This is a genomic window from Paracoccus sp. 228, from assembly GCF_000967825.1.
GTDB lineage: Bacteria > Pseudomonadota > Alphaproteobacteria > Rhodobacterales > Rhodobacteraceae > Paracoccus > Paracoccus marcusii.
Genome location: NZ_JYGY01000001.1, coordinates 700,016 through 811,253, shown reverse-complemented (window position 1 = coordinate 811,253; position 111,238 = coordinate 700,016). Strand labels below are relative to the sequence as shown.

Sequence of the window (111,238 nt, the reverse complement as noted above, 5' to 3'; positions counted from 1 at the left end):
GACCAGGACAGCGCCAGCATCGCCATGCCCATGCCCACCATGATCCGGAAGCTGAAGAAGACCGGGGCCACGGGCGGGTGTTCGGGGGTGCCGTCGGCGGCCACGAAATCGTTCAGGCCCGGCACCTCGCCGTCCAGGCTGTGCGTCAGGATCAGGGATGCGACGTTGGGGATGGCGATCTCCATCCGGTTCTCGCGCGCTTCCTGATCGGGCAGGGCGAAGAGGACCAGCGGCACGTTGCCCTGCGTCTCCCAGTTGCCCTCCATCGCGGCGACCTTGGCGGGCTGGTGTTCCAGCGTGTTCAGGCCGTGCATGTCGCCGGCATAGATCTGCAGCGGGATCAGCACCGCGCCAAGCGTCGCGCCGAAGCGCAGCGTGGTACGCACTTCGGCCCCCCGGTCGCCCCAGATCCAGCGCAGCGCCGAGATGCCCGCGATGAGGAAGGCCACCGTCAGCCCCGAGGCCAGCAGCATGTGCGTCAGGCGGTAGGGCAGCGACGGGTTGAAGATGATCGCCATCCAGTCGGTCGCGTGGACCACGCCGTCGATCACCTCATAGCCCGCGGGCGTGTGCATCCAGCTGTTCAGGACCAGGATCCAGAAGGCCGACAGCGTGGTGCCGAACGCCACAAGAAAGGTCGCGGTCGTGTGCAGCCAGCCCGGCACGCGACGAAAGCCGAAGAGCATGATGCCCAGGAAGGCGGCCTCGAGGAAGAAGGCGGTCAGCACCTCATAGGCCAGAAGCGGACCCGCGATGTTACCGACGCTTTCCATGAAACCGGGCCAGTTGGTGCCGAACTGGAACGACATGGTGATGCCCGACACCACGCCAAGCGCGAAGGACAGGGCAAACACCTTCACCCAGAAGCGATAGGCGTCCATCCATTTTTCGTCGCCCGTGCGGTTGAAGCGCAGCTTGAAGAACAGCAGTACCCAGCCAAGCGCGATCGTGATGGTCGGGAACAGGATATGGAACGAGATGTTCGCGGCAAATTGAATCCGCGACAGAATCAGCGGGTCCATGGGTTTCAGCCTTTCGATTGAGGTTTGCTGCGGCGGATTGGGATCAGCTTGCCCGCGCCGTCGACAAGGCGGCCAAGACGGGCGCCCATGTTCATCAGCGCGACCAGGCGCTCGGTCTCGAACCGGGCCAGGTCATCGTGGAACCGCGTCATCTGTTCGATCAGCTGGCGCAGTTCGGCGATGCGGGCGTGGGCTGCGCGGTCAGACGGGTCAGGTTCGGCCATCGACAGTTCGCGCAGCTTGGTCAGCGTGGGGTCGATCTCGCGCTTGCGCCGTTCGTTGATCAGCGTGCGCACGATCTCCCACAGGTCGTCGGGTGTGGTGAAGAATTCGCGCCGGTCGTCCTGCTGATGGCGCAGGCGCACCAGGTTCCAGCTTTGCAGCTCCTTGAGCGCCATCGACACGTTCGAACGGGAGAAGCCCAGGGCGGCGACGATGTCGTCCGCACACAGCGGCTCATCCGCCAGGAATAGCAGGGCATAGACCTGACCGACGGTGCGGTTGATGCCCCACCGCGATCCCATTTCACCGAAATGCAGGATGAATTCCTGCCGCAAGGCCGACACTGACATTCGCTTGTTCCCGTCATTTCAGAAATTACTGAAAATAACATAGAGCAAGCGGCGCGCCGGCATAGCGGGCAGGTTGTCGCATCCACCTATGAAAAAGCCCCCGCCTTTTCGGGCGGGGGCGTCAAGTCAGTTTGACCGGGTCGTCAGTTGGCGATGACCTGGCAGGGCTGCGACCGGCTTTGCATCCGTTCGCAGGCCAGTTCGGCATGGCCCTTGGAGAGGTTTCCGAACTGCGGCTCGAACCCGCGATTGGTGTTGGCGACGTGCCGGCGCGCCGCGCCGAACAGGTTGCCGTCCTGCAGGGCCAGACGCAGCAGCAGCCGGTCAGCCTCGGCCTGAGAAGTGTAGCGGCCCAGGCTGACGCCCCAGTTGCGGCCGCTGTCAGTGGGACGGCGCACGACCTCCAGTGCCTCTGGTGCGCTCAGGTCGCCTTCGCCCATTGCGGCCAGAATCACGGTTTCGGACCGCGGCTTGGGCGCCCTGGAACTGTCCAGCGACAGGGTGCCGGGGGCCGCCTGCATCTGCGGTTCCGGGGCGGGCGCGGCTGCGGGCTCGGGCTGGGTGACGGCGGCGATGCTGGCCGTGCGCCGGGGCGAGGGCGCAGGGCGCGCCGATCCGGCCAGCACGGGGGCCGCAAGGCTGGCCTGCTGCGCCGGCGCGTCGTCCGAGGCGACGGCGGTGGCAAGCGCCTGCTGGATCGCGTCGGCCGCGGGGGCCGCAGATCCGGGGCGGGCGCGCGGACGCTGGCTGCTGGCCAAGGCGACGCCCGGCGGTGCGGCGGGCGCCACGGTCGCGCCGGCAAGGCGCAACGCCTCGGTCAGGTCGACCTTGGGCGCTGCGGCGACAAGGGTCGACGCGGCGGCGGCAGGGCGGGTCGCGGGGGGCGGCGATGCCTGCAGCACCAGGCGCTGCGGTTCTGCCTGGGTCGCGGCGGGGCTGGCGGCGACCTGCGCGCGGCGCGTCGTGGCCTGCACCAGCAGGCGCGGAGGCTGCGGACGGACCTCGCGCACGCGGTCGGGGATGCGGGTGAAGCTGCTGTCCAACAGTTCGGTCATCACCTGGTTGCGATGCGCCGTGGACGTGCCGCCGAAGACGGTGGCGATCAGGCGACGGTTGCCGCGCTGTGCCGAGGCCGTCAGGTTGAAGCCCGCAGCCCGCGTATACCCCGTCTTGATCCCGTCGGCACCGGCATAGGCATCAAGGAAGCGGCGGTTCGTCGACGCGACTTGCGCGATGCCCGCATCGGCCGACCGGCGCGAGAACAGATTGTAGTACTGGGGGAAGTCGTAGAACAGGTGGCGTCCCAGAACGCTCATGTCATGGGCAGTCGAATAATGCCCCTCGGTCGTCAGGCCATGGGCGTTGCGGAACTGGCTGTTGTTCATGCCAAGCGCCCGCGCCATCTGGGTCATCTGCTGGGTGAAGGCCTGTTCGGAGCCTGCCAGCCCCTCGCCGATGGTGGTCGCGGCATCGTTGGCCGACTTGATCGCGGCGGCACGCAGAAGATAGCGCAGCTCGATCTGCTGACCCGCGCGCAGGCCAAGCTTGGAGGGGGGCTCGTTCGCGGCCTTGGAAGACACGGTGAATTTCGAATCCAGCCGCACCTGACCGCGTTCGATGGCCGAGAACGCCATGTAGAGCGTCATCATCTTGGTCAGCGAGGCAGGATGCAGTCGCGTATCCGAATTCTGACGATAGATGGGCTGCCCGGTCCGGGCGTCCATCACATAGGCCGCGAAAGGTGCCGCGGCAGCCGGAAGCCCCAACAGGGCAACGGCCAGGACGGCATGACAAAGCAGCCGGAAGGCATGGGTAAATCGGGTCACTGTCGCTGTCTCTCTGCCTCAAGCGGGCGCGTCGTTTGTCGCACGTCCGTCGTTAATCAACCTATAATAGCACGGCTCTTTTCACCTTGAAACCGGGCAATCACGCTAATTTTGTCTGCACTGTAGGCGACGCCGTCCGGACTCGGATCGCGGCGCATCCGCGCGGGGGGCTTTCATCCGGGCGCGATTGCGCTATATTTCCGGGGATGGCGACAGCGCCCACCCCCTCGCCTCAGCATTCAGGAACGACCGCAGCCCGATGACGCACTGGATGACCGCACCCGACAATCCCGACGACCAATCCGATCTGGCGGTCAAGCCACGCGCGAAATCGCAGCGGCCGCCGATGTACAAGGTCCTGTTGCTGAACGACGACTTCACCCCGATGGAGTTCGTCGTTCACGTGCTGGAGCGGCTGTTCCACATGACCCACGCCCAGGCCATCGAGATCATGTTGACCGTGCACCGTCGCGGTCTGGCCGTCGTCGGCGTCTTTTCACACGAGGTGGCCGAGACGAAGGTCGCCCAGGTGATGGAGCTGGCCCGCCGCCAGCAGCATCCCCTGCAATGCACCATGGAAAAAGAGTAATCGCGTGACCCAATCACGACTGGACCTGGCCTTTCCGGACGGCCATCCCGGGGGCCGGGTGCTGTTCATCGGCGCCACTGCCGCCGATGACCTGTCCCCCTTGGACCCCGCACAGCTGACTATCGTCCAGGGAAACTTTCCCGATCATGACGGACTGACCGCCCGCGGATTCGATGTCCGGACGGAGCCGGAGGGCCGTTTCGACGCGGCCGTCGTCCGCCTGCCGCGCGCCAAGGCCGCCGCACGCGCGCGCCTTGCGCTGGCCGCGGCGCATCTGGCGCCTGGCGCGGCCCTTTGGGTCGATGGGCAGAAGACCGACGGCGTCGATTCCCTGCTGAAGGAACTGCGCGGCCATGCCGAGGTGCGCGACGTCATCAGCAAGGCCCATGGCAAGATCTTTCAGGTGACGCTGCCCGAAGCAGGCCTGCCCACCGACTGGACCGCAACCGAGCGTCAGGTCGAGCCGGGCTTCGTGACCCTTCCGGGCGTCTTCTCGGCTGACGGGATCGACCCGGGGTCGCGGATGCTGGCCGACAACCTGCCGCCCAAGATGCCCACCCGCGTGGTCGACCTGGGCGCGGGATGGGGCTGGCTGTCCGCGCAGGCCTTGGCCCGACCGGGCATCGCCGAGCTGCATCTGGTCGAGGCCGACCACGCCGCCCTGACCTCGGCCAAGCGCAACGTCACCGATCCGCGGGCACACTTCCACTGGGCGGACGCGCGCAATTTCACCCTGCGGGAGCCGGTCAACGGCGTCATCATGAACCCCCCGTTCCATGAGGGGCGACAGGCCGACCCCCGGCTTGGGGCCGACTTCATCGCCACCGCCGCGCGCATCCTGACCGGCGCGGGTCGGCTGTGGATGGTCGCCAACCGGCATCTGCCCTACGAATCGGTCCTGGCCCAGCATTTCGGCCAGGTCCATGAGATCGCGGGCGACACGCGCTTCAAGGTGATCGAGGCGACCGCGGCGGGCAAGGGTACCGCCACGGTCCGGGCCCGGGGGGCACGGCGGTGACGCTGTCGATCCAGGGCAAGACGGCCATCGTCACCGGGGCCGGGCGCGGCGTGGGCCTGGCCATCGCGCGGCATCTGGCCGAGCGCGGCGCATCGGTCATGTTCGCGGATGGCGACGAACAGGCGCTGCAATCGGCCGTGTCGGATTATGCCGACGACGAAAGCCAGGTGCGCCATTTTGTCGGGAACATGTCGGAAAAGCTGGCGATGGCGAACCTGCTCTCGGCCACGCTGGATGCGTTCGACCGCGTCGACATCCTGGTGAACGCCCATCGCTTCGTTCGGGGCAGCGATCCGCTGGACACCGACATGGACGCGCTGGAGGAGATGCTGCGCCAGAACATGCTGGCCAGCCTGCGCCTGTCTCAAATGGTCGCAAAGCGCATGATCCGTCAGGCCGAAGGCGAAGGGCCAAGCGCCCAGACCGGGGCGATCGTCAACATCTCGACCTTGGCGGCGCGGCGGCCTATTCCGTCGATGCTGGGCTATTCCATCGCCTGTGCGGCGCAGGAACAGGCCACGCGCGGGCTGGCGCTGGCCTTGGCGCCGCACCGCATCCGCGTGAACGGCGTCAGCTTCAGCAGCGTCATGTCGCATGAGCTGCAATGCGCGCTGAAGGACAATCCCGACCAGCGGGCACAGATCATTGCAGGCACGCCCCTGGGCCGCATTGCTCCGGCCGAAGAACTGGCCGAGACGGTGCATTACCTGGTCAGCGACGGCGCGCGCTTTGTCACCGGCCAGATCGTCACCGTCGACGGCGGACGCAGCCTGGCCGACCCGGTGACGTCACAGGTGCTTTAGGTTTCCTCGGGATAGGCGGCGCGGCAGGCGGCCACGGCGGCATTCGCGCCGCGCGTCAGGGCCGCCTGGCGCGCGACCAGCCCGTCGCGCTTGCGCGTCTCGGCCGCGGGGTCGATGGGCACGCGGAACCGTTCGACATCGACATAATCGCGCCAGCAGCCATAGGTGCTGATCTGCGCCTTGCCCTCGTGGTCGCGGATCACGCGTTCGCATTGCGCGAACCGCGTCCGCACGACCTGGCGTTCGTCCCAGGCATAGCCCCGCGACAGATTGCCCTCGACCTCGGCCAGCAGGCTGCTGACGGTGCGGTATTCACTGGTGTTCCGGCTGATGCAGCGTTCCTGCGGCGTGCCGCAGGCGGCAAGGGCCAGGACCGGTGCAAGGCAAAGGGCAAGGGCGGTGTTGCGGCGCATGGCGGCTCTCTTTATGGACGCAGGCGATGCTAGTCGCGATGCCTGGGGCTGGCAAATCACGAATGAGGCCCGCCATGGATGAACAACGCCACCGCGCCGCGCTTTGGTTCCGCGAGCTGCGCGACCGCATCACCGCCGCCTTCGAGGCGCTGGAGGACCGCGCGCCGGGCGACGCCCCCGCGGGCCGGTTCGAGGTGACGCCCACGGAGCGCGCCGACAACGGCGGCGGCGGCATCATGTCGGTGATGCGCGGCGGCCGCGCCTTCGAGAAGGTCGGCGTAAACTGGTCCGAGGTGCATGGCACCCTGGCCCCCCGCGCCCAGGCCGCGATGGCCGCCCGCGGCGTGCCGGGCATGGAGGATGACCCGCGGTTCTGGGCATCGGGCATCAGCCTGGTCGCGCATATGCGGAACCCGCACGCGCCGGCCGTGCACATGAACACGCGCATGTTCTGGACCCCGGGGGCATGGTGGTTCGGCGGTGGGTCAGACCTGAACCCCTGCATCGAATACGCCGATGACACCGCGCATTTCCACAACACGCTGCGCGATGCCTGCCTGCCGCACGGGGCGGACTACTATGACCGCTTCAAGGCCTGGGCGGACGAGTATTTCTTCATCCCCCATCGCGGGCGGGCGCGGGGCGTCGGCGGCATCTTCTATGACGATCTGAACACCGGGGACTGGGAGGCGGATTTCGCCTTCACCCGCGACGTGGGCGCGGCGTTCCTGCCGGCGTTCCTGCCGCTGGCAGAGGCGCGGATGACGCAGGCGTTCGACGATGCCGACCGCGACACGCAGCTGATCCACCGGGGTCTCTATGCGGAATACAACCTGGTCTATGACCGCGGCACGAAATTCGGGCTGGAAACCGGCCACAACTCCGACGCCGTCCTGATGAGCCTGCCGCCGCTGGCCAAGTGGGTCTAGGCCCCACCGCCTACGGGCGGGCGCCTGCCAGGATCACCGCGGCCCCGACGATGCACAGCCCGGCCCCCAGCAGGTCCAGCCTGCCGGGGGTCTGCCCCTCGACCAGCCACAGCCACGCCAGCGACGTGGCGATATAGATGCCGCCATAGGCCGCATAGGCGCGCCCCGCGAAATCGACCTGAACACGCGTCAGCGCCCAAGCGAACAGCGCCAGCGCGACCACGCCCGGCACCAGCCACAGCGCCGACCGATCCAACCGAAGCCAGGCCCAGAAGGCGAAACAGCCCGCGATCTCGGCCATGGCGGCCGTGACATACAGGCCGATCGTGGGGATCACACGTCCAGTTCCTCGACGAAGCGGGCGTTTTCCTGGATGTATTCGAACCGCAGCTCTGGCTTCTTGCCCATCAGGCGTTCGACCAGATCGCCGGTCTCGCCGCCTTCGTCGTCGTCGATGCTGACGCGGATCAGCTTGCGGGTGGCGGGGTTCATGGTCGTGTCCTTGAGGTCCTTGGGGTCCATCTCTCCCAGACCCTTGAAGCGCTGGACGTCGATCTTGCCGCGGCCGCCCAGGCCCTTGGCCATCATCCGATCCTTTTCGGCGTCGTCGGCCACGTACAGGCGGTGCGCCCCCTGCGTCAGACGGTACAGCGGCGGGCAGGCCAGATACAGGTGCCCCTTGTCGATCATCGGCCGCATCTGCGTGAAGAAGAACGTCATCAGCAGCGACGCGATATGCGCGCCGTCGACATCGGCGTCGGTCATGATGATGACCTTGTCGTAGCGCAGGTCGTCGACGTTGAAACGCGTGCCCATGTTGACGCCAAGCGCCTGGCACAGATCGTTGATCTCCTGGTTGGCACCCATCTTGGACGATGCCGCGCCCAGCACGTTCAGGATCTTGCCGCGCAGGGGCAGCAGGGCCTGCTTGGTGCGGTCGCGGGCCATCTTCGCGGAACCGCCGGCGCTGTCGCCCTCGACGATGAACAGTTCCGTCCCGTCGCGGTTGGTGGCACTGCAATCGACCAGCTTGCCGGGCAGGCGCAGCTTTTTCGTGGCCGTCTTGCGCGCGGTCTCCTTTTCCTGGCGGCGACGCAGACGCTCCTCGGCGCGTAGCACCAGGAAATCCAGGATCGCGCCCGCGGATTTGGTGTCCGACGCCAACCAGGTGTCGAAATGGTCGCGCACCGCGCCCTCGACCAGGCGCGCAGCCTCGGTCGTGGCCAAGCGGTCCTTGGTCTGGCCCACGAATTCCGGTTCACGGATGAAGCAGCTGACCAGCGCGCAACCGCCGATGATCAGATCCTCACGCGTGATCTGGGCCGCCTTCTTGTTGCTGACGCGTTCGCCATAGCTGCGGATGCCCTTCAGGATCGCAGCCCAGAAGCCCATCTCGTGGGTGCCGCCCTCGGGGGTGGGGACGGTGTTGCAATAGGACTGGATGAAGCCGTCGCGCGCGGGCGTCCAGTTGATCGCCCAGTCCACCTTGCCCGGAACGCCGAACTTGGCGTTGAAGTCGATGCTGCCGGAGAACGGGCGGTCGGCATAGGTGCTGGTCCCGGTCAGGGTCTCGGTCAGGTAATCGGCCAGGCCGCCGGGGAAATGGAACGTGGCCTCGCGCGGGGTCTCTCCGTCGTCGATCTCGGTCTTCCAGCGGATCTCGACGCCGCTGAACAGGTAGGCCTTGGATTTCACCATCTTCATCAGCCGCGCGGGCTTGAAGCGGTGATGGCCAAAGATCTCCTCGTCGGCATGGAAGGTCACGGTGGTGCCGCGCCGGTTCGGGGCCGCCCCGATCTTGGCGACCGGCCCCTGCGGAATGCCGCGGGAAAAGCGCTGCTCGAACAGCTCCTTGTTGCGCGCGACCTGCACGACCATCAGGTCGGACAGTGCGTTCACGACCGACGCACCCACACCGTGCAGGCCGCCCGAGGTCTGATAGGTGTCGCCCGAGAACTTGCCCCCCGCATGCAGCGTGCACAGGATCACCTCCAGCGCGGATTTGCCGGGGAACTTGGGGTGCGGATCGATGGGAATGCCGCGGCCATTGTCGCGCACGATGATGCTGAAATCGGCCAGCAGCTCGACCTCGATGCGCGTGGCGTGGCCTGCCACGGCCTCGTCCATCGAGTTGTCCAGGATTTCCGCGACCAGGTGATGCAGCGCGCGTTCGTCGGTGCCGCCGATATACATGCCGGGACGCTTGCGCACCGGCTCCAGCCCCTCCAGCACCTCGATCGAGGATGCGGAATAGGCGTCGCTGGCGGCGTTGCCGGAGAGAAGGTCGTCGGCCATGGGGTCGCTCACTGATTTGGATCGCGGCGCTTATCTCATGGCGCGGGGGCGGGCGGCAAGGGGTTGTGTCCCCTGCGCGCCCCGCCCCAAAGGATTGCGCCTATTCCGGCTCCGCCATGCGGGCGGCCCACATCGCCTGGAACGCCGGGCGGTCCTGGCAGGCCGACAGCCAGGCGCGGATCGCGGGGAACCCCTGCATCAGCGCGCCGTGTCCCTGAGCATAGCGGACGATCTCGGCCAGGTTCAGGTCGGCCACGGTGAAACGGCCGCCCACCAGATAGGCATGCGTTGCCAGATGATCCTCCAGCACCTTCAGCGGCCGGACCAGCCGTTCGGCCGCGTCCGCCACGATCCCCACGTCATCGGCCGACTGCAGCGTGCCGCGGTTGTGCAGCATCAGGATGGTCAGTGCGTCGGGCTCGATCGCGGTTGCGCCATAGATCGACCACTGGGTCATCAGCGCGTCTTCGGCGTAATCCTGCGGGCCTGCGGGGCCGCCATGCTTGCGCGCCAGATGCAGCGTGATCGCCAGCGATTCGGACAGGACCAGTCCCTCGTCCTCGATCACCGGGATGGCGCCCGCGGGGGACAGGGCCAGGAAATCGGGGCTGCGGGTGTTGGGCGGTGCATCGGGCGCGTCGGCATTGCCGATGCGATAGGCCTGGATGACGGGCACCTGCCGGAAGGGCAGGTCCAGTTCGTGACAAAGCCACACGACACGCGATGCACGCGAGCGGGTGACGCCGTGGATGGTCAGCATGATGGCCCCCGGTTTGGTTTGGCGGCCACCTTGGGACGCGGGCGCGGGCGCTGCAAGCCCCCGTCAGCGGAGGCCCGCGCGGACGCTGGCGCGGTCGACGGCGTCGATGATCGCCTGCGGATCGCCATGTTGGGGCATGTGGCCCTGATCGGGCAGGATCGTCAGCGCGGCGTTGGGCAGCGCCTCTGCCAGGGGCAGGGCGTGAATGTCGGCGGGCACGATGCTGTCTTGACCGCCATGGATCACCTCTACCGGCGTCGTGAGGCGCGGATACTGCGGCGCCATGACGCGAAGATAGGCGCGCAACCCGTTGATCTGCGACGCATTCGCCCGATAGTTGCCGCGCCGCGCGGCCAGCCCCACGCCGATATAGTCGGCATATCCCGGGGGTACGGGCTGGGGCGCGAAGATGCCCGCCATGATCCGGTTGCCCAGGGACACCGGCGCCAGGGCGGTCAGCAGCGGTGGCCCGACACGGTCGCCCAGGGGCGTCTCCAGGAATGCGTACCATCCGGTCAGCGTGCCGGGCCAAGGCATCGTCGCCCCGGACACGATCACCAGCGCCGCCGTGTCGCCCGGTGCGCGCAGGCCCCAGGCCATCGCAACCGCGCCACCATAGCTGTGGCCCAGCACCACGGGTCGGCGCACGCCCAACTGGTCGGCGGCGGCGCGCAGAAGTTCGGCCTGGGCAATGGGGTTGTCGGTCTGTGCGCCGATAGCGTCCGTCCAGCCCAGCCCCGGCCTGTCGAAGGCCAGGACGCGGTACCGGGTCGCCAGGCGGTCGGCCAGGGCGAAGGTAAAATCGCGGCTGTTCCCGCTGGCCCCGTGCAGCAGGATCAGGTCGGGACCGCTGCCGCGGATGTCGACATGCACGGTGCGGCCCTGCACCTGGATCAGCTGTCCGGTGGGGGGGAATTCGGCCTCGAACGCGGTTTCGCGCGCGGTGGCGCGGGCATCGACGATCCGCCCGCAACCGGTCAGCGCCAACGCCAGCCCCGCCATCGTGAATGCCCGTCGTTTCATGCCGTCCCCTGTTCCTCTGCATCCAGACACGTCCGAACCCGCCGCGGGGTTGCGGCGCCCGCGTGATTTTCCGCCGGGCTGGCAAAGCGGTGATTTGCAAGCCGCGCCGCACGCGGGTAACTGGAACCGCCGTCCTTGCCAAGGTGTCCTGCCGATGTCGCCGCGCGTGTCCTGCCTGTCCGCCCTGCTGATCGTCGCGCCGCTTTGCGCGTCGGCCCATCCGCATGTGTTCATCGACGCGGGCCTGTCCTTGCGTCACGACGCGGCGGGGGCGCTGACCCATGTGGGGGTCGAATGGGCCTATGACGAATTCTATTCCCTGCTGATCATCGAGGATCTGGGCCTGGACCCCGATGGCGACGGCGTCCTGACCACCGACGAACAGGCGGCCCTGCAGGGCTTCGACGCGGATTGGGAGCCGGGCTTTGACGGGCGGCTGTTTCTGGACGCGGACGGCCGCAGGCTGGCGCTGGACGGCCCGCAGGATTTCGCCGCCCGCTATGAGGACGGGCGGGTGATCTCGGCCCATGTGCGACCGCTGGCCGAGCCGCTGGACGGGAACCGTCCGCTGACGATTCAGGTCTATGACCCCGAATACTATGTCCAGTTCAGCATCCCCGAACCCCCGGCCATCGCGCGGGACGATTGCGCTGTCGATCTGCGCATGGGCGATCCCTATGCCGCCGCCGATGCCTATGCCCGCGCGGTGGGCGAGGCTCTGGGCGACGGCCAAAGCGCCGAGGAGGCGGACCTGATCACCGTGGACATCGGCGCCACCGGCGCGGATTCGGTGCAGGTCCGCTGCGGCGCAGGGTCATGAGGCGCGCCGTCGCCCTGACGGGGCTGGTTGTCGCCCTGACGCTGGTGGCGCTGTGGCTGGGCGGCGGTCTGGCCGGGATCGAGCGGTGGGCCACCGACCAGCAGCGGGCCGTCCAGAACGCGATGGCCGGGGCCTTGCGGGCGCTGCGGTCGGGCCAGCCGGGGGCGGTCGCGTCGCTGCTGGGGTTGTGCTTTGCCTATGGCGTCGCCCATGCGGTCGGGCCGGGGCATGGCAAGGTGATCATCGGCAGCTATGGGTTCGGCGCCCAGGTGCCGTTGGCGCGGCTGGCCGGGCTGTCGGTTGCATCGTCGCTGGCGCAGGCGGGCACGGCCATAGCCCTGGTCTGGGGCGGCATCACCATCCTGGACCTGGGGCGCCAGACCCTGACCGACCTGTCGGAGGTCGCGATGGTGCAGGCCAGCACGGTCCTGGTCGCGTCGGTCGGCCTGTGGCTGGCATGGCGCGGCCTGTCGATGCTGCGCGCGCAGGCGCGGGCGGATCACCACCACCATCACCACCACGGCGACGCCTGCGGCTGTGGCCATGCGCATGGCCCCACGCCGCAGCAGGTAGCGCAGACGCGGTCGCTGCGCGACGGGGTGCTGGTCGTGGCGGGCATCGCGCTGCGCCCCTGCACCGGAGCGCTGTTCCTGTTGATCCTGACCTGGCGGATGGGCATCTTCGGGATGGGCATCCTGGGGACGCTGGCGATGGGCCTAGGCACCGCGGTGGTGACGGTCGCGGTCGCCTGCCTGGCGGTCTGGGCGCGGCGCGGCAGCTTTGCCCTGCTGCCCGAACACGGCCCCTGGGCGGGCGCCGCGCGCTGGCTGCCCGGAACGCTGCAACTGGGCGCAGGAGTGCTGATCGCGGCGATCTCGGTCGCGGTGCTGCTACCGTGGCTTTGACGCGGATTCTGCGGGGTTAGGCTGACCGGTCTGCCTGCGGCGGCACCAACCGGGCGATCAGCGCGTCCATTGTCGGGCCCATCGCCGCGCGGCTGGCGAACAGCGTCGCCTGCGACCGCAGGATCGGCGCCTCGTCCAGGATGCGCAGGTTGTTGGCGCGCAGCGTCTCGCCCGACGAGGTGATGTCGGCGATCGCTTCGGCGGTCAGGTTGGCGACCGTGCCCTCGGTCGCGCCCTGGCTGTCGATCAGCTGATAGTCGGCGACCTCGTGGGCGGACAGCCAGGCGCGGACCAGGCGGTGATATTTCGTGGCGATGCGCAAACGGAACCCATGTTCGGCCCGGAAATCGCGCGCGATGGCTGCGAAATCGTCCAGGTCCGTGCAGTCGCGCCAGCAGTCAGGCACGGCCAGGATCAGGTCGGCATGTCCAAAGCCCATCGGCGCGACCTCGACCAGGTCGCTTGACCATCCGGCCAGCTTTTCGCGCACCAGGTCGGTGCCGGTCACGCCCAGTTCGATCCGGCCGGCGGCCAGTTCGCGGGGAATCTCTCCGGCCGACAGCAGGACCAGCGACACACCCTCGACCCCCTCGACCCGGCCCGCATATTCGCGGTCGGACCCGGCCCGCGACAGACGCACGCCGCGGTCGGCGAACCAGTCGAAGGTCTGTTCCATCAGCCGCCCCTTGGACGGCACGCCAAGACGGATCATGCCTGCGCCTCCAGTTCGGCAACAAGGCCGGGGCGGATGATGCCACCCACGGCGGGGATCTCGCGGCCGCGGCCCAGCACGCGGGTCAGCGCGTCATAGCGCCCGCCCGATGCGACCGGCGGCCATCCGGCGCGGTCGGCCTGGAACGTGAAGGTGAAGCCGTCGTAATATTCCATCGTGGTGCGCCCGTGGCTGGCGTCGAAGATCACCGTCTGCAGGTCGATGCCGCGCGCGGCGATGGCGTCCAGGCGGTCGCGGATGCGGGCCACCGCCGGCGCGATGGCGGGCATGTCGCGGGCCAGGTCCGCCAGCGTCGATAGGGCCTGCGGCGCCGGGGCGCGCAGGGCGAACAGACGCTCCAGCCTGTCGGTCCAGACCGGGGCCAAGGGCGGCACCGCCACGTCCGACTGCAGGCGGGCGATGCGGCGGATCATCTCGTCCTCGGTCCGCATCCCGGCCCAGGACATGGTGAGGTCGGGAAACTCCCGTGCGATCGACGGGGCCGAGAACCGCGCCAGCAGGCGCGCGAAGCGGCCCGGCCGCCAGATGTGGTGCAGCAGCGCCACCGAACGCGCCTCGGTCAGGGGCAGGCCGCGCACCGCATCCAGCAGCAGGCCCATGTCGCCCATGCGCGCCTGCAGGCCCAGGGGCGCCAGCGCGTCGTGAAACAGCGCAAAGACCTCGGCATCGGCCTGGGGATCGCGGGTGAACAGCTCGAACCCGCATTGCAGGTATTCGTGGTCGCGCGGCGTGGCGGGGCGGGTGTCGCCCGTGTCCTGCTTGCGGAACACCTCTCCTAGATAGCAGTAGCGGGCCGGATCGGCGCCGTTCTGCATGTGCGCCTGGACCACCGGCACGGTGAAGTCGGGGCGCAGCATCATCTCTCCACGGATCGGGTCCAGGGTGACATAGGCGCGGGCGCGGATGTCCTCTCCGTACAGGTCCAGAAGGTCGCCCGCGGGCAGCAGGATGTCGGGCGCGATCTCGGTCGCACCGGCGTCGCGGAACCGCGACAGCAGCCGCTGTCCGACCGCCTGCTTGGCCTGCTTCGGGATCATCCGATGATCCTGCGGACTTCGGCGACCAGGTCGGCGCGCGCGACCTCGGTCTGGGCGGGCTGGGATTTCCATTCCTCTACAGAGGCTTCTGCGGCGATCTTCGCGCCCAGGATCAGGTCCTTGACCTGCACCACGCCGCGTTCCGCTTCATCCCCGCCCTGAATGATCGCGACGGGTGCGCCGCGCTTGTCCGCGTATTTCAGCTGGTTGCCAAAGTTCTTGGGGTTGCCCAGATAGACCTCGGCACGAATGCCGGCGGCGCGCAGATCGGCGGCCATGGCCTGGTAATCCGACATCCGGTCGCGGTCCATCACGGTCACGACCACGGGACCGGCGACCTGGGCCCCGGCCAGACCCTTGGCGCGCAAAGCGGCCAGCAGACGGTCGACGCCGATGCTGACCCCGGTTGCCGGGACCTTCTGCCCGGTGAAACGCTCTACCAGCCCGTCATAGCGGCCGCCGCCCGCGACCGATCCGAACTGCCGCTTGCGGCCCTTTTCGTCAAGAATCTCGAAGGTCAGTTCGGCCTCGAAGACCGGGCCGGTGTAATAACCAAGGCCCCGGACCACGGCCGGATCGATCACGGCGCGATCCTCGGCCACGCCCATCGCGGCCAGCATCGCGGCGATCTGGCGCAGCTCGTCCACGCCCTCGGTGCCGATGGCCGATCCGCCGACGGCGGCCGACAGGTTGTCCAGCGTCGCGGCGTTGTCCGCGCCCTTGGCCTCCAGGAAGGCCAGCACCGGCCCCGCCTGCGCCTCGGACAGGCCCACGCCATCGATGCGCGCGCCGCTGTCGTCCAGGCGGCCCGTGGTCAGCAGGGCCAGCACGCCCTCGCGACCGACCTTGTCGAACTTGTCGATCTGGCGCAGCACATCCTCGGCCTGATCCTCGCGGACCTCTGCCGCCTCCAGGACGCCGTTCAGAACCTTACGGTTGTTGATCCGCACCAGATAGTCGCCGCGGTCGATGCCCACGGCCTCCAGCGCATCGGCCAGCATGCCGCAGATCTCGGCATCCGCCGCCACCGAGGCTGACCCGACCGTGTCCGCGTCGCACTGATAGAATTGGCGGAACCGACCCGGCCCGGGTTTTTCGTTGCGCCAGACCGGTCCCATCGCAAAGCGGCGGTACGGGCTGGGCAGGTCGTTGCGGTACTGCGCCGCGACGCGCGCCAAGGGCGCCGTCAGATCATAGCGCAGCGCCAGCCAGTCGCCCGCCGTGCCGCCGCCGGGCACCGCCTCCTCCTGCCAGGCAAAGACGCCGGCATTGGGCCGATCCACGTCGGGCAGGAACTTGCCCAGGGCCTCGACCGTCTCGACGGCGCTCGTCTCCAGCGGATCGAAACCATGGCGGTGATAGACCTGCGCGATGCGGTCCAGCATGTCGCGCCGTTCGGTCACGTCCTGCCCGAAATAGTCGCGGAACCCCTTGGGCGTCTCGGCCTTGGGACGGGGCTGCTTCTTGTCTTTTGCCATGGTATCAGTCGCCTTTTCGGGCCCATATTCAGGCGCCGCTGTAACGGAAGGTGACGACATGGACAAGCAGCAGGACCGCCTGCATCAGCTGGAGGAGGCCTTGGCCCATCTGACGCGGCTGACGGACGAGCTGTCCGAGGTCATCGCCCGACAGGACCGCGACCTTGCCCGCGTCACCCGGCGCCTGGATCAACTGCTGCTGGCCGAGGCCGAGCGTCAGGCAGATGCGGCGGGCAGCGTCGCGCTGGCCGACCAGCGCCCGCCGCATTACTGAGACCGCCCGCTTCTTCTTTGACCAAATACCATCCGGGGGGTCCGGGGGGCGAAGCGCCCGCGGTTGCCGCCTTCCGGCAGGGTCCCGACAAAGCGGCTTTCCCCGCCGTGCCCGATGCGCTAATGCCGGGCTGAAAAGAACTTCGGACAACGAAAAGGATCGCTCATGGCCAATGTTGTGGTTGTCGGAGCCCAGTGGGGCGACGAGGGCAAGGGCAAGATCGTCGACTGGCTTTCGGAACGCGCCGATGTCATCGCGCGCTTTCAGGGCGGTCACAATGCCGGCCACACGCTGGTCATCGGCGAGAAGGTCTTCAAGCTGTCGCTGCTGCCCTCGGGGATCGTGCGCGAGAACAAGCTGGCCGTGATCGGCAACGGTGTCGTGCTGGACCCTTGGGCGCTTTTCTCGGAGATCGACAAGCTGGCGGGGCAGGGCGTCGCCATCTCGACCGAGAACCTGATGATCGCAGAGAACACGCCGCTGATCCTGCCGTTGCACCAGGACCTGGACAAGCTGCGCGAGGAGGCCGCCGGCAAGGCCAAGATCGGCACGACCGGCCGCGGCATCGGCCCCGCCTATGAGGACAAGGTCGGCCGCCGCACGATCCGCGTCGCCGACCTGGCCGACGAGGAGACGCTGGACAGCCGCCTGGACCGCCTGCTGGCCCACCACGACGCGCTGCGCGCGGGTCTTCGCGCCACGCCTATCGACCGCGCCGAGCTGAAGGCCAAGCTGATGGAGGTGGCGCCCAAGCTGCTGCCCTATGCCCAGCCCGTCTGGAAGATCATGGGCGACGCCCGCAAGGCCGGAAAACGGATCCTGTTCGAGGGCGCGCAGGGATCGCTGCTGGACATCGATTTCGGCACCTATCCCTATGTGACCTCGTCCACGACGACCTCGGGGGCGGCGGCAAGTGGCACGGGCGTGGGGCCGGGCGCGATCGGCTTTGTCCTTGGCATCGTCAAGGCATACACCACCCGCGTGGGCGAAGGTCCGTTCCCGTCGGAACTGGACGACGCCGACGGCCAGCGCCTTGGCGAGCGGGGCCACGAGTTCGGCACCGTCACGGGCCGCAAGCGCCGCTGCGGCTGGTTCGATGCGGTGCTGGTGCGCCAGACCTGCGCGATCAGCGGCGTGAACGGGATCGCGCTGACCAAGCTGGACGTGCTGGACGGGTTCGACACGCTGAAGATCTGCACCGGCTACGAGATCGACGGCGTGACGTATGACTATCTGCCGACGGCGGCCGCGCTGCAGGCCAAGGTGCGCCCGATCTACGAGGAGATGGAAGGCTGGCACGAATCGACCGCCGGGGCGCGCAGCTGGGCCGACCTGCCGGCCGCCGCGATCAAGTACGTGCGCCGCGTCGAGGAGCTGATCCAGTGCCCCGTGGCGATGCTGTCGACCAGCCCGGAGCGTGACGACACGATCCTGGTGACCGATCCCTTCGCCGACTGATTGCGTCCCGCGACGTGCCGGGGGACATCCTGTCCCCCGGACCCCCTTGGGGCGCGTTCGGGGATACCGAGGAAAGAGCCAGACGACATGGAACTGAAGACCCGCAAGCGGCTGTCCATCCTGATCCTGGTGATCGGCATGCCCGCCTATGTCGTCGCGGCGGTGTCGCTGATGAACTGGCTGGACGGGCGGTTCGGACGCCAGCCGATCTGGATCGAGCTGCTGATCTACGTCGCGCTTGGCGTGCTGTGGGCGCTGCCGTTCAAGCGCGTCTTCAGCGGCGTCGGCAAGGGCTGAGGGCGGGAATGGTGGACCAGCCCCGACCGGTCCGCCACCTGCGCGGGGTCACCGTGATCGGCGGCGGCATGGTGACGCCCGCCGATCTGTCGGTGGCGCTGTCTGTCGCGCCCCTGCTGGTTGCGGCGGATGGGGGTGCGGACCGGGCGCTGGCCCTGGGGCACGCGCCGGACTGGGTGATCGGGGACCTGGACAGCATCTCGGACCCGGCGCGGCGGTCGGTTCCGGCGGCCCGCGTGCTGGAGGTGGCGGAGCAGGACAGCACGGATTTCGCCAAATGCCTAGGACGAATCGACGCGCCGCTGGTCATGGCGGTTGGTTTTGCGGGGCTGCGCTTGGACCATACGCTGGCCGCGCTGACGGTGATGGTCCAGCCCGGCGTCCCGCGCGTCGTCATGCTGGCCAGCGATGACGTGATCGTGCTGTGCCCGCCGCGCCTGACCCTGCCGCTGATGCCCGGGACGCGGGTGTCCCTGTACCCGATGGGACCGGCGCGCGGCAGCAGCCAGGGCCTGGAATGGCCCATCGACGGGATCGATTTCGCACCGGGCCAGCGGGTCGGCACCTCGAACCGGGCGACGGGGCTGGTCAGCCTGCGGGTGCAGGGGCCGATGCTGCTGATGCTGCCCCGAGACTGTCTTGGAACGGTGCTGACGGCGATGCAGCGCTGAGGGGGCGGTTGTCGTTGCGGCCTGCATGGCTTATCTGAGGGGCGAACCCCCGGAGGCTTGCCATGTCGCTGAACCCGATCCGTCCCTGGCGCAACATCGAGCGCCGCAAGTCGCGCCAGATCATGGTGGGCAAGGTCCCCGTCGGTGGCGATGCCCCGATCAGCGTGCAGACCATGACCAACACCAACGGCCACGACGTCAAGGCGACCTTGGCCCAGGTCATCGCCGCGGCGGATGCCGGCGCCGATATCGTGCGCATCAGCGCCCCGGACCAGGAGACGACGCGCGCGCTGCGCGAGATCTGCCGCGAGAGCCCTGTGCCGATCGTGGCCGACATCCATTTCCACTACAAGCGCGCCATCGAGGCTGCCGAGGCGGGCGCCGCCTGTCTGCGCATCAACCCCGGCAACATCGGGGACGAAAGCCGCGTGCGCGAGGTCATCAAGGCGGCCAAGGACCACGGCTGTTCGATCCGCATCGGCGTGAATGCAGGCAGCCTGGAGAAGCACCTGCTGGAGAAATATGGCGAGCCCTGTCCCGACGCGATGGTCGAGAGCGGGCTGGATCATATCAAGATCCTGCAGGACAACGATTTCCATGAGTTCAAGATCAGCGTGAAGGCCAGCGACGTGTTCCTGTCGGCGGCGGCCTATCAGCAGCTGTCCGAGGCGACAGATGCACCCATCCATCTGGGCATCACCGAGGCGGGCGGTTTCGTCGGCGGCACCGTCAAGTCGGCGGTGGGCCTGGGCAACCTTCTGTGGATGGGGATCGGCGACACGATCCGCGTCAGCCTGTCGGCCGATCCGGTCGAGGAGGTCAAGGTCGGCTTTGAGATCCTGAAATCGCTTGGCCTGCGGACGCGCGGGGTGCAGATCATCAGCTGTCCCAGCTGCGCACGGCAGGGCTTTGACGTGATCCGCACGGTCGAGGCGCTGGAAAAGCGGCTGGAGCACATCAAGACCCCGATGAGCCTGTCGATCATCGGTTGCGTGGTGAACGGACCGGGCGAGGCGCTGATGACCGATCTGGGATTCACCGGCGGCGGGGCCGGGTCGGGCATGGTCTACATGGCCGGCAAGCAAAGCCACAAGCTGTCGAACAACCAGATGGTCGATCACATCGTCCGGCTGGTCGAGGAACGGGCCGAGGTCCTGGACGCCGAGGCGCGCGCCGCGGAAGCCGCCGCCGAGTAGGGTTGCGTCCCGCGAGGGCCGGGGGCGCTGGCGCCCCCCGGACCCACCGCAGGCGCGCCCTGTCAGCCGCCGGTATGGCTCATGTGGCGGGTCATCTGGCCTACGACGCCTTGGCGGGAATAGTCGAAGTCGTGACCCTTGGGTTTGCGCGCGATGGCCGCGCGGATCGTCTGGCGCAGGGCCTCGTCGTCGGCGCTGGCGCGCAGGGGCGCGCGCAGGTCGGCGTTGTCCTCCTGGCCCAGGCACATGAACAGCTCTCCGGTGCAGGTGACGCGCACGCGATTGCAGCTTTCGCAGAAATTGTGGGTCAGGGGCGTGATGAAGCCGATCTTCTGTCCGGTCTGGGCCAGCCTGACGTAACGGGCCGGGCCGCCCGTGCGTTCGGCAAGATCCAGCAGCGTAAAGCGTTCGGCCAGCCGGGCGCGCAGGTCGGACAGGGGCCAGTACTGGTCCAGCCGGTCCTCCTCTCCCATCTCGCCCATGGGCATCACCTCGATGAAGGTCAGGTCGTGACCCTCGTCGCCGCACCATTGCACCAGATCGAACAGCTCGCTGTCGTTGACGCCCTTGAGGGCCACGGCGTTGATCTTGACGCGCAGGCCGGCAGCGGTCGCGGCGCGGATCCCCTCCAGCACCTGGGGCAGGCGGCCCCACCGGGTGATCGCCGCGAACTTGTCGGCGTCCAGCGTGTCCAGCGACACGTTTACGCGCCGCACGCCGATATCGGCCAGTTCCGCCGCGTGTCGGGCCAGCTGGCTGCCGTTGGTGGTCAGGGTCAGCTCGTCCAGGCCGTTCCCCAGGTGACGTGACACGTTGCGGAAAAAGCCCATGATGCCGCGACGGACCAGTGGCTCTCCTCCGGTGATGCGCAGCTTGCGCACGCCCAGGCCGATGAAGGCGGTGGACAGGCGGTCCAGCTCCTCCAGCGTCAGGAGATCGGCCTTGGGCAGGAACTGCATGTGTTCCGCCATGCAATAGACGCATCGGAAATCGCAGCGGTCGGTGACCGACACCCGCAGATAGGTGATGGGGCGGGCAAACGGGTCGATCAGGGGCGGGTGCATGTCCATCCCCCATATCTAGGCGCGCCGGACTGCGGTCACAAGGCGGGGATTCATGGGTCGGGTGGTGGACCTTGCCACGCTGGAGTGACTAATCTGCGGCAACGATGATCGAAGGAGACGCCGATGCGCCTGATCCCCCTTGCCGTCCTGGGCCTGTCGCTGGCCGGATGCACCCAGATGGCCGCGACGATGAACCGGCCCGAAGCACCCAAGGCGACGGCGGCCCAGACCGCGGCCGCGACGGCCGTGACGCGCGCGCCCAGCCCCCGGCCCGCAGCACGCGCGACACCCGCACAGCTGGACACCACGACGCCCGAACAGCGCGTAGCCGCCGCCCAGGCCCCGGCCACGGCCGAGACGCGGCTTGGCACGACCGTCGGATCGCTTGGCAACCCGTCCGAGGGTGGGTTCTGGATGAAGACGCCCCTGGTCGATGCGCCCGTGCAGGGGCGCATCGTGAACCCCGCCACAGGCAAGTCGGCGCAGGTCGAGTTGCGGCCCCTGTCGGGATCGGGCACGGGCAGTCAGGTGTCGCTGCCGGCACTGCAGCTGCTGGGCGTGCCGCTGACCGACCTGCCGACGCTGGAAGTCTACCGCTCCTGATCGCCGTCAGGGCGGGGCGCGTCGTCGGATTGCGGCGCGTCCTCGGCCTGGGGTTCAGGCTGCGGTTCGGGCGCGGCCATCGCTTCGTGGGCGCTGTGCCAAACGGCGACGCGGTCCGGGTCGCGCTTTTCCAGGTTGCGCAGCCACAGCTTGGCCGCCTGACGCACGCCGCCGTGACGGTCGGACGCCAGGCGCAGCATCAGCTGCAGAACCTTTTCCCGAATCTCCAGATCCTCGGGCTTGGGGTTGTTCATCTTGGCCCAGGGCAGCGTGGCCAGCATCACGCCCCGGCGCAGCCACGGGTTCCGGCTGCCGGCCCATGCCGTGATCTGATCCAGACGGGTCGGATCGGCGACCACGCGCCGCGCGGCGGCGGTCATCACGGCATCGTCGATCTCGGCCCCGTCGATCTGCGGCGCCCAGTCCATGATCGCGGCCCAGGCCGCGTCGTCGGGCCGCATCCGGGCCTGGACCAGCAGGCGGGCGGCGGCCAGGCGGGCCTCGTGGACGTCGCTGTCCCACAGCGCCTCGGCCAGCGCGATGCGCGCGTCCAGATCGCGTTCCGCGCGCCATTCGGCGACGACCTCCTCCAGCGCGGCGGGGGTGATGCCCAGGGTCTCTCGATCACGCTTGTGGCGTGCACTGGCGCGGGCGGCGCGTTCGGGGTCGGCCAGGTCGCGCAGCCGGTCCAGTTCCTGCATGGGATTCTCCAATCCGTGATTGGCCCCCTTCTAGGGCGTAGGGGCGCCGGCCTCAAGATGATGGTGGCAGGGGCGCTCCGGGCGGGCTAAAAGGCGCGGCAAAACCACGAGGTAGGCCCATGTCGCATTCCGCAGACCCCCGTCCGATGACCGCCCGCCGCTCCGGCCCCCTGTCGGGCGAGGCGCTGGTGCCGGGGGACAAGTCGATCAGCCACCGTGCCCTGATCCTGGGCGCGATGGCCGTCGGAGAGACGCGCATCACCGGCCTGCTGGAAGGCCAGGACGTGCTGGACACCGCCCGCGCCATGCAGGCGCTTGGTGCGCAGGTGACGCAGCACGGGCCGGGGGAATGGTCGGTGCATGGTGTGGGCGTGGGCGGCTTCTCCAGCCCGGCCGAGGTGATCGATTGCGGCAATTCCGGCACCGGCGTGCGTCTGATCATGGGTGCGGTCGCGACCACGCCGATCAGTGTGACCTTCACCGGCGACGCCAGCCTGTCGCGTCGTCCGATGGCGCGGGTGACGGACCCGCTGTCGCAGTTCGGCACCCAGATCACCGCGCGCGAGGGGGGGCGTCTGCCCATCACCATCCAGGGCGCGGCCGATCCGGTGCCCGTCACCTATCGCACCCCCGTGGCCAGCGCCCAAATCAAGTCGGCGATCCTGCTGGCCGGGCTGAACGCGCCGGGCGACACGGTTGTGATCGAATCCGAACCCACGCGCGATCATTCCGAACGCATGCTGGCCGGTTTCGGCGCCCAGATCCGGACCGAGACCACGCCTGACGGCCACAAGATCACCCTTACTGGCCGCCCTGAACTGCGCCCGCAGCCCGTGGCCGTGCCGCGCGATCCGTCCAGTGCGGCCTTTCCGGTGGCTGCGGCGCTGATCGTGCCGGGGTCCGAAATTCGCGTGCCGGGCGTCAGCCGCAACCCGACGCGGGACGGCCTGTACGTGACCCTGCTGGAGATGGGCGCCGACATCAGCTTCGAGAACCCGCGCGAGGAGGGCGGAGAGCCCGTGGCCGACCTGCTGGTGCGCCACGGCCCGCTGAAGGGCGTGACCGTCCCGGCCGATCGTGCGGCCAGCATGATCGACGAATTCCCGATCCTGTCGGTGATCGCCGCGTTCGCCGAAGGCACCACGGTGATGAACGGCGTCGCGGAACTGCGCGTCAAGGAAAGCGACCGGATCGACGCGATGGCCGTGGGCCTGCGCGCGAACGGCGTCACGGTCGAGGACACGCGCGACACCATGACCGTTCACGGCGCGGCGCAGGTGGCGGGCGGCGGCCATGCGGTGACCCATCTGGACCACCGCATCGCCATGAGCTTCCTGATCCTGGGCCTTGCGACCCAGCAGCCCGTCACCATCGACGACGCGGGGCCGATCACCACGTCCTTCCCTGACTTCGTGCCGCTGATGACCCGCTTGGGTGCGACGCTGGACTAGGCGGGATAGCCGATCCCGGCCAGGGATCGGCGGATCTCGTCCAGGATGGCGGGGTCGTCGATGGTGGCGGGCGCCTTGACCGTCTCGCCGTCGGCGATCTTGGCCATGGTCGCGCGCAGGATCTTGCCCGACCGCGTCTTGGGCAGGCGGTCGACGACGCAGGCGGTCTTGAAGGCCGCGACGGGCCCGATGCGGTCGCGGACCATGCGCACCACCTCCGCCACGACCTGGGCATGCTCGGTCTCGACCCCCTTCTTCAGGCACAGAAGGCCCAGGGGTGCCTGTCCCTTCAGCGGATCGGCGACCCCGATCACCGCGCATTCCGCGACGGCGGGATGGCTGGACAGGACCTCCTCCATGCTGCCCGTGGACAGGCGGTGGCCCGCGACGTTGATGACGTCGTCGGTGCGCGCCATGATCCAGACATAGCCGTCATCGTCGACGTAACCCGCATCGCCGGTCTCGTAGAAGCCGGGGAAATGCTGCAGATAGGCGCGGTTGAACCGATCCTCGGCGTTCCACAGCGTGGGCAGGGTGCCGGGCGGCAGGGGCAGCTTGATCGCGATCGCGCCCAAGGTGCCGGGTGCGACCGGGTGCCCGGCCTCGTCCAGGACCTGCACGTCGTAGCCGGGCATGGGCAAGGTCGGGCTGCCCTTTTTCACGGGCATCAGCCCCGCGCCGAAGGGGTTCGCGGCGATGGGCCAGCCGGTCTCCGTCTGCCACCAGTGGTCGATCACCGGAACCTTGACCCGGTCCTCGGCCCAGGTGACGGTGTCGGGGTCGGCGCGTTCGCCCGCCAGGAACAAGGCCTGCAGGCCGGACAGGTCGTACTTGCCGACCAGCCGGCCCTCCGGGTCGTCGCGCTTGACCGCACGGATGGCGGTGGGCGCGGTGAAGAAGGACTTGACCTTGTGGTCCGCGATCACCCGCCAGAACGTGCCCGCGTCGGGGGTGCCGACGGGCTTACCTTCGAACACCACGGTCGTCGCGCCCGCGATCAGCGGTCCATAGACGATATAGCTGTGTCCCACGACCCAGCCCACGTCGGACGCGACCCAGAACACGTCGCCCGGCCCGATGCCGTAGATGTTCGGCACGCTCCACGCCAGGGCGACCAGATGCCCCGCGGTATGGCGCACGACACCCTTGGGCTGGCCCGTCGTCCCCGAGGTGTAGAGGATATAGGCCGGGTGGTTCCCCTCGACCGGGACGCAGTCGGCAGGGTGCGCGTCCGCCACCGCCTGGCGCCAGTCCAGATCGCGGCCCACCACCATGTCGGCCGTGCATTCGGGGCGCTGGAACACGATGGTGAAGTCCGGCTTGTGGGCGGCCTCGTCGATGGCGCGGTCCATCAGCGGCTTGTAGGGGACGACCCGACCCGGCTCCAGCCCGCAGCTTGCGGCGATGATCGCGCGGGGCTTGGCGTCGTCGATGCGCACCGCCAGTTCATGCGCGGCGAACCCGCCGAAGACGACCGAATGGATGGCCCCGATCCGGGCGCAGGCCAGCATCGCCTGCATCGCCTCGGGGATCATCGGCATGTAGATGATGACCCGGTCGCCCTTGCCGATGCCGCGCGCAGCCAGCACACCCGCCAGCCGGGCCACCTGGTCCTGCAGCTGGGCATAGGTCAGGCGACTGACGCTGCCGGTCATCGGGCTGTCATGGATCACCGCCAGGCGGTCGCCGTGACCGGCCGCGACATGGCGGTCGATGGCGTTCCAGCAGGTGTTCACCATGCCGTCGGCGAACCACTCCCCGGCGGGGCCCTGGTCGAAATGCGCGCGGCTTGGGGGCTGGGTCCAGTCGATGGCATCGGCGGCCTGCATCCAGAACGCCTCGGGATCGGCCTTCCAGCGCGCGTAGAGATCTTGATAGGACATGGACTCCCCTCCCTGAACCTGGGTTTTGTTACGCAGGAAGGGGGGCGTCGCGCAACCTTGTTAGCGGCGTGACAATGCGCTGATTAGCAGAAATCCGGCGATCGGGTTTGCAAACAGAACGGCGCGGCAAAGCCTCCTTTGCCGCGCCGCAGTATTTGCAAAAATGCCGGCGAATCAGCCGTAATGCGTGACCGGTGTGCCGGCCAGCACCGACATGTTCAGCAGGCCGCGCGTGGTGATCGAGGGTGTCACGATATGGGCGCGGTTGCCCATGCCCATCAGGATCGGCCCGACTTCCAGGCCGCCCGCGCGCATCTTCAGCGCGTTGCGGACGCCCGATGCGGCGTCGGTGCCCGCAAAGACCAGCACGTTCGCCACACCCTGCAGCCGCGAGGTCGGGAAGATGCGTTCGCGCAATTCGGGGTCCAGGGCCGCGTCCACATGCATCTCGCCGTCATACATGAAGTCGGGCTCGCGTGCGTCCAGCAGCGCCAAGGCGTCGCGCATCTTGCGCCCGGAATAGCTGTCGGTGTTGCCGAACTGCGAATGGCTGCACAGGGCGATCTTGGGCGTCAGGCCGAACCGGCGGACGTGACGCGCGGCGCCCATCACCGTCTCCATGACCTGCTGGGGCGTGGGGTCGTTATGGCACTGGGTGTCCGCGATGAACAGCGGCCCGTCCTCCAGGATGATCATCGACAGTGCGCCGACCGGGTGCAGCCCGTCGCGGGCCAGGATCTGGCGCACGTATTGCAGGTGCCAGCTGTACTGTCCGAACGTGCCGCAGATCAGGCTGTCGGCCTCGGCCCGGTGCACCATGACGGCGCCGATGGCGGTGGTGTTGGTGCGCATGATCGCGCGGGCGATGTCGGGGCTGACCCCGCGCCGCGCCATGATGCCGTGATACGTTTCCCAATAGTCGCGATAGCGTGGGTCGTTCTCGGGGTTCACGATCTCGAAATCGACATCCGGGCGGATCGGCAGGCCCGCGCGTTCGGCGCGGGTGGCGATCACGTCGGGGCGGCCGATCAGGATCGGGACGTCGGTCGTCTCCTCCAGCATGGCGTTGGCGGCGCGCAGGACACGTTCGTCCTCGCCCTCGGCAAAGACGATGCGGCGCGTGGCGGTGGCCGCGGCCTCGAAGACCGGGCGCATGATCAGCGCCGATCGGAAGACCGACCCGTCCAGCTTCTGTTTGTAGGCGGCCATGTCGTCCAGGGGCCGGGTCGCCACACCCGTCTCCATCGCGGCGCGGGCCACGGCGGATGACACGACGCCCATCAGGCGCGGATCGAAGGGCTTGGGGATCAGATAATCGGCGCCGAAGGTCAGCGTCTCGCCGCGATAGGCGGCGGCGGCCTCGGCCGCGGTGGTCGCGCGGGCCAGGGCGGCGATGCCCTCGATGCAGGCGATCTTCATCTCGTCGTTGATCGTGGTCGCACCGACGTCCAGCGCGCCGCGGAAGATGAAGGGGAAGCACAGGACGTTGTTGACCTGGTTTGGGAAATCGCTGCGTCCGGTGGCGATGATCGCGTCGGGGGCGACGGCGCGGGCCGCGTCGGGGTCGATTTCCGGGTTCGGGTTCGCCAGCGCGAAGATGATCGGCCGCGGGGCCATGTGGCCGACCATCTCGGGCGTCAGAACGCCCGGACCGGACAGGCCTAGGAACAGGTCGGCGCCGTCGATCACCTCGGTCAGGCTGCGCTTGTCCGAGGCTTGGGCATAGGCAGCCTTCTGCGGGTTCATGTCGATGTCGCGGCCCTCATGGACCAGGCCGTGGATGTCGCACAGCCAGACGTTCTCGCGTTTGACGCCCAGTTTCAGCAGCATGTTCAGGCAGGCGATGCCCGCGGCCCCGCCGCCGGTCGAGACGATCTTGATGTCCTCGAACCGCTTGCCGGCGATGCGCAGCGCATTGGTCGCGGCCGCGCCCACCACGATGGCGGTGCCGTGCTGGTCGTCGTGAAAGACCGGGATGTTCATCCGCTCGCGGCAGATCTGTTCGACGATGAAGCAGTCGGGGGCCTTGATGTCCTCCAGGTTCACCGCGCCGAAGGTCGGCTCCAGCGCGCAGACGATCTCGGCCAGCTTGACCGGATCGGGCTCGTTCACCTCGATGTCGAAGCAGTCAATGTTGGCGAATTTCTTGAACAGGACCGCCTTGCCCTCCATCACCGGCTTGGAGGCCAGCGCGCCGATGTTGCCTAGGCCCAGGACGGCCGTGCCGTTCGAGATGACGGCCACCAGGTTGCCCTTGGTGGTATAGCGTGCGGCGGTTGCGGGATCGGCCTTGATCTCCAGGCAGGCTTCGGCGACGCCGGGGGAATAGGCGCGGGCCAGGTCGCGGCCATTGGCCATCGGCTTGGTCGCGCGGATCTCCAGTTTGCCCGGTCGCGGGAACTCGTGATAATCCAGCGCGGCCTGTCTTGCGCTGTCCTGCCTGCGGTCTTCCATCTTTCGCCCCTCCGGTTTCGGAATTGGTTTACCGTTAAACCATTCTGACGTCGGGGAACAGCGGGGTTCTGCGCGCCCGCGCGCGTCTTGCACAACCCCGCCCGCGGGCGCAGATTGGCGGCCAGATCGAACGGGGTGAACCATGACGACGTCATTGCTGGATGCGGCGCGCGACGTGCGCGAACGGGCCTATGTGCCCTATTCAAAATTCAAGGTCGGCGCGGCCATCCGCGGCGCGTCGGGCACCGTCTATCGCGGCTGCAACGTCGAGAACGTGGCCTATCCCGAAGGCACCTGCGCCGAGGCCGGGGCCATCGCCGCGATGGTCGCCGCCGGAGAGACGCAGTTGATCGAGGTCGCCGTCATCGCCGACAGCCCGACCCCCGTGCCGCCCTGCGGCGGCTGCCGCCAGAAGCTGGCGGAATTCGCATCCGGAGAGGTGCCGGTCCTGCTGGCCACGACCGACGGCGCACAGATGCACACGACCGTGGGCGACCTGCTGCCCGGCCGTTTCGACGCGGGCCACATGGCGCGCACATGACCGATCCGCGACCTGTCATATCGGCGATCCGCGACGGGCGGGGCCTGGACGGGCCGGGCGCGGCGCTGATCGCGCAGGGGCTGGCCGACGGGTCGGTCAGCGACGCGCAGGCGGGTGCCTTTGCGATGGCGGTGCTGACCAAGGGCGTCGGACCGGCGGGCCGTGTGGCGCTGACGCGCGCCATGCGCGATTCGGGGCATGTCCTACAATGGGACCTGTCGGGCCCAGTGGTGGACAAGCATTCAACCGGCGGCATCGGCGATACGGTGTCGCTAATGCTGGCGCCGCTTCTGGCCGCGCGTGGGGTGTTCGTACCGATGATCTCGGGTCGCGGCCTGGGCCATACGGGTGGCACGCTGGACAAGCTGGAAGCGATCCCCGGCTATCTGTGCGACCAGCCGGAGGATGACTTCCGCCGCATCGTGCGCACCATCGGCTGCGCGATCGTGGCGGCCACGGGCGACGTGGCCCCTGCGGACCGTCGCCTGTACGCGATCCGCGACGAATCGGGGACGGTGGAATCGATCGACCTGATCACCGCATCGATCCTGTCGAAGAAGCTGGCGGCGGGGCTGGATGCGCTGGTCCTGGACGTCAAGGCGGGGTCGGGCGCCATCCTGAAGAAGGCCGACAGCGCCGGCCGGCTGGCCCAGGCCCTGGTCGAGACGGCGAACGGGGCGGGCTGCCGCACCTCTGCCTTCATCACCGACATGGATCAGCCGCTGGCCCGCAGCGCCGGCAATGCGCTGGAGATCCACGAGGCGATCCGCGCTCTGCGGGGCGAGGCCGGGGCGCTGCGCGACCTGACGCTGGCGCTGGCGGCGGAATGCCTGACGCTGGCCGGACGGTCCGCGGACGGTCTGGCCGACACGCTGGACAGCGGCGCCGCCGCCGAGGTGTTCGGCCGCATGGTCGCGGCCCAGGGCGGACCGCGCGACCTGCTGGACCGCCCCGAGGCGCATCTGGCCCGCGCGCCGCTGATCCTGCCCATCCCCGCGCCCGACGCGGGGCGCGTGGGGCGCATCGACGTGACCGCGCTTGGCCACGCGGTGCTGGCGCTTGGCGGCGGGCGCGTGCGCGCGGCCGAGGCGATCGACCACCGCGTGGGCCTGGACCGCCTAGCCAAGCTTGGAGAGGAGGTCGGCCCCGACCGCCCCCTGGGCATGGTTCACGCCGCCGACGACACGGCGGCACAGGTGGCCATCGCCGCCGTGCAGGCCGCCTATGTCCTGGGCGACGGCCAGCCCGGCCCACTGATCCGCGACCGGATCGGCGCATGAGTCGGGCGTTCCTGATCGTCATGGACAGCGTGGGCATCGGCGGCGCGCCCGATGCCCATGCCTTCTTCAACGACGGTCGCCCCGATACCGGTGCGAACACCGTCGGGCATATCGCGCAGTCCCGTCCGTTGCGGATGCCGGTGCTGGACGGGCTGGGGTTTGGGGCGGCGGTGCGGCTGGCCTCGGGCGCGGATGCGCCGGGTCTGGGCGCCGAACCGCGCGGCCTGTGGGGCGCGGCATCCGAGGTGTCGCGCGGCAAGGACACCCCCTCCGGCCACTGGGAGATCGCGGGCGTCCCCGTGCCGTGGGACTGGACGTACTTCCCCGACGCCGACCCCGCCTTTCCTGCCGACGTGACTGCCCGGATCTGCCAGCTGGCAGGGACCGACGGCATCCTGGGCAACTGCCACGCATCGGGGACGCAGGTCATCGACGACTTCGGCGCCCGGCATCTGCAGACCGGCTGGCCGATCTGCTACACCTCGGCCGACAGCGTGCTGCAGATCGCGGCGCATGAGGAGGCGTTCGGCCTCGACCGCCTGATCGCGCTGTGTCGCGATCTGTCACCGATGCTGCACGCGATGCGCGTGGGCCGGGTCATCGCGCGGCCCTTTGTTGGCCAATCCGGCGCGTTCCGTCGCACCGGCAACCGCCGCGATTTCGCGATCGCGCCGCCGGGCGACACCATCCTGGACATCGCGCAGGGTGCGGGGCGGGTCACCCATGCCATCGGCAAGATCGGCGACATCTTCAGCCATCGCGGCATCACCCGCCTGCACAAGGGCGCCGATGACGCGGCCCTGGCAGAACACCTGGTCCGGCTTGGCACCCAGGCCGAACCCGGCAGCCTGACATTCGCCAACTTCGTCGAATTCGACACCAATTTCGGCCACAGGCGGGACATTCCCGGCTATGCCACGCAACTGGAATGGTTCGACGGCGTCGCGGGCCGGTTCCTGGCGACGCTGTCGCCCGGCGATCTGGCGATCTTCACCGCCGATCACGGCAATGACCCGTCCTGGTCCGGCACCGACCACACCCGCGAGCGCGCCCCCGTGCTGGGCTGGGGTGCGGGCGTGCGCGGCGTGGGGCAGGTGGGCTTTGCCGATATCGGCGCCTCTATCCTTGCGCATCTGGGGCTGCCCGCCCCCCGACACGGGACATCATTCCTATGAAGAAGATCGAACTGCACCTGCATCTGGAGGGTGCCGCGCCACCCGATTTCATCCGCGGCCTGGCCAAGGAAAAACGCGCCGACCTGTCCGGCGTCTTCGACGAGCGCGGGCATTACGCCTATGACGACTTTCCGGGCTTCCTGCGCTGCTACGAGGCCGCGACCAGCGTCATCAACGGCCCGCGCGACTATGCCCGCCTGCTGGCCGAGGTGCTTGACCGCTGCGCCGAGGAGGGCGTGGTCTATGCGGAACTGTTCGTCTCGCCGGAGTTCTGCGGAGGTGCGGACCTTTCGGCCTGGCGCGATCATCTGGCCGCGATGACCGAGGTCGCGGACCGCGCCCGGGCGGACGGCATCGACAGCCGCGGCATCGTCACCGCGATCCGTCACTTCGGCGCGGATCGTGCGCGCAAAACCGCGCGCTGTGCTGCCGAGACCGCGGGCGGCTGGATCACCGGCTTTGGCATGGGTGGGGCCGAACAGGTCGGCCGGGCCACCGATTACGCCTGGAGCTTTGACTGCGCGGCAGAGGCCGGGTTGGGCCTGACCTGCCATGCAGGCGAATGGGGCGGCCCCGACAGCGTCCGGCAGGCGCTGGACCTGGGCTGCACTCGCATCGGGCATGGCGTGCAGGCGATCGACGACCCTGCGCTGGTGCGCGACCTGGTCGAGCGCGGCGTGACGCTGGAGGTGTGTCCGGGATCGAACATCGCGCTTGGGGTCTATCCGTCCTGGGCCGCCCATCCCATCGCGCGGCTGGCCGATGCCGGGGTGCGGGTCACCGTGTCCACCGACGATCCGCCGTTCTTCCACACGACGATGCGCCATGAATACGATCGACTTGCGTCGACCTTTGGCTGGGGCGATACCGAGTTCCGACAGATCAACCAGTGGGCTGCCGACGCCGCGTTCTGCGACGCGTCCACCCGCGACCGCCTGAAAAAGGAATTCGCCTGATGCAACACCTGACCGTCGTCGACCACCCGCTGGTTCAGCACAAGCTGTCGATCATGCGCCAGAAAGAGGTGTCCACCGCCGGTTTCCGCCGCCTTCTGCGCGAGATCAGCCTGCTTCTGGCCTATGAGGTCACGCGAGAGCTGGAGCTGACCACCATGCACATCGAGACGCCCATGTGCGAGATGGAGGCCCCCACGCTGGAGGGCAAGAAGCTGGCCCTGATCTCGATCCTGCGGGCCGGAAACGGGCTGATGGACGGTATCCTGGAGCTGATCCCCGGCGCGCGCGTGGGCTTCGTCGGCCTCTATCGCGACCCCGAGACGCTGAAGCCGGTCGAATACTACTGCAAGGTGCCGCGCGAACTGGACGCGCGGATGACCATCGTGGTGGACCCCATGCTGGCCACGGGCAACTCGTCGGTCGCGGCCATCGACATGCTGAAAGAGCGCGGCGCCAAGAACATGCGCTTCCTGTGCCTGTTGGCTGCGCCCGAAGGCGTCGAACGCATGCGCGAGGCGCATCCGGACGTGCCGATCTTCACGGCGGCGCTGGACGAACGACTGGACGATCACGGCTATATCGTCCCGGGCCTGGGCGATGCCGGCGACCGGATGTTCGGCACGAAATAAGGCCGCCCGTTAACCGCCGTTTCACGGTTCTGCGCTAGGTCTGGGGCAGGACAACGGAATGGATGGCAGATGATCGGGCACTTGCGGGTCTTGGCGATGCTTTTGCTGGGCGGGGCGGCGCAAGCCGCGCCGACGCCACCGCCCCCCGCCGATTTCGCGGGGACGCAGTATATCGACGGCAACGGCTGCGTCTTCACCCGCAGCGGCGCCGACTGGACTGCGCGTCAGGATGGGCAAGGGCAGGCGCTGTGCGGCTTTCCCCCCAGCCTGGACGTCCGGCGCACGGACCCGCTGACGGAAAGGGCGCTGCCGCTGACCCAAGCACCGCCGCCGGATGTCGAAACCCTGCTGCTTGAACAGCTGTCGCGCGACCTGCGCCCCGGCGAATGGACCGCGGACCCGGCCCCGGCCGAAACCCGCGCGGAACCGGCCGCGTCGCGGGCGCCCGATCCGATCCACACCGCACTGCAGGATGCCCTGACCATGGCACCGACACTGCGCGAGGCCACCGGCCTGTCGGGCAGCCCGGAGCTATGCGCGCGTCTTGGCTACAAGCCGGACCCGTCGGCATCCGCGCAGGGCTCTACCTTGGGGTTGTGTCCCGGCATGCGCGCGGCCACCGCGACGGCGTCGTTGACCACGGGAGTGACCGCGGCACCGCCACGGCCAGAGCCGGCAGCCGTCAGGACGGCCCCCGCGGCGCGGCCGACCGTTGCCGCGACCCCGCGTGCCACGACCCGTCGTGCGGCCTCACCAACCCCTGCGGCGCCCGTCGCCTCCGCGCCCAAGCCGGTGGCGGTGCCTGGACCCGAGATGATCCCGGCATCGGCGCGGTATGTTCAGGTTGGCGCCTATGGCGACGAGGGGAACGCGATGATCGTGCTGCGGGCGCTGGCCGCGCGCGGCTATCCGACGGGGCAGGGGCGGACAACGGATGGGACGAAACCGCTGCGGCTGATCATGGCGGGACCCTTTACCGACCGGCAGGCCCTGATCGCCGCGCTGAACGATCTGCGGGCGAACGGCTATCCCAAGGCGGTGGCGCGCTAGGCACTGCGCACCGCCTCGATCATCCGGGCGACGTTGTCGGGATCGGCGTCAGGGGTGATCCCGTGACCCAGGTTGAAGACATGCGGACCGCCGCGCAGGGCGCGGGTGATCCGCTGCGCCTCGGCGACCAGTTCGGGCCCGCCCGTGACCATGTGCCGCGGGTCCATGTTGCCTTGGACGCAGCCCTCGGTCTGGACGTGGCGCGCGGCCCAATCGGTCGATACCGAATTGTCCAGCGCAACGCAGTCTGCTCCGACCGCCGCCCGAAACCCGACATAACGCTCGCCCGCCTCACGGGGGAAGGCGATGACAGGCACGCCGGGATGGCGCGCCTTCAGCGCGGCGATGATCCGCTTGGCCGGGGCAATCGCGAAGTCGTCGAAATCCTGGCCCTTCAGGCTGCCGGCCCAGCTGTCGAACAGCTTGACGACTTCGGCCCCGGCCTCGATCTGGCGTGACAGGTAATGGATCGTGGCATCCGTGATCAGGTCGATCAATGCGGCGAATGTCGCGCGGTCCTGATCCTTCAGCAGATGCGCCGGTCCCTGATCCTTGGTGCCGCGGCCCGCGACCATGTAGGTCGCGACCGTCCATGGCGCGCCGGCAAAGCCGATCAGGGCGGTTTCCCGCGGCAGTTCGCGTGACAGGATCTGCAGCGTCTCATAGACGGGTGCCAGCTGCGCATCGACCTGATCCGCCGGTTTCAGCCGCGCCAAATCCGACGCGCTGGTCACGGTGGACAGCCGCGGTCCCTCTCCGGTGACGAACCACAGGTCGGCGCCCAAGGCCTGGGGGATCAGCAGGATGTCGGCAAAAAGGATCGCGGCATCAAAGCCAAAGCGGCGGATCGGCTGCAGGGTGACCTCGGCGGCAAGGTCGGGATTGTAGCACAGCGACAGGAAATCGCCCGCCTGCGCGCGCGTCGCACGGTACTCCGGCAGATAACGCCCGGCTTGACGCATCATCCAGATCGGCGGGGTGGGCAGGGTCTCGCCGGCCAGGGCACGCAGCAGAAGTTTGGTCATGGGGCCTCCTGCGCCCCTTGAAGGTCAGGCGACAGGCGTTGTCAAGCGCAGCCCCGGCGGCTATGCCGTGGCGCATGAAACAGATGCCCACTCCCACCCGACCGCTTCGGATCGGCACGCGCGGATCGGTCCTGGCCTTGGCGCAGGCCCATGAGACGCGCGATCGCCTGATGGCTGCCCATGGCCTGCCGCAGGACGCGTTCCAGATCATTCCGATCAAGACCACCGGCGACCGCGTCCTGGACCGCCCCCTGTCGCAGATCGGCGGCAAGGGCCTGTTCACCCGCGAGATCGAGGAGGCCTTGACCGAGGGCGCGATCGACATCGCCGTGCATTCGATGAAGGACATGCCCACGCTGCAACCGGACGGCTTGGTGATCGACTGCCTGCTGCCGCGAGAGGATGTCCGGGACGCCTTTGTCAGCCCGCACGTAGCCTCGATCACCGCGCTGCCGCAGGGCGCGGTCGTGGGCTCCTCCAGCCTGCGCCGCCGCGCCCAATTGGCACACCGTCGTCCCGATCTGCAGTTGGTGGAATTTCGGGGGAATGTGCAGACGCGCCTGCAGAAGCTTGCGGACGGGGTTGCCGTGGCGACCTTCCTGGCAATGGCGGGACTGTCGCGGCTGGACATGCGTCACGTCGCCCAAAGTGCCATCGATCCGGACGAGATGCTGCCCGCTGTCGCACAGGGCGCCATCGGCATCGAGCGCCGTGCCGACGATCAGGGCTGTGCGATGCTGCTGTCGTCGATCAACGATCCGCTGACGGCGCTGCGGATTGAGGCAGAGCGTGCCTTCCTGCGCCGCTTGGACGGGTCCTGCCAGACGCCCATCGCGGGGCTTGCTACGCTGGATGGCGACCGCATGACGCTGCGGGGCGAAATCCTGCGCCCGGATGGCAGCGAGGTCGTCGCCGGTGTCCGTGATGGTCTTGCGTCGGATGGTGCGGCCATGGGGACGGATCTGGCGGAGGAGCTGCTGTCCCGCGCCGGACCCGGCTTTCTGATGGCCTGAGGATATGCTGGGGCACAGCCCCGGCAAGCGCGTCAATAGCTGCGGATCAGTCCGACCAGCCGACCCTGGATGCGCACGCGGTCTTCGGGAAGAAGCCGCGTCTCGTAGGCCGGATTGGCGGCCTCCAGCGCGATCATCGATCCTTTGCGGCGATAGCGCTTCAGAGTGGCTTCCTGATTGTCCACCAAGGCCACGATGATGTCGCCCGTCTCTGCGGTGTCCTGTTCGCGGATCACCACGACATCGCCATCGTTGATGCCGGCCTCGATCATCGAATCGCCGGTCACCTCAAGCGCGTAATGATGTTCACGGCCCGAAAGCATCGTTCCCGGCACCGCGACGTGGTGCGACACTTCGGAAATCGCCTCGATCGGCACGCCGGCGGCGATACGGCCCATCAGGGGCAACTGAACCGCAGGGCTGTCGACGACCGTCATGGCACCGCGCGGTCGAGCGGGGCGCGTGTTCGAGATGACGCGCGGCGTGAAAGCCGGACGCGTCTCCTCGGGGGCGGCGTCGGTCAGGTGGGACAGGGCGTCGGGCAGGCGAAGCACCTCGAGCGCGCGGGCGCGGTGCGGCAGGCGCCGGATGAAGCCTCGCTCTTCCAGCGCGGTCACCAGCCTATGAATCCCGGACTTGGACCGCAGGTCCAAAGCATCCTTCATCTCGTCGAAGGAAGGCGGCACGCCGTCCCGCGCCATCCGCCTCTGGATGAACTCAAGCAGTTGGATCTGCTTTTTCGTCAACATGGCCCGCCCTTTTCTTCGTGTTCCGCGTCTGTTCTAGCTTATCCACAGAATCGCGTCAATCAGTTGACCGTGAAAGGGTGAAAAAACAGTTAACTAGCGGCAAGGGGAATGTAATCGACCAGATCGCCCGCCGGCATGGCCGGATCATGCGGCGGACGAACCAGCAGCGCATTCGCCTGCGCCATCAGCGCCAGCCGTGCCGAATCCTGATCCGCAAAGGGCGCGATCAGGGGTAGGTCCTCGCCCGCAGCCAATGTCGCCCGCAGGTAGTGCTGACGGGGTCCTTCAGCCGGCAAGTCGTGGGCCAGCCTTGCCTTGCGCAACGGCGCATCCGCCAGAAGCCCCTGCATCGCGCGGATCAGAGGTTGCATGAACAGAACCGCGCAAACCATTGCCGAAACGGGATTTCCTGGTAGGCCCAGCATGGCGCCTTCCGCCATCCGGCCCGCCATCAGCGGCTTTCCGGGACGCAGCGCAACCTTGTAGAAGGCCTGTTCGATACCGTGTTCCTGCGCGATCTTGCCGATCAGGTCATGGTCGCCGACCGAGGCGCCGCCGATGGTGACCAGCAGATCCGCGTCCGCCGCCGCGCGAAAACTGTCACGCAGGCTGTCCTCGGTGTCGCGGGCGATCGGCAGGATGTGCGGCTTGCCGCCAGCATCACGGACCATGGCCGCAATGGCCAGGTCGTTCGAGCTGATGATCTGACCCTCCGCAGGGTCCGTGCCGGGGGGAACCAATTCATCGCCGCCCGCCAGGATGGCGACGCGGGGGCGCGCGGCGACCGTGACATTGTCAACGTTCATCGCGGCCAGCAGACCGATATGGGCCGCGCCCAAGATGATCCCCGGCGCGACGGTATCGCCTTGTGCAAAGTCGTTGCCGCGCGCCCGGATGTTGCTGCCCCCGGATCGGGTCACAACGCGGATCACGTCGCCGTCGCGGTCTACGTTCTCTTGCAGTTCGACATGGTCAAAGCCTTGCGGCACCGGTGCGCCGGTGAAGATGCGGATGGCGGTGCCCGGGCGGGCAGTGCCACCCCACGGATGGCCTGCCGCGCTGGTGCCGATCACGGTCAGGGCGTCGTCCAGATCGGCTGCCCGCATCGCATAGCCGTCCATCGCGGACGCGTCGAAGGGGGGCTGGGTCAGCCGGGACACGGCGGGCTGCAACAGAGCGCGGCCATGGGCGTCGGCCAGGGACACAACCTCGGGGCGCGGCGGGTTGGCAAGGACCAGAACGCGTTCAAGAGCCTCGGCGACCGAGATCATCGCGGCGCCTCGTAAGGGCCGGACTTGCCGCCATCCTTGCGCAGCAGGCGGATGTCCTGAATTTCCATCGACTTCTGCGCCGCCTTCAGCATGTCGTATACGGTCAGGCAGGAGGTGGTGACGGCGGTCAGCGCCTCCATCTCGACCCCGGTGCGGCCGGTGGTGCGGACGGTCGCGGTGACGCGGATACCGGGCAGGTCTGGATCGGCCACAAGGTCGACCGCGACCTTGGCCAGCGCCAGCGGATGGCACAGCGGGATCAGATCGGCGGTGCGCTTTGCGCCCATGATGCCCGCCAGGCGCGCCACACCCAGTACGTCGCCCTTGGCCGCGCCCCCCTGCGCCAGGGTCAACGTCTCTGGCGTCATTACCACGCAGCCCGTGGCCACGGCCTCGCGCGCGGTTTCGGACTTGGCCGAAATGTCGACCATATGCGCCTGACCGGCGGCGTCGAAATGCGTCAGGGTCATGCGGCGACGTCCAGGATGGCGCGGGTGGCGGCGGTCACGTCGGCCTGACGCATCAGGCTTTCCCCGATCAGGAAGCGCCGTGCGCCGGTCTGCATCATCGCGCCCAGGTCCGCCGGGGTGAACAGCCCGCTTTCGCAGACCAACTGGCGGTCGTCGGGGACGCGTGGTGCAAGGTCGCGCGTCACGTCAAGTGTGACGTCGAAGGTCTTGAGATTGCGGTTGTTCACGCCGATCAACGGCGATTTCAGGCGCAGGGCGCGGTCCAGTTCGGGCGCGTCATGCACCTCGATCAGGACATCCATGCCCCAGCCCATCGCCGCATCCTCCAGGTCGCGGGCCTGGGCGTCGTCGACCGAGGCCATGATGATCAGGATGCAATCCGCGCCCCAGGCCCTGGCCTCGGTCACCTGATAGGTGTCGTAGAGGAAATCCTTGCGCAGCGCCGGCAGCTCGCAGGCGGCACGCGCGGCCGTCAGGAACGCGGGCGCGCCCTGAAAGCTGGGGCCGTCGGTCAGCACCGACAGGCAGGCCGCGCCGCCCGCCTGATAGGCGCGGGCCAGCGACGGCGGATCGAAATCGGGCCGGATCAGGCCCTTGGACGGGCTGGCCTTCTTGATCTCGGCGATCAGGGCGGGGCCGCCGGCTGCGGCCCGGTCCAGCGCGCGGGCAAAGCCGCGGGGGGCGTCGGCCGCACGGGCCTGCGCGTCGAGGTCGGCCAGCGGACGCGCGGCCTTGGCGGCGGCGATCTCTTCCAGCTTGTAGGCCTTGATCTTGTCCAGAATATCCATGCCCCCGTTCTATCCCCACCGCGCGGGCGGGGAAAGGGGGCGCGGCGGTCAGCCGGTCCAGTCGATGGGCGCACGCCCCTGGTCCGTCAACCAGTCGTTGATGCGGCTGAAGGGCCGCGATCCAAAGAACCCGCGCCGGGCCGACAGGGGCGAGGGATGGGCCGTGGCGATCACCAGATCCTGCGCGCGCGGCAGGCCCGCCACCGCTTTGCGCGCGTGATTGCCCCACAGCAGGAAGGCCAGCGGACCGTGCGCCTGCGCCTCGGCAACGGCCTGTCGAGCCAGCCGTTCCCAGCCCCAGCCCGCATGGGCCCCGGCCTGTCCCGGCACGACCGACAGCGCGGTGTTCAGCAGCAGCACGCCCTGATGCGCCCAATGCGACAGATCACCCGTGGCGGGCGCATCGCCCAGATCGTCGCGCAGCTCGGCAAAGATATTGCGCAGCGACCGGGGCAGCGGCGTGTCGGGCGTGACCGAGAATGCCAGCCCGTTCGCATGGCCCGGTGTCGGATAGGGATCCTGACCCAGGATCACGACGCGCACATCCCGCGGCGATGTCGCCTGCAGGGCCGCGAAGATCCGATCAGGCCCGGGCAGGAACGCTGTGTCCGACAGTCGGTCGCGGATCGCCGGCCAGTCGTCCCGAAAGAACGGCAGATGCGCCCAGTCCGACGGAGGGGTCACGATTCGGGTGCGCCGGTGACCTGCGCCAGCGCCACCAGCCGCGCCTTTGCCGCGCCGCTGTCCAGCGATTCGGCGGCCATCCGGGCCCCGTCGCGCAGGTCGGAAACCCGCCCCGCAATCAGCAGCGCAGCGGCCGCGTTCAGCAGCACCGCGTCGCGATAGGCGCCCCGTTCGCCGTCCAGCAGGGCCCGGAAGGCCGCGGCATTGTGCGACGGCTCTCCGCCCACGATCGCGGCGAAGGGATGGCGGGAAAGGCCCGCATCCTCGGGGGCGATGGTGAATTCGGTGATCTGGCCGTCCTGCAGCGCGGCCACGTGGCTGTCTTCGGCGATCGACAGCTCGTCCGTACCGTCGCCGCCATGCACCAGCCAGGCCGATGTCGACCCCAGGTCGCGCAGTACCTCGGCCATGGGACGCAGCCAGTCGGCACTGAACGCGCCGGTCAGCTGGCGGCGGACCCCGGCCGGATTGGTCAGCGGTCCCAAGAGGTTGAAGACCGTGCGCGTGCCCAGTTCGGTCCGGGGCGGGCCGACATGGCGCATCGCCGGGTGGTGCATCGGCGCCATCATGAAGCAGATGCCCGCCTGGTCCAGCGCGCGCTGCGCCACGGCGGGGCCGCCCAGCACGTTGATGCCCATCTGGGTCAGCGCATCGGCCGCCCCGGATTTCGACGACAGGTTGCGGTTGCCGTGCTTGGCCACGGGCACGCCGGCCCCCGCCACGACAAAGGCGGTCGCGGTCGAGATGTTCAGCGTCCCCTTGCCGTCGCCCCCGGTGCCCACGATGTCCATCGCGCCGTCGGGGGCGGTGACGCGGTTCATGCGGGCGCGCATGGCGCGAGCGGCGGCCGCGATCTCGTCCACGGTTTCGCCGCGCACGCGCAAGGCCATGAGCAGACCGCCGATCTGGGCGGGGGTCGCCGCACCGTCGAACAGCGCAGAGAACGCGGCCTCGGCCTCGGTTCCCGTCAGGGGGCGTTCGGCGGCAAGGCCGATCAGGGGTCGGATGTCCGTCATGCGGCGTCCTTGCGGACGGTGCAGCGGTCCAGGAAGTTGCGGATCATCTCGTGTCCGAACTGCGAGGCGATGGATTCGGGGTGGAACTGCACGCCCTCGATCGGCAGGTCGGAATGGATCAGGCCCATGATCGTGCCGTCGTCCGACGTCGCGGTGACGCGCAGGCAGTTCGGCAGGGTCTCGGGTTCGACGGTCAGCGAATGATAGCGGGTGGCGTTCAGCGGCGATTGCAGCCCCGAAAAGACGCCCGTGCCGTCATGGCTGATCGCGTCGACCTTGCCGTGCAGGATGCGGTTGGCGCGCACGACGCGACCGCCGAACGCCTCTCCGATCGCCTGGTGGCCCAGGCACACCCCGAACAGCGGCACGGCGCGGTCCGCGGCCGCGCGGATCAGGTCCAGGCAGATCCCGGCCTGCGCCGGATCGCACGGCCCCGGAGAGATCACGATCCCGTCCGGCGCCATCGCCAGGGCCTCGTCCACGGTGATCTGGTCGTTGCGGCGCACGACGACCTCTGCCCCGGCCTCGCCCATGTAATGGACAAGGTTCCAGGTGAAGCTGTCGTAATTGTCGATCAGAAGGATCATCGATGCACCTTGCGGCCAGAAGAAGGGGGCGGTTTCCCCCGGAAAAAGCGTCCGCTATAGATGGGCCAAAGCGCCACCGGGGGTCAAGACCGGGCGGACGCACAGCACGGACGGGGCAGGGATGGCACGGGGATTTCTGGCGGGGGCGGCGACGGGCGGGCTGGTTGGGGTCCTGGCGCTGGCCGGGCTGTCGCTGGCGGTGCCGCTGGCGCCGCCGGGGCGCGGCGCGCTGTCCATCGGCATGCCGATCGGGTCCGAATTCGGACGCGGGGGCGACGTCTCGCCGACCTTGCCCGCGCCCAGTGCGGCCAGCCTGCGCGATGCGGCCACGCCCGCCGCGGTGCCCGCACCCCAGGATGAACCGGCCCCCGTGACGAATGATACGATGCGCCCCAGCCTGCAGCCCACGGACCGGATGCCTGCGCAACCCGCGCCCGACATGGCCGCCGATGCGCCAGGCCTGACCCTGCGCGGCGATACGCCGGTGACGGTAACCGGCCCCGCGCCTCAGCCCGCGATCCGCGCGGCGCAGGACGGGTTGCCGCGGATCGCGCCGTCCGACGACGCGCCCATGGACCGGGCGCCCGCGATGCCCGCGCCGGCGCTGGACCTGTCGCTGCCGCCGGACCTGACCGACCTTCGCAGAATGGAACGAGACTGACATGCGCCCGCTGAACCCCGCCCTTGCCGCGACCTTTGCCCCCCCGGTGATGGAGGCGCGCCGCTGGCTGAGCGGCGTCAGCTTCTCCGTCGACCGACCCCTGATCAATGTCAGCCAGGCCGCACCCGTCGATCCGCCGCCCGAAGGGCTGCGCCGGGCCATCGCCGAGGCGGCCCTGCACCGACCCGAGGCGCATCTGTACGGCCCCGTCCTGGGCAACAGCGATCTGCGCGATGCCGTGGCGGCGCAGTTTTCCGCCGCCTATGAGGGTGCGCTGACGGGGGCCAACGTCGCGATCACCCAAGGGTGCAACCAGGCGTTCTGCGCGGTCATGGCGACGCTGGCCGGGCCGGGCGATCAGGTGATCGTGCCGACGCCTTGGTACTTCAATCACAAGATGTGGCTGGACATGGCGGGCGTCGCCACAGTCCCGCTGCCCTGCGGGGCCGACATGCTGCCCGACCCCGATCACGCGGCCGCGTTGATCACGCCCGCCACGCGGGCGATCGTGCTGGTCACACCGAACAACCCGTCGGGCGCGGAATACCCGGCCGATCTGGTGGGGCGGTTCTTCGATCTGGCGCAGGCGCACGGGATCGCGCTGGTGGTCGACGAGACCTATCGCGATTTCGACAGCCGCGACGGGGCACCGCACGACCTGCTGACCCGGCCTGACTGGGACGGGACGCTGATCCAGCTCTACAGCTTTTCCAAGGCCTATCGCCTGACCGGGCATCGTGTCGGCGCCATCGTCGCCGGCATCGAGCGGCTGCAGCAGGTCGAAAAGTTCCTGGACACCGTGGCCATCTCTCCGTCGCAATTGGGTCAGATCGGCGCGGTCTGGGGGATGGAGCACCTGCAGGAATGGCTGGCCGGAGAGCGGGCCGAGATCCTGGCGCGCCGCGCCGCCGCCGCGGCTGCCCTTGGCGCCTTGCCCGGCTGGCGGTTGAAAAGCGCGGGGGCGTATTTCGCATGGGTCGAACACCCGTTCGCCGAAGGCTCGGCCGATCTGGCGCGGCGGATGGTGCGGGACGCAGGCGTCCTGGCGCTGCCCGGAACGATGTTCACGCCCGAGGGCGACGCCACGGGGCCGCGCCACCTGCGCATTGCGTTTGCCAATGTCGACGCGGACGGAATCGCGGCGCTGGCGGACCGGCTGGCCGGCCTTTCGGCCTGATCCACTTGTGGCTGACCCGCCCGCGCCCTAAAGACGGGCGGGACACGACCACGAGGAAGGCCGCGCCATGTCACAGCTGCGTACCAAGGGCAAATCGACCATCGTCTGGATCCTGATGGGTCTGATGGTGCTGGGGCTGGGAGGCTTTGGCATCACCAGCTTTTCGGGCGGCACGACCGAGATCGGATCGGTCGGCGACACCAAGATCACGGCCGACGACTATGCCCGCGCCCTGCAATCGGAAATGCGCGCCTTTTCCCAGCAGACCGGCCAGCAGATCACCATGCAGCAGGCGCAGCAGATGGGGCTGGCGCAGTCGGTGCAGGCCAACCTGATCGCGGCGGCCGCGCTGGCGGAACAGGCGCGCGCCATCGGCGTGTCGGTGGGCGATGCGCAGGTCGCGCAGACGATCATGCAGGCGGGTGCGTTCCAGGGCCCGAACGGGTCGTTCGACCGTGCCGCCTATGCCGAGGTGCTGCGCCGCGAGAACCTGACCGAGGCCGATTTCGAGGCGACCGTGCGCGACGACGAGGCGCGCCTGCTTTTGCAGCGCGCCGTCGTGGGCGGCGTGACCGCGCCGGCGCCGATGGTCGACCAGACCGCGCGCTGGCTGCTGGAGACGCGCGATTTCAGCTGGCGCGAACTGACCGAGGACGAGTTGCCCGCGCCCGTGGCCGAGCCCGACGACGCGACGCTGCGCGCCTGGCATGCGGCCAATGGCGACCGCTTCACCGCGCCCGAGACGCGCGCGATCACCTATGCCTGGGTGACGCCCGACATGCTGTCCTCCGAGGTGCAGCTGGACGAGGCCGCGCTGCGCGACACCTATCAGCTGAACATCGACCAGTTCCAGCGCCCCGCGCGCCGGATGGTCAGCCGCCTGGTCTTCCCCGACGAGGCACAGGCGCAGGCCGCCCGCGAGCAGATCGACGCCAACACCGCGCCGTTCGAATCCTTCGTCCTGCAGCGCGGACTGACGCTGGACGACGTCGATCTGGGCGAGGTGACCGAGGCGCAGCTGGGTTCAGCGGCCGAGGCCGTGTTCGCGCTGGACCAGCCGGGGGTCGTGGGCCCGCTGCAGACCGATCTGGGCCCTGCGCTGTTTTCGGTGAACGCGATCCTGGATCCCGTCGACATTCCCTTCGAGGAAGCGCGCGAAGGCCTGCGCGGAGAGGCGGCGCTGTCCGCTGCGGCGCGCCAGATCCAGGACCGCATCGCGGATCTGGAGGACGCGCTGGCAAGCGGCGCGACGCTGGAGGAGCTGGCCGAGGATACCGAGCTGGAACTGGGCCAGATCGACTGGACCGCCGACGCGGTGCCGGCCGAGGGCAGCATCGCCGGATACGAGGCGTTCCGCGAACGTGCTGCCCAGATGGAAAGCACCGATTTCCCCGAACTGGCCGAACTGGCGGATGGGGGCGTCTTCGCGATGCGCCTGGACGAGATCGTGCCCCCGACCCTGCGCCCCTTCGAAGAGGTCCGCGACGAGGTTCTGGCCGATTGGCGCCGCGCCGAGGTCCAGCGCCAGCTGCTGGAACTGGCCGCCGATCTGAGCCTGGCCGAGGTCGCCCAGACCGAAGCGACCCCGGACGAGGCGCAGGCCGACGACGCCTCCGCCTGGACGACCGAAACCGGCCTGGCGCGCAGCGACTGGATGGACGGACTGCCCCCGCAGCTGCTGTCGCAGGCCTTTGCCGTGACCGAACCCGGTCAGGCCGAGGTCGTCGATGCGGGCGACCGGGTGTTCGTCGTGCGGCTTGACCAGATCAACGATGCCGACCTGTCCCAGCCCGATGCGGCGCAGGTGCTGGACGGGGTGCGGTCGCGTCTGGATCAGTCGCTGCAGGTCGACCTGTTCGACTATTACGCCCGCTATGCGCAGCGCCAGTCCGCGGTCGAATTGAACCAGTCCGCGATCAACGCCATCAACGCCCAGGTCCAGTGATGCAGCTGACGCCGGAATTTCCGCAGTTCGAGGCCGAATGGGCCGCAGGTCGCAACCAGCTGGTGACCATCCGGCTGGCCGCGGACCTGGACACCCCGGTCAGCCTGATGCTGAAGCTGGCCGAGGCCGCACCGCAGAGCTTCATGCTGGAATCGGTCACGGGCGGAGAGCTGCGCGGCCGCTATTCGATCGTCGGCATGAAGCCCGACCTGGTCTGGGAATGCCGCGACGGTCGGGCGCGGATCAACCGGCAGGCGCGGTTCTCTCAGGACTTCGAGGATGATCCCCGCCCGGCGCTGGACAGCCTTCGGGCCCTGATCGCGGAAAGCCGGATCGACGCGATGCCCGAGGGCGTGCCGCCGGTCGCGGCGGGCCTGTTCGGCTATCTGGGCTATGACATGATCCGGCTGGTTGAAGATCTGCCGGATGTGAACCCCGATCCGCTGGACCTGCCGGACGCGATGATGATGCGCCCTTCGGTCGTGGCCGTGCTAGACGGCGTGAAGGGAGAGGTGACCCTGTGCGCCCCGGCTTGGCATGACGGCACCGACAACGCGCGCGCTGCCTACGCGCGCGCCGCGGAACGGGTCATGGACGCGCTGCGCTCGCTTGACCGGCAGCCGTCAGAGCCGCGGGTGATGGGCGACGACACGCAGATCGGCGCGCCGGTGTCCAATTTCGCCAAGCCCGATTATCTGGCCGCGATCGAGACCGCCAAGGATTACATCCGCGCGGGCGACATCTTTCAGGTCGTTCCCAGCCAGCGGTGGCGGATGGACTTTCCGCTGCCGCCCTTTGCGCTTTACCGCAGCCTGCGGCGGACCAACCCGTCGCCCTTCATGTTCTTCCTGAACATGGGCGGGTTCCAGATCGTCGGTGCAAGCCCCGAGATCCTGGTCCGCCTGCGCGACGGAGAGGTGACGATCCGCCCCATCGCCGGAACGCGGCCCCGCGGCGTGGATGAGGCGCAGGATCGTGCGCTGGAGGACGATCTTCTGTCCGACCAGAAGGAATTGGCTGAACACCTGATGCTGTTGGATCTGGGCCGCAACGACGTGGGTCGCGTGGCCAAACCCGGCACCGTCCGCCCGACCGAGCAGTTCGTGATCGAACGGTATAGCCACGTCATGCACATCGTGTCCAACGTTGTCGGAGAGTTGCGGGAGGGCGAGGACGCGCTGTCCGCGCTGTTGGCGGGCCTGCCGGCCGGAACTGTGTCGGGCGCGCCCAAGGTTCGCGCGATGCAGATCATCGACGAGCTGGAGCCTGAAAAGCGGGGCGTCTATGGCGGGGCAGTCGGCTATTTCGCGGCCAATGGCGAGATGGACATGTGCATCGCGCTGCGCACCGGCGTGGTCAAGGACAAGGCGCTGTATATTCAGGCTGGCGGGGGCGTCGTCTACGACAGCGACCCCGAAGCGGAGTTCGAGGAAACGGTCAACAAAAGCCGTGCCCTGCAGCGCGCCGCAGAAGGCGCGTCGCGGTTCGTCCGCGGAAACAGCTGAGCGCAACGAAAAACGGCGGCCAAAGGGCCGCCGTTCTTTCGTCAGGATCGCGGATTAGTTAGCGGGTGCGGTCTCGGTCGTCGTGCCGTCGGCCGGTTCCGTTGCCATCGTGTCCGCCGGCTCTGTCGCCATCGTGTCGGCGGGTTCAGCCATACCATCGGCGGGTTCCGGGTCAGCGGCCGGGTCGCTCATCATGTCGCCAGCCGGGGCCTCTTGATCGCGGAACACATATTCGGGTGCGGCTTCGGCCTCTTCCCGCGTCNGAGCGCAACGAAAAACGGCGGCCAAAGGGCCGCCGTTCTTTCGTCAGGATCGCGGATTAGTTAGCGGGTGCGGTCTCGGTCGTCGTGCCGTCGGCAGGTTCGGTCGCCATCGTGTCGGCAGGCGGAGTCGCGGTGCCGGTAGCCATCGGGTCCGCGGCAGGGGCGGCTGCCGGGTCAGCGGCCGGGTCGCTCATCATGTCGCCAGCCGGGGCCTCTTGATCGCGGAACACATATTCGGGTGCGGCTTCGGCCTCTTCCCGCGTCAGATCGCTGGTGATCTCCTGCGCGTCCGAGTTGATGGTCAGGTCGGCCCACGGCAGGGCGATTTGCTTCTGGCCGATGCCAAGGAAACCACCCACGCCGATGATCGCGGCCTTCATCTCGCCGGTGTCGCCATCGACGATCAGATCGCTGATCGAGCCGATGTCAGTGCCATCAGGCGACGTCACGCTGGCGCCGGTGATCCAGTCGATGCGCCATTCGTTTTCAGCCTGCTGAACCTCGACCTTTTCCGCGGCGGATGCGGTGGCGGCGGCTTCATCGGCGTCTTCGGTGGCCATGTCATCCGTGGCCATGTCACCCGTCGCCATATCGCCGGTTCCGGCGTCAGTCATGGGTGCGGTCTCGGCAGGCTCCATCGCGGGATCGGCAGCGGGTGCCGTATCCTGCGCGAATGCCGCGCCAAGGGTCAGAGGCAGAGCAAGGGTGGTGGTCAAAAGCAGCTTACGCATGTCTTTGGTCTCCTGTGTGTGCCTTGCGGGTTGCTTGGGCAGCCCGCCATTGGGTGCTTAATGCACCGGCATCACGTCAGGTTCCCGCCCTGTCGGTGACAGAAATGTCAGGGGTTCGCCAAGCCCCTGATATCGTTTCAGTCTTCGCCGCGGAAAGGTTGCACGTACTGCAATGCCATGTCCCATGGGAAGAAGATCCAGGTGTCCTGGCTGACCTCGGTCACATAGCTGGCGACCATCGGCTTGCCCTTGGGCTTGGCATAGACAGTGGCCAGATGTGCCTTGGGATACATCTCGCGGATCAGTTCCAGCGTGCGTCCCGAATCAACCAGGTCGTCCACAACCAAGATGCCCTCGCCGTCGCCCATCAGCTCGGGGTCGGGGCGCTTGAGGACCTCCAGCTGGCCCTGGCCCGCTTCCGTGCCGACGCCCTTGTAGGAGCGGATCGAGATCGTGTCGATGGTCCGGATGTCCAGTTCCCGCGCGACGATCATCGCGGGGACAAGCCCGCCGCGAGTCACGGCGACCACGGCCCGCCATTCGGTGCCGTCCATGCGCCATGCCAGGGCGCGCGCGTCGCGGTGCAGCTGGTCCCAGCTGACATGGAAGCCTTTTTCGTGCGGCAGGCGGTCGTTCATCGTTGTCTCCTTCACGGGCGCAGGACCAGGGACAGACCGAGGGCGGCGATCGCCAGCCCGGCCCCCCGGTCGATCCAGAATTTCAGGGCCGCATAGCGCCGCCGCAACAGCGGCAGGGCCATCAGGCTGGCCAGTGCGGTATAGAAGAACAGCTCGACCGACAAGGCTACGGCATAGATGGCGCCCTTGTCGGCGACACTCAGCGCGGCGGGGAAGATCGACAGCAGCACGGCGGAGTAGAACAGCGCCGGTTTCGGGTTCGACAGGTTCAGTGCCATGCCGGACCACAGGCTCATCCCGCCCGCCGCGGCGTCGGGCATCGGGTCGCGGGCATGGATCCACATCAGGATGCCGATGCGGATCAGATAGGCCCCGCCCAACAGTTTCAGCAGGATAAGGGTCCAGGGGGCGACGCGGAACAGGGCTGTCAGTCCCAGCAGTGCGACCAGGCACCAGACCGACGCGCCGATCGCCAGACCCCACCCATAGGTCAGCGCGCGTCTGCGCCCCAGGGCAAAGGCGCCCTGGCTGACGGCGATCACGCCGGGTCCTGGTGACAGGATCGCGGCCGACAGCGTGGCCACGAAGATGCCCATCTGTTCGGCCGTGATCTGGATCATCGGGGCTGCCTGTCCGTCAGTCCTTCTTGACGGTCGCGATGTCGGGGGCGTCGACGGCCTTCATGCCCACGACGTGATAGCCGGCATCGACGTGATGCGTCTCGCCGGTCACGCCGGCGCCAAGGCGCGACAGAAGGTACAGGGCGGAATTGCCGACATCCTCCTGCGTGACATTGCGACGCAGCGGAGAGTTCAGTTCGTTCCACTTCATGATGTAGCGGAAGTCGCCGATGCCGCTGGCGGCCAGCGTCTTGATCGGTCCGGCGCTGATCGCGTTGACGCGAATGTTGTCCTTGCCGAAATCCTCGGCCAGATAGCGGACGGAGGCCTCCAGCGCGGCCTTGGCGACGCCCATCACGTTGTAATGCGGCATGACGCGTTCGGCGCCGTAATAGGTCAGCGTCAGCATCGACCCGCCATCCTTCATCATCGCGGCCGCGCGGCGCGCGACGGCGGTGAAGGAGTAGACCGAAATGTCCATCGTCATCAGGAAGTTGTCGCGTGTCGTCTCGGCATAGCGGCCGCGCAGCTGGTCCTTGTCCGAGAAGCCGATGGCATGAACGACGAAATCCAGCCCGTCCCATTTCGCGCCCAGATCCGCGAACAGGGTATCGATCGATGCCTCGTTCGACACGTCGCAGGGCAGCACCGTGTCCGACCCCAGCTGCGCCGCCAGCGGATCGACGCGCTTCTTCAGCGCATCACCCTGATAGCTGAACGCCAGTTCCGCACCCTCGGCCGCCAGGGCCTTGGCGATGCCCCAGGCGATCGACTTGTCGTTGGCCAATCCCATGATGAGACCGCGCTTGCCGGCCATCAGGCCGGGCCTCTGCTCGCTTGACATGTCCTGTCCCTCACGCTTTCAACCGTTTCAAAGGTGATTAGGGCAAGTGTCCTGTCGCAGCAAGCACAAGGAATGCGCGATGAGTGATCGGACCGGAATCTTTGCGGGCGACGACCCGTTCGACATCGCCCGCGCCTGGCTGGAAGAGGCGCGGGCGTCCGAGCCCAACGACCCGAATGCCATCGCGCTGGCCAGCGTCGATGCAGACGGGCTGCCGGATGTGCGGATGGTCCTGCTCAAGGATATCGACGGGCAGGGGCTGGACGGATCCTTCATCTTCTATACCAACTATGACAGCGCCAAGGGCCGCCAGATCGAGGCATCGGGCAAGGCGGCCTTCGTGATGCACTGGAAATCGCTGCACCGGCAGATCCGCGTGCGCGGCACCGTCACCCGAGAGGACGGACTCCAGGCCGACGCCTATTACGACAGCCGCGCGCTGCAGAGCAGGTTAGGGGCTTGGGCCTCGCGCCAGTCGCAACCGCTGGATGCCCGCGCGACGCTGGTGGCCGAGGCCGCCAAGGCCGGGCTGCGCCACGGTCCGCGCCCCGCGCGGCCGCCATTCTGGGGCGGCTATCGCATCACTCCGTCACATCTGGAATTCTGGGCAGACGGCGCGTTTCGCTTGCACGACCGGTTCCGGTGGACCCGCGACGCGGATGCCGGATGGTCGGTCGAACGGCTCTATCCATGACCTGCCGCGATATGTCGTCGCAGGAACGGAACCAACTTTTGTTAACCTCGTTGGCATAGTCTCGCCTCCAAGCCACTGTTGTGTTGTAGTCAGTGGAGGGGGTCATTACTGTCCTAGGACAATCGGCTAGCGTGAATACGGAAATGCGATGACAGAAGACGGCAGCCTCAAGCTGGTGACAGGGTTGGTCAAGTGGTTTGACCCCTCGAAGGGCTATGGCTTCATTCTGGACGAAAACGGCGGCAGCGATATTCTGTTGCACGGCAACGTGTTGCGCAATTTCGGCCGCAGTTCTGTCGCCGATCAGTCACGCGTGCAGGTGCTGGTGCAGCATACCAGCCGCGGCGTGCAGGCCGCAGAGGTCGTTTCGGTCGAGCCACCCGCCACCGACGGACAGGCCCCCATCGCCGACCTCGATATCGACATCATCGAGAACCTCGACAGCCTGCCGCTGCGTCCGGCGCGCGTGAAATGGTTCGACAAATCCAAGGGCTTCGGGTTCGCCAACATCTTCGGTTACTCCGAGGATGTCTTCATCCATATCGAGGTGCTGCGCCATTCCGGTTTTGCAGACCTTGCCATCGGGGAGGCGCTTTGCCTGCGCATCGTCGAGGGCCCGCGTGGTCTCATGGCGGCACAGATCGCGGCATGGGATGCGGCGCAGACGGCCCATGACGAAAAGGCACAGGCCGAATCGCTTCACAACTCGCTTCCCCATGTTGCGGAGTAGCCTTGCAGTCGCCCTGTTGCTGGCGCTGGCTGTGCCGCTTGCGGCCCAACCCATCGTCCCGGCAGCCGATGCGCAATGCAGGTCGGATGCGGCGCTGATTCGCACAACTGGCGACACGGCTCTATCTTTTCAGATCGAGGTTGCCGACACACCCGAATCACGGGCCCAAGGCCTGATGTTCCGCAGAAACCTGCCTGCGGGAGAGGGGATGCTGTTCGTCTATCCGGAACCCCAGCCGGTCAGTTTCTGGATGCGTAACACGCTGATCCCGCTTGACCTGATCTTCTTCGACGAAACCGGCGTGATCCGTCATATTCACCGCAACGCCCGCCCCTTGGACGAAACGCCGATCCCCGGCGCCGCCGTTGGCGATCCGCGGCCGGATCGCCTGATGGTCCTGGAAATCGCAGGAGGCGAGGCGGCAAGGCTGGGCCTTACCACCGGCCAGCAACTGGCCCATCCCGCGCTGGATCGCACTACCGCAGCTTGGCCATGCCGCTAGGGCTTTCCACCGCCGCGCCCTTGCGCTAAAGCGCGGGTGTCGGGGCGTAGCGCAGCCTGGTAGCGCGACGGTTTTGGGAACCGTAGGCCGTAGGTTCGAATCCTATCGCCCCGACCACCGAACACCGCGATTCTTATGGTGTGTTGCGCGCCCGCTTACGCGGTATTCTCTCGATTTTTGCTCAGAACCTATCGCGATCAAACGATCATCTGTTCAATGCCAAGGCGTTGGCATCGATCATCTCGTCCCAAAGCGTGGCGAACATCGCATCGGGAGCCGTGCTTCGGCCATGCATCAGCGGATAGGCAAGAAAGTGCGGTCGTTCGGTGTCGGGCCGGGTGGAGGCGAAATAGCGTTCCGCCAGCCCGCACAGAACGTCGTCCGGCTTGACCGCCGCCATCATCTCCTGATGAAAGAACGGCGTGCGGCAGAAGACGATCTTGCGCCAGTAACGTGCCAACTCTGCCAACAGCGACCGAAAGAACGAGTCGCCAAAGATCATTAGGGTCCGCGGCGTTACCGATTTCGGGGACGATATCAGGTGCATGATTCCCATGTTCCCGGCCTGAACCCCATTGGCAGCCGAGGCGATCTGGGGGTGTACCATCGGCGAACGCCTGATCTCGCTGATTTTCGGCGTGCATTGTGTACCCAGGTCCCCCACGTATTCTCTTTCCGGACCCATGCTGGATGTAAGATCAGCCAGAACCTTGCTTGCATCGATATGCAAAGTTCGTTCAGCCACATCGGCGGCCAGATGCATGTTCGCGACGGGAGTGTAGTGACTGTCGGTCATGCTCAGCCGATCATTCCGCCCGAACAGATGGTCGATCGGATAAAGCAGATCGTTGGGCCGCGCGTCAGATGGCATCGAGCGTTCGAATATCGATCGATACCCGAGCCCTGCCGTGACGGCGTTCAGAACGATCGGATCGGGAAACACCCATTGGGAATAGGTTCAGCCGTTCTCATCCGCCCACTGCTTCCGCGTGCGATGATTGCGTCTGAAAATCTCGATGCGCTCCTCCGGCACCGTAGAACTGCCGCGTTCGAACATCTGCGCGACCCCGTGATTTCCGCCGACAAGCACAAGCCGCCCGTCCTCCAGGCGACGTATATTGGGCGGCACCGTCACGTCGGGTTGCGCAATCATCGGGATGTGTCCTTTTCGACTGTCATGCCCCTCTCAGTACCGTTCCGCAGCCTGACGTTTCAAGTTGTGACAGAACCGCATGGCGGGCCGCACCGCGACGCCCAACTAAGCCCGTGCTGAGGCATCGGGTGGCAGCCGCGGTTCTTCCGCGGTCCGAACATGAAAAAGGGGCCACGTGGGCCCCTTGCTTTCGGTGATTTTGCTGACGCTATGCGGCCTTCTGGGCGTCCAGTTCGCTGACGACGGGACGGGTGCCGTCTTCGCGGGCATAGTATCCGTACATCTGATCCAGTGCGGCATCGGCCTGCTGGCTGCGCTTGCGGTCCGCGATGCTCAGCGGCTTCTGGGTCTGGTTCGACATTGTCATTCTCCGATCAGGGCGTTTCCTCCCGTGACCGTCAGATATTGACTGCCCAGTCAAAATGAAACCGCCCTGACGCAAGGTCAGAGCGGATGCAGGGCAGCCATGCAATGCGGTCAACTCAGCCGATGCGCAGCATCCGATGCTTTTTCTTGCCGACCGAGATCTTGATGCCGCGCTCCAGTGCGGCCTGGTCCAAGGGCATCTGCGGATCGGTGACAGGCGCGTTGTCGGCGCGCAGGCCGCCTTCGGCCACCAGACGCTTGACCTCCTTGCCGCTGGCGACGATGCCCGACTGGACCAGGGCCTGCGCGATGGTGACGCCTTGCGCCTGATCGGCGGGCAGCACCGCGACCTCCAGATCGCCGCCCGCGCCGCCGTCCTGGAAGACGCTGCGCGCGGTCGCCTCGGCGCTGGCGGCGGCATCGGCGCCGTGCAACAGGGTCGTCACCTCGTTGGCCAGACGGACCTTGGCCTCGTTGATCTCGGACCCCTGCAGCGCGCCCATGCGGTCGCATTCGTCCACCGGCAGTTCGGTGTACAGCTTCAGGAACCGGCCCACATCGGCATCGGTGGTGTTGCGCCAGAACTGCCAGAACTCATAGGGCGACAGCATGTCCGCCGACAGCCAGGTCGCCCCGCCCGCCGACTTGCCCATCTTGCGCCCGTCGCTGGTCGTCAGCAGCGGAGAGGTCAGGCCCCAGACCTGCCGGTCGTCCACGCGCCGCGTCAGGTCGATGCCGTTGACGATGTTGCCCCACTGGTCCGACCCGCCCATCTGCAGAACACAGCCGTGGCGGCGGTTCAGCTCCAGGAAGTCGTAGGCCTGCAGGATCATGTAGTTGAATTCCAGGAAGCTCAGCGACTGTTCCCGGTCCAGCCGGGACTTGACCGATTCGAAGGACAGCATCCTGTTGACGCTGAAGTGCCGGCCGATGTCGCGCAGGAAGGTCAGGTAGTTCAGGCCGTCCAGCCATTCGGCATTGTTCAGCATCACCGCCCCGTCGGGGCCGTAATCCAGATAGCGGGCGAAGACCCGGCCCATCCCGTCGATATTGGCCTGGATCGCGGCATCGTCCAGAAGCGGGCGTTCGTCGCTGCGGAAGGACGGATCGCCGACCTTGGTCGTGCCGCCGCCCATCAGGGTCAGGGGCTTGTTGCCGGTCTTCTGGAACCAGCGCAGCATCATGATGTTCAGCAGGTGCCCGACATGCAGGCTGGCCGCCGTCGCGTCATAGCCGATATAGGCCGTGATCGGTCCCGCCAGCAGCGCCTGATCCAGCCCGGCGTAGTCCGTGCAGTCGGCCAGATAGCCGCGTTCGGACATGATGCGCAGAAAGTCGGATTTGGGCTGGTATGTCATGGGCTTCATCCTTGTGTATCCGCGCGATATACAGGCAGGAGCAGCGAAGGAAAAGCGATGATCCGGGCTTTGGGGATGATGTCGGGCACGTCGCTGGACGGTGTCGACGCGGCGATGATCGAAACCGACGGGGTGCGGATCGGCGGCTTTGGGGACAGCGCCTTTCGTGCGTTCGGCGACAACGAATCGGCCGTGCTTCATGCGGGGCTGGGCCTGTGGCCCGAAGCACCGGAGGTGGCAGAGCTGGCGCAACTGGTCCAGGCAGCCCATGCCGATCTGGCACGGCAGTTTCCAGATGCGCAGCTGATCGGGTTTCACGGCCAGACGCTGGCCCACGATCCGCGCGGGCGCGGCACGCATCAGGCGGGTGACGGCGCGGCGCTGGCGCGCATGACGGATCGCCCCGTGGTCTGGGATTTCCGGTCCGAGGATGTGCGTCAGGGAGGCGAGGGCGCACCTTTGGTACCGTTCTTTCATTGGGCCTGCGCGAACTGGGCCGTGGGGCAGGGGTGCCTGCCCGCGGCCCCCGTGGCGTTCCTGAACCTGGGCGGCGTCGGCAACATCAGCTGGGTGGACCCCACGGCCCCCGCACCCGAGACCGCCGGTGCCTGCGTCGCCTTCGACACTGGGCCTGCCAACGCGCCATTGAACGACCTGATGCGCCGGCGCCGCCGTCAGTCGCGGGACGAAGGCGGCGCACTGGCGGCCAGCGGCACCGCCGATCAGGACATCGTCGCGACGTTCCTGGATGATCCGTGGTTCCGGCGACCCGCCCCTAAATCCTTGGATCGCGATCAGTTCGCTGGCCTGACCCGCGCGGTTGCCCCGCTGTCCGATGCCGATGCGGCAGCGACGCTGGTGTCGGCACTGGCCGGATCGGTTGCGGCAGGCATGGCGTGGCTGCCCGCGATGCCTGCGCAGGTTCTGGTCTGCGGCGGGGGGCGCCACAATACGGCCATCATGGATGCGCTGACAGCAACGTTGCCCGTGCCCGTCCGACCGGTCGAGGCGATCGGTCTGAACGGCGACATGCTGGAGGCGCAGGCCTTCGGCTGGCTGGCGGTACGGGTGCTGCGGGGGCTGCCCATATCGGGGCCGATGACCACGGGCGTTCCGGCACCGGTCTGCGGAGGGCGGATCAGTCACCCACGATCACGTGACTAGATCAGACAAATGTTTAGGGAACGGTCTTTGAAATGCCCGCGTTGATGCCGTGAAGATGACGAAAAGACGTCATCGAAACAAAGAATTGATGCGGAGATCTAGAATGAAAACCCTCATGATGACGACGGCTGCTGCTCTGGCATTTGCGGCTCCGGTGTTCGCACAGGACGCGACGACGCCCCCGGCCACCGACGCCATGCCGGCCGAGACGATGCCCGCAGAGACCATGCCCGCAGAGACGATGCCGGCGGATGCCATGCCCGCCGAGACGATGCCCGCTGACCAGATGGCGACCGACATGAGCGACATGGAAGTGACGCTGTCGGCCGAGAATCCCGGCATCACCGCATCGTGGCTGCAGGGCCGCGCGATCTATACGACCAACCAGCCGTCGACCACCGAATGGACCGACGCAACGGGCGATGCGGTTCCGGGTGACTGGAACGAGATCGCGACTGTGTCCGACATCGTGATGTCGCCGGACGGTCAGGTCATGGGCTACATCGCCGACATCGGCGGCTTCTTGGGCATGGGCACGCACACCGTGCTGCTGGACCGTGATGTCCTGAACATGGCGATGTTCGGCGACGACACGGTTCTGGCGACCAACTACAGCCAGGAAGAACTGGAAGCGCTGCCGGAATTCGACATGGAAACCGTCCGCGACTGATCCCACCCTGTTTGTTTACAAGTTGCTTGGTTCATCGGGGCGCCCATCGGGCGCCCCTTTCGCGTTCTTTGCACCTTCATTTCAACGATTTGCCCGAATGTGGCAAAATTCGTTCAACGCGCCCTTGACGCCGCGCGGCGGTCTGCGTAAACCCCGGCCTACTCCGGCGGGCGATCGTCCGGGGGATGAGTTGGGCGGTTGTAGCTCAGTTGGTTAGAGTACCGGCCTGTCACGCCGGGGGTCGCGGGTTCGAGCCCCGTCAACCGCGCCACAACTCATCATTCGCCCGAAAGAAATGCGCGGTTGTAGCTCAGTTGGTTAGAGTACCGGCCTGTCACGCCGGGGGTCGCGGGTTCGAGCCCCGTCAACCGCGCCATTTCTTCCCTTCCCCTTTTCGGCAGGATCACGCTAAGACGGCGTCGATTTTGCGTATCGGAGGAAGCGATGACGGACATGGTCCAAGCCCGGCAACTGATCGACGCCCTTGGCGCCGCCGCCCGAGAGGCCGCGGTGGTTCTGGCGCAGACGCCAGCCGGACCGAAACGCATGGCCCTGCTGTCCGCCGCCGACGCCATCACCGCCCGTACCCCTGATATCCTGGCGGCCAACGCCCGCGATCTGGACTTCGCGCGCGAAAAGGGGCTGTCGGATGCGATGCTGGACCGGCTGCGTCTGGACGGCGCACGCATCGCCGCGATCGCGCAAAGCCTGCGCGAGGTCGCCGAACAGGATGATCCGGTGGGGCAGGTCATCGCGGAATGGGACCGGCCCACGGGGCTGCATATCCGCCGCGTGCGCACACCCATCGGCGTGATCGGGGTCATCTATGAAAGCCGGCCGAACGTGACCGCCGATGCGGGGGCGCTGGCGTTGAAGTCCGGAAATGCGGTGATCTTGCGCGGCGGTTCGGAAAGCCTGCATTCCAGCAGCGCGATCCATGCCTGCATGGTCGAGGGTCTTCGGGCGGCGGGCCTGCCGGAAACCGCCATCCAGATGGTGCCCACGCGCGACCGCGCGGCGGTCAGCGCCATGCTGGGCGCGCAGGGGCTGATCGACGTGATCATCCCGCGCGGCGGCAAGGGGCTGGTCGGGCTGGTGCAGGACCAGGCCCGCGTGCCGGTCTTTGCGCATCTGGAGGGGATCTGTCACATCTATGCCGACGCTGCGGCCGATCTGGAAAAGGCGCGGCGCGTGGTGCTGAATGCCAAGACGCGGCGCACCGGTGTCTGCGGGTCGGCCGAATGCCTGCTGATCGACAGGGCGTTCCATGACCGCCATGGCGACGTCCTGATCCGCGACCTGCTGGAGGCGGGGGTCGAGGTGCGTGCCGATGGCGATCTGGCGCGCATCCCCGGCACCGTGCCGGCCAAGCCCGACGATTTCGGGCGCGAGTTCCTGGACATGATCATCGCCGCGAAGCTGGTGGACGGGGTCGAGGAGGCCATCGCCCATATCCGCCGCCATGGCAGCCAGCACACCGAATCGATCCTGACCGAGGATGACGCGACCGCCGAACGGTTCTTTGCCGGGTTGGACAGCGCGATCCTGATGCGGAACGCCTCGACCCAGTTCGCCGATGGCGGAGAGTTCGGCATGGGCGCCGAGATCGGCATCGCCACGGGCAAGATGCATGCCCGCGGGCCGGTGGGGGCGGAACAGTTGACCAGCTTCAAATATCTGGTCACGGGCGACGGGACGGTCCGCGCCTAGAACGCGATCTCGCCCCCGGTGTCGTCGAATTCATGGCGCAGGGGGCGGTTCTCGGCCCGGGCCGCCTCGGCCAGCAGGGCGAAATGCACCTCGGACGGGGCCAGGGTGCGGGGTTGCGGGCCGTCCAGCCAGCCCCACAGGGTCGGGTCGACCTTGCTGCGGTCGCATTCCGCGACCAGCCGCCATTGCGGACCGTCACGCAGCACGATCACCCGGCCGCCCCAGGGCATCGCGCTTTCCATGCACATCACCGCCAGCACCAGCATGCGGATCTCGGGCCGCGCGAAATCGCCTGCGGCGTCCAGGGTGATTGTCAGGCGGCCCTGTGCGGCGATCCCGTCCAGCAGACGGCGCAACTCGGCCAGGCCGATCCGCTGTTCGCCCTGCGCCATGCCGAACGCCATGCGATAGGCCTGGATGCGCGCGCGTGCCGCGCCCACCGCTTCGGAGATCAGGCGCAGTTCGGGAGATTGGGCCAGGCCCGGAAAATCGGGCGACATCTCCAGCAGCTCGACCCCGTTGCCGATGGCCCCCAGGGGCGACACCAGATCATGGCACAGCCGCGATCCCAGCAGTGCGGCCAGATCGCCCGCAGCGATCCGCGTTGTATCGACCGTCATCTATGATTACCTTCCAAAGTGCAGAGAAATGGAGTTTTCGCGGTGAACGATATCCTGGAACCCGGCATGATCGTACGTCATCCCGGCGCGCCCGAATGGGGCGAGGGGCAGGTCCAGTCCCGGATCGGCGACCGCATCACCGTGAACTTTACCGAGGCCGGCAAGCAGGTCATCGACGGACGCCGCGTGGCGTTGCAGATCCTGCGCATGGGCGACATGTAAACTCCTGATATTGCTTGCGCGACGATGCAACTGAAGGTTGCGCGATGCAAGCGGAACTTGGGCCGCACGTGTTGCATTGGTCGCGCGGCTTTCCTAGACAGGCCGCAGCCCAAGCACCGAGGCCATCGTGAACCGCGCCGACCCCGCCTTTTTCCAGATCCGCCTTGCCACGACGCCCCGCGACCTGATGGCCGCGCAGCGCCTGCGCTATCGCGTATTCGTCGAGGAGCTGGGCGGTACCGGCCCGCTGGTCGATCACGACGCCCGGCTGGAACGGGACGAGTTCGACCCCGTCGTCGACCACCTGTGCCTGATCGACACGCGCCGCGACGCGGAGGCGCTGGATCACGTGGTCGGCGTCTATCGCCTGCTGCGCAGCGATGTGGCGGCCGATTTCGGGCGGTTCTACTGCGACGGCGAATACGACCTGGCCCCGCTGCGCGACAGCGGCCGACCGCTGCTGGAACTGGGGCGGTCCTGTGTCGATCCCGATCACCGGGGCGGGGCGGCGATGTTCCTGATGTGGAACGCGCTGGCCGACTATGTGCTGGACCACGGCATCCAGATCCTGTTCGGCGTGGCCAGCTTTCACGGCACAGACCCGACGCTGCTGGCACCGTCGCTGTCCTGGCTGCACCACCATCACCTGGCCCCGCCGGACCTGCGGCCCCGCGCGCGGCCCGACGGGTTCCAGACCATGGACCTGATCGCCCCCGACCGCCTGGACCGGCGCGAGGCGCTGGTCGGAATGCCTGCGCTGATCAAGGCCTATCTGCGCCTTGGCGGTCTGGTGGGCGAGGGGGCGTTCATCGACCGTGCCTTCAACACGACCGACGTGTTCCTGCTGATGGATACGGGCGCGATGTCCGCCAAGCACAAGCAGTTCTACGAAAGCCGCTGGCAGCCGACATGAGCCCGACCTGGCGCGATGCCGAACCGCCTGTGCCGGCCCCCCCGCGCGGGCTGCGCGACTGGCTGCGGGTGATCCGCCGCGGCGTGCCGGCGGTTCTGGTGCTGATGCTGGGCGTGCTGCTGATCCTGCCGCTGCGCGGGATCGAGCGACTGGTGCATGGCCGCCGCCGCCCCTGGACCGGACCGCATGTCCAGATCGTCTGCCGCCTGGTCCTGGCCTGTATCGGTCTGAGCTGGCGTCGCGAGGGGACGCCCCTGCGAGGCCCCGGCGCGGTCGTGGCGAACCATTCCAGTTGGCTGGATATCCTGACGCTGAACGCCGCCTTGCCGGTCTTCTTCGTTAGCAAGGCCGAGGTCGCCCGCTGGCCCGGCATCAACGTCCTGACGCGCGTGACCGACACGCATTTCGTGACACGCGATCCGAAACTGGCCCGCGCGCAGGCGCTGGAATTTGCCGAACGCATCCGCGCCGGGCATCGCCTGCTGTTCTTTCCCGAAGGCACGTCCAGTGACGGACGCCGCGTCCTGCCGTTCAAGCCGACCCTGTTCCAGGGGTTTCTGGCCGACGACCTGCCCGCCGGTCTGGCGATCCAGCCGATCAGTGCCGTCTATCACGCGCCGCCGGGGCAGGACCCGCGATTCTATGGCTGGTGGGCGGATATGGATCTGGGGCCGCACCTGCTGTCGATTCTTGCGGCAAGACGCCACGGGCATGTGACCGTCCGGCTGCACCCCCCGATTCCCGTCGCCGGAAACGACCGCAAGACCCTTTCGGCATTATGCTATTCTGCGATAGAAGCCGATTTTCGCGGTCTTGCCACACCGGCCTGAAACCGTCGGGCCGACCCCTGTCAAGACCTTGCCAGCCGCGTTTTGACGCTATATCTGGTGTCCAACCCTGAACAAACCACCAAGGAATGAGCGTATGACCCGCTTTGCCGCCCCCATCGCAGAACAGATCTGGGACATGAAGTACCGGATGAAGGATTCCGAGGGGCAGGCCGTCGACGGGTCGGTCGAGGACAGCTGGCGTCGCGTCGCGCGTGACCTGGCGCGCGTGGAAAGCGACCCGGCCAAGTGGGAGGACAAGTTCTATTCCGCGCTGGAGGACTTCAAGTACCTGCCCGCGGGCCGCATCCTGGCCGGTGCCGGAACGGGCCGGTCGGTTACGCTGTTCAACTGCTTCGTCATGGGCACCATCCCCGACAGCATGGGCGGCATCTTCGACATGCTGAAGGAGGCCGCACTGACCATGCAGCAGGGCGGCGGCATCGGTTACGACTTCAGCACGATCCGCCCGCGGGGCGCGGTGGTCAAGGGCGTGGCGGCCGATGCGTCGGGTCCGCTGTCCTTCATGGATGTCTGGGATGCGATGTGCCGCACGATCATGTCGGCCGGCTCGCGCCGTGGCGCGATGATGGCGACGATGCGCTGCGACCACCCGGACGTGGAACAGTTCATCGTGGCCAAGCAGGACAGCGCGCGCCTGCGCATGTTCAACCTGTCGGTGCTGATCACCGACGATTTCATGGATGCCGTGCGCGCCGATGCGCCCTGGGACCTGAAGTTCGAGGGTCGGGTCTACAGCACCGTCCAGGCGCTGGACCTGTGGAACCGGATCATGAAGGCGACCTATGATTTCGCCGAGCCGGGCGTGATCTTCATCGACCGGATCAACAAGGCCAACAACCTGTCCTATGTCGAGACGATCGCGGCCACCAATCCCTGCGGCGAGCAGCCCCTGCCGCCCTATGGCGCCTGCCTGCTGGGCTCGATCAACCTGGCCCGTCTCGTCAAGAATCCGTTCACCGAGACGGCCGAACTGGACCCCGAAGGCCTGGACGATCTGGTCCGCACGGCGGTCCGGATGATGGACAACGTGGTCGACGCATCGAAATTCCCGCTGGACGCGCAGGCCGAGGAGGCCCGCAACAAGCGTCGCATCGGTCTGGGCGTGACCGGTCTGGCGGACGCGCTGCTGATGCTGGGCCTGCGCTACGGCGCCGATGACGCGGTCGCGCAGACCCGCGTCTGGATGAAGGCCATCGCGCGGTCTGCCTATCTGGCATCCGTCGACCTGGCCAAAGAGAAGGGCGCCTTCCCGCTGTTCGACGCCAAGAAATACCTGGTCTCGGGCTTCATGTCCAAGATGGACGCCGACGTCCGCGACGCGATTGCCAAGCACGGCATCCGCAATGCCCTGCTGACCTCGATCGCGCCGACGGGCACGATCAGCCTCTATGCGGGCAACGTGTCGTCGGGGATCGAGCCGGTCTTCGCCTATGCCTACAAGCGCAAGGTCCTGCAGAAGGACGGCTCGCGGACCGAGGAGGAGGTCGTCGATTACGCAGTGCAGATGTGGCGCGACCTGAAGGGCGACGCGGCGCTGCCCGATTACTTCGTGAACGCACAGACGCTGGCGCCCAAGGACCACGTCGCCATGCAGGCCGCGGCGCAGGAATGGGTCGACAGCTCGATCTCGAAGACCATCAACTGCCCCGAGGACATCAGCTTCGAGGCGTTCAAGGACGTCTACATGGCGGCCTGGGATCTGGGCTGCAAAGGCTGCACCACCTATCGTCCGAACGATGTGACCGGCTCGGTGCTGTCCGTCAGCGAGACGACCGAAAAGGCGCCGGAGGCCGACAAGGGCGCGGATGTCGTCTATCTGACCGAGCCGCTGGACCGTCCCGCGGCGCTGGAAGGTGCGACATACAAGTTGAAATGGCCGGGGTCGGAGCACGCCATCTACATCACGATCAACGACATCATCCACGGCAACCACCGCCGCCCGTTCGAGATCTTCATCAACTCCAAGAACATGGAGCATTATGCCTGGACGGTTGCGCTGACGCGCATGGTCTCGGCCGTGTTCCGCCGCGGGGGCGACGTGTCCTTCGTGGTCGAGGAGCTGAAGGCGGTCTTCGATCCGCGCGGCGGGGCCTGGATGCAGGGCCGCTATGTTCCCTCGATCCTGGCGGCCATCGGTGGCGTGATCGAACGCCACCTGATCGAGACGGGCTTCCTGGCGGGCGAAGGGCTGGGCCTCAAGTCCGACCCGCAGGCCGAAGTGATGGCCGTGGGCGAAGCGCCGCGCGGCCCCGCCTGCTCCAGCTGCGGTCAATACGGGATGCGCATGGTCGAGGGCTGCATGACCTGCCCCAGCTGCGGCCATTCCAAATGCGGATGATCTAAAGCGGTCCCCAAGCGATCATAAGAAAAAAGGCGGTCCATCTGGGCCGCCTTTTGTTCATGATCGGCACAGCCCTACGCGTCTGGCGATTGATATCGTCGCGGGATGAGGCGCTATGAGGGGGCAGGGGTCGGCGAACATGGACCACCGGAGATGGGTGCAGCTCCGCTGATCCACATGCCGCATCACGAGCATGCCAATGCGTCACGCGCGTTTATGATCAGCCACCGACACCGTCAGACGCGCTGCCTCACCGCGATGGTCATTTGCCCTTGGCAGCAACGGCCGCCGAGACGACATCCTTGGTGCTGGGCGCCGAAGCGTTCGTCTTGGGCTTCTGCTTCTTCGGCTTCTTTTCGTCGCGTTTGCGTTTGTCCATGCCCTTGGCCATGTTCGTCTCTCCAATAGCCGCCGGGGACCGGCGGGTGGAAACGATACGCCATTGCAGGAAAAAGGATAGACACGTCGGCGGCATCACCGCCGTTTCGGGGCGATCAAGGCTCGAAGCCTGGCTCGTACTCGACGAAGGCGCTCATGCACAGATCGGCGCAGGGGTCTTTCGGGGCGGCGCAGGCGGACAGCGCCAGGATGGCGCAGAGGGACAGGCGAAACATGATACTGACTCCGATACTATCGAAGCCTTATATAGGTCATTTGTTCAATTTGCTAACCTGTCTTTCCGGTCAGGACAGGCATTGCCCCTATCTGCCGCGCGGCGCCGCATAAACCGCCGCCCAGTAACGCGTGCGCCCATCCGCGCCAAGAGCCTGCCCGATGCCGAAGTTGCTGACCTGCGGGATCATGATGTTCGAGACATGGCCCGCAGAGGCGTTCCATTCCGCCAGAACCCGATCCAGGCCGAACGGCCCCGCGGCGATGTTTTCTGCCGTGACGGTGGGCGCATAGCCAAGCGCCTTGACCCGCTGCGACGGGCCAGAGCTGCGGCTGCCCGCATGGGTCATGCGGCCGCGTTGCGCCATGTCGCAGGCATGCCGTGCCGCGGCGCGTGCCAGCAGATCGTTCGCCTGCACCGGGGGCAGGCCGGATCGCTGCCGGAGCGCGTTGGTCGCCCGCACCCCGGCCGCCTGCTGGTCCGCCGTCGTGGCAGGGCAGGTGGCAGGACCGGGCGCCGAGGCTTGGACGTCAATCGTCGATGCCGGGCCGGTCGGGGCCGACGCACAGGCAGCCGTCAGCAGCGCCAAGATCAGCACCCCGCAACGACCGTAGGGACCAGATGCCGACATCAGGAGCTCCCGTCATGATTGCATTATGTGCTATTTGACACGCATAAGGCATGCCCTGTCACCTGTTTTGTGCAGACCTTGGCCGAAACCGTCAGCGCGGCGGAACTTGGGCGGCAGACGGCTCCACCACCGGGCGGTCATGGACGCAATCATGGGTCGCGGCGCTATCGGCGATCCGGCGGGCGCGTCGGTTCGCCGCGGCACCATCATGTGCGGACACGTAGCCCATCATGCATGCGGCGCGGTCATCCGGCTGACCGACCTTGAAGACGACCAGGATCTGCATGCACCGCCCGCCATCGCCATTAGCCAGGTGAAAGCACTGGATTGCCGCGACGGGAACGGGTCGACCGCCGACCTGCGCTATGCGCCATTCCACGGTAGGCCACGCATGGTTGAAGGCACCGAATGTCGGCATGCCCGGCGGCCCGTCGGCAATGGCCATAGGTCACTGCCTCGCGGCCGTCCGTCGGGCGCAGCAGATAGGACTATCCGGCGACGTTGGGGCAGGAGATATCCGCCCAACTGCCCTCGTCCGGTGGCGACCGGTCGATCACGCGGCAATTGCGCGCCGGTCCGTTCGTTGTTTACTGCTGGTCAGCCCGCCCAGGCAGGGTGGGCCAAGGCGATCAGGATCGCTGCGGCGCATCACGTCATCGTTCCTCTCTGGCTGTGGTTCCGGCAGGGGAACGCGCGGGGGCGGGCATGGGTCTCGGCCAGGGCGGACGCCTTGACGCAGGGGACAAGGGTCACGACTGTTGACCTGCGCGTCCCAAGAAACCATCTAGGATGACAAGACCGCCCGGTGCCATGGCCGGGGCGGGGCCCCTGACATGGATTGACGATGACGCGGTATCTGTCCTCCTCGACGCTCGCCTTTCTGGCGATCCTGGGCTTTCTGACCTTCTGGATCGGCGGCGGCATGCTGAACCGTGAACCCCCCGCCGAAGCCGCCCCGGTCGAGGTGGCGGTTCCCCATGTCGCGGCCAGCATGTCCGTCGCCGAGGAGATTGTGCCACGGACGGTGCTGTTCGGGAATGTCGTCCCGGACCAGACGTCGATCCTGCGCGCGCGAACAGCGGGCATTGTCGAGGAGGTCGTGCGCCAGGGCCACGTCGCGGAACAGGGCGAGCAATTGGCGCTGCTGTCAGCAGACGACCGCGAAGCCGGCGTGGCGCGCGCCGAGGCGGCCGTGGGGTCGGCCGAGCGCGACTATGACGCCGCGCGGCAGCTGCGGGAACGGGGCGTGACCTCGGAGGCGGAGCTGCAGTCGCGCTTCGCACAGCTGGAATCGGCCCGTGCCGAACTGCGCGCGGCCCAGCTGGAACTGCAGAACACCCGTCTGACCGCCCCGATCAGCGGCACCGTCAGCAACGTCATGGCCGAACTGGGCAGCTTTGTGGATGCCGGCGGAGAGGTCCTTGAGATCGTGCGCAACGATCCCCTGATCGCCCAGATCGAGGTCCGCCAGTCCGAGATCACCTCGGTTGCGCTTGGCCAGTCCGCACAGGTCGTGTTCCAGGGCGGCCGCGAGGCCGAGGGCCGCGTGCGCTTCATCGCGCCGGTCGCCACGGCCGAGACGCGCACCTTCCGCGTCGAGGTCGAGGTTCCAAACCCCGACAATGCCGTGCCCGCGGGCCTCAGCGCGCAGATATCGCTGGCGATGGACGCGGTGCGCGCGCACCGGCTGTCGCCGGCGCTGATCCGGCTGGATGACGCCGGTCGGATCGGCGTGTTCGTTGTGGCCGAAGACGGCCAGACCCTGCGTTTCGCGCCGGTCCAGATCGTGCAGGCCCGCGCCGAGGCGATTTGGGTCACCGGGCTGGAGGACCGCGCGCGGGTCGTCACCATCTCTCAGGGCGCGCTGAGCGACGGGCAGCAGGCCCGTGTCAGCGACACGCCCGAACCGTATCGCGATGTCGTGGGCGACGGGGCGACCGATGCGGCGGCGCTGCTGGGCACGGCCCAGGCATCTGACGCCGTGGCCAGACCATGAACGGGATCATCGCGGCGGGCTTTTCCCGCGCCCGCACGGTGATGATGGTGATGGTGGGCCTGCTGTTGGCGGGCTTCACGGCCTATGTCACCATCCCCAAGGAATCGATGCCCGAGGTCGACATCCCGATCTTCATCGTGAACGTCACCTATAGCGGCGTCAGCGCCGAGGATGCCGCCACCCTGCTGGCCGAACCCATCGAGCGACAGGTGAATGCGCTGGAGGGGCTGCGGCGGATGGAAACCGTGGCCAGCGAGGGTTTCGCCTCGGTCACGCTGGAATTCCGCCCCGGCTTCGATCAGGCGCAGGCGTTGCAGTCGGTCAAGGATGCGGTCGATGACGCGGGCCCGGACATTCCGCCCGAGGCCGACGGTCCCTTCGTGCGCGAGATCGACATGGCGCTGTTCCCCATCCTGACGGTGGCGCTGTCAGGCCCCGTCCCGGAACGCGAGCTGATCCGCCTTGGCCGCGCGTTGAGCGACGAGATCGAGACCGTCAGCGGCGTCCTGCAGGCCGACCTGACCGGAGAGCGCGAGGACCAGCTGGAGATCCTGATCGATCCGCTGGCGCTGGAGACCTATGGCATCTCTCCGGGGCAACTGTCGCAGGCGATCCAGGCCAACAACCAGCTGATCGCGGCGGGGTCCTTCGACACCGGGGCCGGCCGCATCGGGGTGTCGATCCCCGGCACCGTCGTCCGTCTGGACGAGATCATGTCGATCCCGGTGCTGGTCGACGGGGCCACCGTGCTGCGCGTCCAGGACGTGGCCGAGGTGCGTCAGACCTTTAAAGATCCGGTCAGCTTTGCCCGCATCGACGGACAGCCCGCCCTCGCCATCGACGTGCGCAAGACGGTGGGCGCGAACGTGATCGACACCGTCGCCGCGGTCCGCGACGTGGTGGCGCAGACCCGCGCCGACTGGCCCGAACAGGTCGGCGTCGTCTTCATGAACGACCAGTCCAAGGAGATGCGCACCCTTTTGTCGGACCTGCAGAACAACGTGATCGCGGCGGTGGTGCTGGTGATGCTGGTCACGGTGCTGTTTCTGGGTCTGCGCGCATCGCTGCTGGTGGCGGTGGCCATCCCGGGATCGTTCCTGGGCGGCATCCTGATCATCTGGGCCCTTGGCTTCACGCTGAACGTGATCGTGCTGTTCGCGCTGATCCTGGTGGTCGGCATGCTGGTCGACGGCGCCATCGTGGTGGTCGAGATGGGCGAACGCCTGATCGCCAAGGGTCATGGCAAGGCCGAGGCCTATCTGCTGGCGGCGCAGCGGATGGCCTGGCCGATCACCTCGTCCACCGCGACCACGCTGGCGGTGTTCTTTCCGCTGCTGTTCTGGCCGGGGCTGGCCGGGCAGTTCATGTTCTATCTGCCCGCCACGATGATCGCCACGCTGCTGATGTCGCTGCTGATGGCGCTGGTCTTCGTGCCGGTGACGGGCAGCGTCGTGGGCGGGGGGCAGGCGTTGCCGCCCGAACCCGATGCCGACGACACGTCCGGCGCGATGGCGCGCCTGTCGATCTGGACCATCGCGCGGCCCGGCGCCACGTTGGGGCTGTCGATCCTGACGGTGCTGGTGATCCTCTATGCCTATTCGCACATGAACCGCGGGGTCGAGTTCTTTCCCGAGACCGACGCCGAACGCGCGCAGGTCCAGATCACCGCGAACGGCAACCTCTCCGTCCAGGAGAGCGACCGACTGGTGCGCCTGATCGAGGAACAGGTCCTGGGTTTCGAGGGCATCGAGCGCGTCTATTCCCGCACCATCGGCAGCGTCGAGGAGCGTGTCCGCTCCAGCCTGTCCAGCGACGTGATCGGCCAGATCCAGGTCGAGTTCACCGACTGGCGCACCCGCGCCCCCTCGACCGAGGTGATCGACCAGCTGCGCGCCGCCACGGCGGAGGTGCCGGGCCTAGGCATCCAGATCGAGGCCGCGGCATCCGGGCCCGGTGCGTCCCGCCCGGTCCAGATCGAGATATCGGCCTCCAACCGCCCGGCGCTGCAGCAGGCGTCGGCCAAGATCGAACAGCTGATGCAGGCACAGGGCCGCTTCGTTGACATCGCCAACGACACGCCCCGACCCAACCCCGAGATCCGGCTGGTCGTCGACCGAGAGGAATCGGCGCGCTTCGGCATCGACATGAACACCATCGGCACCGCGGTCCAGCTGCTGACGACGGGGGTGAACCTGGGCACCTACCTGCCCGATTTCGCCGATGACGAGGTCGACATCGCCCTGCGCTATCCGTCCGATCAGCGCAATCTGGAGAACCTGTCGTCATTGCGCGTCGCCGGTCCGTCTGGCGCGCAGGTGCCCATCTCCAACATGGTGCAGATGCTCCCGGCGCCGGCACCCTCCGCCATCACCCGCATCGCCGCGAGAGAGACTCAGACCCTGACCGCGGATCTGGCCCCGGGCGCCACGCTGCAGGCCGAGCTGGCGCTCATCCAGGCCAGCATCGACCAGGCCGATCTGCCCGACGACGTCGAGGTCACGTTCGGAGGAGAGATCGAGGACCAGCAGGAGGCGATGACCTTCCTGATGGGGGCGTTCGTCGCGGCGATCTTTCTGATGTTCACCATCCTGCTGATCCAGATGAACAGCTTTTATCAGGCGCTGCTGGTGCTGACGGCGATCGTGTTCTCGATCTCGGGGGTGTTCCTTGGGCTGATGGTCCGGCAGGAAGCGTTCTCGATCGTGATGAGCGGCATCGGCATCATGGCACTGGCGGGCGTCGTAGTGAACAACAACATCGTGCTGATCGACGCCTACAACGAATATCGCGGGGCCGGCGACGACCCGGACCGCGCGGCGCGGCGTGCGGCATCGGAACGGGTGCGTCCGGTGCTGTTGACGGCCGGCACGACGGTCATTGGCCTGGTGCCGATGGTGCTGGGCATGACCATCGATTTCACCGGCCGCGACCTGTTCCTGGGTGCGCCTTCGGGCCAGTTCTGGATCCAGCTGTCGACGGGGATCGCAGGGGGCCTGGTAGTTGCAACGGCGGTCACGCTGATCCTGACGCCGACGCTGTTGGCATGGGACGGACGCAGGCGCGTTCGCAGGCAGGCGCGACGCACGGCGGCGCAGCCCGCGGAATAAGGCGGGCCGCCCGATGGGGCGGCCCGACCGTCGTTCAGTCGAAGGCGCGGTCGGTGATGGTCGACACCCACGCCCCTTCCGGGGCGGCCTGGATCACCGGGTCGGACCCGCCCGACAGCAGGATATCGACGGTGCGCTGGTAATCAGCCTCGGCCAGGGTGCCGTCCGAACCTTCCAGCAGCTTGGCGATCTCGGTCATCATGCGGGTCTGATGCTCCAGGGTCTGGGCGCCGGTCTCGTCGTTGTCCAGGACGATCTGGGCGGCCTCCTCGGGGTTCTCGGCCGCGTATTGCCAGCCGCGCATGCTGGCGCGGACAAAGCCCACCAGGTCGGTCACCTTCTCGCTGTCCTCCAGCGTCTCCTCCAGCACATAGAGGCCATCTTCCAGGGTGGCCACGCCCTGATCCTCGTACTTGAAGGTCACCAGGTCGTTCTCGGCGATGCCGGCGTCGATCACCTGCCAGTACTCGTTGTAGGTCATCGTGCTGATGCAGGCCGCCTGTTTCTGCAGCAGAGGGTCGACGTTGAAGCCCTGCTTCAGCACGGTCACACCCTCGGGGCCGCCCTCGGTCGACAGGCCAAGCGTGTTCATCCAGGACAGGAACGGATATTCGTTGCCCGCGAACCAGACGCCCAGGGTCTTGCCCGCGAAATCGGTCGCCGGATCGCTGATGCCGCTTTCCTTCAGACAGGTCAGCATCATGCCCGACGCCTTGAAGGGCTGGGCAATGTTCACCATCGGCAGGCCCTTTTCCCGCGCCGCCAGCGCCGCCGGCATCCATTCGACGATCACGTCCGCGCCGCCGCCGGCCAGGACCTGGGTCGGGGCGATGTCAGGACCGCCCGGCAGGATGGTCAGGTTGACGCCCTCTTCCTCATAGAAACCCTTTTCCTGCGCGACGTAATAGCCCGCGAACTGGGCCTGCGTGACCCATTTCAGCTGCAGTGTCAGATCGCCCGCCTGCGCCCCTCCGGCCATCAGCGCAAGGGCCGCGGCCCCGGTCATCAGTCGTGTCATTTCCCGTCTCTCCTGTTGGTGGGATCCGCCCCGGATGGGGATGCGGCCCCGGTTAGTTGCGCTGCGACGGGTGCCAGAACGTCACCTTCTTTTCGATCAGCGCAACGATGCCATAGAACAGCGTTCCCGCCAGCGCCGCCACGACAATTTCGGCCCAGACCAGCGGCAGGTCCAGACGCCCCACCGCGGTCGAGATGCGGAAACCCATGCCGCGCGTCGGGCTGCCGAAGAATTCGGCAACGATCGCCCCGATCAGGGCCAGCGTGGTGGTGATCTTCAACCCGTTGAACAGAAAAGGCATCGCGGCGGGCAGACGCAGCTTCCACAGCGCAGCGCCATAGGGGGCGGCCCAGCTGGCCATCAGGTCGCGCTGCATCGCGTCGGTGGCGCGCAGGCCCGCAACCATGTTCACCAGGATCGGGAAGAAGACCATCACCACCACGACCGCGGCCTTGGATTGCCAGTCGAATCCGAACCACATCACCAGGATTGGGGCGATGCCGACGATGGGCAGGGCGGCGACGAAATTGCCGATGGGCAGCAGCCCGCGCTGCAGGAAGGGGCTGCGGTCGATGGCGATGGAGGTGAGGACCGCCGCTGCCGCCCCGATCAACCAGCCGGTCAGCGCCCCCTTGAGGATCGTCTGGATGAAATCGGTCCACAGAATGCCGGTATTGGCAGCGAAACTGGCCGCGATCTGGCTGGGTGCGGGCAGGATCACGGTCGGGATCGCATAGGCGCGGACCGCCATCTCCCACAGCAGGATGATCGTGCCGCCAAAGATGATCGGCACGACGGCGCGCGTCACGGGCGTGTCGAACCCGGCCAGCCACGCGTTGAACAGCCACGCGATCAGCCACACCGCCACCAGCGGCGCAGCCGTCGGCGCCAGCCAATGTGCGGCGACCAGGGCGACGATGCCCCCCGCGACCGCCTGGATGTTCTGCAGGAACCAATAGGTCCGACCAAGGCGCAGCTCTGTCATCGTGCCAACCCCATGCGGCTGAGGGTGCGTCGCTCCAGCCATCCGACGATGGCCACAAGGGCCGCGGCCAGCAGGGCCGCGACGAACAGCGCCGACCAGATCTGGACGGTCTGGCCGTAATAGCTGCCTGACAGCAGGCGCGCGCCCAGGCCCGCGGTCGCCCCGGCGGGCAGTTCGCCGACGATGGTGCCGACCAGCGCCGCGGCGATCGCGACCTTGAGGCTGGCGAACAGGTAGGGCAGCGACGACGGCAGCCGCAGCCGCCAGAAGACCTGGGCGTTGCTGGCGCTCCAGCTGCGCATCTGGTCCAGCTGCATCGCATCGGGGGTGCGCAGGCCTTTGACCATGCCGACCAATACCGGAAAGAACGACAGCCATGCGGCGATGATCGCCTTGGGCAAAAGGCCCGTGACACCCATGCTGGACAGGACCACGATGACCATTGGCGCGATGGCCAGGATCGGCACGGTCTGGCTGGCCACGGCCCAGGGCATGACCGACTGGTCCATGCTACGGCTGTGGACGATGCCGACTGCCAGCAGGATGCCCGCGCCGGTACCGATGGCAAAGCCTGCCAGCGTCGCGGACAGGGTCACCCAGGCATGCCAGACCAAGCTGCGGCGCGAGGTGATGGCCTGACCGGCCAGCCCCTCCCACAGGCCGACGGCCACCTGGTGGGGGGCGGGCAGCACGGGGCGTTCCTGAACCAGGGTTCGCGCGACAAGGTCGGGCAGGGTCAGCGTCACCTCGGCCCGGGCGGCCTGGTCACGCTCCCACTGGGCGTTCATGCGGATCGCGGCCAGGTACCAGACGGCGACGATGGCCAGCAGCACCGTCATCACGGGCACAAGCCGTCCCCTAGTCATGGCTGTGCCCGTCCCGCAGCCCCTCGCGGACCTCATGGGCCAAGGCGATGAATTCGGGGGTGTCGCGGATGTCCAGCGGACGGTCCGGGGGCAGGGTGCTTTCAATCACGCGGGTGATGCGGCCCGGACGCGGCGACATGACGACGATCTTGGTCGACAGATAGACCGCCTCGGGGATCGAATGCGTGACAAAGCCGATGGTCTTGCCGGTCTTGCGCCACAGGGCCAGCAGCGCCTCGTTCAGGCGGTCGCGCACGATCTCGTCCAAGGCGCCGAAGGGTTCGTCCATCAGCAGGATGTCGGCGTCGAAGGCCAGCGCGCGGGCGATGCTGGCGCGCTGCTGCATGCCGCCCGACAGCTGCCACGGAAACTTGCCGCCAAAGCCCGACAGTTCGACCAGGTCCATGACCCGGGCGATGCGTTCCGCGCGATCAGCCATTGAAAACCCCATGATCTCCAGCGGCAGAGAGATGTTCCCCGCGATCGTCCGCCACGGATAAAGCCCCGGTGCCTGGAACACGTACCCATAGGCGCGCGCCCGTCGGGCCGCGTCCGGCTCCATCCCGTTGACGCGCAGGGTGCCGTCGGTGGGCGTCTCCAGCGCGGCGATGCTGCGCAGGAACGTGGTCTTGCCGCATCCCGACGGCCCGATGAAGCTGACGAATTCGCCGGGCGCGATGGACAGGTCCACGTCCTTGAGGGCGTGCACCGGCCCGTCGGCGGTCTGGAAGGTCAGGCTGACGCCGCTTGCCTCGATGACGGTCAAGTCACACCCCGCTTGCGGGAATGCCGCCGCGCTGGACCGGGCGCGGCGCGGTCAGGTCCTTCCAAGCGGACAGCGCGCGGTTCACCTGACCGCGCGGCTCGCGGGCCACGAATTCGCCGTGCCCCTCGCGGCTGTCGACCTTGCCCTCGGTCACGGCAACGACGCCGCGGGTCAGGGTGAACCGCGGCAGGCCCTTGGCGGTCTGTCCCTCGAACACGTTGTAATCGATCGCGGATTGCTGAGCACCGGCAGTGATCGTCTTGGTCGCCTCGGGGTCCCAGACCACCAGGTCCGCGTCGCTGCCGACCAGGACCGCGCCCTTTTTCGGATACATCCCCAGGATCTTGGCGATGTTGGTCGAGGTGACGGCCACGAACTCGTTCGGCGTCAGCCGCCCCGTGCCAACCCCATGCGTCCACAGCATCGGCATCCGATCCTCAAGGCCCCCGGTGCCGTTCGGAATCTTGGTGAAATCGCCTATGCCGGTGCGTTTCTGATCGGTTGTGAAGGCGCAATGGTCGGTCGCCACGACCGACAGGCTGCCCGACTGCAGACCGGCCCACAGGCTGTCCTGGTGCTGCTTGTTGCGGAAGGGCGGCGACATGACCCGGCGTGCGGCATGATCCCAATCCGCGTTGAAATACTCGGATTCGTCCAGCGTCAGGTGCTGGATCAGCGGCTCGCCCCAGACCCGCTTGCCTTGGGCGCGCGCCCGGCGGATCGCCTCATGGCTGTCCTCGCAGCTGACATGGACCACATACAGCGGCACACCCGCCATGTCGGCCACCATGATCGCGCGGTTCGTGGCCTCGCCCTCGACCTGGGGCGGGCGGGAATAGGCGTGGGCCTCGGGGCCGGTGTTCCCCTCGGCAAGCAGACGCGCGGACAGTTCTGCCACGACATCGCCGTTCTCGGCATGGACCATCGCCACGCCGCCCAGATCGCCCACCCGACGAAACGACGCGAACAACTCGTCGTCATTCACCATCAGCGCGCCCTTGTAGGCCATGAAATGCTTGAAGCTGGTGATGCCGCGGTCCACGACCGCCTGCATCTCGTCGAACACCTGCTGGCCCCACCACGTGACCGCCATGTGATAGCTGTAATCGCAATGCGCGCGCCCGGATTTGTTGTCCCACATTTGCAGCGCATCCAGCAGTCCTTGGCCCGGCGACGGCAGCGCGAAATCCACGACCATCGTGGTGCCGCCCGCCAATGCCGCCCGCGTCCCGCTCTCGAAATCGTCGGCCGAATAGGTGCCCATGAAGGGCATCTCCAGATGCGTGTGCGGGTCGATCCCGCCCGGCATGATCAGGCAGCCGCCCGCGTCTAGGACGGTGTCACCGACCAGCCCCTGACCGATCGCGGCAATACGCCCCCCCTCGATCAGCACGTCGGCCTGATAGCTCAGATCCGCCGTGACGATGGTTCCGCCCCTGATGACCGTGCTCATGGCATCCCTCTTCTTCTTTGTCCAAATACCCTGGGGGTCCGGGGGTGAAACCCCCGGCCACGGTCCGCGTCAGCGGACGATCTCGGCTGCGTCCAGCACCGCGTGCAGCAGCACGTCGCATCCCGCACGCGCCCAGTCCGGCGTGATCGCCTCGGCCTCGTTGTGGCTCAGCCCGCCTTCGCAGGGGCACATGATCATCACTGTCGGCGCAACCTTGGCAATCCAGCAGGCGTCATGCCCCGCGCCCGACACGACATCCATGTGGCTATATCCCAGCTTCTCGGCCGCGCCGCGCACCTTCCCGACCAGGTCGGGATCAAAGGTCACCGGGTCGAAATGCCCAACCGGCTCGATCTCGATCCCCAGCCCCAGTTCCGCGGCGATCTCAGCGGCCTCCGCTTCCAACCTCGACCGCATCGACGTCAGCTTCTCCAGATCGGGCGACCGGAAATCGATGCAGAACACCGCCTTTCCCGGAATGACATTGCGGCTATTCGGAAAAAGGTTGGCTTGGCCGACGGCGCCGACCGCATCCGGCTGGTGGTCCATCGCGATGCGATGCACCGCCTCTATGATCCGCGCCATGCCAAGGCCCGCATTCACGCGCATCGCCATGGGCGTGCTGCCCGTATGGGCATCCTTGCCGGTCAGCGTCACCTGCAGCCACCACAGCCCCTGGCCATGGGTGACCACGCCGATCTGCTTGCCCTCTGCCTCAAGGATCGGGCCCTGTTCGATATGCAGTTCGAACATCGCGTGGATCTTGCGGTCGCCCGGCGCTTCGGTTCCGCGCCAGCCGATCCTGTCCAACTCGTCGCCGAAACGCTTGCCATCGGCATCCTGACGGCTGTTGGCGTAATCCTCGGTCAAGACGCCCGCAAAGACGCCCGACGCCAACATGGCGGGCGCGAAACGCGCGCCTTCCTCGTTGGTCCAGTTCGTCACCACGACGGGGCGGCGCGTGCGGATGCCCAGGTCCCGGATCGACCGGATCACCTCCAGCCCGGCAAGGACGCCCAGCACCCCGTCATAGCGCCCGCCGGTCGGCTGCGTGTCCAGGTGGCTGCCGATATAGACGGGGTCCAGATCGGGCTCGGCCCCCTCATGGCGCATGAACATGCTGCCCATCCGGTCGATGCCCATCGTCATGCCGGCTTCTTCGCACCAGCGCTGGAAAAGGCTACGTCCCTCGGCATCGGCATCGGTCAGGGTCTGGCGGTTGCAGCCGCCCGCGATGCCGGGGCCGATCTGGGCCATCTGGTCCAGACTGTCCCACAGCCTGTCGCCATCGACGGTCATGTTCGCAGCCGTCATCACGCCACTTGCGTCGCTCATTCGCAGTCCTTCCTGTCGGGCCGCCCCATTCTGTCGCGGGGTCGGCTGGATGGGTTTGGCCGCTTACGCGGCGGTCTTCAGCACCTCGCCAAGCGTGCCGATCAAATGATCGATCTGCGCCTCGCTGATGATCAGGGGCGGCGACATGGCGATGATGTCGCCCGTCACGCGGATCAGGATGCCGGCCTCGAACGCGCGCACGAAGATGTCGAAGGCGCGCTTGCCCGGCTGACCCTCGATCGGCGCCAGCTCCACGGCGCCGATCAGGCCCATGTTGCGGATGTCGATCACGTTCGGATGGTCCCGCAGCCCGTGGATCGCCTCTTGCCAATACGTTTCCAGCGACGCGGCGCGCGTCAGCAGACCTTCTTCGGCATAGGTGTCCAGGGTTGCAATGGCCGCCGCGCAGCTGATCGGGTTCCCGGAATAGGTATAGCCGTGGAACAGTTCGATGATGTGCTCGGGGCCCTGCATGAACGCGTCATAGATTTCGGCGGTGGCCAGGACCGCGCCCATCGGGATCACGCCGTTGGTCAGGCCCTTGGCGCAGGTGATCATGTCGGGGACAACGTCGAAATGCTGGGCCGCGAAGGGGCTGCCCAGGCGCCCGAAACCGGTGATCACCTCGTCGAAGATCAGCAGTATGCCGTGCTTTTTCGTGATCGCGCGCAGCTTCTCCAGATAGCCCTTGGGCGGCATCAGGACGCCGGTCGACCCGGCCATCGGCTCGACGATGACGGCGGCGATCGTCTCGGCTCCGTGCAGGGCCACGATGCGCTCCAGCTCGTCGGCCAGGTTGGCGCCGTGTTCCGGCTGCCCCTTGGTGAAGACGTTCTCGGGCAGATGGGTGTGGGGCATGTGGTCGACGCCCGCCAGCAATGTGCCGAAATGGCGGCGGTTGTTCACGATGCCCCCGACCGAGATCCCGCCGAAGCCCACGCCGTGATAGCCCCGCTCGCGCCCGATCAACCGCGTGCGGGCCGCGTCGCCCCGCGCCCGGTGATAGGCCAGCGCGATCTTCAGCGCGGTATCGACGGCCTCGCTGCCCGAATTCGTATAGAAGACATGGTCCATCCCATCGGGCGCGATGTCCACGATGCGGTTGGCCAGCTCGAACGCCAGCGGATGGCCCATCTGGAAGGCGGGGGCATAATCCAGCTCTCCGACTTGGTTCTGGACGGCCTCGGTGATCCTGGGGCGGCAGTGGCCGGCGTTGCAGCACCACAGGCCTGCCGTCCCGTCCAGGATCTGGCGACCGTCTGCGGCCGTGTAATGCATGTCCTTGGACGCAACCAACATCCGCGGCGCCGACTTGAACTGACGGTTCGCGGTATAGGGCATCCAGAAAGCGCGCAGGTCATTCGGGGCGGGCTTGCGGTCAAGCGGCATGGGCATCGTCCTCACGGATTATTGACCAAACGGTCAGGATCAGGCTAGCACGGGGCAGGGGGCAGTCAAGCGTCCTGACAAGCCGGATGACAATTCCGACCGATCTGCCCAAAATCGGATCATGCCAGAGCCGGAGCTTCGATGACAGAGACCAGCATGCCCCAGATGACCCGGATTCAGCAGAAAAACAGGGAGCTGATCCTGAACGGGGCGTTGGAGGCGTTTTCGGCCAACGGATTGCGCGGCGCGACCATCGACCAGATCGCGCGGGCAGCGGGCCTGTCCAAGCCGAACGTCTTGTATTACTTCGGCTCCAAGGACGAAATCCACAAGGCGCTGCTGACGACCCTGCTGGAGATGTGGCTGGCGCCGATGCGCCAGATCGACCCCGACGGAGAGCCGCTGGCCGAGGTGCTGCGCTATGTGCAGGCCAAGCTGTCGATGTCGCAGGACTATCCCCGCGAAAGCCGCCTGTTCGCCCACGAGATCCTGCAGGGCGCGCCGCATCTGACCGAAATCCTGGGCGGCGATCTGCGACAGATCGTCGATCGGACGGTCGCGGTTCTGGAAGGCTGGATGGACCAAGGGCTGCTCGCGCGGGTCGAGCCGCGCCACCTGATCTTCTCGATCTGGTCGATGACCCAGCACTATGCCGATTTCGAGACGCAGGTCCGCGCCGTCCTGGGAGACGGCCGCGACCCCGTGGCCGAGGGCGCGGCATTCCTGGACGATCTGTACCGAAAGCTGCTGACGCCCTAGCTGGGCTTGTCCAGCATTTCGGCCGCCGTCAGGATCAGCGACAGGTTCTCATGCGCTGCGGCGATGAAATCCTCGCGCGCGCCCGACACCCAATCCTTGGTCGCGGCGTTCGTCGCGGCGATGATCGCGGCGGCCAAAATCTCGATCACGCGTTCGTCCGACCCGGGCATCCGCCGATGCAGCAGCGTACGCATCTGCGCGCGGCGCGCCAGCATGGCGCTGTTGCGCAGCGCCTCCAGCTTGGGGTCCTTGTCGGACAGGGCCAGCATCGCGCCGATCAGTTCGCGTTCGTTCAGATATCGGGCCAGATGCGCCTCTATCAGCAGGCCCAGATCCTCGATCAGGCGACCCTTGCCCGCGATGAAGATCTCGGACGCTTCGGGCGGATAGTCGGGCGGCGGACCCATCAGGGCCGCCTCCTTGTAGGGGTAGTAGTTGAAGAAGGTCCGCGTGCTGATGCCCGCATGTCGGGCGATCGCCTCGGTCGTGACATTGGGAAGACCGTCGCGGACGGCCAGTTCGATGGCTGCGGCCTGGATTTTCTTGGCGGTTTTGAAACGGCGCGTCTCGAGGGGGCTCATGCAGGTCCGATCTTGTCTTGTTGTTCCGGCCAGCGTCGCAAGCCAGCGTTGCGGCGGCAAGCCCGAAAAATGCGGAAAACGCCGTCTGCGGGTGGCAGAGGGCGTTTGCGCCTTGCGAAAAGGTCGTCTGAAATCAGCTGCCCCAGGTGCGGACGGGACCGCAATCCATGTGCACGAAGTTCGACCGGCTGTAGCGTCCCACGCCACCGGCGCGGCAGGCCACCGCAGCCTGGTACATCTGCCCGACCGAGCGCGACTTCAGCCGCAGGTCGGCCGCCTTGCCCGTCAGGTGCAGCGAGTTCTGCGCCACGCCGCTGGACTGGCGCCGCAGCATCGCGTTGGTGCGGGGCGAGCGGTATCCCGACAGCATCATGTAGGGTTCGTTGGTCTGCAGCAGGCGCGAGGACGCGGCCGCCACGTCGATCATCCGCGGGTCGATGCCGATCACCTCGCCCGTGCGCCAGTCGCGCATGAAGACGTTGATCTCGTTCAGGGCCTCGCGGATGTATTTTCCGTCGACCCAATAGACCGTGTCGATGCTCTCGCCGGTCCGGCCGTTGTACATCTTGACCCGCCGCATGTCGCCCGCATTGCCGCGCAAAAATCCGAAGGCATTCGCCATCACCGGGGTCGCCGCAACACTGGTTGCCGCGAACACACCCAAGATGCCGCGACGGGAGATAATGTCCATTGTCATGTCAGATCGCCTGTCCTGCTTCGTTTTTTTAAGCCGGCGACACGTCGCGGCCTGTCGTGGTTTATCCCCGACCTGATTAACAATATGTCAAAAGCGCGTGCGCGACGAAACGGATTCTGCCGGGATGGCCGATCCTAACCCGAATTTCGGCAAGATTTCGCCTAAAACGGGTAATGTTGCACATCGGCGGCGGCGCTGTGGCGTTTTGGCAACCACTGCTTTTCCACTGCACAAACAGATGCGTGGGGTGTGGCGCGCGCACGGCGGCCGTGGGACAATACGGACAGAATTTCGGAGGTTCAGATGGCGGTTCGAATGGTCCGGGGCGTGCTGGCGCTGACACTGGCGGGGGTCGTCGGCTGGCTTCCCGTTGTGTCCGGCGCACGCGAACCTCTCACTGCCGTGAGCGTGGCCGCGGCGCCACGGCTGGATTTCACGCCGCAACAGATGGCCTTGGCGCTGGCAGTGTCGGACGACGCCGATCTTGCCTCGTTCTATGGCAGCAACGGGTTGCGCCCGATCTTCCTTGGCCCCGAGGGAGAGGCCCGGCGACTCGCCTTGCGAGACGCGATCGGGAACGCCCCGCGCCATGGCATCCCCGTTGCCCGATACCAGCCCGACCGCCTGACGGCGACCGAAGGACTTGCGGCCGAGATCGCCCATGCCCATGCCCTGTCACGCCTGCTGCGCGATCTGACCGGCGGCGTGCTGAACCCGACGCGCGTCGACCCCGAGATCAAGCGACAGCCCGTGCGGACCGCGGTGGTCCCGCTGCTGGCGCGGTTCGAGGCGGCGGCGGATCCTGCGGCGGTCCTTGCCGGGGCCGGACCGGACCATCCGGCCTATCTTGCGCTGCAACAGGCGCTGTCCGGGCCGGCCGATCTGGTGGTGCCGCAGAGCCTACCAAGGATTGCGACCGGTGTCTGGCGGCCAGGCCAAAGGGCCACGGCGATCGCCGACCTGCGCACGCGCCTGGTGGCCATCGGGTTTGCCGCCGATGCGCCGGATGCCACGCTGTATGACGATGCCCTTGCGCGGGCGGTCTCCGATTATCAGCGTGCGGCCGGCCTGCCGGATGACGGCGTCGCGGGCCCGCGGACCATCGCGGCGCTGAACGGCGATGGCGGCACCGGACAGGACGCGCGGCAGCGTGCGATCCTGGTGGCGATGGAGCGGATGCGCTGGATGGCGTCCGAGGATCTGGACAGCCGCCATGTCTGGGTGAACATCCCGGAATTCAGCACGACCATCGTGGAAGACGGGGCCGAGGTGTTCCGCACTCGCAGCGTCATGGGCAAGGACACGCCCGAGATGCGCACGCCCGAATTTTCCGAGATGATGGCCAATGTCGTGGTCAATCCCAGCTGGAACGTGCCGCGGTCCATCGCCGTTCGCGACTATCTGCCCCGCCTGCAGGCGAACCGCCATGCGCTGTCGCATCTGGACGTGGTGGATGGCGCGGGGCGGGTGCTGGCGCGGGACGGCATCGACTTTGGCCGCTATAGCGCCGCCAGCTTTCCGTTCAGGCTGCGCCAGAAGCCAAGCGACGACAATGCCCTTGGCGTGGTCAAGTTCATCTTTCCCAATCCCTGGAACATCTATCTGCACGACACGCCCTCCAAGCACCTGTTTGCGAACCGGGTGCGGGCGGAATCGAATGGCTGCATCCGCATCGGCGACCCGGTCGATCTGGCCCGTGCGCTGCTGTCGCGCCAGACCGATGATCCGGCTGCCATGTTTCAGCGCGCCCGCGACCGGGAACGCGAGACCTGGCTGAAGCTGACGCCGCCGGTTCCCGTGCATCTGGTCTATTTCACCGCCTGGCCCGGCCCGGATGGGCGCATCCGGCTGTTCGACGACATCTATGGTCGCGACGCCCGCATCTGGGAGGCGCTGCAGGCCCAGGGCTTTGGCGCGGCAGCGCCCGCCATGGTCGCGGACCTGAACCCGGGGTTGTGACCCGCCCCGGAACGCGGGCACTGGAAGCAGCCTTGCAAACAGGCTAAGTCCTTGCGCGAAAGGGGGGGCCATGGTCCTGACGATGGGTGAGCTGGCGCGGGCTCTGGACGCGCAATGCTGGGGCGACCAGTCGATCCGCGTGACGGGTGCGGCGGAACCCGCGGCGGTCGGTCCGGTCGACGCGGATGGCGGCACGCTGGCCATGGCCATGGCGCCCAAATACGCCGAGGCGTTGAAGCCCGGCAGCATCGCCATCCTTGCCGAAGGGATGGACCCCGAGGCTTATGGCCTGAAGGCCGCCATCTTTGCCCCCCGCCCGCGGCTGGTCATGGCCGGTCTGACGCGGGCCTTCGACCGCGGCCCGGACATTGCGCCGGGCATTCATCCGACCGCGGTCATCGACCCCACGGCCACGATCGGCGACGGCGCGGCCATTGCGCCGTTTGTCGTCATCGGCGCGCATGTGCGGATCGGGCAGGGCGCCCGCATCGGGGCGCATGTCAGCATCGGTCGCGGCGCCCGCATCGGCGATCAGGCACTGATCCATCCGGGCGTGCGGATCGGCCATGACGTGACCGCGGGCGACCGTCTGATCGTGCAGCCGGGCGCGTCCATCGGCGGAGACGGGTTTTCCTTCGTCACCCCCGAGGAGTCGGGGATCGAGGAGATCCGCCGCACCCTGGGTGCCCGTGCCGCGGTCAACCAGCAGCACTGGACGCGCATCCATTCGCTTGGCGCGGTCGAGCTGGGTCATGACGTCGAGATCGGCGCGAACGCCACCATCGACCGCGGCACGATCCGGTCGACCCGCGTGGGCGACGGCACCAAGATCGACAACCTGGTGATGCTGGGCCACAACGTCGTCGTGGGCCGTGACTGCCTGCTGTGCAGCCAGGTGGGCGTAGCCGGATCGTCGGTGATCGGCGACAGGGTCGTGCTGGCCGGGCAGGTGGGCGTCAACGACAACATCCAGATCGGGGACGACGTCATCGCGGGCGGTGCCGCCAAGATCTTCACCCGCGTGCCGGCAGGCCGGGTGATCCTGGGCAACCCCGCGGTCAAGATGGAGACCCAGCTGGAGATCCAGAAGGCCATGCGGCGGCTGCCGCGTTTCGCACAACAGCTGTCCAAGCTTCAGGAAACCGTTACACGCCTGTTGGAAAAGGGCTGAACAGGAGGCGACATGACAGACGACATCACGCAGCGCATTCGGGCCATCATCGCGGAACAGGCGATGCTGGAACCCGACCAGATCACCGATGACGCGACCCCCGCCGAACTGGGCATCGACAGTCTGGGCCTGGTCGAATCGATCTTTGCCATCGAGGAAGAGTTCGAAATCTCGATCCCGTTCAATGCGAACGAGCCCGAGAAGTCCGACTTCGACATCTCGAACATGGGCACGATCATCGCCGCGGTGCATCGGCTGGTCGCGGAAAAGGCGGAATGACCGCCCCCGTGGACGAGGCGCTGATCGACGCAGGCCGCGCGGCACCCGCGATCCGGCCTGCGGCCGAGACGACCGGCCGCGGCGGGCTGCGCCGCGTGGTGATCACCGGCGCCGGCACGATCAACGCGCTTGGCCACGATGTCGCCACCACCCTAGAGGCGTTCCGCGAGGGTCGCTGCGGGATCACGCAGCTGGATTTTCGCGATGTCGATCGCCTGTCGATCCAGATCGGTGGACAGGTCCACGACTGGACGCCCGAGACCTATTTCAACCGCCAGCAGATCCTGCTCTATGACAAGTTCACCCAGTTCACCCTGCTGGCTGCCAAGCAGGCGGTCGAGCAGTCGGGCCTGCACTTTCAGGGCGCGCTTGGCCTGCGGTCGGGGGTCATCCTGGGCACGGCCGGCGGTGGGCTGAATACCTGGGACGAGAACTATCGCGCCGTCTATGAGGAGGGGAAGAACCGCGTCCATCCCTTCGTGGTCCCCAAGCTGATGAACAATGCCGCGGCCAGCCATGTCAGCATGGAGTTCGGCCTGCGCGGCCCCGCCTTCACCGTCGCCACCGCCTGCGCCAGCAGCAATCATGCGATGGGCCTGGCGTTCCAGATGGTGCGGTCGGGCGCGGCCGACGTCATGCTGTCGGGCGGGTCCGATGCGATGCTGTGCTTTGGCGGCGTCAAGGCATGGGAGGGGCTGCGCGTGATGTCCAAGGACGCCTGCCGCCCCTTCAGCGCCAATCGCAACGGCATGGTCCAGGGCGAAGGCGCAGGCGTCTTCGTCTTCGAGGATTTCGAACACGCCCGGGCGCGTGGCGCCGAGATCCTGGCCGAGGTCGTGGGCTTTGCCATGTCGTCGGATGCGCAGGACATCGTCATGCCATCGGCCCAGGGCGCCGAGCGAGCGATCACCGGGGCGATGGTCGATGCCGGCCTGAACCGCGAGGATATCGGCTATATCAATGCCCACGGAACGGGTACTGCCGCAAATGACAAAACGGAATGTGCGGCGGTCGCCCATGCCTTTGGCCATCACGCGGACCGGTTGATGATGTCGTCGACCAAGTCGATGCACGGCCATCTGATCGGCGGCACCGGCGCGGTCGAACTGCTGGCCTGCATCATGGCGCTGCGCGACGGGGTGATCGCGCCCACGATCGGCTATCAGGAGGCCGACCCCGAATGCGCGCTGGACGTCGTTCCCAACGAGGCCCGTGAGGCGCGGGTCGATGCCGTCCTGTCCAATGCCTTCGCCTTTGGCGGACTGAACGCGGTCATCGCCCTGCGCCGCGTCTGATCGTCATGCGGGACGCATGAAAAAGGCCGCGCCCAGGGGACGCGGCCTTTTCCGTTCATGCGATGGCAGGGGCGATCACTCGGCCGGTGCGTCCTCGGCGGGGGTATCCTCTGCCGGTTCGGCATCGGCGGCCGGGGCGGGCGCGGGTGCGGCGGCATAGGCGGCCAGTTCATCGAACGCGGCGGTGAAGCCGGTCAGCGACATGCTCAGCTGGACCGGCGAATCCGGGTCCCCACCGAAGGGCAGCAACTGCACGGCTGCGGTGCTGCCGGCCTTCATGCTTGCCAGTTCCTGATTGGTGAAGCCAAGGCGCGCGACGCAGCCGACCGGCGCGCAGAAGCTGAACGGATAGCCGCGCATTTCGCCCGATCCGATCTGGAAGCCCAGGCCGTCAATCAGGTCCGTCTCCAGCGGCGCGACAAGGGTGGCGCCGGCGGCGACGTCGCCGTTCGACAGGGGAACCATGGTCAGTTCGGCAACCGGGTTGTCGTCGGCATCGGTCAGCAGCTTGTACATCTCGCACGGATCCTTGCCCTGATCGGCGCGGATGCAGCGGATGGTCCAATCGCCATGCTCGGACTTGGCGTAATAGCTGCCAGGTCCGTTCGGATCGCGCGCGGGCTGACCCGCGGGCGCGTTCTCGGCCGCAGGGGCATCGGCGGGCGCGGCTGGCGTCTGTGCATCGGCAGGTGCGGTGGCCGGCGCGTCTGCGGCGGGGGCACCTGCGGCCGGTGCGGCGGTTGCAGGCGCATCGGCGGCGGGGGCTTCCGCCGCGGGGGTTTCGGGCGTGGCCGGCGCCGGGGTGTCCTGGGCGAATGCAGGCCCGGTGATCAGGGCGAGGGCGGCCAACAGCGCGTGCGAATGTTTGATGAACATCAATCTATCTTTCTTTTGCTCAACGCATTGCGGCTGATCTAGCACGGCACCGGGGCCTTGTCAGTCCCCTGCCAAGACACGCGTTGTCACCAACCCTTGAGGTCGGGACATTGCACAGGATTGCGCATTGAAGAAGTTACGTGGGAACCGAACCGGCCGGGCACGCGTCATGAATTAATGCGAAAGGCCGTGGCTTCCACCACGGCCCCCGACGCGTTGCGTTATTCTCCCTGCCGGACTGGCCGGTCATCATTGAGACGCACGCTAATCGCGTTGGCGTGATCCGTCAACGGTCTATGGATTTTCCCCCGATCACATAAAAAAAGCCGCGCCCGAGGGCGCGGCAGTCCAACAGGGAGGAAGGTCCGGGTCACGGCTGCGATCCGGACAACTTCACCTTGCCATGAAAGCGTTAAAATTGTCTTTTCAAGGCGTGCGTTGCGCAATTTGTTGGTGGGGGATGCGATGGCCACGGTTCTGGACCTGGATGCGGGAACGATCTTCGTGGGCGGCGCCGGCGCCGGATACGCGACCCCCGAGACGATGCTGCTGAAGCTGGCAAACCGGCACGGGCTGGTCGCGGGTGCGACGGGGACGGGCAAGACCGTCACGCTGCAGACCCTGGCCGAAAGCCTGTCGGCGGCGGGCGTTCCGGTGTTCCTAGCGGATGTGAAGGGGGATCTGGCGGGGCTGGCCAAGGCGGGATCGGATCAAGGCAAGCTGCACGAGCCTTTCCTTGCGAGGGCCGGTCAGATCGGGATTGATCTGACCTATGCATCCTATCCGGTGACGTTCTGGGATGTCTGGGGCCAACAGGGTCATCCCGTCCGCACCACTCCAGCCGAGATGGGACCGCTGCTGCTGTCGCGCCTGCTGGACCTGACGGAGGCGCAGGAGGGCGTCATGGCGATCGCCTTCCGCGTCGCCGACGAGGAGGGGCTGCCGCTTCTGGACCTCAAAGACCTGCAGTCGATGCTTGTCTGGGTCGGACAGAACGCCGCCGACCTGTCGACGCGCTATGGCAATGTCAGCACCGCCAGCGTTGGCGCGATCCAGCGCGCGCTGCTGGTGCTGGAGACCGAAGGCGGAGCGAACCTGTTTGGCGAGCCGGCGCTGGCACTGACCGACATCATCCGTCAGGACGCGGACGGGCGCGGTGTCATCAGCATCCTGTCGGCAGAGCGCCTGATGAACGCACCTCGCCTGTACGCGACATTCCTGCTGTGGCTGTTGTCGGAGCTCTTCGAGCAGCTGCCCGAAGTGGGCGATCCGGACAAGCCCCGCGTCGCGTTCTTCTTTGACGAGGCGCATCTGCTGTTCGACGACGCGCCGAAGGCCCTGATCGAAAAGGTCGAGCGGGTGGCACGATTGATCCGGTCGAAAGGCGTCAGCATCTGGTTCGTCACCCAGAACCCCGCCGACATTCCCGAATCGGTGCTTGGCCAATTGGGCAACCGGGTTCAGCACGCGCTGCGGGCGTTCACTGCCAAGGATCAGAAAGCCTTGCGCGATGCGGCGCAGAACTATCGGACCAACCCCGATTTCGACATCGCCGAGACGATTCAGCAGGTGGGGACGGGCGAGGCCGTGACCTCGTTCCTGCAGCAGAAGGGTGTGCCGGGCATCGCGCAGCGGACGCTGATCCGACCGCCGTTCAGTCAGGTCGGCCCGATCACGGACCAGGAGCGCGCAGCGATCCGGGCCACGTCCCCGATGGGGCCGAAATACGACACTGCCCTGGATCGTGATTCCGCGCATGAGATGCTGGCACGAAAGACCCAGGCCGCAGCCCAGGCGGCCAGTGCGAAGAAGGATGACGACGGGTTGTTCGACATGCCCGCCGGTGCGGGACGGGGGCGACCATATCAGGCGCCGGCACGCGAGAAGGCTGCCCCACGCGGGCGGTCCGACAGCATCGTGCAGACCTTTGGCAAGAGCCTTGCCCGGCAGTTGGGGACCCGGACCGGGCAGGCGCTGGTCCGGGGCGTTCTGGGTTCCCTGATCAAGAAGCGCTGATGGTCACAGCGCGATGGCCGTGGCCGGCATCGGCGCGGCATCGATCGCGGCACGCATCTCTGCCAGGATGGCGATGACCAGCAGGACGTGGCGGCGCAGGTCGTATTCGGCGGCCTGGGTGACGCGCATGTCGTTCTGGATCTGCTCCTCGGCCCGCAGGCGGGACAGGACGGTGCCCGGCGCAGGGCAGCGGTCGCTGCGCAGCAGGCGGGGCAGGTCGCGATCGCGCTTCCAGGTCTTCTGACCTTCGCGGGCGGCCCGGATCAGCGTTCCGGGACGGCGCAGGCCCTGATTCGTCGGGCGGGGGCGAAAAACGATCACGTTCGAGACTGCGGTCATGGGGCTGATCCTTTGCGTTTGCCACGAGGTCACCTTCACACAACCTTGAGGTGTTTTGCCAAAAGCCCTGCCGCAGCGCGCGGTGGAGCAAGGTTTCTTTAGGAATTGTTAGGGAATGTTGCGGCTATGTGCAGAAACACCCTGTTAACCACAGGGAAAGATTTCAACCCAGGGTAGTCTACTGCCGGGCTGCCCGAGGACGACAAGGGACCTGACATGACCATATTGACCGGTGATTTCGCAATCCACACGGGCATCGCGGAGCACCGTGCGCAGGTGCAAGGGCAGACCTGCGCGCAAGACGACCTGAGCGAGGACGCGCGTCTTTACCTGCGCCATGTCGACCAGGGGGTGACGATCCGTGCCCTGGCGCGCGAGGCCGGTGTTCATGCCTCGACCATCCTCCGCCGCATCCGCCGGTTCGAGGCGCGCCGCGACGATCCGCTGGTGGATGCCGCGCTGGCACCGCGGGCCGAGGGGGCCAATGCGCCTGATGAGCGTCAGGCCCTGCGCGTGCTGCGCCGGTTGGCAGAGCCGGGTGCGTGCATGGCATCGGCCCCCGGCATGGACAAGGCGATCGTCACGCGCGACGACATCCGTACCGCCGTTCTGGAACGCGCCCTGGCAGAGATGATGGCGCTGAAGGGATGGGTCGTGCAGACACGGGGCGGGGGGCGCATCCAGCGCTATGTCATCGCGCCGGCAGGGCGCGAGGCCCTGCGCCAGATGCTGCGGTCGCCCCGCCAGCGCAGCGCCGTGCCGGGGCCATCGTCGTTTGCGGACGCCCACCCGGTCCACGAGGACGCCCAACCCGTCCACGGCATGGCCGAGGCCCAGGCGGCGTTTGACCACGGCGACCGTCACCGGGTGTGGGAGGATCGCGTGATAGACGACCCCGAGGATGGCCGCCGTCGCCAGACCCGGGTGAACATCGCGGAAAGCCCGCTTCTGGTGCTGGCGCGGCGGCGTGACCATGATGGGCAGGCATTCCTGACCCCGGGCATGGTCACCGCGGGCGAACGCCTGCGCGAGGATTTCGAGTTGGCCCAGATGGGTCCGCGCGTCACCCAGAACTGGGACGGCTTCATGACCTCGGGGATCGACGTGTCGCGTGGCGGCGGCGGTTATCGCGGCGGATCGGAATCCGCGCGCGACCGGGTGGCCGTCGCGCTGCGCGACCTGGGTCCGGGCATGGGCGACATCGTCCTTCGGGTGTGCTGCTTTCTGGAGGGGATCGAGATGACGGAACGGCGTCTTGGCTGGTCCGCACGGTCTGGAAAAATCGTCCTGCGTCTGGCCCTGATGCGGCTGGAGCGGCACTATGAGGAAACCTACGGCAAGGGATCGCGGCTGATCGGCTGAAGGTCATTGCCGCAGACGGGGACTGGTCGATAAGATGGTGGGCGTTGACCGCGCGTCGTTGATCAGGCCCCCTTATGAATATCACCCTGCGCCAGCTGCGCTATTTCTTGTCCCTGGCGCAGCACACCCATTTCACACGCGCCGCCGAATCGATCAACGTCACGCAACCCGCGCTGTCCATGCAGATCCGCGCGCTGGAGGAGGAGATCGGCGCCCGCCTGGTCGAACGCACCCCGCAAGGTGTCGTCCTGACCCCGCAGGGCCGCGCGCTGCAGGACCACGCCCAACGGGTCATGGCCGCGATGACCGATCTGGAACAGGACCTGCGGCAGCCGGGGCAGGGCGGCCGGTTGATGCTGGGCATGATCCCCACCGTCGCGCCCTATCTGCTGCCCGAGGCGCTGCCCCTTTTGCGGGCGCGCGACATCGGGCGCGACCTGCATCTGCGCGAGGCGCAGACAGACCGCCTGTTGGACGAACTGCAGGCGGGGCGGCTGGATGCCATCGTTGTCGCCAGCCCGCCTGAGGGGCCTGGCCTGCAGGCCATACCGCTGTTCGCCGACCGCTTTCTGCTGGCCGGCAGCGCGGCGCGAATCGCCGATCTGCGCAGCCGACCGCTGTCTCCTGACGCGCTGGATCCCGGCCAACTTCTGTTATTGGATGAGGGGCATTGCCTTGGCGACCAGGCCCTGGAGGTCTGCGGGCTGAACCGCCGCGCGGCGCGGCTGGACCTGGGGGCCGCGTCGCTGTCGACCCTGTGCCGCCTTGCCGCGCAGGGCATGGGCCTGACCTTCCTGCCAGAGATCGCCCGCCGGCAGGAGCTGGCCGCGGCACCCGGTCTGACGGCCGTCAGGTTTCCCGACCCCCAGCCCGCGCGGCAGGTCATGCTGATGCGCCGCGCATCGACTCCGGGGCAGGGCTGGTTCGACGATCTGGCCCGCCTGCTGACCGCGGCGGCGCGACCGCTGCTGGATCTGGGCTGACCGCAAGGCAGCCATGTGGACGCAGGGGCAGGGGATGCGTTGCCAAATCGTTGCAAAGCCCCTATTTCTGCCCGAACCGCGACCGAAAGGACCATGACCTTGCGCGACCTCAGGATCCCGGATCAGCGCCACCCGGAAAAGGCGCACCGACCCGATCAGGCCCAGCCCAAGAAGCCGGACTGGATTCGCGTCAAGGCGCCCACCTCTGCGGGGTACAAGCAGACGCGCGACCTGCTGCGCGAGAACCGCCTGTCGACCGTCTGCGAGGAGGCCGGCTGTCCCAATGTCGGCGAATGCTGGAGCCAGGGCCACGCCACCATGATGATCATGGGCGAGATCTGCACCCGCGGCTGCACCTTCTGCAACGTCGCGACAGGCAAGCCGCAGGCGCTGGACACGTTCGAACCCGGCCGCGTCGCCCATGCCGTGCAGAAGCTGGGCCTGAACCACGTCGTGATCACCAGCGTCGATCGCGACGACCTGGACGATGGCGGCGCCGAGCATTTTGCCCAGACCATCCGGGCGATCAGACACCGCTCTCCGGCCTCCACGATCGAGGTGCTGGTGCCCGACTTTCTGAAATCAAAGCCTGGCGCCTTGGAGACCGTGGTCGAGGCGCGTCCCGATGTGTTCAACCACAACCTTGAAACGGTGCCGGGCCTTTACCCGGAGGTCCGTCCCGGCGCCCGTTATTTCCATTCGCTGCGTCTGCTGCAGCGGGTCAAGGAACTGGACCCGTCGGTGTTCACCAAATCCGGCATCATGGTTGGATTGGGAGAGGATCGCCAAGGCGTGCTGCAGGTCATGGACGACATGCGTGCGGCGGACATCGACTTCATCACCATCGGCCAGTATCTGCAGCCCAGCCCCAAGCACCATCGCGTCGACCGCTTCGTCACGCCCGAAGAATTTGCGGGCTATGAGAAGGCCGCCTATGGCAAGGGTTTTCTGATGGTCTCGGCGACGCCGCTGACCCGGTCGTCGTATCATGCGGGCGATGACTTCGCGCAGCTTCGCGACGCCCGACTGGTCAAGCTGGGTCGCGCCTGAGGCCGCGGGGCAGGGGGCGCACGCCGCCCCTTGCAAATCGCCGCGACTGGATTTACGCCAAGCCCAACGGTCCGAACGGGCCGCCGCCGAAAGGGCGCCGGGACCAGTCCGGGGGCGTGGCGGAATGGTAGACGCGACGGATTCAAAATCCGTTTCAGCAATGAGTGCCGGTTCGAGTCCGGCCGCCCCTACCACGCCCTTTCTGCTGACTTTTTTCGCGATGGGTGAGCGACACCGCACCTGCTTCACTCGTTGCTCTCAACACCCTTCTCAACATTCTCCGTTCGTGCTGCGTTCGTTCCGCGCTTGGCATTTGCCTCGCTGGCGCGAGCGCGTTGGCGTACCGGGCCTGCATATTTCGCGATCATTGCAGTTGTCTTGTGGCCCGTGATGGCGGCAATCACCTCGTCGCTGCACCCGGCGGCGGCCAGCTCGGCAGTAGCGGCGTAGCGAAGCCCGTGAATGTCATAGGCACGCGCCCCGATTGCGTCTCTCACGGTTCGGACGTCCTGAGACGCTGATGAATAGCTGAGCTGCTTTCCGTGCGGCCCGTAGGCACAAATCGTCAGTCCGATGCGGGGCGTCTCTTCCAGGATCACCCTCAAGCGCGGCGTGATAGGGATCCAGAGCTTGGCCTTGGTCTTGCCCTGACGGATGGCGATGCCCTCTCCGTCGATGTCCAACCATCTCATGCGCAGCACGTCACCGATCCGCTGTCCGGTTCCTAGGCATAGCTCGAAGATCAGTAGCGCCCGGCCGGAGGCCTCCGCACGGTATGCGTCGATCATATCCTGCGGCCATGCTTCGCGGGCAGGCGCATCACTGCGAAGGAGCTCCACGCCCTTGGCGGGATTGTCTGACCTCCAGCCGAGGTCGATGGCATGCTCCAACAAGATGCGAACGACCTGGACGATGTAGTTCGCAAAGCGCATCTTGCCGGCGTTCGTCTCGCGCGCGCGGATGATGTCCTTCCGCTGGATGCCGCCAACCTGCAGGTGGCCAAGCTTGGCCGTGACCCACGCCAGCACCTTCTCGTAGTCCCTTGCCGTCCGTGGCGCCAAGCGCTTGTAGCGGTTGCTGGTCAGGTAGTCCTTCACCAAGGCCGAGAACGTTCGTGCCGGTGCAGCGGGCGGTATCACCGCTCCGTTCAGAAGCGCCGCGTACTCGAGGGCGAAGGCTGCTGTTCCAGCCTCAGATTGGATCCTGGTGGTCTTGTATCCACGGCGCTGGAAATACAGCACGCCCTTCTTGTCGTATATATGGGCGGGCAGGTGTCGCTTCGTCATGCACGCATATCCACCTGGTCGAACGGATCAGCCGATTGCTGGGGTCCGGGCGGCGTTACTGTGATGACGCCCGCTCGCGTGTCCAGCGTCACGGCAAATCCCATTGCCGCCCATTCCGAAACCGCCTGTCGTATATCGGAAGGGCGCATAACTGGGCGCGGTTCTATTGTCTGTGCCATCATCCCTCCTGTATTTCGGCGGCAGCACCGCCAGTTTGCTCCGCCCGCAGATGGCCGCAGTTCGCCGCAACCAGCGCCTCGGCCAGTGGCGGGCATACGCTATTCCCGCAGCAGCTGACCTGGACGTCCTTGGCGAAGGGCACCCAAACCGGATCCGGGGTTTCCAGCCCTTCCCCAAACGCCCTCGATCACGTAGTCTGCCGGGAAGCCCTGGGCACGGAACAGTTCGCGCGGGGTCAGCATCCGCATGCCGATGTCGATCACGACATAGGAGGCACCCTCGATCGTCAGGGTGACGAACTCGCCGCCATGCCAGGCATCGTGTCCGCGCAGAAACTCGGCCACGGCGCGGGCGCGGGCGTGATGCTCGGGGGCGAAGGGCGGTGCGGCCAGTTCGGCTTGCATGTGGCCCATGCGGTCCTTGACGGTCACCGTATGGCAAGGCTCATCAGCGCGCGCGCCGTCCCCGGTGCCGTAGTATTTAGCGAACCACGAGGCGACCAGCTGCGACTTGCCCTGTCCGCCCGCCGTGATGGTACCAAGGGGCGTGTCCGCTGCGTGACCGGTGCTGGCACCGAACTGCCGCGCGATGAAGGCGGCCACTGGCGTCTGGTGACTGCCTGACTGCGTGACGGTCGACATCGGTTCATTCGCGGCCCGGCCAGGGTGGACCCCGCCCGCGCGCCGGGTGTCGTTGTTCTGCTGCGCAAGAAACGCTGCCACGGGGGCATGCTTGGCCCCGCCCGCGACCACGGTGCCGAGGGGTGCGGCCACGTCCAGTGCGCGGGGCTGCTGGCCCGTCCGTTCGCCATAGCCGGTCTGCACCATCGTCGCAGCGATCAGGCTGTTCTGGTCCTTCTTGCTGGCGCAGATGGTGTGGTGCGGGTCGGTCGCCGCCCGGTTGCCGCCGCCCTGCTGGGCATAGGTCAGCACCGGGGCGATGACAGCGTGACGGTTCTCGACCGTAACCGTTCGCAGCGGCTCGACCAGATCGGCGGCGCGCTTTCCCCGCTGTTCTCCATGGCCATAGAACGTAGCGAGGTAAGGCGCGAGGACGCCTAGAGGTGCCGCGCCGCCGGGCTTCTTGATCCAGCTGTTTGCCGTGATCGTGGCCATGGGGTCGCGCATGTCCTGCCCGGTCGCGCCTGTGTTGAACCGCTGGACGCTGGCGGCAATCAGCGAGGCGTGTTGACCGTCGGCGGTCACCGTGCCCAAGGGACGGTCGATGTCCCCGCGCCCGCCGCCGGACCCGTACATCTGCGAAACGATGGGTACGACCGTAGCCTTCTCGCCGCGGTGTGCGCCGGTGATGGTGCGGAACGGCTCTGCCGCATCCTCGACCCGGCCGCCATGGGTCAGGTTCACCAGGAACGGGCGGTCGGCCTCCAGTACGTAGCGCTTCATCCCACGCGCCACCCGCGCCAGGGTGTTGTCGGCCAGAGGCCGGACCGCGCGCAAGCCGTGCTTCTCGAACACCTCGGCCTTGCTGTCGAAGATCGAGGGGCAGGGCAGGGACCAGTCGATGCAGGTATGCGCGCCCACCCATGGCAGCAGCTTGCCCTTGCGAACCTTCTCGGACTTCGGATCGCCGTGCGTGAGCTTTGGCCAGGCGATGCGCCGCCCGTCGCGGCGCGCGACCAGGAACCACCGCTTGCGGATTGTCGGCGCGCCATAGTCGCAGGCGCGCAGCTCGCGCCACTGGACCTTGTAGCCGGCCTTGCGCAGCCGGGCGATCCACATCTCGAAGATCTGCCCCGCGAACTCCTTGATCGGCTGGCCGTCGTTGTCGACCGGGCCCCAGGTTACGAACTCCTCGACGTTCTCCATGCAGATGACGTCGGGCTTGGCGAACTCGGCCCACCGCACCACGACCCATGCGAGGTCGCGAATGTTGCGGTCGCGCGGCGCGCCGCCCTTCGCCTTGCTGAAGTGCTTGCAGTCCGGACTAGCCCACAGCAGGCCGACATGGCGGCCCTTGGTCACGGCCAGAGGATCCACGTCCCAGATGTTGCTGTCCAGATGCACCGTTTCCGGGTGGTTGGCCGCGTGCAGAGCCAGAACTTTTTCGCTGTGGTTGATGGCCACGTCGGGCGAGCGGCCAAGCGCGGCCTCGATCCCGGCCGATGCCCCGCCGCCGCCGGCGAAGCTGTCGATGATCATGGGCAGGTGGGGGTGCTTCATCACACCATCCCCAGGGCGGCTTTGTACATGTCGAGGATGCTTTCCTCTTCCGCGATGTCGTCCTTGTCGCGGCGGCGGAGGGCGATGATCTGTTTCATCACCTTGGTGTCGTAGCCGCGGGCCTTGGCCTCGGCCATCACTTCTTTCTGGCGCTCTGCGATGTCCTTCTTCTCGGCCTCCAGCTGCTCGAACTGCTCGATGAACTGGCGGAGTTCGTCGGCTGCGACGCCGTAGGCTTGATCGTCTTGGGGCATGGGTTCGACCTCGTGATGATGTGAAAAGGGCGGGCCGGTCAGAGAGGGAGGAGGGGGGCCGACCCGCCAGTTATCCCCGCTCGCCACAGGCGATGGGCGACGGGGAATGGGGTCAGGCGTCGGTGCCGTTGCGCTCGGCCTCGATGCGTTCGTATTCGGCCATCATGGCGGCATGCTCTTTCGGCTCCTCGGCCTTGATGCGTGCCAGCTCGGTCTCGTAGAAGCTGATGGTCCCGGAGTAGGGTGCACCGTTGGTCAACTCGCGCTTGATGCCCTTGTCGGTCGACTGGATCAGTTCGCTGATGCTGCTGGCCGCCGGGTCCTGTTGGCTGTCAGCCACGGCTTTCTTGAGAACGTCTAGGCGCTTCCGATAGGCTTCCCGTGCCTTGTCCTTGTCGTCGCCCTCCAGCTTGCCGCAGTCTGCGCCAACCTCGTTCAGCTGCGCCTCGTCGCTGGCCTTGCCGATCCGGTCCAGCACGTCCGGCAGGGTGACACCGCCTGCCTTCTTCGCAGCGATCTTGTTGCGGATCTTACCGCTGGCGGTCTGCGCAACCTCAGCGTCTCCCTCGGGCGTGATGTCCCGCATCACGGGCGTGTCTCGCGCCTCCTCGGCGATGGCCACGCCGCGCAGCACGTCGGAGAAGGCGTCGCGCAGCGCGAAGGCACGGGCGCGCAACTGGAGCATCCGGCGCGGGTACTGCTGCCAGGGGCCGGTCTTTCCCTTAAGCCCGGCGGTCTTGGCCTCTTCCATGGTGAACTGGCGAACGACCGGAGATTTGCCGCGGCGAACCACGGTGCAGGTCGCGACCTCACCGTCATCGCTGACCACTTCCTGAATGTCCTGCAGCAGGCCGGACCCCTGGACGAGACCCAGCATGGCGTCGCCCCAGATCGACGGGCGCCCGTTGATCACGGCAATCGACTGCATGGCCTGCAGCGGCTGCAGGCCGATCTCCGCGCCCCACTGGCAGGCGATCAGCACGTTGCCGGGACGCCCCTGAAAGTCTTTCGGGACGATGCTGCTGTCGGCCAGGATCTCGGCCATCTTCATTGCCTCGGCCAGATTGGACGGGGTCAGAATACCCATGCTGGGCCGGGTCTGCGGGGCGATGGCGTGTTGCTCGTCGCGGTGCGCCAGGGCGGTTTCGGTGGTCATGGATCAGTCCTTCTTCGATTTGAGACGCAGCACGCGCGTCGTGGAGGTCTTGCTGTAGAGGGCAGCAATGTCGGGGTGGTCGACACGCAGGGCCTTGCTGTCGATCCGCTCAGCGGTCTGGGCCTTCCACGTCGCGATCGGGTCACCCATGTCTGTCAGCGTTTCCGCTTCCTGCATCTCGCCCATGATCGTGAGTTTCAGGGCGTCCTCGCGGTCTTTCAGCTCGCCCATGCGCTCCTTGATTTCGGCCAGCTCTTCGACGGCGCGAGCCGCGCCGGCCGTGGCCATCACGGTCTTCGCCTTGAGATGCTGCGGCCAACGGTTCTGCGCGTCGGCGACGGTCTGCGGATCGGGGGCGATGCCTTCCTCGACCAGCTTCCAGAAGGCGGTGGCCTCGGTTAGCAGGTCTGCGAAGAGCTCAGGGTCAGCCTCGATGGTGAAGCGTCGGTAATCGCTGCCACCGATCAGAACGGCCAAGTCGGCGTACCGGGCGCCTGTGATCCCCATGTACCACTGGGTCTGGCACAGGTAGGCCTCAGGCACCTGGTCGGTACCGTCAGCACCCCATACGCTAGCCGCGAAACCGTTCGCCGTCTTGCACTCAAGGATGCGATCTGTGGTCAGGCGTCCATCCCTCCACCAGACCCGGCCAGCGATGCCAGGGTTCACGACAGCACGATCGATGTTCGCCAGTGCGAAGTGGTGTTCGGGATGAACCAACTGGGCGTTGACACGCTGGATCTTCCGCCCGGTGCGTAGGGCATATTCCTTCGCCACCACGTCTTCGAGAACGGCGCCCCAGTACAACCAAGGTTTGTCGCCCTCGTCTTCGGTCTGGGCCTCGGGGCGCTTAGACAGCCACACATCGTAGGGAGTGGCGAACTTAGACAACCCGACGATTGCGGCGATGTCGGAACCGCCCAGGCCGTGTTTACGGCGTGCGAGGAAATCGTTTCGTGCGATGTTCATGGTAGGGTTTTCCTTACTCAGCAGCCAGGTTCAGGGCGGGGTTGTCTTCCAGCCGACGGATCGTCGGCCAATCCAGATCGCGGGCGATGCAGACCTCCTGCAGCTCGCGCTCGAAGGAGTCGGTGACGTCGGTGACGCTCACGGGCAGGCCTACGGAGGTGGCAATCTGCCAGACCGCGACCGGATCGCCCTGGTCGGTAGCACAGGTGAAGTCGTCATAGGCAGCGTCCCGACAGCTGGTGGGGTCGCTGCAGCCGATGCCGAGGGCGCCGTGATCGCGGACCACGATGAACAGCAGCGGCGGCATGGGGGTACGTGTCATGGCAGGCTCCTTCGGTTGATCGGCGAAGATGCAGGCGAGGGGGTGAATGCGGCTGTGAACACCCGCCCTGACGCGGGCCAGTCCGCCTTCGATGTCGGGGCAGGTCACTTCTTCACCTCGTCGCGCTCTTTTAGCAGCTGCTGCAGCACGAGGTTCTGGGTCATCATTTTGCCCAGCAGCTCGTTGGCGCACTTGTCCTTACCGAGGAGCGTCATTCCCGCAGCTCCGCGATGCAGGCCGCGACCTCGACGCCGCAGTACTTGGCGCAGGCGTCGGGACGATCGGCTGACGCGGCAAAGGCGTTGCTGGCCAGGATCCACAGCATTGCGACGATGGACCAGCCGATCACGGACAGGGCCATGGCGCTGAGAACGCCACGGAAGAAGCTGCCGCAGGGCTCTGCTGAATAGGGGCGGTCGTCGGGGTGTGTCATCGGACGGTCCTCCGGTTGATGGCTTGGGATGCCGGCCCGCATGGGGTCGGATACCAAAGCCGTCAGCCGCAGGAGGCCACGCGGGCTTCCAGGGCGATGATCTTGCCCTCGCTGGCGCCGATATCGCCCGCCTTGTTTCCGCCCGTCAGCGAGGACGGCGGCACGCCGATCAGGAACACGCCGATGGCATCGCCGGTCGCGGCGTTGCGCTGTGCCTGGGACATGGTTTCGAGGTTCTGGCGTTCGGCGCGCAGGTCAGCCGCAGCGGCGGTGCAGTCGTAGCTGGCGAACGCGTTGCCCATGCCCACCGGGGCGATGCTGTCGGGCCGCGGCGCGCAGGCGGCGATCAGGGGCAGGAGTGCAAGGGCAAGGTAGCGGCGCATGGGGTGGTCCTTCATCTGGGGCGGCGGTTGTCGCGGCCTGTGAGATGAAGGTGACATGGACAATTGTCCGCGTCAAGAATAAAAAAGGACAAAAGTCCACTTACTGATCACAGGCCCTCGTCGGCGCTCCTGTAGTCCATTGCCTTGCCGTGATCTCAGCATGAAAAAGCCCGCCGATAAGGGCGGGCTTTCGGATTAATGTGGCAGCTCAGTGTCGCAGTGATATGCCTGCGCTTTCCATCGCGGACTTGTAGTCATCAAAGCGCTTTCTGTAAGTACGCTTCATATCTGTAATCTGGCCGGGAGTGATCGTTCTTGTCACGGCCGCGGCAGGGCCTTCTGCCGCCAGGTCCTGTGTCGTCATCCATGGCAGGCCGAAAAAGTCACACATTTCCCTGACGCGATTGTCATGGGCCATGAACAGCGCAGGTTTCCCGGCCTGCAACGATGCAATGCCGCCGTGGAACCTGTCCCCGCAGTAGACGTCATGGGCAGCTGCTACCTGGCGCCATGCCGATGTTTCGGAGAAATAATAGTAATTAGCAAAGTTGATAGGTTTTCCGGTGTCTTTGGATAGGAGCTCATTCATAGCTGTTCGATCGCAAGTACTGAGAGCTGGGTTGTAAATGCCGCTCTGCTTCGTGATCTCACCATACTGAAAGAACTCATCTTGGAAGACGTATGACGCCTTCGCGTTTCGAAATGCTTGTGCCAGAGCAACCCCGCGTTGGAAGTTATGGCCGCCCTTGACCGTTAGGTATCCGGCCGTCAGGTATGACGCTCCCTCTCGAATGCGAGCTGCCAAAGGCGCTTCGACCGAGTTGATCGCCTGCGGGTAGACGTACATGCTCGGACAGCCCAAAGCGCGGGCATTGGTGAAGCCGTTTTCATGCAACCACCGTTCGGTTGTCATGCCCCTAACACCAAAAAGAAGCGCTTTCTCATTGAAGATTGACAGAATTTCCTGAACGGAAGAATGGACGTCCGCGAGATCAGGCTTTCCCTGCATTCCCGCACCTAAGACGACGAATGGTACATGACCTGCAACTGCTCGAAGTGCATTTGCAAACGGCACCATCTCCTTATTGCCCGTGATAAAGTTCGCCGTCGAGTAGACGATGAGGTCAAAATTCCGAGCCAGCATTTCACCGACCTTTAGTGGGAAGGCCTGATGGAGGGAAGGTATGTTTCCGAACGCAGACGCGTTCGGCCGTGCCTTTATAGTTTTTGATGGAGCTTCTGCGTGGATGAGGTTTCCGCGGTTGGATGTCAGGTTGTGGTTGTCTTTCAAGCCCCCCAGAGTGGTCTCAATAGGAGAAGGAATGCCGCTCAGGAACGGCAGATGCGCAGTCGGGCGGTGACATGACGAGACTGGACCGTGAAAAAGTATACGCATTGAGATCCTTCAGTTTTTGATCCAAATCAGGTGGCCGCGCGATGGCTAGTGTTTTTAACATCTTGGCGTGCGGGCGATGTTCCGCTTATGTTCTATTTGAACATGATCGGAGGAAAGATGTCGGATGGTTTGGCTGACTTTGTAAAAACTCTACGTAGAATCACTAATGAGCCGTGTCTGACGCGTCGCGCCGGCCTCGTGCAGCAGCTCGCAGAATGTCCCTCTCTTCTGGCGTCAGTGCCCGCCACAGATCGACGGCTTCAGATCGAAGTACGGCAGTCTGATCTTTCAGCATCTCATCGAGGGTAAAGCCCAGGGCATTTGCCAGCTTCACGGCATCGTCGACGTTGGTCGATGCGCGCTCGCCCTTGCCTGCCCGTTGCATGAACTTCGTAACCTGATCGGTTGATACGCCCGCCTCTTGGCACAGGCGCGGGATTGACCAGCCAGAGCTGTCCAAGGCTTCCTTTAGGGCGTCGTAAAAGCGTCTAGGCATATTGGCATTTACCTATATAGCCAGCCAAATCGCTAGCGGACAAAAGTCCATTGACACGAGAAGGACAAAAGTCCACTTTGTGCTCATGGACAGAGAACAGATCATCCAGAAAATCCAAGAGCATTCGGCTCGGACCGGCCTGGCGCCGTCGACCATTACCGGTCGCGCGGTCAACAACAGCCGCCTCTATGCCCGAATGACCAGTGGAGGCGACTGCACCACGCAGATCGCAGCGAAGCTCGTTGCCTACATGGCCGACGACAAGCCCGCGAAAACGACCGAAGGGGCGACCTGATGGCCGCTCCCTCTCACTCGTCTGTTGCACTCGTTCACTCCTCACAGGTGAACAACAGCACAGGAAAAAACCGAATGTCCTCTGGAAAGAATTCCCGGCGCGAGGTGATCTCGTACCGGCAGCACTTCGCGGCAGTATGGCAGCGCTTCGTGCTGCAGAACTTCGACAGCCCGGCCCATGCCGCTCACGTCTTCCAGGTCGACGCATCGACCGCAGACAACTGGTTTCGGGGGCTGAACGCGCCCTCGGGCTGGGTCGTGGGCAAGGCCATATCCGACCCCCAAATGCGTGACGCCGCGCTTCACCTTTTGACGGGGCAGCCATGAGAAGAACTCTCATCACGTTCTATCGCGTCCAGATCATGGCCGCGATCCACCTCGGCACGTTCGGGGAATGGTGGGCTGCTCGCGCAGCTCATCGGCTCGGAAAACTTTCCGGTGATCATTCCAAGGAGCAGCGATGACCCACGACAGCATGAGCGTAGACGCCGCGATCATCGAGGCGATCGAAGATGACCTGACCACCCCGGAGCAGATCGCCGCCCGCGTGGGGCTGCCGGCCCCCTACGTGGCGGACGCCCTGGTGCGCATGCGAATCGAGGGCGTGCTGCCGGAGGGTGTGTCGTGACGCATTTCCGCACTATCGACATTTCAAACATGCAGCCGGCCGAGCTGGCGTCGCAACCCTCGCCGCAGATGCTGTGGGTTGAGATCGCCCAGCTGGTGATCGACGACCAGAACCAGCGACCGCTCAGCAAGAACAACCTCTCCGCCATCAAACGGATCGCCAGCGATTTCCGCTGGTCGCGGTTCTCACCGGTGATCGTCGCCCCCATCGAGGGTGGCCGCTATGCGATCATCGATGGCCAGCACCGGGCCCACGCCGCGGCCCTTTGCGGGATCAAGAGCATCCCCGCCATGGTGGCTCTGGTGGCGCCAGAGGAGCAGGCTCAGGCCTTCATCGACATCAACACACGCCAGATCCGTGTCAGTGGGCACCAGGTGTATCGCGCCGCGCTGACTGCGGACGAGGAATGGGCCGTCGAGTGCGGGAAAGCTGTGAGCGCGGCTGGCTGTGAGTTGATGACGTCGAACCGTTCGACTGCCGACAAGAGGCCGGGGCAGGTGTCCTGCGTAGCCCTAATCCGCAAGACGATCGAAGCCGGACACGGCGCGGCGGTCACCGCCGGGCTGACAGCCGTGCGCGAGTTCGATCCGGAATCGGTGGCAAATTTCTCGGACGCGCTTCTGACGCCGTTCCTGGGCGCCGCCGCCGAGACCGGCGCCACGGCATCGGAACTGGTGGCCGCGCTCCACGCGCGCAAGCCATGGCTGGTCATCGTGACCGCGGACCGTCTCGCGAAAACCGAGGGCAAGCCGATGGCCGTGGTTCGCCGCGGGTTCTTCGTTGCCCTGATCCACCAGGTGCAGCGAGAAGGTGCTGCATGAGCCCCGAGGCCGGATCGGTGAAGGTGGAAGAGGGCATGGCGGTGATCCGCATCCCACTTTCCGAGGTGCACGGTCTGCGTGTGGCCCTGGGGCCGTGCCCCTGCACTGCGCCCAAGTCAACCGCCACCGCTGATGTGCGGCAGCGGCTGGCCGTGGCACTGGGGAGGATCAGGACGTGAGCAAGCGCGCGCCCGGCCTTCCTCAGCGACCCCGTGGCCTCTGGCTGACGCCGAAGGCAGCCGTCGTCCCGCTGATCCCCTTCCTGCCCCTGCGGGCCCGCTACGGTGAGCCCTGCGCGGCTGATGGGAACCTGATCCGGCACCTCTTCGACCTCTGGCCCGCTGGCCAGTGCATCTGGTCGACGGACATCGTGCCCGAGGGCGCCGGCATCGACGAGATGTCCGCAACCGAGATCACCGCTGAACTAGCTACCGATGTGGATCTGTGGATCACGAATCCCCCTTGGCCCAAGATCGGCCAGCGCGGCGATCCGGCAGTCTCGATCATCCGGCACCTGTCCGGAATCGCCCCGGTCTGGGCGTTGCTGCCGTGGGACTTCGCCGCCAACGATTACTTTGCCGGGCTGTCGGCCAGCTGCTCCGAGGTCGTGCCAATCGGTCGTGTCTCGTGGATTGGGAATGGCCAGCCGGGCGAGGACAATGCCGCCTGGTACCGCTTCGACGCGCGGAATCGGTTTGCGACCGTGATCCATGCGCGGGGGAAAGCGGCATGAACATCGCCCGCCTGACGCTGGACTGGGTTCGCATGTCCGACCTGTCGATGAACAGCCGCCTGCACTGGCGCAAGAAATCCCGTCTGGTGAAGGCCCAGCGCGGCATGGCCACAGCCATCGCCCAGGAGGCGCGGCTGCACCTCGCCCGTAAACAGGTACCTGACGCGGGCTCGATCTTCATCACCCTGACCTGCTGCCCCCCGAGCGGCACGGTCTATCCCGACGATGACAACTTCATCACCGCTCAGAAGGGCGCGCTGGACGCGATTGCCAAGGTCTTGGGCGTCGATGACAGCCGCTTCAAGGTGCAGCCGGTCCGCAAAGGCGAGCGCTCGAAGGATGGGGGCGTGATCGTCGAGATCGCGATCGCAGCGTGAGCCGCCCCGAACCGACCATGGAACAGACAATCGCTGCGCTGGCTCGCGTGAGCCGTGGTGAGGTCTGGAATCACATACCTCAGCGCGATCATTGGCGCAGCGTGGGCGACCTCGCCGCCGATCAGCTCTGGAAGCATTGCGAGGCCGCAGAATGAACGTCGTCACCGCGATCCGGCCCGACACCGGGCACCATTCCCTTGAGGCGGAACAGCAGCTCCTCGGGGCTCTGATGATGAATGACCGCCTGACGCCCATCGTCATGAAGGCAGGGGGAGCCGAACTGTTCTTCCTTCCTCTGCATGCCGAGATCTACGACCTGATCGAGACCCGGTCGAACCGCGGCGACCTGGTCAGCCCGCTGACCCTCAAGTCTGACCTGCAGGGCTTACGCGACCTCGAGGAAGTCGGCGGCCCGGCATACCTGACGCGGATGCTCTCGAACGCCCTGTCCGGCCGACGGGAGGTGGTGCAGGGCATAGCCGAGATGCTGGCGGAGCACGCCCGCAAGCGTGCCCTGACCGCTGCCATTGCGGAAGCTCAGGTTGGGCTGCTGCGCGGCGACACGCCGGCGCGCGAGATAGCCCTGCAGTTGGAGCGGCAGATCGTGGCTGCAGAGTTCGCAAGCCAGGCAGATCGGCCCACCTCCATGCTGGCGGCCGTGACCGAGGCAATCGCCCAGTCCGTCGAAGCCTATCAGGGCAACAACGATGACCTCGTCCGCTTCGGGATCCCCGCGCTCGATGACATCATCCCGGGCCTTTATCCCGGCGAGCTGACCCTCCTCGGCGGGCGTCCGGCCATGGGCAAGTCCGCGGTGGCGCTGACGATGGCGCTGAACGCCGCACGGGCGGGGCATGGGGTCGCCATCGCCTCGCTGGAGATGACCCCGGCTGCCATGGCGCAGCGGGCGCTGTCGGAGGCTACGGCGCGCGACGGGCGGGCGGTGCCCTATGTGAACATGCGCAGCGGCGACATGACCGAGGATGAGATGCGGGCCGTGGTCGAGCTCGGCCGATCAGTCGGCGACCTTCCCATCACGTTCCTGTCGCGGTCCTATTCGAACGTCGACGCCTTGGTCGGCGGTGTCCGCCAGATCGCCCGTGCCACACCCAACCTGCGGCTGCTGATTGTGGACTATGCCCAGCTGCTCAAGGCCCAGGGCAAGGACCGCTACCAGCAGGTCACGAACATCAGCCTCGCCCTCAAGGGCATGGCCATGTCGCTCAACATCCCGGTGTTGGCCCTGTCGCAGCTGTCCCGCTCGATCGAGAGCCGTGAGGACAAACGCCCGGTCTTGTCTGACCTGCGCGAGAGCGGGCAGCTGGAGCAGGACGCAGACAGCGTGCTGTTCTGCTACCGACCGGAATACTACCTTGCTCAGGAAGAGCCCGAGCCCTCCGACCAGGACGAGTATGCCGACTGGCTCCTCGATATGGAGGCCGCCCGCGGCAAGCTGGAAATCGGCGTCGCCAAGCAGCGCATGGGACAGACCGGCACCGCCCGCTGTCTTTGCGCCCTCTCCACCAACACTGTTTGGTCGGAGTAGGATCATGAGCATCAAGGTCATGTCATGGGTTTGGGATAACGGACCGAAGGACCCCACCGAGCGTCTGACACTGCTGGCCCTCGCTGACTGGGCCGATGACGCAGGCAGCTGCTATCCGAGCATGGTTGGTATTGCAGAAAAGACGGGCGTCACCGAGCGCGGGGCGAGAGGCATTGTCCGCCGTCTGGAAGCATCGGGATGGATCACGATCAAGACCGGCGGCGGCCGAGGCGGCAAGAATGTTTACCGGATTCTGATGCTCAAACCCGGAACATCGAACCCGGAACCAGAAACCGGGAATGAGACGAAAACCCGGAACGTCACGACACAAAACCCGGAACGTGACTGCACTAAACCCGGAACCGCCGTTCCGCCGAACCGTCAGGAACCGTCAGGGAACCGTCAACAACTGCGCGCGAGCGATGCCGTCGTCGTCGATCAGGGGCAGGACAGCAGAAGGGAGGAGATCCTCACCCTCATGGGATGCAGCGCCGCAGGCGTGACCCCTGAGGGCCGATGGACCGGCACGACCAACGACCTGCAGGAACTGCCGAAATGGGATGCCCTTGGCCTGAGCAGGTCAGAGCAGGATGCGAAAATCCGGGAGATGCTCGCCAAGCAACGCAGCAAATCGCCGGGCTTCATGCCGAACCGCTGGTCTTGGTTCACCGCAGGCATGAGCGATCTTGCCAATGCCAAGTCTGCGCGACCGGCAGCAGGTACGCCCAGTTCGCCAGCTGAGACCCCGGAACAGCGCCGTGCCAGGCGCCGCAAGATGATCGGAGGTTAACCCATGGCCACCCAACACCCCAACCCCACTAAGAGGACCCCGACAGTGAGCATCCATTTCGCAAGCATGACCGTCTCGGAAATCACCGACCGCTCCCACAAGCTGATGCAGGAAGGGACCGCCCTTGCCCTGCTCGCAAATGCGCTGACCGAGTTCGAGGAGGCCACAGGCCGCAAGCTGTTCGTCAGCGAGGCCGACCAGGGAACGCAGTATGTGGGATCGCCAGCGCCTGTCGACGCCCGCTTGCAGTCTGACCACGGCCTGACGCTTCCGGAGGTCGCAGCCAAACTCGATACCCCCGCCGAGGCCGCCCCGGTGCAGAGGCCAATCAAGAACGCCACGCCAGCAAACGCTAGGCCCGTGCCCCCGAAACCGACCCCCGCTCAAGACCCGATCAAGAAGCCCGCGGCACGGCCCTTCGCAGCCCCGGCCGCTGCCAAGGCGCAGACTACCGACCGCCCCTGGGGCGCGCTGAGCCTGCCCGAGCGGGCCATCGTCAAGCACCTAGAGAAGCTGGCACCGGCTTTCACTCCGGCAGAGGACCTGACCATCGCGGAGCTGCTCATCGGCGGCAACAAGATCGAGGCCGTCGCGCTGCAGCTGGAGGTCCAGGCCTCGCTGGCCCTGGCTCGCTGGAAGGCGTTCCTGTGCGCCGAGGTGCTGGGCGAGGACGGCAAGCCCTCGATGGACGGCCAGCAGCGGCTTCTGGCCGCGCTGCGGTACCGGAAGGACACCACAGCATGAACAGGTTTCCGGACGCTATAAAAATCAGAGGGGCCGCATGAGCCTTCACGACCCGATCAAGACCGGATCCCGCATCACCCGCGCCATGTCGATCACCGACGCCCTAGCGTGGGCCTTCCTAACCGAGAAGGCTGTCCTCGATTTCGACCAGTACGGCACCTATGAATTCGACCGGCCGGGCGTCGACACGCTCTGGATCATGGCTGAGCGGCACAAGGTCGGCGTCACCGTCGACGGGGGAGGGACCAGCGATCCGCACCGAGATGCGCAGGTCATCGCTGCCGTGGTCGAGGCGTTGCCGGATCACGTAGGCGGCCGTCGCATGGCCACGCAGATCGCCGAGCTCGCCCGCGCCCGCAGCGCGCCGGACTGGGGGCAGGGGGAACGCATCAGCATCACACCCTGCGGGTGGGACTGGAGCGACGAGGAGGGGTGCTTCGTGGCCGGTACCGCGCAGATCGGCAGCTTGTGGGTCTGGCGCGATCACCGCCGCCACCGGCGTGAGCACATCGGGCAGGTCTGCGCCATCAGCTACACCGGTACCGCCAGCATGGTCGCCGCCAAGCGCCGGAACTACCTAGCCTGGTGCGGGGCGCTCCTGGACCTGTGGGCCGTGCTGAGCAGGCCAGGGATGCTGGACACGATCGAGATCACCGGGGCGCTGCCGGTGCTGGCGCCTTGGAGTACGTCGTCAGAAAAAAGCTGAACTGATCGCATCGTTTTTGTTGCTAAGAAGATGCATTCTCTGCAACAGTTGAGCACGTGATTGTGATAGTTGCTATTTTTAGAGGTGCAAATGGCCAACGGGATTTTTCAAACCGTCAAAAAAGTTCTTGCTGATATCTTTCTTGGTTCACCCCCGCCATGGGAAACACATATCCATCCGTCAGCAGGAAACCGAATGTTGTGTGGGTTGAACATCCATGCGCCGAACTCATTTATCGAATGCAAAGAAGAAGCACCTGCTCACGCTAGCAAACCTGAATTGCAGCTCATAGGAGCACACGACACCCCTGTAGGAAACCGTCCGCTTAAGCAGGTCGCTTAGACCTCTATTATGGATTGTGGTGCCCGGACGGCCTCATGCTCGACACATTTCTAGTTGACCCGCTAAGGACTGGATTCCGACAATGATCGAGTCGTAGTACGTCCTGAACGTCAAGAACTCGGCTTGCCAGAAAATACCGGACATCATGACAGCAGTACTGTGCAGGTAATCCTCATGCGCAGATTCTTTCCGATGCAATAGCCGGGGCGCGAGGTTAATCCGTGACCTTTGCGAGTTCGTGCCAGCGTTCGTCGTGCTGGTCGTGGTGCTGTCGCGGGTCGGGTTCTGAGTGCGATGCTATCAACGCGTCTGCTGGGTGAGTAGGTAGAGTTAGTGACCATGCATCAGTGCCCTATACAACCCTAAGCGTTTCATTTCTGACACATATAAAATCTAAAGATGTTTTCAGAGGGTAGCCTGCATTGAACCGCTTTGTTCTAAATGTGATGCAGAAATGCGAGCTAACCGCACCAAAATTCAAAATGTGAGAGTTATCATGAACGCCAAATTTGTAACAACCGCCATTGTGGCTGCTGCTATCGGTTCCTCGGCATCGGCCGGTGGCTTTATCAATCCCGTGGTCAATACGCAGCGTGCGGCAGTCCAGCCTGTCATGGCCATGACAGTGAGCGACTGGAGCGGTGCGTACGTGGGTGCGAATATCAATTATGGAAAAGGTGAGCTAAACGCTATTGGCGAACTGGGTGATCTGGCATCCGATGCTGGCGTCGATCGCACCATCTCTGAGCCGGATGGCACATCTGGGGCTATTCGCGCTGGATATGACTGGCAGGCGGGCAATGCGATCTTTGGTCTGGGCGCTGAGTACAACGTCGGGAAATACAAGGCCGGTTTCCGCGGAGAACTAGGGGACGTTGTGGATGCCATCGGTGCATCTGCTGAGGTCGAGATCAAAGATACCGCTACTGTATTTGGACGCGCGGGCTACTTGGTAAGCCCAAATTTCCTGGCTTACGGATTGCTGGGATATACCCGCGCTAAGGGCGAGGCAGATGCCAGCTTCGATGGCGAGGCCGAAAGCGGAAGCGTCACGTTGAAGGGCGCGACGTTTGGGGTTGGGGGCGAGTACAAATTCGCCTCTAACTGGTCGGGCTACGCAGAGTATGCCTATACCGATTTCGGCGACGTCAAGGACACTGACGGCAACCTCGAGGCCGATCTGAGCCAAATTAAGCTGGGCGTGAACTACCGTTTCTAAGGCTACTTAATAGCAACGCTTGAGCGCCCCAATTGGGGCGCTCTTTAAAGCTAGAACAGATGGGCTAAACGCAGATATCTGTTGACGTGCGCGCCAAAAACTTGCATTGCTGCAACTAGACGAATTGCGCCCGGAGAAATCCGAGGCGCTTTTTTCATGCCTAAGCGATATGCCCGCCGCGGATCGCGGCGGGGTATTCAACGTGAACGATCAGCGGCAGGCGAGAGTGACCTCGACGGGGTTCGGCACCAGATCAAGCATGGCGCCCGTGCTAGCGTCTACGCCTGCGCCAATGATACCGCCGACAAAAACGTTGCCTGCCATAGCTGCACCGTATGCGCCGTTCCCGTCCCATTGATTTCCACGGTTCTGGTGCGCTGACGTAGCGGCGAGTTTCGTTCTGAGGATTCAGAAGGAGACGACGATGGCGGATGGCGGGAACGGGTTTGATGGCTGCATCGAGGTTGTGCGGCGGACGCGTGGATATCGGCGCTGGCCGGACGAGGCGAAAGCGCGGATTGTGGCCGAGAGCTTTCAGCCCGGTGTTCGGGTAGTGGATATCGCTCGGCGGCACGGTTTGGACGCGCATCAGCTTTCGGATTGGCGGCGTCAGGCGCGCCAGGGGGACCTGGTTTTGCCGGCGGATGCCATGGCCGGGGTGGCCTCTCATGCTCTGCCGGCCTTTGTGCCTGTTTCAGTGGAGCCTGAGAATGTCGGTCCACCAAGAGATGCTGATCGGACATGTGGTGTCATCACGATCGAGATCCGCAACGATCTGGTGCTGCGGGTGCCGGGCGATGTTCCGGTAGAGCGGGCAGCGGCGTTGGTGCGCGCCCTGCGAGGTTCGGCATGATCGTCGCGGGACAACGCCAGCCGATCCTGATCGCGACGCGTCCGGTGGATTTCCGCTGCGGCCATCGGGCGCTGGCGCTGATCGTGCAGACCGAGCTGAAGCTTGATCCACATTCCGGGGTGACAATCGTGTTCCGTTCTAAACGCGGCGACAGGCTGAAGATTTTGGTTTGGGACGGAACAGGCCTGGTGATGGTTTACAAGGTTTTGGAGCAGGGCAGCTTTTCCTGGCCGAAGGTTCAGGACGGGACAATGCGGCTGTCGCGAGCCCAGCACGAGGCATTGTTCGAAGGTCTGGACTGGCGCCGGATCTTTGCGCAGCGGGTTGCTCCACCCATTGCAGCGGGATGATTTACTCGGCTGTTTTAGCATTGTTTTATTGGCCTTTCCTGTTTGGAGAGGCTATGAATCCGCATGTCGCAGCCCTTCGATCTCAGCCTGTTTCCAGACCTTCCGCCGGAGGTTGTGAAGGCGTTCGAGGCCGCGCAGTTCGAGCTGTCGGTGGAGCGTGCGGCGCGTCAGCATGAACAGGCGGTGGGGGCCGAGAAGGACGCCTTCATCACCGAACTGAAGGCCCTGATCGAAAAGCTGGAAGGCCAGGTCGGACAATACCGACATGCGAAGTTCGGGCCGAAATCGGAAAAGCTGGACCCTGCGCAGCTCGAGCTGGCGCTGGAGGATCTGGAAGCCGCCATCGCCGAAACCCAGGAACAGATTGTCGCGGTCGAGGCGAGGATCGTGGCCAGCGAGACCGATCCCGAGAAGAAGGTGCCGGACAAGAAGCGCAAGGCGCGCTCCTTGCCGCAGCATTTACCACGCGTCGAGCGTGTCATCGAGCCAGACAGCATTGTCTGCCCTTGCGGCTGTGGCGACATGGTCCGGATCGGGGAGGATCGGACCGAGCGGCTGGATTACATCCCGGCGCGCTATCAGGTGATCGTCTCCGTCCGCCCGAAATACGCCTGCCCCAAGGGGCGCACGGGCGTGGTTCAGGCGAGAGCTGCAGCTCATCTGCTGGAGAGCAGCTGGCCCACCGAGGCGCTCCTGGCGCAGATCGCGGTGTCCAAGCATTCCGAGCACATGCCCCTCAACCGCCAAGCCGTGGTCATGGCGCGGCACGGTGTGCCGATCGACCGATCAGTCCTCGCCGACTGGATGGGTCGGACCGGTGCGTTGATCGCCCCGGTCGTGGACCGCATGGCGGTGCTGCTGAAACAGGGCAGCACCCGGCTCTATGTCGACGAAACCACCGCCCCCGTGCTGGACCCCGGGCAAGGCAAGACGAAGACCGGCTATCTCTGGGCGGTGCTGCGCGATGACCGGGGCTGGAACGGCCCCGCACCGCCGGGGGTGGTGTTCCACTATCGCCCCGGCCGGAAGGGCGACTATGCCGATGAGATCCTGACCGGCTTCAATGGCACGATCCAGGTCGACGCTTATGGCGCCTATACCCACCTGGCCACACCAAAGCGCACGGGCGGCGATCCCTTGCGGTTGGCTTTTTGCTGGGCCCATGGACGGCGCAAGCTGATCAAGGCCAAGCCAAAGAAAGGCTCGCCCATCGTCGACGAGGCGCTGGTGCGCATCGCAGCGCTCTACAAGGTCGAGGATGTCATTCGCGGGGCGGACCCCGTTCATCGCCGGGCGGTTCGCCAGGAATTGTCCTGCCCTCTGGTGGATCAGTTTTTTGCCTGGCTGGCCGCCCAGGCCGCACGCATCTCGCGCAAATCCGACCTTGGCATGGCGCTCGCATACATGCTGCGGCGCCAGAACGGCTTCCGGCTCTTTCTCGAGGATGGCCATGTCGACATGGATTCCAACCTGGTCGAAAACGCCATCCGCAGCCCGGCCATGAACCGCCGCAACGCGCTTTTTGCCGGCCACGATGAGGGCGGCCGGTCGTGGGCACGCTTCGCCAGCCTGATCGGCACCTGCAAGATGAACGGCGTCGAACCCTATGCCTATCTGCGTGATCTCTTCACCAGGCTCGCCAACGGCCATCTCGACAAGGACATCGATGCGTTGATGCCATGGGCCTATGCCGCGACCCCAGCTCCTTACAATGAGCTCATCCGGGAGTCCCCAGTGAGCTCATTCTGAGCGCTCATGAAAACATCAGCAGAACTCACCGTCGCCGCCCGCAAGCAAAATCCCAATGGGACAGGGACGGCACATACGCTGCACCACCGTTACCGGAAACCTTGTTCGTTACGCGGATCTGCTGAGGCTCGCAGCGATCTTTTTTAATCAGAACGTTGATCTCAGACTTTCGCGGCAATTTGAACGTGCATGGAGTATTGTTGCACGACTGTCCGTCGCTTAGCTGAGAACGGCGGTGCAAAAGTCGGCCACGGTAGCGGCGGGATGATCCTGCTGCGGGCGGCGTAAAAGTCGTCCACCTTTACCCTTTCTGGCGAC

General features: G+C 66.5%; 117 protein-coding genes and 4 tRNA genes (1 of these 121 only partly in view). 65 read left to right on the top strand and 56 right to left on the bottom strand.

Annotation, left to right across the window (positions count from 1 at the left end; genetic code table 11):
* From SY26_RS03945 to SY26_RS03935, 3 genes are all read right to left on the bottom strand, one after another.
* Positions 1-1,022, bottom strand: the 5' portion of a protein-coding gene (locus tag SY26_RS03945) for a cytochrome ubiquinol oxidase subunit I (RefSeq protein ID WP_045999322.1). It extends 364 nt beyond the left edge of the window; only the first 1,022 of its 1,386 coding nucleotides appear in the window; the start codon lies at positions 1,020-1,022; the stop codon falls past the left edge of the window.
* A gap of 5 nt (positions 1,023-1,027) precedes the next feature.
* Entirely contained in the window at positions 1,028-1,594 is a 567-nt protein-coding gene (locus SY26_RS03940) for a GbsR/MarR family transcriptional regulator (protein WP_045983786.1), read from the bottom strand.
* Positions 1,595-1,737: 143 nt separating this feature from the next.
* A complete protein-coding gene (locus SY26_RS03935) occupies positions 1,738-3,420 on the bottom strand; it encodes a serine hydrolase (RefSeq protein ID WP_045999321.1) in 1,683 nt (560 codons plus the stop codon).
* Positions 3,421-3,691: 271 nt separating this feature from the next.
* On the opposite strand from SY26_RS03935, the gene clpS reads away from it, so the two are divergent.
* From clpS to SY26_RS03920, 3 genes are read left to right on the top strand one after another with little or no spacing between them, the layout of a single operon-like run.
* Positions 3,692-4,009 (top strand): ATP-dependent Clp protease adapter ClpS, encoded by a 318-nt coding sequence (gene clpS, locus SY26_RS03930; protein WP_045980873.1) that lies wholly within the window; start codon positions 3,692-3,694, stop codon positions 4,007-4,009.
* A gap of 4 nt (positions 4,010-4,013) precedes the next feature.
* Positions 4,014-5,027: a class I SAM-dependent methyltransferase gene (locus SY26_RS03925; RefSeq protein ID WP_045999320.1), complete on the top strand. Its 1,014-nt coding sequence runs from the start codon at positions 4,014-4,016 to the stop codon at positions 5,025-5,027.
* The gene (locus tag SY26_RS03920) at positions 5,024-5,830 is read left to right on the top strand and encodes an SDR family NAD(P)-dependent oxidoreductase (RefSeq protein WP_045999319.1); all 807 of its coding nucleotides are present in this window, start codon (positions 5,024-5,026) and stop codon (positions 5,828-5,830) included. Before SY26_RS03925 ends, SY26_RS03920 begins: the two co-directional genes overlap by 4 nt.
* Here SY26_RS03920 and SY26_RS03915 read toward each other — a convergent pair.
* Entirely contained in the window at positions 5,827-6,243 is a 417-nt protein-coding gene (locus tag SY26_RS03915) for a hypothetical protein (protein ID WP_045999318.1), read from the bottom strand. The genes SY26_RS03920 and SY26_RS03915 overlap by 4 nt on opposite strands.
* A 62-nt stretch (positions 6,244-6,305) precedes the next feature.
* Here SY26_RS03915 and hemF point away from each other — a divergent pair, with 62 nt between their 5' ends.
* On the top strand, positions 6,306-7,172 hold the full coding sequence (hemF, locus tag SY26_RS03910) for an oxygen-dependent coproporphyrinogen oxidase (RefSeq protein WP_045999317.1): 867 nt from the start codon (positions 6,306-6,308) through the stop codon (positions 7,170-7,172).
* Between the two features lie 10 nt (positions 7,173-7,182).
* Here hemF and SY26_RS03905 read toward each other — a convergent pair whose 3' ends face one another.
* The 4 genes from SY26_RS03905 to SY26_RS03890 all read right to left on the bottom strand — a co-directional run bounded on the left by SY26_RS03905 (position 7,183) and on the right by SY26_RS03890 (position 11,250).
* Positions 7,183-7,509 (bottom strand): YnfA family protein, encoded by a 327-nt coding sequence (locus SY26_RS03905; RefSeq protein WP_369799393.1) that lies wholly within the window; start codon positions 7,507-7,509, stop codon positions 7,183-7,185.
* Positions 7,506-9,467: a DNA topoisomerase IV subunit B gene (parE, locus tag SY26_RS03900; RefSeq protein ID WP_045999316.1), complete on the bottom strand. Its 1,962-nt coding sequence runs from the start codon at positions 9,465-9,467 to the stop codon at positions 7,506-7,508. Before parE ends, SY26_RS03905 begins: the two co-directional genes overlap by 4 nt.
* 100 nt (positions 9,468-9,567) lie before the next feature.
* The gene (locus SY26_RS03895; RefSeq protein ID WP_045999315.1) at positions 9,568-10,227 is read right to left on the bottom strand and encodes a glutathione S-transferase family protein; all 660 of its coding nucleotides are present in this window, start codon (positions 10,225-10,227) and stop codon (positions 9,568-9,570) included.
* A gap of 63 nt (positions 10,228-10,290) precedes the next feature.
* Positions 10,291-11,250, bottom strand: coding sequence for an alpha/beta fold hydrolase (locus SY26_RS03890; RefSeq protein WP_084693667.1), 960 nt, complete (start codon positions 11,248-11,250; stop codon positions 10,291-10,293).
* A gap of 154 nt (positions 11,251-11,404) precedes the next feature.
* On the opposite strand from SY26_RS03890, the gene SY26_RS03885 reads away from it, so the two are divergent.
* Both SY26_RS03885 and SY26_RS03880 read left to right on the top strand, forming a co-directional pair.
* Complete coding sequence (locus SY26_RS03885) at positions 11,405-12,070, top strand: DUF1007 family protein (RefSeq protein ID WP_045999314.1); 666 nt, start codon at positions 11,405-11,407, stop codon at positions 12,068-12,070.
* Positions 12,067-12,975, top strand: a complete 909-nt coding sequence (locus SY26_RS03880) for a nickel/cobalt transporter (RefSeq protein ID WP_045999313.1) — start codon at positions 12,067-12,069, stop codon at positions 12,973-12,975. Before SY26_RS03885 ends, SY26_RS03880 begins: the two co-directional genes overlap by 4 nt.
* A gap of 16 nt (positions 12,976-12,991) precedes the next feature.
* Here SY26_RS03880 and hisG read toward each other — a convergent pair whose 3' ends face one another.
* Genes hisG through hisS form a run of 3 tightly spaced genes read right to left on the bottom strand, consistent with a single transcriptional unit; the run spans position 12,992 to position 16,223 of the window.
* Positions 12,992-13,687, bottom strand: a complete 696-nt coding sequence (gene hisG, locus SY26_RS03875; protein WP_045999312.1) for an ATP phosphoribosyltransferase — start codon at positions 13,685-13,687, stop codon at positions 12,992-12,994.
* Complete coding sequence (locus tag SY26_RS03870; protein ID WP_369799392.1) at positions 13,684-14,745, bottom strand: ATP phosphoribosyltransferase regulatory subunit; 1,062 nt, start codon at positions 14,743-14,745, stop codon at positions 13,684-13,686. The genes hisG and SY26_RS03870 overlap by 4 nt, the downstream gene beginning before the upstream one ends.
* On the bottom strand, positions 14,742-16,223 hold the full coding sequence (hisS, locus tag SY26_RS03865; protein WP_045999311.1) for a histidine--tRNA ligase: 1,482 nt from the start codon (positions 16,221-16,223) through the stop codon (positions 14,742-14,744). Before hisS ends, SY26_RS03870 begins: the two co-directional genes overlap by 4 nt.
* A gap of 58 nt (positions 16,224-16,281) precedes the next feature.
* Between hisS and SY26_RS03860 the strand changes: the two genes are divergently transcribed.
* From SY26_RS03860 to ispG, 5 genes are all read left to right on the top strand, one after another.
* The gene (locus SY26_RS03860) at positions 16,282-16,497 is read left to right on the top strand and encodes a SlyX family protein (protein WP_045980808.1); all 216 of its coding nucleotides are present in this window, start codon (positions 16,282-16,284) and stop codon (positions 16,495-16,497) included.
* Positions 16,498-16,662: 165 nt separating this feature from the next.
* Entirely contained in the window at positions 16,663-17,955 is a 1,293-nt protein-coding gene (locus tag SY26_RS03855; RefSeq protein WP_045999310.1) for an adenylosuccinate synthase, read from the top strand.
* Positions 17,956-18,042: 87 nt separating this feature from the next.
* The gene (locus tag SY26_RS03850; RefSeq protein ID WP_045980810.1) at positions 18,043-18,252 is read left to right on the top strand and encodes a DUF2842 domain-containing protein; all 210 of its coding nucleotides are present in this window, start codon (positions 18,043-18,045) and stop codon (positions 18,250-18,252) included.
* An 8-nt stretch (positions 18,253-18,260) separates the two neighbouring features.
* A complete protein-coding gene (locus SY26_RS03845) occupies positions 18,261-18,923 on the top strand; it encodes a thiamine diphosphokinase (RefSeq protein WP_045980811.1) in 663 nt (220 codons plus the stop codon).
* A 62-nt stretch (positions 18,924-18,985) separates the two neighbouring features.
* Entirely contained in the window at positions 18,986-20,119 is a 1,134-nt protein-coding gene (gene ispG, locus SY26_RS03840) for a flavodoxin-dependent (E)-4-hydroxy-3-methylbut-2-enyl-diphosphate synthase (protein ID WP_045999309.1), read from the top strand.
* 62 nt (positions 20,120-20,181) lie between these two features.
* Here ispG and moaA read toward each other — a convergent pair whose 3' ends face one another.
* A complete protein-coding gene (gene moaA, locus SY26_RS03835; protein WP_045999308.1) occupies positions 20,182-21,189 on the bottom strand; it encodes a GTP 3',8-cyclase MoaA in 1,008 nt (335 codons plus the stop codon).
* 117 nt (positions 21,190-21,306) lie between these two features.
* Here moaA and SY26_RS03830 point away from each other — a divergent pair, with 117 nt between their 5' ends.
* Complete coding sequence (locus SY26_RS03830) at positions 21,307-21,786, top strand: hypothetical protein (RefSeq protein ID WP_045999307.1); 480 nt, start codon at positions 21,307-21,309, stop codon at positions 21,784-21,786.
* Here the strand turns inward: SY26_RS03830 and SY26_RS03825 are convergent.
* A complete protein-coding gene (locus SY26_RS03825) occupies positions 21,774-22,487 on the bottom strand; it encodes a DNA alkylation repair protein (RefSeq protein ID WP_052715111.1) in 714 nt (237 codons plus the stop codon). The two genes, SY26_RS03830 and SY26_RS03825, sit on opposite strands and share 13 nt — an antisense overlap.
* A 119-nt stretch (positions 22,488-22,606) precedes the next feature.
* On the opposite strand from SY26_RS03825, the gene aroA reads away from it, so the two are divergent.
* Positions 22,607-23,938, top strand: coding sequence for a 3-phosphoshikimate 1-carboxyvinyltransferase (aroA, locus tag SY26_RS03820; protein WP_045999306.1), 1,332 nt, complete (start codon positions 22,607-22,609; stop codon positions 23,936-23,938).
* On the opposite strand, the gene SY26_RS03815 is transcribed toward aroA, so the two are convergent.
* Together SY26_RS03815 and SY26_RS03810 are read right to left on the bottom strand one after the other, a co-directional pair.
* Complete coding sequence (locus SY26_RS03815; RefSeq protein WP_045999305.1) at positions 23,935-25,821, bottom strand: propionyl-CoA synthetase; 1,887 nt, start codon at positions 25,819-25,821, stop codon at positions 23,935-23,937. The genes aroA and SY26_RS03815 overlap by 4 nt on opposite strands.
* 174 nt (positions 25,822-25,995) lie before the next feature.
* Positions 25,996-28,275, bottom strand: coding sequence for an NADP-dependent malic enzyme (locus tag SY26_RS03810; RefSeq protein WP_045999304.1), 2,280 nt, complete (start codon positions 28,273-28,275; stop codon positions 25,996-25,998).
* A 142-nt stretch (positions 28,276-28,417) separates the two neighbouring features.
* On the opposite strand from SY26_RS03810, the gene SY26_RS03805 reads away from it, so the two are divergent.
* The 6 genes from SY26_RS03805 (at position 28,418) to SY26_RS03780 (ending at position 33,906) form a co-directional block, all read left to right on the top strand.
* Complete coding sequence (locus SY26_RS03805; RefSeq protein ID WP_045999303.1) at positions 28,418-28,816, top strand: cytidine deaminase; 399 nt, start codon at positions 28,418-28,420, stop codon at positions 28,814-28,816.
* Positions 28,813-30,096, top strand: coding sequence for a thymidine phosphorylase (locus SY26_RS03800; protein ID WP_052715110.1), 1,284 nt, complete (start codon positions 28,813-28,815; stop codon positions 30,094-30,096). Before SY26_RS03805 ends, SY26_RS03800 begins: the two co-directional genes overlap by 4 nt.
* Positions 30,093-31,271 carry a phosphopentomutase gene (locus tag SY26_RS03795; protein WP_045999302.1) on the top strand — a complete coding sequence of 393 codons (1,179 nt, stop codon included), beginning with the start codon at positions 30,093-30,095 and terminating at the stop codon, positions 31,269-31,271. Before SY26_RS03800 ends, SY26_RS03795 begins: the two co-directional genes overlap by 4 nt.
* Complete coding sequence (locus SY26_RS03790; protein WP_232303271.1) at positions 31,262-32,227, top strand: adenosine deaminase; 966 nt, start codon at positions 31,262-31,264, stop codon at positions 32,225-32,227. The genes SY26_RS03795 and SY26_RS03790 overlap by 10 nt, the downstream gene beginning before the upstream one ends.
* Entirely contained in the window at positions 32,227-32,856 is a 630-nt protein-coding gene (gene upp, locus SY26_RS03785; RefSeq protein ID WP_176695016.1) for a uracil phosphoribosyltransferase, read from the top strand. Before SY26_RS03790 ends, upp begins: the two co-directional genes overlap by 1 nt.
* 69 nt (positions 32,857-32,925) lie before the next feature.
* A complete protein-coding gene (locus SY26_RS03780) occupies positions 32,926-33,906 on the top strand; it encodes an SPOR domain-containing protein (RefSeq protein ID WP_045999300.1) in 981 nt (326 codons plus the stop codon).
* Here SY26_RS03780 and hemE read toward each other — a convergent pair.
* Positions 33,903-34,931, bottom strand: coding sequence for a uroporphyrinogen decarboxylase (hemE, locus tag SY26_RS03775; protein WP_045999299.1), 1,029 nt, complete (start codon positions 34,929-34,931; stop codon positions 33,903-33,905). The genes SY26_RS03780 and hemE overlap by 4 nt on opposite strands.
* Before the next feature lie 83 nt (positions 34,932-35,014).
* Between hemE and hemC the strand changes: the two genes are divergently transcribed.
* Positions 35,015-35,944 (top strand): hydroxymethylbilane synthase, encoded by a 930-nt coding sequence (gene hemC / locus SY26_RS03770; protein ID WP_045999655.1) that lies wholly within the window; start codon positions 35,015-35,017, stop codon positions 35,942-35,944.
* A 32-nt stretch (positions 35,945-35,976) separates the two neighbouring features.
* On the opposite strand, the gene lexA is transcribed toward hemC, so the two are convergent.
* From lexA to SY26_RS03735, 7 genes are all read right to left on the bottom strand, one after another.
* Positions 35,977-36,693: a transcriptional repressor LexA gene (gene lexA, locus SY26_RS03765; RefSeq protein WP_045980823.1), complete on the bottom strand. Its 717-nt coding sequence runs from the start codon at positions 36,691-36,693 to the stop codon at positions 35,977-35,979.
* Positions 36,694-36,782: 89 nt separating this feature from the next.
* Positions 36,783-37,964 (bottom strand): gephyrin-like molybdotransferase Glp, encoded by a 1,182-nt coding sequence (glp, locus tag SY26_RS03760; RefSeq protein ID WP_045999298.1) that lies wholly within the window; start codon positions 37,962-37,964, stop codon positions 36,783-36,785.
* Positions 37,961-38,434 carry a cyclic pyranopterin monophosphate synthase MoaC gene (gene moaC / locus SY26_RS03755; protein ID WP_045999297.1) on the bottom strand — a complete coding sequence of 158 codons (474 nt, stop codon included), beginning with the start codon at positions 38,432-38,434 and terminating at the stop codon, positions 37,961-37,963. Before moaC ends, glp begins: the two co-directional genes overlap by 4 nt.
* On the bottom strand, positions 38,431-39,222 hold the full coding sequence (gene trpC / locus SY26_RS03750) for an indole-3-glycerol phosphate synthase TrpC (RefSeq protein WP_045999296.1): 792 nt from the start codon (positions 39,220-39,222) through the stop codon (positions 38,431-38,433). The genes moaC and trpC overlap by 4 nt, the downstream gene beginning before the upstream one ends.
* 48 nt (positions 39,223-39,270) lie before the next feature.
* Positions 39,271-39,906, bottom strand: a complete 636-nt coding sequence (locus SY26_RS03745; RefSeq protein WP_045999295.1) for a uracil-DNA glycosylase — start codon at positions 39,904-39,906, stop codon at positions 39,271-39,273.
* Positions 39,903-40,922 (bottom strand): anthranilate phosphoribosyltransferase, encoded by a 1,020-nt coding sequence (gene trpD / locus SY26_RS03740; protein ID WP_045999294.1) that lies wholly within the window; start codon positions 40,920-40,922, stop codon positions 39,903-39,905. The genes SY26_RS03745 and trpD overlap by 4 nt, the downstream gene beginning before the upstream one ends.
* On the bottom strand, positions 40,919-41,509 hold the full coding sequence (locus SY26_RS03735; RefSeq protein ID WP_045980829.1) for an aminodeoxychorismate/anthranilate synthase component II: 591 nt from the start codon (positions 41,507-41,509) through the stop codon (positions 40,919-40,921). The genes trpD and SY26_RS03735 overlap by 4 nt, the downstream gene beginning before the upstream one ends.
* A 121-nt stretch (positions 41,510-41,630) precedes the next feature.
* Here SY26_RS03735 and SY26_RS20950 point away from each other — a divergent pair, with 121 nt between their 5' ends.
* From SY26_RS20950 to trpE, 4 genes are all read left to right on the top strand, one after another.
* The gene (locus tag SY26_RS20950; RefSeq protein WP_052715109.1) at positions 41,631-42,170 is read left to right on the top strand and encodes a hypothetical protein; all 540 of its coding nucleotides are present in this window, start codon (positions 41,631-41,633) and stop codon (positions 42,168-42,170) included.
* Position 42,171: 1 nt separating this feature from the next.
* Positions 42,172-43,347: an aminotransferase gene (locus tag SY26_RS03725; protein ID WP_045999293.1), complete on the top strand. Its 1,176-nt coding sequence runs from the start codon at positions 42,172-42,174 to the stop codon at positions 43,345-43,347.
* A 67-nt stretch (positions 43,348-43,414) separates the two neighbouring features.
* Positions 43,415-45,292 (top strand): SurA N-terminal domain-containing protein, encoded by a 1,878-nt coding sequence (locus SY26_RS03720; protein WP_045999292.1) that lies wholly within the window; start codon positions 43,415-43,417, stop codon positions 45,290-45,292.
* The gene (gene trpE, locus SY26_RS03715) at positions 45,292-46,797 is read left to right on the top strand and encodes an anthranilate synthase component I (protein ID WP_045999291.1); all 1,506 of its coding nucleotides are present in this window, start codon (positions 45,292-45,294) and stop codon (positions 46,795-46,797) included. The genes SY26_RS03720 and trpE overlap by 1 nt, the downstream gene beginning before the upstream one ends.
* A 319-nt stretch (positions 46,798-47,116) precedes the next feature.
* On the opposite strand, the gene SY26_RS03705 is transcribed toward trpE, so the two are convergent.
* The 4 genes from SY26_RS03705 to fabI form a co-directional block, all read right to left on the bottom strand.
* The gene (locus SY26_RS03705; RefSeq protein WP_045999289.1) at positions 47,117-47,791 is read right to left on the bottom strand and encodes a PRC-barrel domain-containing protein; all 675 of its coding nucleotides are present in this window, start codon (positions 47,789-47,791) and stop codon (positions 47,117-47,119) included.
* Between the two features lie 137 nt (positions 47,792-47,928).
* Positions 47,929-48,429, bottom strand: coding sequence for a xanthine phosphoribosyltransferase (gpt, locus tag SY26_RS03700; RefSeq protein WP_045980835.1), 501 nt, complete (start codon positions 48,427-48,429; stop codon positions 47,929-47,931).
* 11 nt (positions 48,430-48,440) lie between these two features.
* Positions 48,441-49,049: a LysE family translocator gene (locus SY26_RS03695; protein WP_206692642.1), complete on the bottom strand. Its 609-nt coding sequence runs from the start codon at positions 49,047-49,049 to the stop codon at positions 48,441-48,443.
* Positions 49,050-49,065: 16 nt separating this feature from the next.
* Complete coding sequence (fabI, locus tag SY26_RS03690; RefSeq protein WP_045980836.1) at positions 49,066-49,893, bottom strand: enoyl-ACP reductase FabI; 828 nt, start codon at positions 49,891-49,893, stop codon at positions 49,066-49,068.
* Positions 49,894-49,972: 79 nt separating this feature from the next.
* Between fabI and pdxH the strand changes: the two genes are divergently transcribed.
* The 4 genes from pdxH (at position 49,973) to SY26_RS03670 (ending at position 51,936) form a co-directional block, all read left to right on the top strand.
* A complete protein-coding gene (gene pdxH, locus SY26_RS03685; protein ID WP_045999288.1) occupies positions 49,973-50,587 on the top strand; it encodes a pyridoxamine 5'-phosphate oxidase in 615 nt (204 codons plus the stop codon).
* A gap of 148 nt (positions 50,588-50,735) precedes the next feature.
* A complete protein-coding gene (locus SY26_RS03680) occupies positions 50,736-51,317 on the top strand; it encodes a cold-shock protein (RefSeq protein ID WP_045999287.1) in 582 nt (193 codons plus the stop codon).
* Positions 51,318-51,333: 16 nt separating this feature from the next.
* Entirely contained in the window at positions 51,334-51,819 is a 486-nt protein-coding gene (locus SY26_RS03675) for a DUF192 domain-containing protein (protein ID WP_369799391.1), read from the top strand.
* 40 nt (positions 51,820-51,859) lie between these two features.
* A tRNA-Pro gene (locus SY26_RS03670) sits at positions 51,860-51,936 on the top strand.
* An 88-nt stretch (positions 51,937-52,024) separates the two neighbouring features.
* Here the strand turns inward: SY26_RS03670 and SY26_RS20945 are convergent.
* The 4 genes from SY26_RS20945 to tyrS all read right to left on the bottom strand — a co-directional run bounded on the left by SY26_RS20945 (position 52,025) and on the right by tyrS (position 54,696).
* Positions 52,025-52,615, bottom strand: a complete 591-nt coding sequence (locus SY26_RS20945; RefSeq protein ID WP_157020397.1) for a hypothetical protein — start codon at positions 52,613-52,615, stop codon at positions 52,025-52,027.
* A 162-nt stretch (positions 52,616-52,777) separates the two neighbouring features.
* Positions 52,778-52,972: a hypothetical protein gene (locus SY26_RS03660; RefSeq protein WP_045999284.1), complete on the bottom strand. Its 195-nt coding sequence runs from the start codon at positions 52,970-52,972 to the stop codon at positions 52,778-52,780.
* Positions 52,973-53,180: 208 nt separating this feature from the next.
* Complete coding sequence (locus SY26_RS20940; RefSeq protein WP_157001283.1) at positions 53,181-53,333, bottom strand: hypothetical protein; 153 nt, start codon at positions 53,331-53,333, stop codon at positions 53,181-53,183.
* Positions 53,334-53,454: 121 nt separating this feature from the next.
* The gene (gene tyrS, locus SY26_RS03655) at positions 53,455-54,696 is read right to left on the bottom strand and encodes a tyrosine--tRNA ligase (RefSeq protein ID WP_045999283.1); all 1,242 of its coding nucleotides are present in this window, start codon (positions 54,694-54,696) and stop codon (positions 53,455-53,457) included.
* A gap of 57 nt (positions 54,697-54,753) precedes the next feature.
* Between tyrS and SY26_RS03650 the strand changes: the two genes are divergently transcribed.
* The 5 genes from SY26_RS03650 (at position 54,754) to SY26_RS03630 (ending at position 58,240) form a co-directional block, all read left to right on the top strand.
* Positions 54,754-55,860, top strand: coding sequence for an anhydro-N-acetylmuramic acid kinase (locus SY26_RS03650; protein WP_045999282.1), 1,107 nt, complete (start codon positions 54,754-54,756; stop codon positions 55,858-55,860).
* Between the two features lie 115 nt (positions 55,861-55,975).
* Positions 55,976-56,530 carry a PRC-barrel domain-containing protein gene (locus tag SY26_RS19785; protein WP_052715108.1) on the top strand — a complete coding sequence of 185 codons (555 nt, stop codon included), beginning with the start codon at positions 55,976-55,978 and terminating at the stop codon, positions 56,528-56,530.
* Positions 56,531-56,724: 194 nt separating this feature from the next.
* Positions 56,725-56,801 (top strand) — tRNA-Asp (locus tag SY26_RS03640).
* Positions 56,802-56,829: 28 nt separating this feature from the next.
* Positions 56,830-56,906, top strand: a tRNA-Asp gene (locus SY26_RS03635).
* Positions 56,907-56,983: 77 nt separating this feature from the next.
* Positions 56,984-58,240 (top strand): glutamate-5-semialdehyde dehydrogenase, encoded by a 1,257-nt coding sequence (locus SY26_RS03630; protein WP_369799395.1) that lies wholly within the window; start codon positions 56,984-56,986, stop codon positions 58,238-58,240.
* On the opposite strand, the gene SY26_RS03625 is transcribed toward SY26_RS03630, so the two are convergent.
* On the bottom strand, positions 58,237-58,860 hold the full coding sequence (locus SY26_RS03625) for a histidine phosphotransferase family protein (protein WP_045980844.1): 624 nt from the start codon (positions 58,858-58,860) through the stop codon (positions 58,237-58,239). The two genes, SY26_RS03630 and SY26_RS03625, sit on opposite strands and share 4 nt — an antisense overlap.
* 42 nt (positions 58,861-58,902) lie before the next feature.
* Between SY26_RS03625 and SY26_RS03620 the strand changes: the two genes are divergently transcribed.
* The 4 genes from SY26_RS03620 (at position 58,903) to SY26_RS03605 (ending at position 63,184) form a co-directional block, all read left to right on the top strand.
* Positions 58,903-59,082, top strand: coding sequence for a DUF3553 domain-containing protein (locus tag SY26_RS03620; RefSeq protein ID WP_042249936.1), 180 nt, complete (start codon positions 58,903-58,905; stop codon positions 59,080-59,082).
* A gap of 187 nt (positions 59,083-59,269) precedes the next feature.
* Positions 59,270-59,995: a GNAT family N-acetyltransferase gene (locus SY26_RS03615; protein WP_045999653.1), complete on the top strand. Its 726-nt coding sequence runs from the start codon at positions 59,270-59,272 to the stop codon at positions 59,993-59,995.
* Entirely contained in the window at positions 59,992-60,825 is an 834-nt protein-coding gene (locus tag SY26_RS03610) for a 1-acyl-sn-glycerol-3-phosphate acyltransferase (RefSeq protein WP_045999280.1), read from the top strand. The genes SY26_RS03615 and SY26_RS03610 overlap by 4 nt, the downstream gene beginning before the upstream one ends.
* A 94-nt stretch (positions 60,826-60,919) precedes the next feature.
* Complete coding sequence (locus tag SY26_RS03605; RefSeq protein WP_045999279.1) at positions 60,920-63,184, top strand: adenosylcobalamin-dependent ribonucleoside-diphosphate reductase; 2,265 nt, start codon at positions 60,920-60,922, stop codon at positions 63,182-63,184.
* A 265-nt stretch (positions 63,185-63,449) separates the two neighbouring features.
* On the opposite strand, the gene SY26_RS22010 is transcribed toward SY26_RS03605, so the two are convergent.
* From SY26_RS22010 to SY26_RS03595, 3 genes are all read right to left on the bottom strand, one after another.
* On the bottom strand, positions 63,450-63,578 hold the full coding sequence (locus tag SY26_RS22010; protein WP_255352761.1) for a hypothetical protein: 129 nt from the start codon (positions 63,576-63,578) through the stop codon (positions 63,450-63,452).
* A gap of 310 nt (positions 63,579-63,888) precedes the next feature.
* Positions 63,889-64,431 (bottom strand): CAP domain-containing protein, encoded by a 543-nt coding sequence (locus SY26_RS03600; RefSeq protein WP_084693664.1) that lies wholly within the window; start codon positions 64,429-64,431, stop codon positions 63,889-63,891.
* Between the two features lie 91 nt (positions 64,432-64,522).
* The gene (locus tag SY26_RS03595) at positions 64,523-64,876 is read right to left on the bottom strand and encodes a hypothetical protein (protein WP_052715107.1); all 354 of its coding nucleotides are present in this window, start codon (positions 64,874-64,876) and stop codon (positions 64,523-64,525) included.
* Between the two features lie 399 nt (positions 64,877-65,275).
* On the opposite strand from SY26_RS03595, the gene SY26_RS03590 reads away from it, so the two are divergent.
* A complete protein-coding gene (locus tag SY26_RS03590) occupies positions 65,276-66,427 on the top strand; it encodes an efflux RND transporter periplasmic adaptor subunit (protein ID WP_052715106.1) in 1,152 nt (383 codons plus the stop codon).
* Positions 66,424-69,534 carry an efflux RND transporter permease subunit gene (locus tag SY26_RS03585; protein WP_045999278.1) on the top strand — a complete coding sequence of 1,037 codons (3,111 nt, stop codon included), beginning with the start codon at positions 66,424-66,426 and terminating at the stop codon, positions 69,532-69,534. Before SY26_RS03590 ends, SY26_RS03585 begins: the two co-directional genes overlap by 4 nt.
* A gap of 34 nt (positions 69,535-69,568) precedes the next feature.
* On the opposite strand, the gene SY26_RS03580 is transcribed toward SY26_RS03585, so the two are convergent.
* The 7 genes from SY26_RS03580 to SY26_RS03550 all read right to left on the bottom strand — a co-directional run bounded on the left by SY26_RS03580 (position 69,569) and on the right by SY26_RS03550 (position 77,346).
* Positions 69,569-70,552, bottom strand: coding sequence for an ABC transporter substrate-binding protein (locus SY26_RS03580; RefSeq protein ID WP_045999277.1), 984 nt, complete (start codon positions 70,550-70,552; stop codon positions 69,569-69,571).
* Between the two features lie 52 nt (positions 70,553-70,604).
* The gene (locus SY26_RS03575) at positions 70,605-71,537 is read right to left on the bottom strand and encodes an ABC transporter permease (protein WP_084693663.1); all 933 of its coding nucleotides are present in this window, start codon (positions 71,535-71,537) and stop codon (positions 70,605-70,607) included.
* Positions 71,534-72,376: an ABC transporter permease gene (locus SY26_RS03570; RefSeq protein ID WP_232303270.1), complete on the bottom strand. Its 843-nt coding sequence runs from the start codon at positions 72,374-72,376 to the stop codon at positions 71,534-71,536. Before SY26_RS03570 ends, SY26_RS03575 begins: the two co-directional genes overlap by 4 nt.
* Before the next feature lie 19 nt (positions 72,377-72,395).
* A complete protein-coding gene (locus SY26_RS03565; protein ID WP_045999275.1) occupies positions 72,396-73,169 on the bottom strand; it encodes an ABC transporter ATP-binding protein in 774 nt (257 codons plus the stop codon).
* Position 73,170: 1 nt separating this feature from the next.
* A complete protein-coding gene (gene hydA, locus SY26_RS03560; RefSeq protein ID WP_045999274.1) occupies positions 73,171-74,622 on the bottom strand; it encodes a dihydropyrimidinase in 1,452 nt (483 codons plus the stop codon).
* A gap of 69 nt (positions 74,623-74,691) precedes the next feature.
* A complete protein-coding gene (locus SY26_RS03555) occupies positions 74,692-75,957 on the bottom strand; it encodes a Zn-dependent hydrolase (RefSeq protein ID WP_369799390.1) in 1,266 nt (421 codons plus the stop codon).
* A gap of 63 nt (positions 75,958-76,020) precedes the next feature.
* Complete coding sequence (locus SY26_RS03550) at positions 76,021-77,346, bottom strand: aspartate aminotransferase family protein (protein WP_045999273.1); 1,326 nt, start codon at positions 77,344-77,346, stop codon at positions 76,021-76,023.
* Between the two features lie 141 nt (positions 77,347-77,487).
* Here SY26_RS03550 and SY26_RS03545 point away from each other — a divergent pair, with 141 nt between their 5' ends.
* A complete protein-coding gene (locus tag SY26_RS03545; RefSeq protein WP_232303252.1) occupies positions 77,488-78,105 on the top strand; it encodes a TetR family transcriptional regulator C-terminal domain-containing protein in 618 nt (205 codons plus the stop codon).
* Here SY26_RS03545 and SY26_RS19780 read toward each other — a convergent pair.
* Together SY26_RS19780 and SY26_RS03535 are read right to left on the bottom strand one after the other, a co-directional pair.
* On the bottom strand, positions 78,102-78,686 hold the full coding sequence (locus SY26_RS19780; protein ID WP_052714525.1) for a TetR/AcrR family transcriptional regulator: 585 nt from the start codon (positions 78,684-78,686) through the stop codon (positions 78,102-78,104). The genes SY26_RS03545 and SY26_RS19780 overlap by 4 nt on opposite strands.
* 133 nt (positions 78,687-78,819) lie before the next feature.
* Positions 78,820-79,383, bottom strand: a complete 564-nt coding sequence (locus SY26_RS03535) for a DUF882 domain-containing protein (RefSeq protein WP_045980855.1) — start codon at positions 79,381-79,383, stop codon at positions 78,820-78,822.
* 303 nt (positions 79,384-79,686) lie between these two features.
* On the opposite strand from SY26_RS03535, the gene SY26_RS03530 reads away from it, so the two are divergent.
* The 4 genes from SY26_RS03530 (at position 79,687) to SY26_RS03515 (ending at position 84,087) form a co-directional block, all read left to right on the top strand.
* Positions 79,687-81,342 carry a murein L,D-transpeptidase gene (locus tag SY26_RS03530; protein WP_232303251.1) on the top strand — a complete coding sequence of 552 codons (1,656 nt, stop codon included), beginning with the start codon at positions 79,687-79,689 and terminating at the stop codon, positions 81,340-81,342.
* A 70-nt stretch (positions 81,343-81,412) separates the two neighbouring features.
* The gene (locus SY26_RS03525; protein WP_045999272.1) at positions 81,413-82,513 is read left to right on the top strand and encodes a UDP-3-O-(3-hydroxymyristoyl)glucosamine N-acyltransferase; all 1,101 of its coding nucleotides are present in this window, start codon (positions 81,413-81,415) and stop codon (positions 82,511-82,513) included.
* A gap of 12 nt (positions 82,514-82,525) precedes the next feature.
* A complete protein-coding gene (locus SY26_RS03520; protein ID WP_045999271.1) occupies positions 82,526-82,792 on the top strand; it encodes an acyl carrier protein in 267 nt (88 codons plus the stop codon).
* Between the two features lie 86 nt (positions 82,793-82,878).
* Positions 82,879-84,087, top strand: a complete 1,209-nt coding sequence (locus tag SY26_RS03515) for a beta-ketoacyl synthase (RefSeq protein WP_045980892.1) — start codon at positions 82,879-82,881, stop codon at positions 84,085-84,087.
* Positions 84,088-84,162: 75 nt separating this feature from the next.
* On the opposite strand, the gene SY26_RS03510 is transcribed toward SY26_RS03515, so the two are convergent.
* Positions 84,163-84,963, bottom strand: a complete 801-nt coding sequence (locus SY26_RS03510) for an invasion associated locus B family protein (protein ID WP_045999270.1) — start codon at positions 84,961-84,963, stop codon at positions 84,163-84,165.
* A gap of 465 nt (positions 84,964-85,428) precedes the next feature.
* Here SY26_RS03510 and SY26_RS03505 point away from each other — a divergent pair, with 465 nt between their 5' ends.
* Positions 85,429-86,979: a helicase HerA-like domain-containing protein gene (locus tag SY26_RS03505; RefSeq protein ID WP_045999269.1), complete on the top strand. Its 1,551-nt coding sequence runs from the start codon at positions 85,429-85,431 to the stop codon at positions 86,977-86,979.
* Positions 86,980-86,982: 3 nt separating this feature from the next.
* Here SY26_RS03505 and SY26_RS03500 read toward each other — a convergent pair whose 3' ends face one another.
* Complete coding sequence (locus SY26_RS03500) at positions 86,983-87,318, bottom strand: DUF6477 family protein (RefSeq protein ID WP_045999268.1); 336 nt, start codon at positions 87,316-87,318, stop codon at positions 86,983-86,985.
* Between the two features lie 216 nt (positions 87,319-87,534).
* On the opposite strand from SY26_RS03500, the gene SY26_RS03495 reads away from it, so the two are divergent.
* The 4 genes from SY26_RS03495 (at position 87,535) to SY26_RS03480 (ending at position 90,907) form a co-directional block, all read left to right on the top strand.
* Entirely contained in the window at positions 87,535-88,680 is a 1,146-nt protein-coding gene (locus SY26_RS03495) for a DUF6456 domain-containing protein (protein ID WP_157020396.1), read from the top strand.
* A gap of 74 nt (positions 88,681-88,754) precedes the next feature.
* Positions 88,755-89,663: a hydrogen peroxide-inducible genes activator gene (locus tag SY26_RS03490; protein WP_045999267.1), complete on the top strand. Its 909-nt coding sequence runs from the start codon at positions 88,755-88,757 to the stop codon at positions 89,661-89,663.
* Between the two features lie 93 nt (positions 89,664-89,756).
* Entirely contained in the window at positions 89,757-90,713 is a 957-nt protein-coding gene (lipA, locus tag SY26_RS03485; RefSeq protein WP_139597612.1) for a lipoyl synthase, read from the top strand.
* Between the two features lie 110 nt (positions 90,714-90,823).
* Positions 90,824-90,907: transfer RNA gene (locus SY26_RS03480), tRNA-Leu, on the top strand.
* A gap of 51 nt (positions 90,908-90,958) precedes the next feature.
* On the opposite strand, the gene SY26_RS03475 is transcribed toward SY26_RS03480, so the two are convergent.
* The 10 genes from SY26_RS03475 to SY26_RS03430 all read right to left on the bottom strand — a co-directional run bounded on the left by SY26_RS03475 (position 90,959) and on the right by SY26_RS03430 (position 99,732).
* Positions 90,959-91,999 carry a tyrosine-type recombinase/integrase gene (locus SY26_RS03475; RefSeq protein ID WP_045999266.1) on the bottom strand — a complete coding sequence of 347 codons (1,041 nt, stop codon included), beginning with the start codon at positions 91,997-91,999 and terminating at the stop codon, positions 90,959-90,961.
* A 278-nt stretch (positions 92,000-92,277) separates the two neighbouring features.
* Positions 92,278-94,359 carry a DNA cytosine methyltransferase gene (locus SY26_RS03470; protein ID WP_084693662.1) on the bottom strand — a complete coding sequence of 694 codons (2,082 nt, stop codon included), beginning with the start codon at positions 94,357-94,359 and terminating at the stop codon, positions 92,278-92,280.
* Positions 94,359-94,613 carry a DUF2312 domain-containing protein gene (locus SY26_RS03465; RefSeq protein WP_045999265.1) on the bottom strand — a complete coding sequence of 85 codons (255 nt, stop codon included), beginning with the start codon at positions 94,611-94,613 and terminating at the stop codon, positions 94,359-94,361. Before SY26_RS03465 ends, SY26_RS03470 begins: the two co-directional genes overlap by 1 nt.
* A gap of 112 nt (positions 94,614-94,725) precedes the next feature.
* Positions 94,726-95,769 carry a hypothetical protein gene (locus SY26_RS03460; RefSeq protein WP_052715104.1) on the bottom strand — a complete coding sequence of 348 codons (1,044 nt, stop codon included), beginning with the start codon at positions 95,767-95,769 and terminating at the stop codon, positions 94,726-94,728.
* Between the two features lie 3 nt (positions 95,770-95,772).
* Positions 95,773-96,738, bottom strand: a complete 966-nt coding sequence (locus tag SY26_RS03455) for a YqaJ viral recombinase family protein (RefSeq protein WP_045999264.1) — start codon at positions 96,736-96,738, stop codon at positions 95,773-95,775.
* 13 nt (positions 96,739-96,751) lie between these two features.
* Complete coding sequence (locus tag SY26_RS03450) at positions 96,752-97,060, bottom strand: hypothetical protein (RefSeq protein WP_157020395.1); 309 nt, start codon at positions 97,058-97,060, stop codon at positions 96,752-96,754.
* 211 nt (positions 97,061-97,271) lie between these two features.
* The gene (locus SY26_RS03445; RefSeq protein ID WP_045999262.1) at positions 97,272-97,493 is read right to left on the bottom strand and encodes a hypothetical protein; all 222 of its coding nucleotides are present in this window, start codon (positions 97,491-97,493) and stop codon (positions 97,272-97,274) included.
* 62 nt (positions 97,494-97,555) lie between these two features.
* The gene (locus SY26_RS03440; RefSeq protein ID WP_045999261.1) at positions 97,556-97,876 is read right to left on the bottom strand and encodes a hypothetical protein; all 321 of its coding nucleotides are present in this window, start codon (positions 97,874-97,876) and stop codon (positions 97,556-97,558) included.
* 208 nt (positions 97,877-98,084) lie between these two features.
* Positions 98,085-99,272 carry a polysaccharide pyruvyl transferase family protein gene (locus SY26_RS03435; protein ID WP_084693661.1) on the bottom strand — a complete coding sequence of 396 codons (1,188 nt, stop codon included), beginning with the start codon at positions 99,270-99,272 and terminating at the stop codon, positions 98,085-98,087.
* 163 nt (positions 99,273-99,435) lie between these two features.
* The gene (locus SY26_RS03430; protein WP_157020394.1) at positions 99,436-99,732 is read right to left on the bottom strand and encodes a hypothetical protein; all 297 of its coding nucleotides are present in this window, start codon (positions 99,730-99,732) and stop codon (positions 99,436-99,438) included.
* A 121-nt stretch (positions 99,733-99,853) separates the two neighbouring features.
* Between SY26_RS03430 and SY26_RS03425 the strand changes: the two genes are divergently transcribed.
* The 16 genes from SY26_RS03425 (at position 99,854) to SY26_RS03360 (ending at position 110,920) form a co-directional block, all read left to right on the top strand.
* A complete protein-coding gene (locus tag SY26_RS03425) occupies positions 99,854-100,063 on the top strand; it encodes a hypothetical protein (RefSeq protein WP_045999259.1) in 210 nt (69 codons plus the stop codon).
* A gap of 74 nt (positions 100,064-100,137) precedes the next feature.
* On the top strand, positions 100,138-100,389 hold the full coding sequence (locus SY26_RS03420) for a hypothetical protein (protein WP_232303250.1): 252 nt from the start codon (positions 100,138-100,140) through the stop codon (positions 100,387-100,389).
* Between the two features lie 133 nt (positions 100,390-100,522).
* Positions 100,523-100,690, top strand: coding sequence for a hypothetical protein (locus tag SY26_RS20935; protein ID WP_157020393.1), 168 nt, complete (start codon positions 100,523-100,525; stop codon positions 100,688-100,690).
* Positions 100,687-101,511 (top strand): ParB N-terminal domain-containing protein, encoded by an 825-nt coding sequence (locus SY26_RS03415; protein ID WP_045999258.1) that lies wholly within the window; start codon positions 100,687-100,689, stop codon positions 101,509-101,511. Before SY26_RS20935 ends, SY26_RS03415 begins: the two co-directional genes overlap by 4 nt.
* On the top strand, positions 101,508-101,690 hold the full coding sequence (locus SY26_RS03410; protein WP_045999257.1) for a hypothetical protein: 183 nt from the start codon (positions 101,508-101,510) through the stop codon (positions 101,688-101,690). Before SY26_RS03415 ends, SY26_RS03410 begins: the two co-directional genes overlap by 4 nt.
* Positions 101,687-102,244 carry a hypothetical protein gene (locus SY26_RS03405; RefSeq protein WP_045999256.1) on the top strand — a complete coding sequence of 186 codons (558 nt, stop codon included), beginning with the start codon at positions 101,687-101,689 and terminating at the stop codon, positions 102,242-102,244. Before SY26_RS03410 ends, SY26_RS03405 begins: the two co-directional genes overlap by 4 nt.
* Entirely contained in the window at positions 102,241-102,621 is a 381-nt protein-coding gene (locus tag SY26_RS03400) for a hypothetical protein (RefSeq protein WP_052715102.1), read from the top strand. Before SY26_RS03405 ends, SY26_RS03400 begins: the two co-directional genes overlap by 4 nt.
* A gap of 151 nt (positions 102,622-102,772) precedes the next feature.
* Positions 102,773-104,167: a DnaB-like helicase C-terminal domain-containing protein gene (locus SY26_RS03395; RefSeq protein ID WP_045999255.1), complete on the top strand. Its 1,395-nt coding sequence runs from the start codon at positions 102,773-102,775 to the stop codon at positions 104,165-104,167.
* Positions 104,168-104,171: 4 nt separating this feature from the next.
* The gene (locus tag SY26_RS03390; RefSeq protein WP_045999254.1) at positions 104,172-104,957 is read left to right on the top strand and encodes a helix-turn-helix domain-containing protein; all 786 of its coding nucleotides are present in this window, start codon (positions 104,172-104,174) and stop codon (positions 104,955-104,957) included.
* Positions 104,958-105,002: 45 nt separating this feature from the next.
* Entirely contained in the window at positions 105,003-105,701 is a 699-nt protein-coding gene (locus SY26_RS03385) for a hypothetical protein (protein WP_045999253.1), read from the top strand.
* A 37-nt stretch (positions 105,702-105,738) separates the two neighbouring features.
* Positions 105,739-106,407: a hypothetical protein gene (locus SY26_RS03380; RefSeq protein ID WP_052715101.1), complete on the top strand. Its 669-nt coding sequence runs from the start codon at positions 105,739-105,741 to the stop codon at positions 106,405-106,407.
* A gap of 90 nt (positions 106,408-106,497) precedes the next feature.
* On the top strand, positions 106,498-106,749 hold the full coding sequence (locus SY26_RS20930; protein ID WP_157020392.1) for a hypothetical protein: 252 nt from the start codon (positions 106,498-106,500) through the stop codon (positions 106,747-106,749).
* 496 nt (positions 106,750-107,245) lie between these two features.
* Positions 107,246-107,968, top strand: a complete 723-nt coding sequence (locus tag SY26_RS03375) for an outer membrane protein (RefSeq protein ID WP_045999252.1) — start codon at positions 107,246-107,248, stop codon at positions 107,966-107,968.
* Positions 107,969-108,392: 424 nt separating this feature from the next.
* The gene (locus tag SY26_RS03370) at positions 108,393-108,821 is read left to right on the top strand and encodes a transposase (protein ID WP_045999251.1); all 429 of its coding nucleotides are present in this window, start codon (positions 108,393-108,395) and stop codon (positions 108,819-108,821) included.
* A complete protein-coding gene (gene tnpB / locus SY26_RS03365; RefSeq protein ID WP_045999250.1) occupies positions 108,818-109,171 on the top strand; it encodes an IS66 family insertion sequence element accessory protein TnpB in 354 nt (117 codons plus the stop codon). Before SY26_RS03370 ends, tnpB begins: the two co-directional genes overlap by 4 nt.
* Positions 109,172-109,234: 63 nt before the next feature.
* Entirely contained in the window at positions 109,235-110,920 is a 1,686-nt protein-coding gene (locus SY26_RS03360; RefSeq protein ID WP_045999249.1) for an IS66 family transposase, read from the top strand.
* Positions 110,921-111,238 lie beyond the last annotated feature (318 nt).

Coding starts and splice junctions, on each gene's coding strand:
- SY26_RS03660 (WP_045999284.1), bottom strand. CDS start 52,972: ATGATTGCGCAACCCGACGTGACGGTGCCGCCCAATATACGTCGCCTG.
- SY26_RS03545 (WP_232303252.1), top strand. CDS start 77,488: ATGACAGAGACCAGCATGCCCCAGATGACCCGGATTCAGCAGAAAAAC.
- SY26_RS03615 (WP_045999653.1), top strand. CDS start 59,270: ATGGCCGCGCAGCGCCTGCGCTATCGCGTATTCGTCGAGGAGCTGGGC.
- hemE (WP_045999299.1), bottom strand. CDS start 34,931: ATGACCAAACTTCTGCTGCGTGCCCTGGCCGGCGAGACCCTGCCCACC.
- SY26_RS03435 (WP_084693661.1), bottom strand. CDS start 99,272: ATGCGTATACTTTTTCACGGTCCAGTCTCGTCATGTCACCGCCCGACT.
- gpt (WP_045980835.1), bottom strand. CDS start 48,429: ATGAACGACCGCCTGCCGCACGAAAAAGGCTTCCATGTCAGCTGGGAC.
- SY26_RS03450 (WP_157020395.1), bottom strand. CDS start 97,060: ATGACACGTACCCCCATGCCGCCGCTGCTGTTCATCGTGGTCCGCGAT.
- SY26_RS03520 (WP_045999271.1), top strand. CDS start 82,526: ATGACAGACGACATCACGCAGCGCATTCGGGCCATCATCGCGGAACAG.
- fabI (WP_045980836.1), bottom strand. CDS start 49,893: ATGTCAAGCGAGCAGAGGCCCGGCCTGATGGCCGGCAAGCGCGGTCTC.
- SY26_RS03505 (WP_045999269.1), top strand. CDS start 85,429: ATGGCCACGGTTCTGGACCTGGATGCGGGAACGATCTTCGTGGGCGGC.
- SY26_RS03805 (WP_045999303.1), top strand. CDS start 28,418: ATGACGACGTCATTGCTGGATGCGGCGCGCGACGTGCGCGAACGGGCC.
- lipA (WP_139597612.1), top strand. CDS start 89,757: ATGACCTTGCGCGACCTCAGGATCCCGGATCAGCGCCACCCGGAAAAG.
- SY26_RS03535 (WP_045980855.1), bottom strand. CDS start 79,383: ATGACAATGGACATTATCTCCCGTCGCGGCATCTTGGGTGTGTTCGCG.
- SY26_RS20945 (WP_157020397.1), bottom strand. CDS start 52,615: ATGACCGACAGTCACTACACTCCCGTCGCGAACATGCATCTGGCCGCC.
- SY26_RS03595 (WP_052715107.1), bottom strand. CDS start 64,876: ATGGCCATTGCCGACGGGCCGCCGGGCATGCCGACATTCGGTGCCTTC.
- SY26_RS03855 (WP_045999310.1), top strand. CDS start 16,663: ATGGCCAATGTTGTGGTTGTCGGAGCCCAGTGGGGCGACGAGGGCAAG.
- SY26_RS03360 (WP_045999249.1), top strand. CDS start 109,235: ATGTCGCAGCCCTTCGATCTCAGCCTGTTTCCAGACCTTCCGCCGGAG.
- trpC (WP_045999296.1), bottom strand. CDS start 39,222: ATGGATATTCTGGACAAGATCAAGGCCTACAAGCTGGAAGAGATCGCC.
- SY26_RS03850 (WP_045980810.1), top strand. CDS start 18,043: ATGGAACTGAAGACCCGCAAGCGGCTGTCCATCCTGATCCTGGTGATC.
- SY26_RS03825 (WP_052715111.1), bottom strand. CDS start 22,487: ATGCAGGAACTGGACCGGCTGCGCGACCTGGCCGACCCCGAACGCGCC.
- hydA (WP_045999274.1), bottom strand. CDS start 74,622: ATGAGCACGGTCATCAGGGGCGGAACCATCGTCACGGCGGATCTGAGC.
- moaA (WP_045999308.1), bottom strand. CDS start 21,189: ATGGACATGCACCCGCCCCTGATCGACCCGTTTGCCCGCCCCATCACC.
- SY26_RS03940 (WP_045983786.1), bottom strand. CDS start 1,594: ATGTCAGTGTCGGCCTTGCGGCAGGAATTCATCCTGCATTTCGGTGAA.
- SY26_RS03395 (WP_045999255.1), top strand. CDS start 102,773: ATGAACGTCGTCACCGCGATCCGGCCCGACACCGGGCACCATTCCCTT.
- hisG (WP_045999312.1), bottom strand. CDS start 13,687: ATGATCCGTCTTGGCGTGCCGTCCAAGGGGCGGCTGATGGAACAGACC.
- SY26_RS03440 (WP_045999261.1), bottom strand. CDS start 97,876: ATGCGCCGCTACCTTGCCCTTGCACTCCTGCCCCTGATCGCCGCCTGC.
- SY26_RS03460 (WP_052715104.1), bottom strand. CDS start 95,769: ATGACCACCGAAACCGCCCTGGCGCACCGCGACGAGCAACACGCCATC.
- SY26_RS03370 (WP_045999251.1), top strand. CDS start 108,393: ATGGCGGATGGCGGGAACGGGTTTGATGGCTGCATCGAGGTTGTGCGG.
- SY26_RS03625 (WP_045980844.1), bottom strand. CDS start 58,860: ATGACGGTCGATACAACGCGGATCGCTGCGGGCGATCTGGCCGCACTG.
- SY26_RS03780 (WP_045999300.1), top strand. CDS start 32,926: ATGATCGGGCACTTGCGGGTCTTGGCGATGCTTTTGCTGGGCGGGGCG.
- SY26_RS03650 (WP_045999282.1), top strand. CDS start 54,754: ATGATCCGGGCTTTGGGGATGATGTCGGGCACGTCGCTGGACGGTGTC.
- SY26_RS03585 (WP_045999278.1), top strand. CDS start 66,424: ATGAACGGGATCATCGCGGCGGGCTTTTCCCGCGCCCGCACGGTGATG.
- SY26_RS03445 (WP_045999262.1), bottom strand. CDS start 97,493: ATGACACACCCCGACGACCGCCCCTATTCAGCAGAGCCCTGCGGCAGC.
- SY26_RS03500 (WP_045999268.1), bottom strand. CDS start 87,318: ATGACCGCAGTCTCGAACGTGATCGTTTTTCGCCCCCGCCCGACGAAT.
- pdxH (WP_045999288.1), top strand. CDS start 49,973: ATGAGTGATCGGACCGGAATCTTTGCGGGCGACGACCCGTTCGACATC.
- SY26_RS03570 (WP_232303270.1), bottom strand. CDS start 72,376: ATGACGGTGCTGCTGGCCATCGTCGCCGTCTGGTACCTGGCCGCGATC.
- SY26_RS03455 (WP_045999264.1), bottom strand. CDS start 96,738: ATGAACATCGCACGAAACGATTTCCTCGCACGCCGTAAACACGGCCTG.
- SY26_RS03720 (WP_045999292.1), top strand. CDS start 43,415: ATGTCACAGCTGCGTACCAAGGGCAAATCGACCATCGTCTGGATCCTG.
- clpS (WP_045980873.1), top strand. CDS start 3,692: ATGACCGCACCCGACAATCCCGACGACCAATCCGATCTGGCGGTCAAG.
- SY26_RS03885 (WP_045999314.1), top strand. CDS start 11,405: ATGTCGCCGCGCGTGTCCTGCCTGTCCGCCCTGCTGATCGTCGCGCCG.
- SY26_RS03800 (WP_052715110.1), top strand. CDS start 28,813: ATGACCGATCCGCGACCTGTCATATCGGCGATCCGCGACGGGCGGGGC.
- SY26_RS03525 (WP_045999272.1), top strand. CDS start 81,413: ATGGTCCTGACGATGGGTGAGCTGGCGCGGGCTCTGGACGCGCAATGC.
- SY26_RS03815 (WP_045999305.1), bottom strand. CDS start 25,821: ATGTCCTATCAAGATCTCTACGCGCGCTGGAAGGCCGATCCCGAGGCG.
- trpE (WP_045999291.1), top strand. CDS start 45,292: ATGCAGCTGACGCCGGAATTTCCGCAGTTCGAGGCCGAATGGGCCGCA.
- ispG (WP_045999309.1), top strand. CDS start 18,986: ATGTCGCTGAACCCGATCCGTCCCTGGCGCAACATCGAGCGCCGCAAG.
- SY26_RS03555 (WP_369799390.1), bottom strand. CDS start 75,957: ATGAGCGACGCAAGTGGCGTGATGACGGCTGCGAACATGACCGTCGAT.
- SY26_RS03860 (WP_045980808.1), top strand. CDS start 16,282: ATGGACAAGCAGCAGGACCGCCTGCATCAGCTGGAGGAGGCCTTGGCC.
- SY26_RS03590 (WP_052715106.1), top strand. CDS start 65,276: ATGACGCGGTATCTGTCCTCCTCGACGCTCGCCTTTCTGGCGATCCTG.
- SY26_RS03400 (WP_052715102.1), top strand. CDS start 102,241: ATGAACATCGCCCGCCTGACGCTGGACTGGGTTCGCATGTCCGACCTG.
- SY26_RS03810 (WP_045999304.1), bottom strand. CDS start 28,275: ATGGAAGACCGCAGGCAGGACAGCGCAAGACAGGCCGCGCTGGATTAT.
- SY26_RS03880 (WP_045999313.1), top strand. CDS start 12,067: ATGAGGCGCGCCGTCGCCCTGACGGGGCTGGTTGTCGCCCTGACGCTG.
- SY26_RS03495 (WP_157020396.1), top strand. CDS start 87,535: ATGACCATATTGACCGGTGATTTCGCAATCCACACGGGCATCGCGGAG.
- SY26_RS03475 (WP_045999266.1), bottom strand. CDS start 91,999: ATGACGAAGCGACACCTGCCCGCCCATATATACGACAAGAAGGGCGTG.
- parE (WP_045999316.1), bottom strand. CDS start 9,467: ATGGCCGACGACCTTCTCTCCGGCAACGCCGCCAGCGACGCCTATTCC.
- trpD (WP_045999294.1), bottom strand. CDS start 40,922: ATGACGGACATCCGACCCCTGATCGGCCTTGCCGCCGAACGCCCCCTG.
- upp (WP_176695016.1), top strand. CDS start 32,227: ATGCAACACCTGACCGTCGTCGACCACCCGCTGGTTCAGCACAAGCTG.
- hemF (WP_045999317.1), top strand. CDS start 6,306: ATGAGGCCCGCCATGGATGAACAACGCCACCGCGCCGCGCTTTGGTTC.
- SY26_RS03580 (WP_045999277.1), bottom strand. CDS start 70,552: ATGACACGACTGATGACCGGGGCCGCGGCCCTTGCGCTGATGGCCGGA.
- SY26_RS03490 (WP_045999267.1), top strand. CDS start 88,755: ATGAATATCACCCTGCGCCAGCTGCGCTATTTCTTGTCCCTGGCGCAG.
- SY26_RS03575 (WP_084693663.1), bottom strand. CDS start 71,537: ATGACAGAGCTGCGCCTTGGTCGGACCTATTGGTTCCTGCAGAACATC.
- SY26_RS03605 (WP_045999279.1), top strand. CDS start 60,920: ATGACCCGCTTTGCCGCCCCCATCGCAGAACAGATCTGGGACATGAAG.
- SY26_RS03610 (WP_045999280.1), top strand. CDS start 59,992: ATGAGCCCGACCTGGCGCGATGCCGAACCGCCTGTGCCGGCCCCCCCG.
- hisS (WP_045999311.1), bottom strand. CDS start 16,223: ATGGCAAAAGACAAGAAGCAGCCCCGTCCCAAGGCCGAGACGCCCAAG.
- SY26_RS03550 (WP_045999273.1), bottom strand. CDS start 77,346: ATGCCGCTTGACCGCAAGCCCGCCCCGAATGACCTGCGCGCTTTCTGG.
- SY26_RS03510 (WP_045999270.1), bottom strand. CDS start 84,963: ATGTTCATCAAACATTCGCACGCGCTGTTGGCCGCCCTCGCCCTGATC.
- SY26_RS03390 (WP_045999254.1), top strand. CDS start 104,172: ATGAGCATCAAGGTCATGTCATGGGTTTGGGATAACGGACCGAAGGAC.
- SY26_RS03845 (WP_045980811.1), top strand. CDS start 18,261: ATGGTGGACCAGCCCCGACCGGTCCGCCACCTGCGCGGGGTCACCGTG.
- SY26_RS03425 (WP_045999259.1), top strand. CDS start 99,854: ATGGACAGAGAACAGATCATCCAGAAAATCCAAGAGCATTCGGCTCGG.
- SY26_RS03470 (WP_084693662.1), bottom strand. CDS start 94,359: ATGAAGCACCCCCACCTGCCCATGATCATCGACAGCTTCGCCGGCGGC.
- SY26_RS03530 (WP_232303251.1), top strand. CDS start 79,687: ATGGCGGTTCGAATGGTCCGGGGCGTGCTGGCGCTGACACTGGCGGGG.
- SY26_RS20940 (WP_157001283.1), bottom strand. CDS start 53,333: ATGTCGAACCAGACCCAGAAGCCGCTGAGCATCGCGGACCGCAAGCGC.
- SY26_RS20950 (WP_052715109.1), top strand. CDS start 41,631: ATGGCACGGGGATTTCTGGCGGGGGCGGCGACGGGCGGGCTGGTTGGG.
- SY26_RS03630 (WP_369799395.1), top strand. CDS start 56,984: ATGGTCCAAGCCCGGCAACTGATCGACGCCCTTGGCGCCGCCGCCCGA.
- SY26_RS03895 (WP_045999315.1), bottom strand. CDS start 10,227: ATGCTGACCATCCACGGCGTCACCCGCTCGCGTGCATCGCGTGTCGTG.
- tyrS (WP_045999283.1), bottom strand. CDS start 54,696: ATGACATACCAGCCCAAATCCGACTTTCTGCGCATCATGTCCGAACGC.
- SY26_RS03375 (WP_045999252.1), top strand. CDS start 107,246: ATGAACGCCAAATTTGTAACAACCGCCATTGTGGCTGCTGCTATCGGT.
- SY26_RS20930 (WP_157020392.1), top strand. CDS start 106,498: ATGGCCAACGGGATTTTTCAAACCGTCAAAAAAGTTCTTGCTGATATC.
- SY26_RS03870 (WP_369799392.1), bottom strand. CDS start 14,745: ATGATCCCGAAGCAGGCCAAGCAGGCGGTCGGACAGCGGCTGCTGTCG.
- SY26_RS03600 (WP_084693664.1), bottom strand. CDS start 64,431: ATGTCGGCATCTGGTCCCTACGGTCGTTGCGGGGTGCTGATCTTGGCG.
- SY26_RS03380 (WP_052715101.1), top strand. CDS start 105,739: ATGAGCCTTCACGACCCGATCAAGACCGGATCCCGCATCACCCGCGCC.
- SY26_RS03915 (WP_045999318.1), bottom strand. CDS start 6,243: ATGCGCCGCAACACCGCCCTTGCCCTTTGCCTTGCACCGGTCCTGGCC.
- SY26_RS03795 (WP_045999302.1), top strand. CDS start 30,093: ATGAGTCGGGCGTTCCTGATCGTCATGGACAGCGTGGGCATCGGCGGC.
- SY26_RS20935 (WP_157020393.1), top strand. CDS start 100,523: ATGACCCACGACAGCATGAGCGTAGACGCCGCGATCATCGAGGCGATC.
- SY26_RS03890 (WP_084693667.1), bottom strand. CDS start 11,250: ATGAAACGACGGGCATTCACGATGGCGGGGCTGGCGTTGGCGCTGACC.
- tnpB (WP_045999250.1), top strand. CDS start 108,818: ATGATCGTCGCGGGACAACGCCAGCCGATCCTGATCGCGACGCGTCCG.
- moaC (WP_045999297.1), bottom strand. CDS start 38,434: ATGACCCTGACGCATTTCGACGCCGCCGGTCAGGCGCATATGGTCGAC.
- SY26_RS03420 (WP_232303250.1), top strand. CDS start 100,138: ATGTCCTCTGGAAAGAATTCCCGGCGCGAGGTGATCTCGTACCGGCAG.
- SY26_RS03695 (WP_206692642.1), bottom strand. CDS start 49,049: ATGATCCAGATCACGGCCGAACAGATGGGCATCTTCGTGGCCACGCTG.
- glp (WP_045999298.1), bottom strand. CDS start 37,964: ATGATCTCGGTCGCCGAGGCTCTTGAACGCGTTCTGGTCCTTGCCAAC.
- lexA (WP_045980823.1), bottom strand. CDS start 36,693: ATGTTGACGAAAAAGCAGATCCAACTGCTTGAGTTCATCCAGAGGCGG.
- SY26_RS03680 (WP_045999287.1), top strand. CDS start 50,736: ATGACAGAAGACGGCAGCCTCAAGCTGGTGACAGGGTTGGTCAAGTGG.
- hemC (WP_045999655.1), top strand. CDS start 35,015: ATGCCCACTCCCACCCGACCGCTTCGGATCGGCACGCGCGGATCGGTC.
- SY26_RS03725 (WP_045999293.1), top strand. CDS start 42,172: ATGCGCCCGCTGAACCCCGCCCTTGCCGCGACCTTTGCCCCCCCGGTG.
- SY26_RS19780 (WP_052714525.1), bottom strand. CDS start 78,686: ATGAGCCCCCTCGAGACGCGCCGTTTCAAAACCGCCAAGAAAATCCAG.
- aroA (WP_045999306.1), top strand. CDS start 22,607: ATGTCGCATTCCGCAGACCCCCGTCCGATGACCGCCCGCCGCTCCGGC.
- SY26_RS03465 (WP_045999265.1), bottom strand. CDS start 94,613: ATGCCCCAAGACGATCAAGCCTACGGCGTCGCAGCCGACGAACTCCGC.
- SY26_RS03735 (WP_045980829.1), bottom strand. CDS start 41,509: ATGATCCTTCTGATCGACAATTACGACAGCTTCACCTGGAACCTTGTC.
- SY26_RS22010 (WP_255352761.1), bottom strand. CDS start 63,578: ATGGCCAAGGGCATGGACAAACGCAAACGCGACGAAAAGAAGCCGAAG.
- SY26_RS03830 (WP_045999307.1), top strand. CDS start 21,307: ATGCGCCTGATCCCCCTTGCCGTCCTGGGCCTGTCGCTGGCCGGATGC.
- SY26_RS03705 (WP_045999289.1), bottom strand. CDS start 47,791: ATGCGTAAGCTGCTTTTGACCACCACCCTTGCTCTGCCTCTGACCCTT.
- SY26_RS03410 (WP_045999257.1), top strand. CDS start 101,508: ATGAGCCCCGAGGCCGGATCGGTGAAGGTGGAAGAGGGCATGGCGGTG.
- SY26_RS19785 (WP_052715108.1), top strand. CDS start 55,976: ATGATGACGACGGCTGCTGCTCTGGCATTTGCGGCTCCGGTGTTCGCA.